Below are 115,343 nucleotides of genomic sequence, written 5' to 3'. Positions count from 1 at the left end.
TTAACCTACCAGGAGTAGAAATTACCTGTACATCATAAATACCATGATCTGCTAACATTTTTTGAGCAATTTCTGCTCCGCTCATTCCATTACGTAAGTGAACTTGCGAGTATTTTTTAAATTTACGTTGTAAAGTATTACTTACTAACCAACTGAATAAAGATATTATACCTATCAGTACATAAAATCCGATCATAATTTATATAGTTTTAAAATTTTATATCATTTTTGCTGGATAAATTTACAACATAAATTATTCCAAATTAGTTAAGGAAATTAAAAATGTCAAAATGACAACACAACCTAAAATTTTAATAGTTTATACAGGAGGAACCATTGGTATGGTTAAAGACTACAATACTGGAGCTTTAAAGGCTTTCGATTTTAGTCAAATTTCTAGTAAGATTCCAGAATTACAACAACTAAACTGCGAAATTTCTACCATTTCTTTTGATGAACCGATTGATTCATCAAACATGAGTGTGGAGTATTATATTCAAATAGCAGATATCATTTCAGATAATTATGACAAGTTTGACGGATTTGTTGTGCTAACAGGCTCAGACACGATGTCGTATACGTCGTCAGCAATAAGTTTTATGTTTGAAAACTTACAAAAACCTGTAATTTTTACAGGATCTCAGTTACCAATAGGAGATTTACGTACCGATGCTAAAGAAAATTTAATAACCTCGATTCAAGTAGCATCAGCTTACGAAAATGGCAAACCAGTAATACAAGAAGTAGGGTTGTACTTCGAATATAAATTGTACAGAGCTAATAGAACTACTAAGATAAATGCAGAACAATTTGAAGCATTTGCCTCGATGAATTATCCGCCTTTGGCAGAGAGTGGAGTGCATTTAAACTTTAGTTATCCGTTACTATTAAAGTCTAATGAGTGTGACAAAGATTTAGTGGTAAGGAAGAATTTAGATAATCATGTAGCAATTTTAAAGCTATTCCCAGGCATTACAGAATCGGTAGTAAGAAGTTTTATGAACATTCCAGATTTAAAAGGAATTATTTTAGAAACGTACGGATCAGGAAATGCACCTACCGAAACTTGGTTTGTAGATTTATTAGAAAAAGCTGTTAAAAGAGGAATATACATTGTTAATGTAACACAATGTAAAGGTGGAAGCGTAATTTTAGGACATTATGAAACAAGTTCAGAATTAAAACGTATAGGTATTGTTGATGGTAAGGATATTACCACCGAAACAGCAGTTGCAAAAATGATGTATTTGCTAGGAGAAAAGCTGTCAAAAGAAGAATTTAAGCATTATTTTGAGAAACCTCTTAGGGGAGAAATGACATGATTTGTAAATAAATTGTTAAATTTAACGTTGTAACTCCTTGAATTACTAAGGGAAAGCGTTAAAAAACAGGTGGGTAATAGAAATACTATAGATTTTTTTTAATCTCCCAACATTTTTTTGTTACTTGCCACTCTGAAAAATTTAAAAACGTAATAAGTACAAGAAAAGCATTACTTATTTATAAAAAAATAAGTTTTTCGCAGTAAAATTTGTATTTTTAACCCGTTAACTATTTAAAATTAATTATAACAAAATGAAAAAAGTAGTAAATATCCTAACTATTGCAGGATTTATGTTTTTAGGAGCTATTCAATCAACTTATGCTCAAGACGCAGCGGCGGCAGAAGGATCAGAAACTTTCCACCAAATTTTAAAAAGATATTTTATTGAAGGTGGTCCTGGTTTTATGGGAATTGTATTAGTAGCTTTAATCTTAGGTTTAGCTATCGCAATTGAAAGAATTATTTATTTAAATATGGCTACAACCAATACTAAGAAATTAATTGCTAGTGTTGATGAAGCTTTAAGTTCAGGTGGAGTAGAAGCTGCTAAAGAAGTATGTAGAAACACAAAAGGGCCTGTTGCTTCTATCTTTTATCAAGGATTAGAAAGAGCTGATGAAGGTTTAGATGCTGCTGAGAAAGCTGTAGTAGGATATGGAGGAGTGCAAATGGGATTATTAGAGAAAAACATTTCTTGGATTTCATTATTTATCGCTTTAGCACCGATGTTAGGGTTCATGGGAACTGTAATCGGTATGATTGGAGCTTTTGATGCGATTGCAGTAGCAAACGATATCTCTCCAGCGGTAGTAGCAGGTGGTATTAAAGTAGCACTTTTAACAACTGTATTCGGTTTAGTAGTAGCTATTATTTTACAAATTTTCTACAACTACATTATTTCTAAAGTAGATAGTATCGTAAACAACATGGAAGATGCTTCTATCTCTTTAATCGACTTATTAGCTAAGTATAAAAAATAAGAAGAGGTATGAAGAACAATAAATTAATAACAATTTTTGTAGCATTACTCTCTTTAGTTGGTATAGTCTTATTTATGGTGGCTATGGGAGCAGATGCAGAAGATCCTGTTGCAATATCAAGTGCAGTTTCTCCATTAGTAACATACTCTTTAGTATTATTAGGATTAACAGCAGGTGTAACAGTATTAGCTTCTATCTTAAGTTTGTTTAAAAATCCAGCAGCTTTGAAAAAAGCATTAATTGGATTGTTAGGAATGGGGGTATTATTAGTAGTTTCTTATATCTTATCAGCAGACGGACAAGTTATTGACGCAAACGAAAAAGTAATTGCGGCAGCAGGAAGCAGTGTATCTAAAAATACTAGTACAGGTATTTGGTTAAGTGTTATATTAATACTGATCGCAGGAGGTTTCTTCGTGTGGGATTTATTAAAAGGATTAGTTAAATCGTAGAGTATTATGGCAAGAAGAGAAAACCCAGAAATTAATGCAGGTTCGATGGCAGATATTGCCTTCTTGCTACTTATCTTTTTCCTTGTAACAACAACGATGGATGTGGATTCAGGTATTCCTAAAAAATTAGCTGAAAAAACTGAAGTTGAACCACCAATCGTTAAAGAGAAAAACATTTTTCAAGTAAGTATTAACCGTAACAATCAACTTTTAGTTGAAAATGAAGTTATGGAGTTAAAAGACTTAAAAGATGCGGCTATAAAATTTATAGATAATGGTGGAGGTATTGGTAACCCAATGCCTGGAAAAGAAGCAGGAGCTGCTTGTGACTATTGTAAAGGAGCAAAAGACCCTGAGTCATCAGATCATCCTAACAAGGCAATTATCTCAGTAGAAAGTGATAGAGGTACAGAGTACGGTACTTATGTTGCAGTACAGAATGAGCTTTTAAGAGCTTATACTGAGTTACGTAACAGATTATGTCTTGAAAAATACGGTATGAGTTTTGACGAACTTGAAAAAGCCTTTGTTGAAAGCGCGAGAAAAGATGAGTCTTTAAGAAAGAAGGTAGAAGATATTAAGACGAGTTACCCTCAGATTATTTCTGACACCGACCCAACTAATGTTAACTAATAAAACAATATAAGAGTATGTCTAAGTTTAGAAAAAAGAAGAAAGGGATGCCTGCTTTATCTACGGCGTCTTTACCAGATATTGTTTTCATGTTATTATTCTTCTTCATGGTAACTACTACCATGAGAGAAACAGATTTATTAATTGATTCACCACGTTTACCTAGTGCAAGTGAAGTTAAGAAACTTGAACGTAAAAGTTTAGTGAGTACAATTTATGTTGGTAAAGCAAAAGACCCAAAGTATGGTACAGGATATAACAGAATTCAGTTAAACGATAAGATTGCTACACCAGATGATGTGCCTTCTTTCATTTATCTTGAAAGAGATAACGTTTCTGAAGCAGAAGTACCATTTATGACAACTTCTATTAAAGCAGATAAAGAATCGAGTGTAGGTACTTTAGCCGATATTCGTGAAAAATTAAGAGATGTAAACGCTCTTAAATTAAGTTTATCTACGCATAAAGGAAGTGTAATTAATAAATAATTACTTTTAAATAAACGAGAAAAGAGCAATCATAAGGTTGCTCTTTTTTTATACCAAAAAGTTATCTTTATCGTTAAAGAATTAAGATGAAACAAAAAGTATTTACATTACTAGCAATACTCATTTCTTTGACTGCTTTTTCTCAAAAAGACTCTTTACAAATAGGAGATAGGTATTTAGAAGATCAGTTGTATATTAATATAACATACAACTTGCTAACCAACCAACCAAAAGAGTTAGGAGATACAGGTTTTTCATATGGTCTGGCTTTAGGCTATATGAGAGATATACCACTTAATAGAATCGGAAGAAATGCTTTTGCTGTCGGTTTAGGTTATAGTTACGATTCATTTGATCATGATTTAAAGGTTTTAGATGATAATGGAGATTATGAAATAGACCCTGATTTAAGCTCAAATAAAATTAAACTTCACAATCTAGAAATGCCTATTCAATTTCGATGGCGTTCTTCTGATGCTAACACCTATTCTTTTTGGCGATTTTATGCTGGAGTTAAAATAATATACAATTTGAGTAACGAATTCCGATACAAGATAATAGATGAAAGTTTTAGTTTTTCCAATTTAGAAAACTATAATAAATGGCAAACAGGTTTAACATTATCTGCAGGTTATGGTACTTTCAATTTTCATGTGTATTACGGTTTGACCCCTATGTTTAAAAACGCGACACTAAATGGTGATTCTATTGATAGTAGAATAGTTAAAGTAGGGCTAAGTTTCTATCTGTTATAAGATATAGTAAGCTAAAAAAGGGCTAAATAAGCCAATAAAAAAGCCTACATATACTTCTTTTGCCGAGTGAGCTTTTAATTGCAATCTAGAGCTTGCTAATAGTCCAGAAAGTAACATTAGAGTAGTTATAACAGGAAGTATTTGTACTGCTTGTAATTGTTGAAATAGTAAAAAGTACCCGATAGCTATCCCCATAGATAATAAATGTAGACTGCCTTTTATTTTAAACGGAAATAGCATATAAATAAAACCAAGTCCGAAAACAGTTCCGTAGAATAAATAACTTAAGTCTTTAACGATACTCATATTCGAGAATAGTTTTCCTAAAAACATAAATAAAATCATCATTAAAAACACAGGAAACTTTCGTTCTTCTATACTATGTACTCTAAATGTTTTTATATATCCGATGGATTTAAGAAACACAAGTAATGACAGCGGAATTAGATAAGTAGCAACAAACACTACAGAAACAACCGTAAATTGTTGTTGTTTATTGAGTGCTATAGGTGAAAATACAAAATACAAAAGAATGCCTATAGTAGGCATTACAATTGGATGTAAAATGGTTGATATGAATTTATGCCAACGCATTAAATTTCTTTACGTAAACGAGCCACAGGAATGTCTAATTGCTCTCTATACTTAGCTACCGTTCTTCTTGCAATAGGGTATCCTTTCTCTTTTAAAATTTTAGAAAGTTTTTCGTCTGTTAAAGGCTTACGCTTGTCTTCTTCACTTATAACCGTTTCTAAAATCTTTTTAATCTCTTTGGTAGAAACATCTTCCCCCTGATCGTTTTTCATTGATTCAGAGAAGAAATCCTTAATTAACTTTGTTCCGTAAGGGGTAGATACATATTTGCTGCTAGCAACACGAGAAACCGTAGATACATCCATATTAATTTCATCAGCAATATCTTTTAAAATCATTGGTTTTAGCTTGCGTTCATCACCTGTTAAAAAATATTCTTCTTGACGGTGCATAATTGCATTCATCGTTACTAAAAGTGTTTGTTGACGCTGTTTGATAGCATCAATAAACCACTTTGCAGCATCTAACTTTTGCTTGATAAAAAGCACTGCATCTTTTTGTGATTTGGTTTTCTCTTTAGAGTCTTGATACCCTTTTAACATGTTGTTATACTCTCTAGAAACATGTAGCTCAGGAGCATTACGAGAGTTCAAGGTTAAATCTAAATTTCCATCAATAATTCTGATAGAAAAATCAGGCACTATTTGCTCAGCAATTTTGTTATTACCTGCGTAAGAACTTCCTGGTTTAGGATTCAATCTGCTTATTTCATGAATAACATCTTTAAGCTGTTCTTCAGAAATATTATATTTTTCTAATAATTTTTGATAGTGTTTTTTAACGAAATGGTCGAAAGATTCTTCTAAAATTCGAATTGCTAAAGCTCTGCTTTCAGTTTCAGTTTTCGACTTTAACTGAATAATCAAACATTCTTTTAAGTCTAAAGCACCAACACCTGTAGGGTCTAGTTTTTGAACAACATTCACTAAAACATCCTTAACTTTTTCTTCCGTAGTAAAAATGTTTTGAGTGAAAGCCAAATCATCAACTAAATCGATTATATCTCTACGAATGTAACCACTATCGTCTATGCTTCCCACTAAAAATTCGGCAATAGCACGTTCATCATCATCAATTCTAAAGGTGTTTAATTGATTGTTTAATGATTGGTGAAAACTAGTACCAGCTGCATAGGGGATTTGTTTTTCTTCATCATCTGAAGAATAGTTATTCGTTTGCGTTTTATAACTAGGATATTCGTCGTCGCTTAAATATTCATCAATATTAATATCATCGGTGTCAATCTTTTCACTGCCCGAATCGTCATAATCAATATCGTTGGCTAAAGTATCTTCAAAATTCTCTGGCTCATCTTTACCTGTATCTAAAGCAGGATTCTCTTCAATTTCTTGTTTCAAACGTTCTTCAAAAGCCTGCGTAGGCAATTGAATTAACTTCATCAACTGAATCTGTTGTGGAGATAATTTTTGAAGTAATTTTTGATGTAAACTTTGTTTTAGCATATATACAAAGATATGAAATAGGACAAAAAAAATCGCCATCCGCTGAGGAATGACGATTGTTATTTATAAGTTTTATGATTTTTTTAAAACTCAGCGTTTTGCGGTGTTCTTGGGAAAGGTATAACATCACGAATGTTACTCATACCTGTAGTAAATAATACCAAGCGCTCAAAACCTAAACCAAAACCTGAATGCACAGCAGTTCCGAATTTACGAGTATCTAAATACCACCATAATTCTTCTTCTGGAATATTTAAGGCAGCCATTTTTTCTTGTAAAACTTCTAAACGCTCCTCTCTTTGCGATCCTCCTACCATTTCACCAATTCCAGGGAATAATACATCCATTGCGCGAACAGTTTTTCCATCTTCATTCAAACGCATGTAGAACGCTTTAATGTTTGCTGGATAATCAAATAAGATTACCGGACATTTAAAGTGTTTTTCTACTAAATAACGCTCGTGTTCAGATTGTAAATCCACACCCCATTCGTTTACAGGGAATTGGAATTTCTTCTTTTTATTTGGCTTAGAATTACGTAAAATTTCAATAGCTTCTGTATAGCTAACACGTTTAAAGTTGTTGTCAACTACAAATCGTAATTTTTCTAGTAAGCCCATTTCACTACGCTCTGCTTGAGGTTTCTTTTTCTCCTCTTGTGCTAAACGACTATCTAAAAAGGCTAAATCATCTTGACAGTTATCTAAAACGTATTGTAATACATACTTGATAAAGTCTTCAGACAAATCCATGTTTGCATCTAAATCGTTAAAAGCAACCTCTGGTTCAATCATCCAGAATTCAGCTAAGTGACGTGTAGTGTTTGAGTTTTCAGCTCTAAAAGTAGGGCCAAATGTATATACTTTACCTAATGCCATAGCATAGGTTTCAGCTTCTAATTGTCCAGAAACCGTTAAGTTAGTTTCTTTTCCGAAGAAGTCTTTTGTGTAATCAACTTTTCCTTCTTCGTTTAAAGGAGCTTTATTTGCTTCAAAATTGGTAACCTTAAACATTTCACCAGCACCTTCAGCATCTGAACCAGTAATAATTGGTGTGTTTACGTAATAAAAACCTTCTTTTTGAAAGTACTGATGAACAGCAAACGATAATGCAGAACGTAAGCGCATTACAGCACTGAATGTATTGGTTCTTACACGTAAATGTGCATTTTCACGTAAGAACTCAAAACTATGTTGTTTAGGTTGAATAGGATACTCATCAGGATTAGAATCTCCTAAAATTTCTAAATTAGTTACCTGAATTTCTACAGATTGTCCTTTTCCTTGACTTTCAGCTAATGTACCATGAATACTTACTGCAGCTCCTGTATTTATTCTTTTTAATAAAGTTTCGTCAGCATTTTCAAAATCTACAACACACTGAATATTATTAATAGTAGAACCATCATTTAGAGCAATAAAACGATTGCTTCTAAAAGTTCTTACCCATCCTTTTACGTGTACTTCTTGTAAAATCTTGTCAGATTGTAATAATTCTTTAATGCTACTTCTTTTCATCTGTTTTAAATATGATAATTTGTTGATGTATCAACAGTGAAATTTAATCATCTCACTGTGTGTTTTATAATTACCTACGTCATCGACGTTTAAGTCTTCAATAAAATCAAGCAAAGATACTTTTTTGCTATTAATTGAGCAATGAAGACAGGGTAAGAATATGCTAGATGTTTACTTATCTTCGTCTTTCGGAGGCAGAATTTTAAACTTAGTTTCTTTTAAAACTTTTTTGTTCGCTATTTTCTTTTCAAAAGAAAGAAGAAGAGAAGGTAACAATAATAAGTTTGAAACCATTGCTAATAATAATGTCACCGATACTAATCCACCTAATGCTATTGTTCCTCCAAAACTAGAAACTGTAAATACCAAGAACCCGAAGAAAAGTACAATAGAAGTATAAAACATACTCACACCTGTTTCTCGTAAGGCAGAATATACTGCGGGTTTAATCTTCCAATTGTTACTTAATAACTCCTGTCGATATTTAGCTAAGAAGTGAATTGTATCATCTACAGAAATACCAAAAGCAATACTAAATACTAAAATTGTTGATGGTTTTATAGGAATGTCTAAGAAGCCCATCAATCCACCTGTAATTAATAGGGGAAGCATGTTAGGTATTAATGAAATTAATATCATTTGAGGCGAGCGGAACATCCATGCCATAAAAATTGAGATTAATATGATCGCTAATGATAATGAAATAACTAAGTTTTTAATTAAATAGTTTGTTCCTTTTAAGAAAACTAAGGCTTTACCAGTTAGTGAAACATTGAAGTTTTCATCAGGGAATTGCTTTTTTATAACAGCTTGTAAACGCTCTTGAATAATATCCATTTTTTCAGTACCGATGTCTTTCATAAAGGTAGTGATACGAGCATAGCGCCCGGTACTATCTACGAAATTTTTAAGCATTCCAGAGTTGCTATCTGAATTTTTTGTGTAGGCAAAAATGTAACTCTTTTCCTGACCTGTTGGCAATTGATAGTACTTTGGATTACCGTTATAGTAAGCCTGTTTCGAATATTTTACCAAGTTGGTTACCGATATTGGCTTAGAAAGTTCAGGGAAAGTTTCAATAGCTTCATTTAGCTCTTCCATCTTTTTCAAGGTAGAAAGTTTCATCACACCTTTTTCTCTCTTAGTGTCAATCAAAATTTCTAGCGGCATGATTCCTCCAAACTCAGATTCGAAAAACTTAATGTCTTTATAAAACTGTTTTCCTTTGGGCATGTCTTCAATCAAACTACCTGAAATACGTATCATGTAGATTCCGATCATACTTAAAATAATCACCGAAACTGTGGTAATGTAAATAGCAATTCGTTGCTTTCTTACCATGTTTTCCATCCAGTTTACCACATTTTCCATCCATTTTTTCTCTAAATGGTTTAAATGTTTTTGCTCTGGAAGCGGCATGAAACTGTATATAATCGGAATGATTAATAAAGCCAAAATAAAAATACTGATGATGTTTATTGAAGCTAAAATTCCGAATTCACGCATTAATTGACTCTTCACAAAAATAAAGGTCGCAAAACCAGATGCGGTAGTAATGTTAGTCATCAAAGTAGCATTTCCAACTTTTGAAATAACACGTTGTAATGACTTTGCTTGGTTACCGTGTTTTTTTACTTCTTGTTGGTATTTATTGATGAGGAATACTGCATTAGGAACTCCAATAACAATAATTAACGGTGGAATTAAGGCAGACAATACAGTGATTTCATATCCTAAAAGACCGATAAAACCAAACGCCCAAGTAACTCCAATACCAACAACTAGTAAAGTGATGAACGTTGCTCTAAACGAACGGAAGAAAAAGAAGAAAATAATGGCTGTAATAAGTAAAGCACCTACTACAAAAATTCCCATTTCATCTGTAATATTCTGCGAGTTTAAAGTTCTGATATACGGCATACCAGAAATGCGAACATCTACACTATGTTTCTTTTCGAAAGATTCAACTGTTGGAATTAAAAGATCCATCACAAAATCTTTACGAACAGGTGTGTTAACGATATCTTTATTTAGGTATATAGCAGTTTGTAAAACACCTTTGTCGTTGTATAATAAATTATTGTAAAACGGAAGCTTCTCAAAAAGCTGGTTTTTAATTTCAGTAACTTCTTCGTTGGTTGTTGGAGCTTTATCAAATAAAGGTTCAATAACAAATTTACGTTGTTTTCTATCTGCTTTTAATTGTTGAACATCAGCTACAGAAACTGTGAAATCCACTTGAGGTAAACTGTCTAAATCCTTTACAAGTTTATTCCAAGCATTGAATTTTTCAGGAGTAAAAATTGTAGAATCTTTTACTCCTAAGATTACTAGATTTCCTTCTTCACCAAAAATTTCTAAAAACTTATTATATTCAATATTTGCTTCGTGATCGGTAGGAAGTAAATTGGCTTCTGTATAAGAGAAGCGCATGTATTTCGTTTGGGTGACTAAGAACCCAGTTATAAGAGCAATAGTAAGTAAAACTAAGTAACGATTTCGCAATATGAATCCTGCGATTTTAGTCCAAAAAGTCATCCAAAAAAAATTTTAGCAAATTTATGCTAAATGAACTAATTAAACGAAAAAAGAGCGTTTTAAAACGCCCTTTTTTCTATCATTTTCAAAAAGAAATTAAACGGTCATAATTTCCTTTTCTTTAACTACAAATATCTCGTCAATTTCTTTTACGTAATTATCAGTTAACTTTTGGATGTCAGCTTCAGCGTTCTTTTTCATATCATCAGAAACGTCTAATTTTTTGATATCGTTATTCGCCTCTTTACGAGCATTACGAACTCCTACTTTAGCATGTTCAGCTTCGGCTTTAGCTTGTTTCGCTAAATCTTTACGACGCTCTTCTGTTAACGGTGGAACGTTAATGATAATATTTTCTCCATTGTTCATTGGGTTAAAACCAAGATTAGCAAGCATAATTGCTTTTTCTATTTCTTGTAACATGTTTTTTTCCCAAGGTTGAATAGAAATTGTTCTAGCGTCTGGTGTGTTAACGTTGGCAACTTGTCCTAACGGAGTTGCAGACCCGTAATAATCTACCTGTATGTTTGCTAACATGGTAGGAGATGCTTTACCAGCTCTAATACTACGCAATTCTTTTACTAAGTGCTCAATAGCACCGTTCATTGCCTCTTTGGTCGAATCTAAAATAAAATCAATTTCTTCAGTCATTTTGTTCGTATTTAAAACCTCAAGCAGTATGAGGGTAATTTTTCAGTTTATTCGTTGTCAACTATTGTTCCAATATTTTCACCAGAAATTAACTTTAATAAGTTTCCTTTCGTGTTCATATCGAAAACAATAATAGGTAATTTGTTCTCTTCGCTTAAAGTAAAAGCTGTCATGTCCATTACTTTTAAGCCTTTGTCAATAACGTCTTTAAAGGTAATGTTTTCATACTTAACAGCATCTTTATTTTTTTCAGGATCAGCATTGTAAATACCATCTACTCTGGTTCCTTTTAAAATAGCGTCAGCATTAATTTCAATCGCTCTTAAAACTGCAGCTGTATCTGTAGTAAAGTACGGGTTTCCTGTTCCTCCACCAAAAATAACAACACGTCCTTTTTCTAAATGTCTGTTTGCACGACGCTTAATGTAAGGCTCTGCAATTTCTTTAATTTCGATAGCGGTTTGTAAACGGGTGTGAATACCTTCGTCTTCTAAAGCACTTTGTAAGGCTAAACCGTTAATACAAGTTGCTAACATACCCATATGATCTCCTTGTACGCGATCCATACCATTACTAGCACCAGCAACACCTCTAAAAATATTACCACCACCAATAACAATAGCTACTTCTACACCTTTATCTACTACTTCTTTAATTTCTTGTGCGTATTCTTTAAGTCTTTTTGGGTCTATACCGTATTGGCGCTCTCCCATAAGTGCTTCACCACTTAATTTTAAAAGGATTCTTTTGTATTGCATTTGTTTTGTTGAAAGTTGTGCAAAGCTACATATTTTTTTTGAGAGTTTTATGCGGAAAATTTAGGTGGGTAAGTATTGTGTTACTCTCTTTGTTTAATTTTGATAACACGTGTTTTTGATAAAGAATCACGCCAACCAACGGCATCAGAACCTAAAAATGAGAAAGCATTAAAAGGAATATATCTACATAATGATCTTAATAAAATAGCGTCAAATGTAGGTTTGTTACCGTTTTCATCTACAACTTTTGTTCTTGTTATAAACTTAGCAATCGATCTGCCCGTTAAAGCTTCAAAAAAAGAATAGTAGAACATTCCTATAATAAAAGCCCATATATATTCTTCTAATTTTCCCATTTGATCAAAATATCCTACAGAGTCAGGAGAAATAATAGCAAGGAGAAGAGTAAACACAAAGCCTAAGAAAAAGCTGATCATTAATATAAATATTCTATCAAGAAGATAATTAGCAAAGCGCGTACCTTGACTCGCAATTTGACTGTCTAGTTCATTTTTACTTTTTTTTGCTAAAAGTTTTTCTTTTAGTTGTGTGTTTTCATCGAATGATTCACAAGTATCTTCAAAATCTGCAATAGAGTTTGTTAGTCCACAAATAATTCCTTTTTGACTATCAAATTTTTGATTGTTGCAAATTTTACAAAATTTTAAATGTTCTTCTCTTGTCATAGCTGTTTTTTATTAGATGAAGCGCTAATGTATTTAAAATTGAATTGAAAATGAATCTAAATTAGTTGCACAAAAAAACCATCCAAAAATGGATGGTTTTCTATAATATGATTGTTGAGAATTATCCTAAAGTAACTCTTACGAAGTTTTTAACTTCAACGTCACCGTAAGAAGAAACATATTCTGCAACAGTTTTCTTTTCATCTTTGATGAACTTTTGATCTAATAAACATTGTTCTTGATCTAAAGTTGTGTTATCAGAGATAAATCTTTCCATTTTACCTGGTAAGATTTTGTCCCAAATTTGCTCTGGTTTACCTTCAGCTTTTAATTGCTCTTTAGCTTCTTTTTCAGCTTCAGCCATAGCTTCATCAGTTAACTGTAATCTAGATACGAATTGAGGTACGTTCTTTAAGGTTTTACCTAAACGAGCTAACTCTTCGTTATCTTTAATAATTGCAGCGATTCTAGCTTCAGTTTCAGAAGCTACATAAGCAGGATCAAAATCTTTGTAAGATAATGAAACAGCTCCCATTGAAGCAGCTTGCATAGCTAAGTCTTTAGTTAATTCAGCAGCGTTGTCTACAGCAGCAGTTAAACCTACCATAGCAGCAATTTTACCAACGTGAGTGTAAGCTCCTACGTATGGTGCTTCGATTTTTTCGAAAGCAGTGATATCGATTTTTTCACCGATAACTCCTGTTTGCTCGATTAATTTCTCAGCAACAGTCATTCCTCCAAAATCAGCAGCTAAAAACTCCTCTTTTGTATTGTAGTTAAAAGCGATGTCTACAAATTCTTGAGCTAATTCTTTAAAAGAATCATTTTTAGCTACGAAATCTGTTTCACATGCTAATACGATAGCAACTCCATAAGTATTGTCATCGCTAATTTTTGTAATAGCTACACCTTCAGTAGACTCACGATCTGCTCTTTTAGCAGCGATCTTTTGTCCTTTTTTACGTAAAATTTCAATAGCTTTATCAAAGTCACCTTCTGCTTCTACTAATGCTTTTTTACAATCCATCATACCAGCTCCGGTAGTTTCTCTTAATTTTTTTACGTCTGCAGCGCTAATTTTTACTGACATTTCTATCGTTATTTTTTAATTGTAATTAATTGTTGTAAGGTATAAAAATTTAAAGGCTTCAATGTAATGAAACCTTTAAATTAAAATTATTATGCTTCTTCAGATGCTGGAGCGTCAGCTGTTTTATCAGCTTTAGCTTTTTCTTTGTCAGCTTTTCTTTCAGTTAAGCCTTCTGCGATTGCATCAGTTACATACGATAATACTTTATCGATAGATTTTGAAGCATCATCGTTTGCAGGGATTACAAAATCAATCGGTCTTGGATCAGAGTTTGTATCAACCATTGCAAAGATTGGAATGTTTAATTTTTGTGCTTCAGCAATAGCAATGTGTTCTTTCTTTACGTCAATTACAAATAAAGCTCCTGGTAAACGAGTCATATCAGAAATTGAACCTAAGTTCTTTTCTAATTTTTCACGTTGACGGTTGATTTGTAATTTTTCTCTTTTTGATAAAGCGTCGAAAGAACCATCAGTCTTCATTCTATCAATAGAAGCCATTTTCTTTACGGCTTTACGAATAGTAACGAAGTTAGTTAACATACCACCTGGCCATCTTTCAGTGATGTAAGGCATGTTTACAGCTTTCGCTTTTTCAGCAACGATATCTTTAGCTTGCTTCTTAGTTGCAACGAATAAGATTTTACGTCCTGAGTTAGCTATTTTTTGTAACGCAGCAGAAGCTTCGTCAATTTTAGCTGAAGTTTTATACAAATCGATAATGTGTACACCATTACGCTCTGTATAGATGTATGGAGCCATGTTTGGGTTCCATTTTCTAGTTAAGTGTCCAAAGTGAACACCACTTTCTAATAATTCTTGAATGTTTGCCATTTTAATAAATGTGTTTACGTTCTGTTTTCGCAATACTTTAAGTAGTCCCGAAGTGTCGGGAGTCTGAAGTATTTAGATACTAAACTGTTAAAAATTGATTTATAAATAACAGTTCCAATAAACGATTAACGTTTAGAGAACTGGAATTTCTTACGTGCTTTCTTCTGACCGAATTTCTTACGCTCAACCATTCTTGGATCACGAGTTAATAATCCTTCTGGTTTTAATACTGCTTTGTCTTCTTCGTTAATAGCTACTAATGCTCTAGTAATTGCTAAACGAATAGCTTCAGCTTGACCAGTTACACCACCACCGTAAACGTTTACTTTAATATCGTAAGCGTCAAGGTTTTCAGTTAACATTAAAGGTTGTTGAACCTTGTATTGTAAAGTTGGTGTAGTGAAATAGTTTTTAAACTCTCTTTTGTTGATAGTGATGTTTCCACTTCCTTGAGAAACATAAACACGAGCAACAGCTGTTTTTCTTCTACCTATTTTGTGTACAGTTTCCATAATTATTTAAGATCGTTAAGGTTAATAGCTTTAGGTTTTTGAGCTTCTTGACCGTGCTCTGTACCTGCGTAAACATATAAATTTTTGAATAACGCGCTACCTAAACGGTTTTTAGGTAACATACCTTTTACTGCTTTTTCAATAAGTCTTGTAGGATCTTTTTGAAACATTTCTGTAGCAGTTAATGATCTTTGTCCTCCTGGGTAGCCTGTGTGACGGATATAAGTTTTATCAGCCCACTTGTTTCCAGTTAAGTTGATCTTTTCAGCGTTGATGATTACAACGTTGTCTCCACAATCTACGTGAGGAGTATAATTTGGCTTGTACTTACCTCTAATAAGTTTTGCAACTTTAGAAGCTAGACGACCTAAAGATTGCCCGTCCGCATCAACAACAACCCACTCTTTGTTTACAGTGTTCTTGTTAGCCGATACTGTTTTGTAACTTAATGTGTTCATAATTACACGATTAGTTTTTGTTTATAATTAATAATTTTTTGTCCTTTAAAAAGGTCTGCAAATGTACAATTAATTATTTGATTGACAAATAGCGTGTTAGTTTAATTTTCTTCTTTTTTAATATCCTGTATTTTAAAGCATAAAAAAAACGTGCTTTAAGCACGTTTTTAATAAATATGTTTTTAAAGACTATTCTACTTTTTGATCTAACAAATCAAAGAATTGATTCAATCTTGGTAAGATAATAATCTTTGTACGTCTGTTTTTAGCTTTGTTTTCAGGAGTGTTATTTTCTACTAAAGGAACATAGCTACTTCTACCTGCAGCAATTAATCTTTCAGGAGCTACATTGTACTTTCCTTGTAATTCACGAACAATAGCAGTAGAACGTAAAACACTTAATCCCCAGTTGTCTTTTAATGCAGAACCAGCAGCAACAGGAGTGTTATCAGTATGTCCTTCTACCATTACATCCATTTGAGGTTGACCATTTACAACAGTTGCAACTTTTTCTAACACTTTAGAAGCTTTGTCGTTAATTGTATAGCTACCACTTTTGAATAATAATTTATCAGAAATAGAAATAAACACTACAGTTTTTTCAACGTTTACTTCAATATCTTCGTCATCAATACCATCTTGTAATTCTCTTTTTAAGTGGAATGCAACTACTAAATTTAAAGAGTCTTTTTTAGAAGCAGCCTCTCTAATTTTGTTGATGTACTTGTCTTTTTTGCTTAACTGAGATAAGGTTTCTTTTATGTTGTCATTAGCTCCTTTTGTTAATACAGTTAAGTTTTCTACTTGTTGTAAAGTGTTTTCTTTGTCTTTCTTTAATTCAGTTACTCTAGATTCTAAAGAGAACGCTTTTTCTTCGCAATTTTCTTTTTCAACCAAGCACTTCGTTAAGTTAGCTTTAACCGCTAATAATTCTTCTTTCGTTTGTTCATGTTTAGCCTTAACAGCCTCTAATTCTTTTGTAGAAGCACACGATGCTAATAAAAGAGCGGCACTAAGGAATAAGAATACTTTTTTCATTTTGATTCTATGTTTTAGATGTATTATTAATAATTAATAGTTGAGCAAATTTATAAAAATGAAGACACAAAAAAGAGAATTAACAATCTTTTATGAAGATTGAAAGCACTAATTTTGTGGCAAAATTTTAACCATGATCAAAAAAGTAACGCTTATAATAGTTTCATTATTGTTGTTTACATCTTGTAAAGAAGAAAAAAAAATAGAGGAGACTAAATTAGAAGGAGGTGTTTTTGGAACCACGTATCATATAACTTATATGAGCAGTGATAATTATCAAAAATCTATTGATAGTTTGTTTCATTTAGTCAATAAGTCACTTTCAACCTACATGCCTACTTCTGATATTTCAAAAATTAATCAAGGAGATACTACGATAGTGGTTGATGATATGTTTGTTGAAGTGTTTGAAAAAGCTAAAAAAATATACAAAGAGACTGACGGGTATTTTGATCCGACGATTGGTAGATTGATAGATGCTTACGGATTCGGTTCAGGAAAAGAAAAGAAAGATTTAACTTCGGAAGAAATTGCAGCTTTGATGGAGAATGTTGGATTCGATAAAGTTTCATTGAAAGATAGAAGGGTTTACAGAGAAAGTGAAAACATAGAGTTTAATGTAAATGCTTTTGCAAAAGGATACGGAGTAGATGTTGTTGGAAGGTTTTTAGAATCGAAAAATATTCATGATTACTTGGTGGAAATAGGAGGTGAGATTAGGGCAAGAGGAACAAAACATGGAAAGCTGTGGAAAGTGGCTATTGAAAAACCTAATGTTGATGGTACACGTTCTGTTCAAAAAATAATAGAGTTGGATAACGAATCTATGGCAACTTCTGGGAATTATAGAAAGTACAAAGTAAATGCTGAAGGAAAAAAAATAGTACACACGGTAAATGCTAGAACAGGATTAGCAGAGGAAAGTAATTTGTTAAGTGTGTCGGTTCGTTTAAAAGGAGATTGTGCGGATGTAGATGCGTATGCAACTGCTTTTTTAGCAATGGGACTAGAAAAAACAAAAGAGTTTCTCAAAGAACATCCAGAATTAAAAGTAGTGTTGTTGTATCATAGCGATACAGATGAACTAGCAGAATATGAAAACTAGTTTTTATAACATACAGGCAAAATTTCGCCTTTCATTAAAGCAAATCGTTCTAGTTTTTCTGGAGCGATTTTCTAGTTTTTCTGGAGCGATTTTTTTTGTGTAGTCTATTTCATCAACTGTAAATCCTGTAGAGCGTAACTTGTCAAAGTAATCACGTCCGTACACACGAACATGGTCGTACTGACCGAAGATTTTTGCACGTTCTTTAGGGTTGGTTATTGAATCGTCTTCAAAAGTAACTTCTCTGTTTAAATCTTGAGGGATTTGAAAAATACCAAATCCACCAACTTTCATTACTCGATACAATTCTTGCATTGCCTTAGTGTCATCAGGGATGTGTTCTAGTACATGATTACAAAACACTACATCAAAAGAGTTGTCTTCAAAAGGTAGGTCGCAAATATCTGCTTTTACATCTGCAATGGGCGATTCTAAATCGGAAGTAATATATTCTAGATTTTGTTGTTTTCTGAAAAGATCTAAAAAACACTGTTCAGGAGCAATATGTAATACTTTTAGTTTTTTCTCTGAAGAAAAAAAGTTGCTTTCCTGTTGTAAAAAAAGCCACAGTAAGCGATGTCTTTCTAACGATAGTGTTGAGGGAGAAAGTGCGTTTTCTCGTTGTACACCATATCCATAAGGTAAAAATTTACGAAACGATTTTCCATCAATAGGATCAGTAAATTTATCTCCTTTTAACCACCAAGTAATTACAGGTCTAGCTAAATAACTAGCTTTAATTAAAATTGGTCTTGGGATGGTATTTAGTATCGTTTTGAATAAAGACACAAATTATATAACTAAAGGTTGTTGTCTGAATTCATCTTCTTCGTTACTTTCAATACCTAAAGCATCGTAAATATACTTAAAAGTTGATAATAACTCAGGTTTTCCGTCGATAATGGCAACATCGTGCTCAAAGTGTGCAGAAGGTTTGTTATCTAAAGTAGTAATAGTCCATCCGTCACTGTGTTGGCGAATTTTTTGTGTACCTAAGTTTGTCATTGGTTCAATAGCAACTACCATACCTTCAACAAACTTTTTACCACGACCTCTTTTTCCGTAGTTAGGCATCTCAGGATCTTCGTGCATTTTACGACCTAATCCGTGTCCTACTAATTCGCGAACAACTCCATAGCCATGTTTTTCGGTAAAGTTTTGAATCGCAAACCCTACATCGCCTACACGATTTCCTACTTTAAATTCACGAATACCTACGTATAAACTTTCTTTAGTAACGTCTAATAATTTTTGTACTTCAGGTGATACTTCACCTACAGCAAACGTGTAAGCGTGATCTCCATAAAAATCATTTTTTATAGCCCCACAATCAATAGAAATAATATCACCTTCTTGTAATGGCGTGTTGTTTGGAATTCCGTGAACCACTTGAGAGTTAGGACTCATACAAAGTGTGTTTGGAAAATCGTACAAGCCTAAAAAACCAGGGATAGCACCTTGCTCACGAATAAATTCTTCAGCAAGTTTATCAAGATATAATGTAGTAACTCCAGGTTTTACTTCTTTGGCAAGCATACCTAAGGTTTTTGATACTACTAAAGCACTTTCGCGCATTAATTCTATTTCTTCTCTAGTTTTTTGAATAATCATGTTAAAAATATTGAGGCGCAAATTTACGGTTATTTTTGATATGGATGCTTGTATTCTTGACCCGATAGTATTTTTAAGAAATCTTCTTCAACAGAGCTGTCGTCTAAAGCATGTTCTACAAAACGACCTATTTCTTTTCCGTCTTTATAAAAAATAAAGGTTGGGACATGAGTAATATCAAATCCTTCTTCTAATCCGTTTGCTTTCTTTTGACGATTAACCGTAACTAACTCAAGGTTTTTATAGTTGAAATCAGCTTCGTCTAAAATTTTATAAAAATTTGGAACGTCTCTTTGGCTATCTCCACACCAAGTTCCCATAAAAGCTTTGATTTTTATATCTTTCAAATAAGGTTTTAGTTGTTCAACCGTGTTTTTATCAGTTTCGTAATAGGAATAAAAATCGTTAAACCATTCACTGCCGTAAGGTTCTTGCTGAAGGTCCTTTTTCGTGGCTATACCTACTAAATTTCCATTTTCGTTTTTGGTTGCAAGATTTTTAGGTGCTGATGCACATGATACTACTAAAGCAGTAATAAGCAAATACACGATTTTGTTCATAAAATATATTTTAAATAAGCGAATGTTGTGTCATTTCTTCAGGTTGTTCAATACCCATTAATTTTAAAATAGTTGGAGCAACATCGCCTAAAATACCACTTTTTATTGATTTTAACTCCTTGTCAATTAAAATCATAGGGACAGGATTGGTAGTGTGCGCTGTGTGTGGTGTTCCATCTGGATTAATCATCGTTTCACAGTTTCCGTGATCGGCGATTAGAATAGTAGTGTAATCGTTATCTAGCGCAGTAGTTACTACATCTTTTACACAAGAGTCAACTGCTTCGCAAGCCTTAACAGCAGCTTCAAAAATCCCCGTATGACCTACCATGTCACCATTGGCAAAGTTTAAGCACACAAAATCCACATCGCCTTTTTGTAATTCAGGAACAATGGCGTCACGAATATCATAGGCGCTCATTTCTGGTTGTAAATCGTAGGTTGCTACTTTTGGTGATGGACATAACAAGCGTTTTTCACCTTTAAATTCTTCTTCTCTTCCGCCAGAGAAAAAGAAAGTTACATGCGGATATTTTTCTGTTTCAGCAATTCTAATTTGACTCTTTCCTGCTGATTCTAAGACTTCGCCTAAGGTGTTTTCAATATTTTTTCCGTCGTAAACAACATGGATGTTTTTAAAAGTATCATCATAATTTGTTAGTGTAACAAAATACAATGGTAATTTTTTCATGTTGAATTCAGGGAAGTCTTTCTGATTTAAGGCTTCGGTTAATTGACGACCTCTATCGGTTCTAAAATTGAAGAAGATAACAACGTCGTCTTCTTTAATGGTTGTTTTTGGTTGATTGTTTTCATCAACCATTATGATTGGTTTGATGAATTCATCGGTTACGCCTTCGTCATAGCTTTGTTGAATACTAGTTAAAGCATCCGAAGAAAGTGAGCCTTTTCCGTTGACTAAAGCATCGTAAGCAAGTTGTACGCGTTCCCAACGATTATCGCGATCCATCGCATAGTAACGACCAGTGATTGTTGCCAATTCACCCGTGGTTTCTTGCATGTGCTTTTGAATGTCGTTGATGAAATACTTCCCTGATTTAGGGTCGCAATCACGTCCGTCAGTAAAAGCATGTAAATACACATTATCTAAACCAAAATCGTTAGCTGCTGTTAGCAACCCTTTTAAATGATCTATATGTGAGTGAATTCCTCCATTAGAAACTAACCCTAAAAAGTGAATGTTTTTGTTGTTTGCTTTCGCGTATTCAAAAGCATTTACTAATTCGGATTCTTTGGCAAGTGTCTCTTCTTTTACCGCTTTATTAATCTTAGCTAAATTCTGATACACAATTCTACCAGCACCTAGGTTCATGTGGCCTACTTCCGAATTTCCCATTTGACCTTCAGGTAAACCAACATGCTCACCATCAGTTCTTAATTGTGCATGTGGAAATTTATCGTATAAAGAATTTATAAAAGGAGTTTTCGCATTATATATAGCCGAAACTTTTGGATCTTGGGTAATTCCCCAACCATCCAAAATCATAAGTATTACTTTCTTGTTCATGTTGCAAATTTACTTCTTTGAATTAAAATACCTGTAATGAATATGGATTAAACATAAAAAATGAATTGAGTTAAGATTTGTATGAAAAGAGATAATTTGAGGTTGCTTCTCTGTTTAGTTTTGCAGTGTAACTTAAAAACAATAACATGAAAAAATTAATTTTATTAGTAGTAGCAATAACAAGTTTTACAATGGTAAAAGCTCAGGTAGGAGAAGGAACAAATTGGTTAAAGATGGGTATTCATGGTGGTTTACCAGTAGGTGATATGTCTGATATTTCGTCTTTTGCATTAGGAGCAGATTTAAAATACCAATTCTTAGATACTGAAAGTTTTGCTATTGGAGTATCGACAGGATATACACATTATTTTGGTAAAGAAGAAGGATTGCTTCAGTTTGCTGATGTTGGAGTTATTCCGTTAGCAGGATTGTTTAGGTTTTACCCTACAGAAAACTTTTTCTTAGGAACCGATATTGGTTATGGTTTCTTAACCGAAGGAGATGAAGGAGGTTTTTATTACAGACCAGAAATAGGATACCATGATGACGAATGGAATATTTACGGATACTACCAAAGTGTAGCTACAGATGGTATTGAGCCGACTTCGATTGGAATTGGAATTAACTATAATATCGTTCAAGGTAAATAATACAGTTAGATAAATAAAAGTAAAAGTGACACTTGCTAGCAGGTGTCACTTTTTTATTATAGTAGGTTTATAAGGTAAAACAATATTGAAAAGATGACAACTAGAAAAACGAGGTTTTTTATCCATACAATCTGATTTTCTCTTTTTGTTTTTATACGGATTTCTTCCAGTTGCTTTTTACTAGCAGATTTTTTAAAGTGTAGCGTATCATTATTTTCTTTTTGAAATCGTTCAAGCTTTTCAAAAGCACTTACTCTTTTTCTTTTGTTGTTTTTTAAACTGGTTATCATTGCTGATACTGATCCTCCAAAACCCATAGCAAATTGTTTTTAATTTTTTTTAGAACTACTGTGCATTAGTAAATATAAGAAATTTAGAATTTAACGGATATCAATTTTTTGTAAACTATAAAAATCCTAAATTTACAGAGCAAAACAAACAACATTATGGAACCTCATTTTGAATTAAACGAAGTTACCAAAAAGCTACCCAAGCACTTACATAAATTCGTAGTAAAACAACCGTATGACGAGTACACTGCGCAAAACCAAGCCGTATGGCGTTATGTAATGCGAATGAATGTAGATTACCTTGGTAAAGTAGCGCATGCTTCATATATAGATGGACTGAAAAAAACAGGAATTTCAGTTGAAAAAATTCCTCATATGCAAGGAATGAACCGTATTTTGAAAGAAATAGGTTGGGCGGCAGTATCGGTAGATGGATTTATTCCGCCAAATGCTTTTATGGAATTTCAAGCATACAATGTACTGGTAATCGCATCAGATATGCGTACGATTGACCATATAGAATATACACCGGCACCTGATATTATTCACGAAGCAGCTGGCCATGCACCTATTATTGCAAATCCAGAATATGCAGAGTATTTACGTCGTTTTGGAGAAATTGGAGCCAAGGCAATTTCATCAGCGAAAGATTATGAAATGTATGAAGCTATTCGTTTATTATCTATTCTAAAGGAAGATCCAAATTCTACCCAAGAAGAGATTGATGAAGCGCAAGAGAAAGTAGAGTGGTTACAAGATAATATGGGAGAGCTTTCGGAAATGGCTCAGATTAGAAATCTTCACTGGTGGACAGTGGAGTATGGGTTGATAGGGACTCTCGAAAATCCGAAAATTTATGGAGCGGGATTGTTATCTTCAATAGGAGAGAGTAAATGGTGTATGAAAGATGAGGTAGAAAAAGTTGCATATACATTAGATGCTGCTAATGTAAACTTTGATATCACGAAGCCGCAACCTCAATTATTTGTAACGCCAGATTTTGCTCATTTAAGTTTAGTATTGGAGCAATTTGCTAATAAAATGGCTATCAGAACAGGAGGACTAAAAGGAATTGAAAAACTCATTGATTCTAAAAATTTAGGAACTATCGAGTTAAGTACAGGAATTCAGGTGTCAGGGGTTTTTACCAATGTAATAACTGATGAGAATAATAAAGCCATTTATATACAAACAACAGGTCCTACTGCGTTAGCAAATAGAGATAAAGAGTTGATAGGTCACGGAACAAATTACCACGCAGAAGGTTTTGGAAGTCCGATAGGGAAGCTAAAAGGAATTAATATTCCGATAGAAAATATGAGTCCTCGTGATTTGAAAGCCTACGGGATTTATGAAGGAGAGCAGGTTGCTTTAGAGTTTGAAGGCGGAATAAAAGTAGAAGGAGAAGTAATTACAGGAACCAGAGATTTACGAGGTAGGATTTTATTGATATCTTTTAAAGACTGTACCGTAACTCATGGTGATACTGTATTGTTTCACCCAGATTGGGGAGTGTATGATATGGCGGTTGGAGTTGATGTCGTTTCTGCTTTTTCTGCTTTTGCAGGACCTGCAGATATAACCTCGTTTGGTGATGTAGGAAAAGTGTCAGAAACAAAAACTCATAAGATTCAGTATTCAGAATCAGATAAAAAATTATATAGTTTGTATAATGAAGTGAGGATGATGAGAAAGGCTGGCACAGTTTCTGAGGAGAAAGTTCAAGGAATTTTTAATGAAGTAAGTTCTCAGTTTAAAAACGATTGGTTACTGCCTTTAGAATTATTGGAGTTAGCCGTAATGAATAATTTTTCAATAAAAGATACGTTACGTAACTACCTTGAATCGATGAAAAGTAACAAGAGTTACACAACGTTAATTGAAAACGGCTTACTTTTGTTGGAGAATTACCAAGAAGCATAACATGGGATTATTTAATTTATTTAGAAAGAAAGATATGAGTAACGAAATACAGGAATATTTAGCTAAAGGAGCGGTAGTATTAGATGTAAGAACTTTAGCAGAATGGAATGAAGGGCATAGTGAAGGAGCTAAACACATCGTGTTAGCAACCATTCCTTTAAATGTTGATGAAATTAAATCGTGGAATAAACCAGTAATTGCAGTTTGTAGAAGTGGTGGTAGAAGCGGACAAGCAACTCAGTTTTTACAAAATCATGGAGTAGATGTAATTAACGGTGGTCCATGGCAAAATGTAGATCAATACTTAGTGAGTAAGTAAAAAACGAACTAAAAATTCATAAAAGGAAATGCTTGTAAAAGTGTTTCCTTTTTTTGTTGTAATTTTTTTAAAAATAATTGATGCGCTTCAGAATTAGGGTTGAAAGGTCTATGCGTTAATCCTTTTTGAATAGTTTCAACTCCTTTCATAGTTTCTAAAGTTTCCTCGCTAAACCAAACTTCTGAGAATTTTTCCCAAATATAATCGATTGCTGTTTGGTTTGGGTGAATCATGTCTTCAGCATAAAAACGATAATCACGCAATTCATCCATCATAATTTCATACGAGGAAAAGTAATGAGTATTGTTTCTTGATTCAACTACTTGATGAATAGCCGAAAGTAAATGCGCTTTACTACGTTGGTTTTCTATAAATCCGTCTTTAATATGACGAACGGGTGAAACTGTATAAATAATTGTTGTTTCTGGATTTATAGATTTGATTAAAGAATTAATCGCTTCCAAGCTTTCTGAAACTTCTTCAACAGTTAGTAATTCTTTCAAAAATTTTTTCTGCGGAATTTTATGGCAGTTAGCAACCAATGTATCTGTAGCTATTTCACGATATACCCATGCAGTTCCTAATGTAATAATTATGTGAGAAGTATTTTTTAAATGCTGATATGTAGAGTTAATATTGGTGTTAAGAGTATTTAATAATTCCTCTTTTGAAGTCGAACTCACTACCGAATGTGCATCAAAACAGTGCCAGCGTTCATTGTGAAAAAAGACATCACTTTCGGTATACTTCTCTTCATTGATGACTTTTGTAATGAAGGTTTCAATGGCTTTGGGGTGAAATAAAATTCCGAAAGGGTTTTGTTGTGTTTGAAACTTGTAATACGACAATTTATTACCAATGTTTTCAGAAAAACAAGACCCTAACAATAACAGTTTAGAATTGTAATTAATTAAATGGTTTTTTTGTTTTTTTAAAGGAATATGAGTTTGAAAAATCATAGGTAAATTGTGAAAAATCTAATCAAAAATAGTGATAATATAGTTCAGAAGTAGAGGGTTGATTCTTAATTTAAAGAAATTTGTATATTTGTTTAATAGAAAACAAAAAGCATTGAACAATATTAAGTCGACATTTACGATTAAAGACCTAGAAAATATTTCAGGAATCAAAGCGCATACAATCCGTATTTGGGAGAAGCGCTATAATTTGCTGTCGCCTGAAAGAACTGATACAAATATTCGTTACTATTCTTCTGAGAATTTACAGAAACTTTTAAATGTTGTTTTGTTGAATCAAAACAATATCAAAATTTCCAAGATAGCAGAAATGTCTGATAATACTATAATTTTAAAGGCGAGAGAGTTGGCTTTTAAAATGGCGGTAAATGACGAGGCAATAAATTCCTTTAAAATGGCAATGTTTCAGTTCGATAAAACATTGTTTAATAATACTTACAACAGTTTGTTGAAAAGAAAAACATTTAGAGAGATTTTTAAAGATGTTTTTGTTCCTTTTCTAAATCATATAGGGCTCTTGTGGCAAACAGATACTTTATTACCGGCGCATGAGCATTTTATTTCTAACTTAATTGTTCAAAAAATACAAATCAATATAGAGAAGTTAGAGTATTCTAATAACAATTCGGAAGTTACTTATGTGTTGTTCTTGCCAGAAAATGAAGTACACGAATTAGGTTTAATATATCTAAATTATGAACTTACATTAAGGGGGTATAATACAATTTATTTAGGGCAGAGTTTGCCTTTAGATAATTTAGATCACTTTTTTAAAAGTGATGCGAAAATTTGTTTTATTACTTCTATGACAGTTCAACCCTATGATGATAAGGTGCAAGAATATTTTTCAGAAATTGAAAGAGCGCTTATGAATACAGAACATGAGTTAATAGCAATAGGTAATAAAGCTATGACTGTTGATAATGTTGATTTTAAAGCAAAAATATCAGTTCATCCTTCTTTAAAAGAGTTCTTAAATAAATATTAAAAAATTTTACCTAATCAACTTTTGTTTATTTATTTTTTGTTTTTATTAAAAAAAAAATGTAATTTTGGATAATGTTTTGGTTTTCAAGGCATATTTTTTAGTCAAACTTATTTTGTTTAACTGTTTTTTTAAAAAAATAAACAAAGTCTATCGAAGCTGAAAAATAGACTATAAAAAGTAAAAAGAGTAAGCATTAATTTAAAGTGTGTAATTATGAAAATTAAGAATTTAACTTCATTGTTGTTTTTAGGGTTGTTTTTAAGTTTTGGTATGTTAACGTCATGTAGTGATGACGATGATCCGGTGATAGAAAAGCCTAAAACTATAGTTGATGTAGCAGTTGCAGATTCCAATTTAAGTATTCTTGTATCTGCTTTACAAAAGGCCGATTTAGTATCAGCATTACAAGCGGAGGGACCATTTACGGTTTTTGCGCCTACAAACGCAGCATTTCAAGCGTTGTTAGATAGTAATGACTCGTGGAGTTCTTTAGATGATATTCCAGTAGAAACATTAAAATCAGTATTGTTGTTTCATGTGATAAGTGGTGAAGTAAAAGCAGCTGATTTATCCAATACGTATGTAAATACGTTGTCTACAGGTCCAAATGATGAGGTGTTGTCATTGCAAGTAGAAGTTGATGGAGCAGTAGAGTTTAATGGAGATTCTAAACCGATTGCTACAGATATTATGGCTTCTAATGGGGTTATTCATACAATCGATAAGGTGATGTTACCTCCTAATGTAGTGACTTTAGCATTAAATAATAGTGGTTTTACTTCTTTAGTAGCAGCATTAACAGATGATCGTCATACTACGGATTTTGTTTCTTTATTAAGTCAAGAAGGACCTTATACAATATTCGCTCCAACAAATGATGCTTTTCAAGCATTGTTAGATAGTAATGATTCTTGGAACTCGTTAGCAGATATTCCAATCGCAACATTAGAGGCGGTGTTAAAATATCATGTATTTGCAGGAGGAAATGTACAATCAGATGAATTAACCGATAATCAAGAAATCACAATGTTTGATGGAAACATAGTGACTGTTGATTTGACTAACGGAGCTAAGTTAGAAACAACTTCGGGGCAATCAGTAACAATATCTTTAACCGATGTGCAAGGAACAAATGGGGTGGTTCACGTAGTGAGCAGTGTTCTTTTACCATAATATTTAGGTTAAACAGTTGATCGTAAGCGAGATTAATTTCTCGCTTATGATTATTTTAATTATATTTATAAGAAATATTTTGAAAAAAAAAGTATATATAATAGGTTCAGGTTTCTCTTCTTTATCGGCCTCGTGTTATTTAGCAAAAGCAGGATATAATGTAATCGTGCTAGAAAAAAATGCAATAATTGGAGGTAGAGCAAGACAGCTATTAAGAGATGGTTTTACTTTTGATATAGGGCCTACATGGTATTGGATGCCAGATGTCTTTGAAAAGTTTTTTGCAGATTTTGGTAAAAAACCTTCAGATTATTACGAGTTAGAAAGGTTAGATCCTGCTTATGAGGTATACTTTGGAGAGAAAGATTCAATTGTAATTCCAGGAACATTAGAGGAGATTTATGAAGTTTTTGAAAAAGAAGAAAAAGGAAGCTCAAAACACCTGAAGTCTTTTTTAAAATCAGCAAAATATAATTACGATGTTTCTATAAACGACTTAGTTTATAAACCAGGAATTTCTCCTTTAGAGCTGGTTACTCCCGTTACTATGGGGAAAATATTTCAGTTTTTCTCTACAATTAGACATGAAGTAAGAAAGAAAATAAAAAGTAAAAAGCTAATTCAAATTTTAGAGTTCCCAGTATTGTTTTTAGGTGCAAAGCCTAGTAATACACCTGCTTTTTATAATTTTATGAATTATGCTGATTTTGGCTTGGGTACATGGCATCCAAAAGGAGGAATGTACAAAGTTATTGAGGCTATGACTACACTAGCTACTAGTTTAGGAGTAACGTTTCAAACTAATGCAAATGTTGAAGAAATTGTAGTAAATGATAAAGGAGAAACAATTGGTGTTGCGGTAGATGGAAAACTAATGGAATCTGATATAGTGTTAAGTGGAGCAGATTATCATCATACAGAAACCTTGTTGCCTTCATATCTCAGACAATATTCAGAAAGTTATTGGGATAAAAAAACATTTGCACCTTCATCATTACTCTTTTATGTAGGTTTTGATAAGAAATTAAAAAATGTATGTCATCACACATTATTTTTTGATACAGACTTCGATGTACATGCAAAAACAATATATGATGCTCCTAGTTGGCCTAAAGAACCTCTGTTTTATGCGAGCTTTCCCTCAATTACAGATGGTTCTTTTGCGCCAAAAGGAAAAGAAGTAGCTACTTTTTTAATTCCGTTAGCTCCAGGTTTACAAGATACGCCAGAGTTGAGAGAACACTATTTCGATGTTATAATAAAGAGGTTAGAAAAATTAACAAACCAATCAGTAAGAGAGCATGTGCTTTTTAAAGAAAGTTTTTGTGTAAATGATTTTGTGAAAGAGTATAATTCGTACAAAGGAAATGCTTATGGTTTAGCTAATATTTTAACACAAACAGCATTTTTAAGACCCAAGATAAAAAGTAAAAAAGTAAAGAATTTATTTTTTACAGGACAATTAACGGTGCCAGGACCAGGAGTCCCTCCGTCTTTAATTTCAGGAAAAATAGCTTCAGATTTAATTTTAAAAACGTACAAAGATGAAACAATTGTTTGATGAGGTTTCTTACGCGTGTAGTAAGTTGGTAACTCAAAAATATAGTACCTCATTTTCGTTAGCTACGAAGATGTTATCACCAAAAATACGGACAGATATTTATAATATTTACGGTTTTGTACGCTTTGCAGATGAAATAGTAGATTCTTTCCATCAGTACGATAAGGAACAATTATTACTAAAATTTGAAAGAGATTATTATGAGTCTAAGAATAGAGGAATTAGCTTGAATCCTATTTTAAACTCTTTTATATACACTGTAAACAAGTATAAAATTTCTGATGATTTAGTACAGTCGTTTTTGAAAAGTATGAAAGCTGATTTGTACAAAACAGCATATACAACTACAGAAGAGTACAATGAATACATCTACGGGTCAGCAGATGTGGTGGGGTTAATGTGTCTAAAGGTTTTTGTAAATGGAGATCAACAAAAATATGAGGAGTTAAAAGAGCCAGCAATGCGTTTAGGATCAGCATTTCAAAAAGTAAATTTTTTAAGAGACTTAAAAGAAGATTTTAACGAATTGAATAGATCTTATTTTCCAAACATCAATTTTGGGGATTTAAGTGCGGAAGGAAAAAATACAATTATTAAAGAAATAGAAGACGATTTTGACTTTGCTTATAAAAACGGAATTTTAAAGTTACCAGTTGAAGCAAAATTTGGAGTGTATATGGCATACAGGTATTACAAAAAACTATTAAAAAAGCTAAAAGACACACCTTCAACAAAAATCATGGATACTAGAGTTCGAATTTCAAACTCTATGAAAATTAATCTTCTAGCAAGAAGTTATGTAAGGTATAAATTGAATTTAATATGATTAAAAGTGGTATCTTAGGAGTACTGTTTTTTATGTCGATTATAAGCTTCAATAATGCACCTAATTTTGTTATAGAATACCATGAATTAGCTACTAAAGAAGCAGAGTCGTCTTACATAAAAAAATATAAAAACAGTAAAGAAGTAAGTATACAAGCCTATGTAGTTTCTTTACAAATGAAACAGGCAAAATATAAAACAATGCCTTGGAGTAAACTAAAAGTTTTTAACACTAATAAAAACAAATTAGAAGAGTTGATTTTAAAGAACCCTAACAATATCCATCTAAGGTATGTTAGGTTGGTAATACAAGAAAATACACCAAGTATTTTAGGATATACATCTTCTATTAAAAAAGACAAGCAGTTTTTAAAAGAAGTGCTTCAAAAAAAAGACAGTGTAAGTTATTTACATACATATATAATTAACAATACATCATTATGAATATAGCAATTTACATAGCAGTAACTACACTAACGTTTATTGTTATGGAAGGTGTTACTTGGTGCACACATAAATATGTGATGCACGGTTTTGGCTGGTATTTACATGAAGATCACCATCAACCAGGATATCCACATGTTTTTGAAAAAAACGATGCTTTTTTTGTTGTCTTTGCAATACCTAGTATGTTATTATTTTACTTCGGAATTCGACCAGAGTTAAACTTTTTGTTTTTCATAGGTCTGGGAATATTATTTTATGGTATTGCTTATTTCTTGGTGCATGATGTGTTAATTCATAGAAGATTTAAGTGGTTCGACAAAACAAACAATCAATACTTAAAAGGATTACGAAAAGCCCATAAAATTCATCACAAACATTTGGGAAAACACGACGGAGAATGTTTCGGTATGTTGTTTGTGCCCTTTAAATATTTTAATAAAAGACAATGAGTCAGTATTTATATTTAATATTAAATCTAGGAAGTTTAAGTATTCCATTACTGTATAGTATTTTTGAAAAAAAACTACACTTTATACAATATTTCAAACAAGCAGCTATTAGTATTTTATCAGTTGCTTTATTTTTTTTGATTTGGGATAGTTGGTTTACACAAATGGGAGTTTGGGGGTTTAATCCAGACTATCATTTATCACTAAAATTACTGCACATGCCAATAGAAGAATGGATGTTTTTCTTTTGTATTCCTTATGCATGTTTATTTACACATGAAGCATTAAAATTTTTATATCCAAAGTTTAAAATGTCAAAATCAATGACAGTAATTATAAGCCTTTTCCTCATTGTTTTAGTGAGTTTATTGTTGGTTTTTAACTTCGGAAAGTGGTATACCACAGTAAATTTTGTACTGTTCTTATTATTGTTAGGTTATGCATTAAAGAATCATTTAAACACATTGCAAGAATACTACCCTAGTTTCTTAGTGATATTAATTCCTTTTTTACTTGTCAACGGAATTTTAACAGGAAGCTTTATAGAAGAACCAGTTGTTTGGTATAACAATTCAGAAAACTTAGGATTTAGAATTTTTACGATACCTATAGAGGATGCTTTTTATGCATTTACAATGTTGTTTTCGGCACAGTTAATCTTCAACTATTTAAAAGGGAAAAAACTTGAAAGAAAATAAATACATACGGTTTTTAATATTTCTAATAGCTAACCTTTCAGCTTTAGCTATTGGGGCTTGGTTAATGAACGAAGGACCAAGAACAGATTGGTACTTGTCTTTAAACAAAGCTCCATGGACACCGGCAGGATGGATTTTTGGAGCGGCATGGACAACTATTATGGTTTTGTTTTCTGTATACATGACAAAAGTGAGTTTTCAGTATGAGTTTTTAAATAAAAAAGTACTCATTTTGTATATAGATCAGTGGGTTTTAAACGTAAGCTGGAACTATATTTTCTTTAATCAAAACCTAACAAAACTAGGCTTAGTTGTAATCGCTTTATTATGGTTACTTATTGGTTATCTCACTTTAGAGTATGTAAAAAAAATAAAATGGTATACACTATTTATACTTCCATATTTAATATGGATGACGATTGCAACTAGTCTCAACGCATACATCGTATTAAACAATTAAACTATGGCAAAAAAAAAAGAACATAACACAAGAAAAAATAATAGAATGGTACATGAATACGGTACTATCATCAGGTCAACCGAATTCAATATTTTCTTTTGCGAAAGAAAATAACTTTGAAGAAGCAGAATTTTATAAACACTTTTCAAGCTTTGAAAGCTTAGAAAAAGCTGTTTTTGGAATTTTTGCTAAAGAAACCATTCATTTACTACACAAAACAGAAGCTTATAAAGACTATTCATCGAAAGATAAACTACTGAGCTTTTATTTTACCTTTTTTGAATTGTTGACAGTAAACAGGTCGTATGTGTTGGCACAGTTAAAAAGAATAAAAACAGATTTTTCGAAATTAAAAGTGCTGCAAGAACTGCGTACCGAGTTTATTCATTTTGTAAATGAAATAAGCCTTGAAAAAATTGATTTTAAAAATGATAAAATCAACAAAATTCAAGATAAAACTATTGCAGAAGGGTATTGGATGCAGCTATTGCTCATTCTAAGATTTTGGGTAGAAGACGAATCGCCAAACTTTGAGAAAACGGATCTTTTTATAGAAAAATCAGTCAAAGCAAGTTTTGATATTCAACAAATAGCACCTGTAAAAAGTGTGATTGATTTAGCGAAATTTTTGTGGAAAGAAAAATCACCAATGACATGAAAACCTTAAACAAAATACCTACGTCAAAAATAGAACGAGCTACTAAGTTAGTTTCAACAGGAGTGAAAGTTGGTGTAAATTATGCTAAATACTACGGAAATAAAATCACCAAATCAGAAGAAGAAGCAAAAAAACAGCTCAATGAAGATAATGCTGCTGATATTTACGATGGATTAAAAGAACTAAAAGGGTCAGCATTAAAAGTAGCACAAATGCTAAGCATGGAAAAAAATATTTTGCCCAATGCTTACGTAGAAAAGTTTTCATTATCACAGTTTTCAGTTCCGCCATTGTCAGGACCTTTAGTGACAAAAACGTTTAAAAAATACTTCAACAAAACACCAAACGAAGTTTTTGATACGTTTACAGCAGAATCAGTAAATGCAGCAAGTATAGGACAAGTTCATAAAGCCACTAAAGATGGAAAAGAACTAGCTGTAAAAATTCAATATCCTGGAGTTGCTGATAGTATTTCGACCGATTTGGCAATGGTTAAACCTATTGCGATGAAAATGTTTAACATTAAAGGAGAAGGTTCAGATGAATATTTTAAAGAAGTTGAAGAAAAGCTTTTGGAAGAAACTAATTACGAATTAGAACTTGCGCAGAGTAATGAAATTGCTGATGCCTGTAAACATATTCCGAACTTAAAATTTCCAAGCTACTATCCAGACTTGTCATCAGATAGAATTTTAACGATGGATTGGATGGATGGAGTTCATCTGTCAGAATTTACTAAAAATGAGCAGCCTGAAGACGTTGCAAATAAACTAGGACAAGCTTTGTGGAACTTTTACATGTATCAAATGCACAAGCTAAAAAAGGTACATGCAGATCCGCATCCAGGGAATTTTTTAGTGTCTAAATCAAATGAATTGATTGTTATCGATTTTGGATGTATGAAAGAAGTTCCTGAAAGTTTTTATGTGCCTTATTTCGAACTAGCAAAAAGAGAAAATATAGATAATCCAGCTTTTTTTGAAAGTAAACTCTATGAGTTAGAAATCTTGAGAAAAGATGATACACCAGAAGAAATAACCTTTTTTAAAGCATTGTTTTATGAAATGTTATCACTCTTTACACAACCTTTTCAGCAAGAAGAGTTTGATTTTTCAGATGAGGAGTTCTTCGGGAAAATAGCAGATTTAGGTCAGAAATATGCCAAGAGTACCGAGCTTAAAAAGATGAACGGAAATAGAGGGTCAAAACACTTCATTTACATTAATCGAACATTTTTTGGTTTATATAACCTAATGCACGATTTAAAAGCAAACAAGGTAAAAATCAATAATTTTAATACGATATAATGCATATTACACGTCAGCAAATAGACGAGTTTCCTCATCTGTATAAAATAAACTTGATGAACAGTATTTCTGGTTATAAACCAGCAAACCTTATTGCAACAAAATCAACTGATAATATAACCAATGTTGCAGTTTTTAGTTCGGTGGTGCATTATGGTTCAAGTCCAGCAATTTTAGGGTTTGTATTACGTCCTACAACCGTTGTTAGAAATACGTATAACAATATAAAAGAAACAGGGTATTATACTATTAATGCTATTAATGAAGTAATGATTGAGGAGGCACATCATACTTCTGCTAAATACCCGTCAGAGATTTCAGAATTTGATAAAACAACATTGTCAGAAGAGTTTAAGAATGGTTTTTATGCTCCTTTTGTTGCGGAATCACCCTTACAAATAGGAATGAAGTTTTTAGAAGAGCATTATATAAAAGTTAATGGAACTATTTTAGTGTTAGGAGAAGTTACTGATTTGTATTTTAAGGACTCTATGTTGTCAGAAGATGGTTTTTTAAACTTATCAAAAGAAAAAGTAGCTGCAATTAATGGGTTGGATACCTATATGGTAGCAGAGAATTATAAAAGACTGTCTTATCAAAGACCAAAATAATAATGAGGATTCTAATCACAGGAACAACGGGTTATATAGGAAAACGATTAATTGTTAGGTTACTAGAAAGTAATCACAAGTTAGTTTGTTGTGTTCGTGATTTAGATAGAATACCAGATGAGTTTGAAAACAATCCGAATGTTACTTTTATAAAAGTTGATTTTTTAAATATAGAAAATACAAGTTTTCCTAAAGATATCGATGCAGCGTATTATTTAATACATTCGATGGCTACGACATCAGAAAACTTTGAAAACTTAGAGTTAACCTGTGCAGAAAACTTTAAAAGTTTGATAGAGCCTACCAACTGTAAACAAGTTGTATACTTGAGCGGAATTGTAAATGATAATTCATTATCTAAACATTTGCAGTCAAGATACGAAGTAGAAAAAAAGCTACAATCAAACAGTTATGCATTAACAACCTTTAGAGCAGGAATTATTGTAGGAAGCGGAAGTGCTTCTTTTGAAATTATAAGAGATATCGTAGAAAAACTTCCAGTAATGGTAACTCCTAAATGGTTAAAAACGAAAACACAACCTATTGCGGTTAGAGACGTATTAGCTTTTTTAGAAAATAGTTTACAGGTTAAAGAAACACACAATAAATCTTTTGATATCTGCGGTCCTGAAATATTAACCTATAAAGAAATGTTATTGCAGTTTGCTGAGGTAAGAGGTTTTAAAAGATATATTTACACACTCCCAGTTTTAACACCAAAGCTGTCTTCCTATTGGTTATATTTTGTAACATCAACCTCTTTTAATCTGGCGCAAGCCTTAGTGGATAGTATGAAGGTTGAAGTAATAGCAAAACCAAGTAGCATTAATACGTTACTTAATGTAGCGCCAATAACCTATAAAGAAGCGGTAGCATTAGCTTTTCAAAAAATAGAACAAAACGAAGTAATTTCTAGTTGGAAAGATGCTATGAGTAGTGGTGTTTTTCACGACCAATTAGCAAAACATATACAAATACCTCAATACGGCTGTTTTAAAGATGTGAGAGTTAGAGAAGTACAAAATGAAACAAAGACACTACATAAAATTTGGAGTATAGGAGGACAAACAGGATGGTATAAGTTCAATTTTCTTTGGAAGATAAGAGGATATGTAGATAAACTTTTTGGAGGTGTAGGATTAAGAAGAGGAAGAAGAGATCCGACTGAGTTAGAGCCAGGAGATGCGCTTGACTTTTGGCGTGTATTATTAGCGGATAAAGATAATAAACGTTTATTGCTCTTTGCAGAAATGAAACTGCCTGGAGAGGCATGGTTAGAGTATGTTATTAAAGACGGCTTACTTTATCAAAAAGCAGTATTCAGACCTAAAGGAATATGGGGTAGAGTTTATTGGTTTGCTGTTTTACCGTTTCATGGACTTATATTTAAGCAACTCATTAATTTTTTGTCAAAATAATTTGTTTAAAATTGAAAAAACAGCACTTACCAACCAAAATTTGTAAAGTTTGTGGGCTTTCTTTTTCATGGAGGAAGAAATGGGAAGCTAGTTGGAGTGAAGTAAAATACTGTAGTAAAAAATGCAGGAAAAACAAAAACAAGAATGCACCTTAATTTGGTTTAGAAACGATTTAAGAGTTCGTGATAACAAACTGTTAAAAGAAGCAATAGCGACTAAACGTTATTTGGTGGCTTTTTATGCGTTTGATCCTGTGTTTTTTAAACGTCAATATTCTTTTGAGAGAACAGGGAAATTCCGTCTTCGTTTTTTAATTGAAACATTAAAAGAATTAAAAGAGAGTTTAGCTAAATATAATATACCTTTTTATGTAGGGTTAAAAAAAACAGAAACAGTTGTTAGTGAGATTCAAAACGATTTCTTAATTACTACCCTAGTTTATCAAGAAGATGAAACTAGTGATGAAAAAGACATAGAAAAGAGAGTAAGAAAAGTAGTTGGTAGTAAGGTAAAAAAGATAAGGGTAACAAATCAATATTTGTATGAGCCACATCAAATAGATACGTTATTTAACAAAAAATACCCGTTGTCTTTTTTATCTTTTAGAAATAAAGTTGAAAAAAAATTAGATATAGACACAGAGTTAAATTATCATTTACCCTATCAGGATATATATTCTCAGGTATTTTTTGAAATACCAAACTGTTCTCGTGCAGAAAAAGTTTTAGGAAATTCTTTTCCTTTTAAAGGAGGAGAAAAGCAAGCGTTAGTAAGGTTGAAAAGTTATTTTTTTGAAACAAAAAAAGTGATTGACTACAAGAAAACAAGAAATAATTTATTAGGAATAAATTGTAGTACAAAATTTTCACCTTGGTTATCTAATGGATCTATTAGTGTAAAAACAATTTATAAAGAACTAAAGAGATTTGAAGACGAATATGAGGCAAATTCATCAACATATTGGGTGTATTTTGAGTTGTTATGGAGAGAGTTCTTTAAACATGCAGTTCGTTATCACAAAAATAACTTCTTCAAATTAGGGGGGGTTCAGAAAAAAACGATACTAAGTATTCATGATAATAAGGTGATAAAAAATTGGGTTTTAGGTAATACTACATCTGATTTTGTAAACGCTAATATGATAGAGTTAAGAAAAACAGGTTGGATGAGTAATAGAGGAAGGCAAAACGTAGCATCTTATTTTGTACATAACTTACAGCAAGATTGGAGGATTGGGGCAGCCTACTTTGAATCTTTGTTAGTAGATTATGATCCGCACAGTAATTATGGTAACTGGATGTATATAGCAGGAGTAGGAAATAGTTCTGAGAGTAAAAAGTTTGATATAGAATGGCAAGCTAATACATATGATAAGTATGGGGAATTTAGAGCTAAATGGATTGATAAGTAATGGATGTAATACTTAGAGTGCTTTTAGGTGATCAGTTAAACGAATCTCATAGCTGGTTTAAGCAAAAAAACAAAAAAGTAGTGTATGCTATGTTTGAAATGAAGCAAGAAACGGAGTATGTAAAACATCATATACAAAAAGTTGTAGGGTTTTTCTTAGCAATGAGGAGTTTTGCTAAAAAACTAGAAGAGAAAGGTCACGCAGTAGAGTATTTTAAAATATCAGATTCGCATAACACGCACAATCTTATAAAAAATATTAAAGTATTACAAAAAAAATACTCAATTACAAAAATTGAATACCAGTTGCCTGACGAGTTTCGTTTAGATGTGCAATTTAAAAATGAACTCAAGAACTTACAGATACCAATTAAATCGTATGATACAGAACATTTTTACACTACAAGGAATGAGTTAAAAGAGTTTTTTGAAGGTAGAAAGAAAACAGTTATGGAAGATTTTTATCGCTATATGAGGAAAAAGCATAAGATACTTGTAGAAAATAATGAACCAGTTGGCGGTAAATGGAATTATGATGCATCTAACAGAAAAAAATGGAATCAAGATGAATTAGTTCCTTTGCCTTATGAGACTAATATTGACTGTAAAGCATTATTAAAAGAGCTTAATGAAGCAGAAGTGGTTACATTTGGAGAAGAAACATTAACTTTTACTTATCCAATAAATAGAGAACAAGCAATAAAGCAACTAGATTTTTTTTGTGACAACTTGTTAGAGTTTTTTGGAGATTATCAAGATGCAATGCATTCATCACAAGATTTTCTGTTTCATTCTCGATTATCATTTGCTCTTAATTTAAAATTAATAACCCCGAGAGAAGTTGTAGAGAAGGTTGTTGATGTGTTTCATAAAAAACCTTCAATAGTCCTTTCTCAGGCAGAGGGCTTTATTCGTCAAGTATTAGGATGGAGAGAGTATATGAGAGGTATTTATTGGCAATTAGGAGAAGATTTTAAAAAAAAGAGAATTTTTTTAATAATAAAGTTTCATTACCAGATTTTTTTTGGACAGGAAAAACAAAAATGAATTGTGTGAAGCAATCGTTAAAAAACTCGTTAAATAATGCATACGCGCATCATATACAGCGTCTTATGATTTTAGGTAACCTAGCGTTATTGTTAGAGGTTCATCCAGATGAGGTAGATGCTTGGTATTTAGGAGTATATATAGATGCTGTAGAGTGGGTGCAATTACCAAATACAAGAGGGATGAGTCAGTACGCGGATGGAGGGATAGTGGCCACAAAACCTTATGTATCTAGCGCAAGTTATATTAATAAAATGAGTAATTATTGCAAAGAATGCTTTTATAATTACAAAACAAAAACAGAAGAAGATTCGTGTCCGTATAATACTTTGTATTGGGAGTTTCTTTATAAAAATAAAGAGAAGTTGAAAAATAACCACCGAATGCGTATGATGTATACTTTATTGCAAAAAATGGAAATATCAAAAGACTTCTCAGAAATTCTAGAAAAAGCAAAAACAATTAAGCAAAAAATTAATAGCTATTAATTTTTTGTTTAATTATTTCTTTTATTAGTTAAACAAAAATTGTATTTTTGATTCAAAGCGCACATTGAATTGAAAATAACAGGAGAAATAGCAGTAGTTTGGTTTAAAAGAGATCTTCGGTTGCAGGATAACGAGGCTGTTTTTAATGCAATAACTTCAGGTAAGAAAATATTATTTGTTTATATTTTTGAAGAAAGCATTATACAAGACGAACATTATTCTAAAAGACATTGGGATTTTGTTAAAGAATCTATACGAGATATAAACCAAGAGTTGTTGCTGTATAATACACAGGTTTTAACAATAAACTCAGAGGCACTTTCTTTTTTTAGGTATTTAATCTCGGTGTCAAATGTTACTAATGTCTACTCTCATATAGAAACAGGTATTCTTGCAACTTATAATAGAGATAAAACCTTTAAAAGGTTTTGTAAGAATAATGTAATAGAATGGAAAGAAAATATTCATAATGGAGTATTTAGGGGGCGAGAAAACAGAGAAGGTTGGAAAGAGGATTGGGAAAACTACATGAAATCAAGTCAGATAATATTTGATTCAACAAATGTTTCTTTTGTAACAATAACAGAAATAAAAGAAATAGCAAAAAACTTGACAATTGTAAATTTAGATACAGAAGAAGAAAAGCTATTTCAAAAAGGAGGACGAGCTACGGCTCTTAAGTATTTACATAGTTTTTTTAACAAAAGGTATGAGGGGTATGCAAAAAATATTTCAAAACCAACAGAAGCAAGGGAGAGCTGTAGCAGGCTGTCACCTTATATTGCTTGGGGGAATATCTCAGTAAGAGAGGTGTATCAGTTAGCAATAAGTATTCGTTCTAGTTCAAGAAATAAAAGAGCAATAGATGCTTTCATTTCAAGACTTAAATGGCAGGCACATTTCATCCAGAAATTCGAAATGGAATGTATAATGGAACAAGAAAGTATCAATAAAGGGTTTCATAAGTTAAAGAAAAATATTATTAAAAAATACATATATGCATGGAGAAACGGAAAAACAGGTATTCCATTTATTGATGCGTGTATGCGTTGTTTAATTCATACAGGATATTTGAATTTTAGAATGCGAGCTATGTTAGTGTCTTTTTTTACACATAATCTTTGGCAACCATGGCAAGAAGCATCAAAATATTTATCAAAATTATTTTTAGATTTTGAACCAGGAATTCACTTTCCTCAGTTGCAAATGCAGGCAGGAGAAACTGGAATTAATACGATTAGAATTTATAACCCAGTAAAAAATGGTTTAGAGCACGATCCTGAAGCAGTTTTTATTTCAAAATGGATACCAGAACTTAAAGAATTACCATTAGCGTTTAAGCACGAACCATACAAAATGACAGCTTTAGAACAAAAAATGTATGGGTTTACTCTTGGTAATGATTACCCAAAACCAATAGTAGATATAGGTGTAACTAGAAAAAATGCCTCAGATACTATTTGGAAAATGCGTAAAGATCCAGAGGTGATAAAAGAAAGCTATAGAATTTTAAACAAACATGTAGTTAAATAAAAAAATGTTATTTGATATAACATACAATAATAAAGAAAGTGTATTAAAAATCAATGAATTAGTAGGTGAACCTATGTCTTTTTTACAATCTTTAAAAATTAAAGGAGTTGGTTCAAGTAGAATGATTGTTGAAGGAGTAAGTGAAAGCTTTAAAAGTATTTTAACAACAATTAGCGATTTAAATTATGGAAGTATAGAAATACGTCCTAAAGGGATTATAGTTTACATAACTAATAAATTACAACGCTTTTGCTGGGTAATACCTTTTTATAAAATAGTGGTTTTTAATCATGAATTCTTTAGTATTCATTCCGATAACCACTTTATTAGGTTTAGAAAAGATAATAAATATAATCAGAATAAAAAATTTATAAAAAAAATGATGGATTTGAAAATGACATCAACACAAAGTTATTTTTTATGACATTAAGAGAGATAGATAGAGTTATTGAAATGGCTTGGGAAGATCGAACAACTTTTGACGCTATAAAACTTCAATTTGACTTAAAAGAACAAGAAGTAATTAATTTAATGCGAAGAGAATTAAAACCATCAAGTTTTAAATTATGGAGGAAAAGAGTACAGGGTAGAAGAACAAAACATCAAGCAAAAAGAATATTTAATAAAGGAAGGTTTAAATGTACCAGACAAAGAAGTATAAGTAATAATAAAATAGCAAAACGATAAATGAAGCAAGCAAAGGTGGCTATTACGAGAAAAGAACATTTTAATGCAGCCCACAGGTTGCATAATACGAAATGGTCTGAAGCAAAAAACAAAGAAGTTTTTGGCAAATGTAATAATCCAAATTTTCATGGCCATAATTATGAGTTAGAAGTAACTATTGTAGGAGAAGTAGATGAAAACACAGGATATGTAATTGATACAAAAGTTTTATCTAACCATATACAAAAAGAAATAATAGATTGTTTAGATCATAAAAACTTAAATAAAGAAGTAGAAGAATTTAAAACACTCAATCCAACAGTAGAAAATATAGCAATTGTAATTTATAACAAACTAAGGTTAGTGATAAATAATCATTTAGAAATTAAAATAAAACTTTATGAAACACCTAGAAACTTTGTTGAATACCCCTGTTAGCGATAATATAAAGAACTTATCGGTTGAAGAAATTGGAGATGATCATATTTATACAGGAATTGAAACGCCTATGGTAGAAGATGCTTTTTTAATTTCTGATGAGGAAAAAAAAGAAAAAATAGCACAATTATTTTCAGAAATAATGCAAACTATTGGGCTTGATTTAAATAATGACTCTCTTAAAGGTACTCCACAAAGAGTAGCTAAAATGTATATAGATGAAATTTTTTCAGGTTTAAATCCAGCCAATAAGCCTAAAATAGCATTGTTTGAAAATAGGTACCAATATAACCAAATGTTGGTAGAAAAAGACATACAGTTTTATTCTAATTGCGAACATCATTTTGTACCAATAATGGGAAAAGCACATGTGGCTTATGTTTCATCAGGAAAAGTTATAGGCTTGTCAAAATTAAACAGAATTGTTCAGTTTTATGCTAAAAGACCCCAAGTACAAGAACGCTTAACTAATCAAATAGCCAGAGATTTACAAGAGATATTACAAACAGAAGACGTAGCTGTAATTATAGATGCAAAGCATTTATGTGTTTCTTCTAGAGGAGTTAAAGATGATTCGTCATCAACAGTTACCTGTTTTTATGGAGGCATTTTTAATACCTCAGAAAAAATTGTTGAACTTCAAAATTATTTAAAATGAGTACAATAAACTTACTTCAAGAAGCTTTAGAATTTGAGAAAAATTACAAATCTTTTAAAACAAGAAATGAAAAAATTTTAGCATCAAGGAAAGCGAAAGAAATTATTTTATCAATTAATGAAGTGTATAAAAAGAGTAAAGATAAACAGTTGATGGATGTTATGAAACGCATAACAACTATTAAACAAAAAGTAGAAAAACGATTAAAAGGACGATTATGAAAACAATTGTTGTAGTTGGTGGTAGTAGTGGTATTGGTAAGGCGATAATAACCAAATTAAAACACACACATAAAATAATTAACATTAGTAGAACAGCACCGTCTAATATTGACAATATAAAACATTACGCATGCGATGTTACCAAAGAGGAGCTTCCAGAATTAGAAGAAGTTCACGGATTAGTTTATTGTCCTGGTAGTATCAATCTAAAATCCTTTTCAAGATTAAAATTAGAAGACTTTCAATCCGATTTAGATATCAACGTTCTTGGAGCAATTAAAACTTTAAAAGCTTACGAAAGCTCGTTAGCAAAAAATAACGGAAGCGTTGTGCTATTTAGTACGGTAGCTTCGTTTTTAGGAATGCCTTTTCATGCAAGCATAGCAACTAGTAAATCAGCAGTAGAAGGGTTAACCAAATCGTTGGCAGCAGAATACGCTACGAAAGTTAGATTCAATGCAATTGCTCCTACGGTTACTGATACACCTTTAGCAGCTCGCTTATTACGAAATGAAAAACAACAAGAGAGTATGCAGAACAGACACCCATTAAAAAAATACCTAAAAGCAGAAGAAGTAGCTAGTTTAGCTACCTATTTACTGTCTGACGAAGCATCAGCAATTACTGGACAAGTAATTCCAGTAGATGCAGGAATTGTAAGTGTAAAAATTTAAAAAGTTAATAATGAAATGGCTTTTAATTTTAAGTTTTCTTATGTGTTTAAATGATGAAATTATAATTTTTGATAAAGATAATAACACTCAAAATTGGTATGTTGTTAATGATACTGTGATGGGAGGAATTTCTACATCAGCTGTAAAAATTAATGATAAGGGAAACTTAATCTTTTCGGGGAAAGTATCTACTGAAAATAATGGTGGATTTTCGATGACGAGAATGCCAATAGCCATAGGTTTAAACAAACAACATTCAAAAATTGTATTAAAAGTAAAAGGAGATGGTAAACAATATCAACTACGATTAAAATCAAATGAGTCTCAACGTTACTCATACGTACAAGTATTTAGAACAAATACACAAGAACAAGAAATTACCTTACCATTAACAGGATTTTATCCTACCTTTAGGGGTAGAAAGTTAAATTTTGGTAATTTCTCTGATAACCAAATAGAAGAGGTAGCAATTTTAATAGGAAATAAAAAGGACGAAAACTTTTCGTTAGAAATCATAAAAATAGCAATTCAATAAAATGAACACAGTAAAAATATTTTTAATTATGGCATTGTTTAGTTTTTCAGGCAAAGCACAAACAGCGGAGCCTAAAGAATCGTTGTACGATATAAAAATTGAAGGAATCGATGGAGGAAATTTAGACCTTAGTCAATTTAAAGGAAAGAAAATATTGTTTGTAAATGTAGCTTCAAAATGTGGTTTTACAAATCAGTATGAAGGTTTACAAGAACTGTACTCAAAACATAAGGATAAATTAGTAATAATAGGATTGCCATGTAATCAATTTGGAGGCCAAGAACCAGGAACAATAAAAGAAATTCAATCGTTTTGTAGTGTAACCTATGGAGTAGATTTTCCTATGACAGAAAAAATTGAGGTTAAAGGAGAAAATCAACACCCGTTGTACCAATGGTTAACACAAAAAGAGAAAAACGGAAAAATGAGTTCTTCAGTAAAATGGAATTTTCAAAAATATTTGGTAGATGAAGAAGGAAGGTTAGTTGATGTTTTTTATTCAATCACCAAGCCAATGAGCAAGAAAATTACCAAACTATTGTAATGATTCATTTCAAAAAACATTCAGGAATTTATACTTTATCAACAGAGCAAATTTTAAATGTTCCGTTACAGCAAGCGTGGGACTTTTTCAGTTCTCCAGGAAATTTGCAAAAAATAACCCCTTCACATATGGGGTTTCAAATTACTTCAGAGGTTGATAAAAAAGCCTATGCAGGACAAATAATTACCTACAAAGTAGGAATTTTACCAGGTATTAAGTCTAGTTGGGTTACCGAAATTACACAAGTAAAAGAACAACAATTTTTTATAGATGAACAGCGATTTGGTCCTTATAGCATGTGGCATCACGAACACTGGTTTGAAGAGCTGCCAAATGGAAAAACATTGATGAAAGATAAAATATCATACAAAATACCTTTTGGTTTTTTAGGACACATAGCCCAGTCAATCTTTATAAAAAGGCAGTTAAAAGGAATTTTTGAACATCGTTATCGTACGTTAGAAAAACTATTTAATGGAAAATAAAGTATCGATTTTTTGGTTTCGTCGAGATTTACGTTTAGAAGATAATAATGGGTTGCATGAAGCGCTACAATCAGGTAATAAAGTAGTTCCGTTATTTATTTTTGATGAAGATATTTTAGAAAGCCTTCCTAAAAATGATGCTCGAGTAACTTTTATTTACGAAACCTTGCAAAACTTAGATGAAGAGCTGAAAAAGCATCAATCTTCTCTGGTAGTTAAAAAAGGAAAACCATTAGCAATTTGTAAAAAACTAACTGAAGAATTTATAATTGAAGCAGTTTACACAAATAAAGATTACGAACCTTATGCTATTAAAAGAGATAAGGAAGTAGAAGACTTTTTAGTATCAAAAGGAATAATATTTAATGCTTTTAAAGATCAAGTAATTTTTGAAGAAAACGAAGTTGTAAAGAATGATGGAACTCCGTATACAGTTTTTACTCCGTATAAGAATAAATGGTTACAAAACTTCTCAGAAAAGAAAGATACACAAGAGTTTACCATAAATTTTACTAACTTCTATCAATTCTCTTTTGAGTTTCCGTCCTTAGCTTCCATAGGTTTTAAAGAAAGTACGATTAAAGTAAAACCATACAACCTATCTAGTTTGGATTCGTATGATGAGGTGAGAGACTTTCCCTCGCAAGATAAAACCTCGTATTTATCACCTTATTTACGTTTTGGGTTGGTTAGTACACGAAAAATGATTCGTTTTGCGTTAAAAACCAATCAAACTTTTTTAAGTGAGTTAATTTGGCGTGAGTTTTTTATGCAAACTTTATATCATTTCCCGAAAGTAGTTACTGAGAATTTTCGAGAAAAATATAATGCTGTTCCTTGGAGAAATAACGAAGAAGAATTTAAAAAATGGTGTGAAGGTAAAACTGGGTACCCTATGGTTGATGCGGGCATGCGAGAGTTGAATGAAACTGGATACATGCATAACAGAGTTCGTATGATAACTGCAGGTTTTTTATGTAAGCATTTACTCATCGATTGGCGCTGGGGAGAAGCGTACTTTGCAGAAAAACTATTGGATTATGATCTTTCGGCAAATAACGGAAATTGGCAATGGGCAGCAGGTACAGGTTGCGATGCAGCTCCGTATTTTAGAGTTTTCAATCCAGCAGAACAACTCAAAAAGTTTGATAAAGATTTACACTATGTTAGAAAATGGGTGAAAGACTTCGATGAACTCACCTATCCACAACCTATGGTAGAGCATAAGTTTGCAAGAGAGCGAGCAATTGACACCTATAAGAAAGCGTTACAATAAAAAAAGGTTCAGAATTTTCTGAACCTTTTTTAGTATATATTAAGCGATATAGTCTTTTGCTCTTTCTAATGCTTTTGGAATTCCTCCAGGGTTTTTTCCACCTGCAGTTGCAAAGAAATTTTGTCCACCACCACCGCCGTGGATTAGTTTTCCTAATTCTCTAACGACTTTACCAGCATCATAGCCTTTTTCATTAGCTAAGTCTTTAGAAATATAGCAAGTTAACATAGCCTTTTCAGCAGAAGGAGCAGTAGCAAATACCACAAATAAATTGTTTATTTCTCCTCCTAATTCAAATAGTAAATCTTTAATGCTATTTGGATCTAAATCTACTTTTGTAGCTAAAAACTGAACTCCATTTACTTCTTGTAATTGGTTTTTAAGGTCGCCCTTCATGTTTTTAGCTTTGTCTTTTAGTAACTGTTCAATTTGCTTTTTTAAAGCTGCGTTTTCATCTTGTAAACTACTAACTGATTTGGTTACATCTTTAGGGTTCTTTAATAACTGTTTTACAGCATCGTAATTACGCTCAACATCTTCAAAATAATCACCAACAGCAACATTTGTAATTGCTTCAATACGGCGAATACCAGCAGCAACAGCACCTTCCGATTTTATTTTGAAGTACCAAATATCACCAGTTTGTTGTACGTGCGTACCTCCACATAATTCCATTGATTGCCCAAAACGAATGGTACGAACACTGTCTCCATACTTTTCACCAAATAAGGCTACAGCACCTTCGTCAATAGCTTGTTGCATTGGTACGTTTCTTTTTTCTTCTAAAGGAAGATTTTCACGAATACGAGCATTTACAAACTCTTCAATAGTTTCTAATTGATCGTTGTCAACTTTAGAAAAATGAGAAAAATCGAAACGTAAATAATTAGGGTTTACTAACGAACCTTTTTGCTCTACATGTTCTCCTAAAATAGTACGTAAAGCTTGGTGTAATAAGTGAGTAGCCGAATGGTTACTAGCAGCTAAATTTCTATGTTCCTTATTTACAACAGCCTTAAAAGTTTCGTTTAAGTTTTTAGGTAAATTCTTTGCAAAATGAATGATAACATTATTCTCTTTTTTGGTGTCAAGCACATAAATAATATCACCATTAGGAGATTCAATATATCCTTTGTCACCAACTTGTCCACCACCTTCTGGATAAAAAGGAGTCATGTTAAACACTAATTGGTATTGGTCTCCGTCTTTCTTTGTGGTAACTTTTCTGTAGCGCGTTAATTTTACATTGGCACTTAACAGGTCATATCCGATGAATTCTTCAACATCATCTTCAATTAAAACAACCCAATCACCAGTTTCACTTGCAGAAGCAGCGCGAGAACGCTCTTTTTGAGCTTTCATACCAGCATTAAATTCCTCTTCATTAATTTCATACCCTTTTTCACGAGCAATTAACTGCGTTAAATCAAGAGGGAATCCGTAAGTATCATATAATTCAAAAGCACGTTTACCAGAAACTACTTTTCCGTTGGTTGTTTCAATAACTTGGTCTAGTAATAATAAACCTTGATCTAAGGTGCGTAAGAAAGAAGTTTCTTCTTCCTTAATTACATTACTAACTAAATTACTTTGTTTTCTAATTTCAGGGAAAGCATCTCCCATTTGGTGAGCCAATGTTTCAGCTAACTTATAAATAAAAGGTTCTTTTTTGTTTAAGAAAGTAAATGCGTAACGAACCGCTCGACGTAAAATACGACGAATTACATATCCTGCTCCGTTATTACTTGGTAATTGCCCATCTGCAATGGCAAAAGCTACAGCACGAACGTGATCGGCAATAACACGAATAGCAATGTCTACTTTTTCGTCTTTACCGTAATCTGCACCTGTAATTGTTTCAATTTCTCTGATTAATGGAGTGAAAAATAAACGCTCAAATCCCATTCCTGTATCAATATGTTTTGCAGGAAGTTCAACTAACGAACCATCAGCTTTGCGATTGTATTGCATGAAAACTAAGTTCCAGATTTCAACAACCTGAGGGTGATCTTCGTTTACTAACGATTTTCCATCAATTTTTGCTTTTTCTTCTGCAGAGCGAATATCTACATGGATTTCTGAACATGGGCCACAAGGACCTTGATCTCCCATCTCCCAGAAGTTATCTTTTTTATTACCCATTAAGATACGATCTTCAGAAATGTATTGTTTCCAAATGTCATATGCTTCTTGGTCCATTTTTGTACCGTCTTTCTCATCTCCTTCAAAAACGGTTACATATAAAATGTCTTTATCTATTTTGTAAACTTCGGTTAACAATTCCCAAGCCCAAGCAATAGCTTCTTTTTTAAAGTAATCGCCAAAACTCCAGTTACCTAACATTTCAAACATGGTGTGGTGGTAGGTATCGTAACCAACTTCTTCTAAATCGTTATGCTTACCAGAAACACGTAAACATTTTTGAGAGTCGGCAATTCTATTGTTTTTTGGAGTGGCGTTTCCTAAGAAGTACTCTTTAAACGGTGCCATACCAGAGTTGGTAAACATTAAAGTAGGATCGTTCTTTAACACCATAGGCGCAGAAGGAACAATGTCGTGTTGTTTTGATTTAAAAAATTCTAAAAATTTAGCTCTAATATCTTGAGATTTCATACAACTCTTAGTATCTGGGTTTTGTTAAAATATTTCTAAAAAACTACTCGAAAAAAGAAGTTTTAAAAGATTTTGTAAATTTGTGAGTTTCCAAATTGTACATCCCCTTAAGGATGCTTAATTTAAAAAGCACAAAAATAGTACATTTAGCATTATGGCAAAAGTAAAATATTATTACGATCCAGAGACTTTATCCTATCGAAAGATAGAAGTAAAAAGAAGCGAAAAGTATAAAAAAACGTTTTTAGGGTTATTAAGTGTTTTATTAATTGCTTTTTTTGGTTTTATAGGATTTAGTCAGTTTTTAATGTCTCCTAAAGAACGTACCCAAAAAAGAGAGTTAGAAAATTTAAAACTTCACTATGAGTTACTTTCTAAAAAAATGGAAGAAAGCTCAGAAATTTTGTCAGAATTACAAGATAGAGATAATAATATTTATAGAACGTATTTTGAAGCAAACCCCATACCGGAAGAGCAGCGAAAAGCTGGTTTTGGTGGTGTAAATAGATATAGACATTTAGATGGTTTTGATAACAGTTCAATGATTAAAAAAGCAACCAAAGAGCTAGATATTTTATCAAAACAAATGGTTGTACAATCAAAATCGTTAGATGAGATTGTAGAGTTAGCAAAAGCTAAAGAAAAAATGTTAGCTTCTATACCAGCAATTCAGCCAGTAAAGAATGAAGATCTAACTCGAATGGCATCCGGGTATGGTATGCGTTTACACCCTATTTTAAAATCGTGGCGTATGCATAATGGTATGGATTTTACTGCGCCTACAGGTACCCCAATTTTTGCGTCAGGAAATGGAGTTATTAAGAAAGCCCATAGAAGTTCAACTTTTGGAAAAGTGGTATATATTGATCATGGCTATGGTTATGAAACTATTTATGCACACATGAATAAGATTATAGCCAAAAAAGGACAAAAAGTAAAACGCGGCGATTTAATAGGATATGTTGGTAATACAGGGCGTTCAGCAGCACCTCACTTACATTACGAAGTACATAAAAATGGTAGACCGGTAAACCCGATTTATTATTACTACGGAGATTTAACACCTGAAGAATTTGTAGCTATGCAAAAAGCTTCGCAACAAAAAGGTCAATCATACGACTAATTTTATAGAAGCTGTGAAAAATGCACATAGACTTACCAGATAAACGATATTATAAAATAGGAGAAGTAGCCAAAGCTTTTGGAGTAAACAGTTCCTTAATTCGATTTTGGGATAAAGAGTTTGAAATTATCAATCCTAAAAAGAATGCGAAAGGAGATCGCTTATTTACAAAAGAAGATGTGAACAATTTTAAGATTATTTATAATCTTGTAAAAGAAAGAGGTTTTACCTTAGATGGAGCAAAACAAAAGCTAAAGAAAAATCCTACGAAAGTCGTAAGCAATCAGGAAATTATTAGTAGATTAGAAGCAGTGAAAGCTGAATTAATAAAAATTAAAAATCAATTATAAAAAATCAAAAATTATGAAAAAATGGTTAGTGCCTTTAATTGTTATTGGAGTTCTAGTATTTGGTATTTACTCATGGGCAAAAGGATTTTATAACACAGGAGTTACCTATCAAGAAGATGCCAAAACAACTTGGTCTAATGTAGAAAGTTCTTATCAAAGAAGAAACGATTTAATAGGTAACTTAGTAAAAACAGTTCAAGGAGCAGCCGATTTTGAAAAGAGTACTTTAACAGAGGTTATCAATGCAAGAGCAAAAGCAACTTCTGTAAATATAAATGCAGGTGATTTAACGCCAGAAAAAATGGCACAATTTCAACAAGCTCAAGCTGGATTACAGGGAGCTTTCGATAAGTTAATGGTTGTTGTAGAACGTTATCCAGAACTAAAAGCAAACCAAAACTTCTTAGAATTACAAAGTCAGTTAGAAGGTACAGAAAATCGTATCAACGTAGCTCGTGATCGATATAATGAAGCTGTAAATATTTATAACAAGCATATTAAAATGTTTCCTGGAAATTTATTAGCAGGAATGTTTAATTTAACAGAAATGGCACGTTATAAAGCAGATCCAGGGTCAGAAAAAGCACCAAACGTAGATTTCGATTTTAAAAACTAATGTATGTCTAACGTAGAAGATTTTCTTACATCTAAAGAAGAGGAAGAAATTGTTCTAGCTATACAAAAAGCTGAACGAAATACTTCTGGTGAAATTCGTGTACATATAGAGAAAACTACTGCCATTTCTCATTATGATAGAGCACTAGAAGTATTTCAAATACGCTTAAAATGTTTAATACACAACAACGAAACGGAGTGTTACTTTACATAGCTGTTGACGATCATAAATTTGTAATTTATGGAGATGAAGGTATTAACAATGTTGTTTCAGAAAACTTTTGGGAAACAACCAAAGAAGCTATCCAAAATCAGTTTAAACAAGGGAATTTTAAACAGGGTATTATAGATGGTGTGCTAAAAGCAGGAAAAGAATTACAAGCTCACTTTCCATGGACTACAGATGATGAGAATGAGCTAAGCAATGAAATATCAAAAGGCTAAAACCTTCATTGAAGGAAGAAATATGATAAACAATATAACGTCATTATATAAAAGAACAAACAAGTTACAGAAGGTAAAAGTTGTTCTTTTTTTTATTGCAATTTTATGTGGACAAACTCTTTTTTCACAAGGTTTTCAAATTCCTGAAAAGCCAAAATTCCAAACGAGTGTTTACGACTATATCAATTTATTATCTCCAAGTCAAAAAGCAAGTTTAGAAAATAAACTTATTAAATATTCAGATACTACTTCAACACAAGTGGTGGTAGCAATTATTAATTCTACTGAAGGGGAGAATATAGGGTATTTAGCAACTAATTGGGCACATGAATGGGGAATTGGACAAGAAAAAGAGGATAATGGAGTGTTTGTGTTACTTGCTCAAAATGATCGAAAAATAACGATTAGAACAGGTTACGGAACCGAACACTTACTTACCGATTATGTTTCTCGTCAAATTATAGAATATGACATAATTCCTTACTTTAAAAAAGGAGATTATTACGCAGGATTAGATAGCGGAGTAGAAGCCATTTTTAAAGTAATGAGCGGTGAGTATAAAGGTAGTAGAAAACAAACCAAAGGAAGTGGTGGTTTTGGATTTATTGTTTTTATAATTATTCTCATAGTATTTTTTATTATTATTTCTAGCGGAAATAGGGGGAATCGCGGTGGAGGAAGAAATTATAGAAAAACAGATTCTGTTAGAGATTTACTAGATATCATTATTTTAAGCAACGCAGGAAGAGGCGGTTTTGGTGGTGGAAGCTTTGGTGGTGGAAGCTTTGGAGGTGGATCGTCTGGAGGTTTCGGTGGCGGTGGCTTCGGAGGAGGCTTTGGCGGCGGTGGTTTCGGTGGTGGTGGTGCCACAGGAGGTTGGTAATTTGTACATGAAAAAGCTCAGTATATTTTTCTTTTTATTTATTCTTTTAGGTTGTCAAAACTATGGACAGCTTAAAGTTGTCACGAATTTACCTAAGTTACTTGATGAGGTTTCTGGAATTGAAAAGGAAGCTAATTCAGATAAAGTTTGGATGATAAATGATAGTGGTAACAAATCAGAATTATACAAAGTAACTTCTGAAGGTAAAATTGAAAAAACGATATCAATAAACGCTAAAAATTACGACTGGGAAGATTTAACTTCTGATGATAAAGGAAACTTATATATTGCAGACTTCGGAAATAATGATAATAAAAGAAAGAATTTAGTAATTCTAAAAATCAAGAAAGAAGACTTGTTAAAAGGAGACAATATAGAGGTAGAAAAAATACAATTTTCATACCCTAATCAAACTAAGTTTCCGCCAAAAAAGAAAGACCGTTTTTTTGATGCAGAATCCTTAATCTACAAAGACGGATTTCTATATATTTTTACAAAGAGTAGAGTAAAAGATCAATATGGAAAAACAACTTTATATAAAGTTCCTGCCACAACGGGAGAACATATAGCAACATACATTTCTGATTATACTAATTGCAGCGATGCTCATTGTGTAATAACTGCATCAGCTATTTCTTCAGATAAAAATAAGGTAGCTTTGTTAACACATCAATCGGTTTTAATATTCACAAATTTTAAGGGAGACGACTTTTTTAGTGGAGATGTAAAAGAATATATATTCAATCATATATCTCAAAAAGAAGGAGTTGATTTTAAGGATGATACAACGCTTTATATAACTGATGAAGCGGACAAAATTGGAAGTAGTAAATTGTATGAGTATGTATTAAAGGACTAAAAAATCAGTTACCAATGTATTTATATTGATAACTGAGAGAATTAGGGGAATCATCAACACCTAGTTAGGGTGTTTATACGTAATCTATCTGTCTAGAATATCCTGCATTTATAGCCAATAATATACTATCTTGACGGTTAAAGTTAAAAGGAATAACAGAGCTTAAAGGCTCTTCAAGCTTCTCTTCTATTGTTTGTTTAGAAAGTATCAATGCGTGCTCTACCAATTTATGATATTCGGTTATAAAGTATTTTTTAGGTAAGTTTTCAAACTTAGCAACATCAAAATCATAAAATTTGGTTCTTGTAACAGCTTTGTATTCTTGGTCGTTATGTATAAATAAATAGGTAAGATCAACGTGAATAGTAGTGTTAGCACCACTGGGATCGTCTGGCCAATTATAAATTAAAAGATAAGCCCCATCAATACTAACTTTTGGTTTAGAAATTTCCTCAATCTTTTCAAAACTCGTTAAATTACAAGATCCTGTTTTAATAACTTCTTCTATAGTTTCAACTGTACTCATTATTAATAATTTAATTTTTTAGTCAAATATCTTAGAAATTTGGGGCTGGCTTTTAGGTGTTTTATAAACGCGTACTATTATTTTATAAACGTTTTGTTAAAGTGGAGGATAAGGAGGTGAAATGAAAATATATAATTATTTTAGTTGGCTAATTACTTACAAAAAAATGCCGTTGTTTAAAAGAAGCTACTTTTTATATATCGTCTATACCCTTTTAGTTTTTTCAGCCTGTAAAAGAAATGATGTAGATAAAGATTTACAAGAATATTTATTAGCTGTTGATAGTATTTCTCAACAAAAACCAAAAGAAGGATTAAGAAAAATAGATAGTTTATTAGAAAAGAAACAAAATTCTAAAAACAGGGCTTTATTGTTGTTTAGCAAAGGAGAACTTTTTTACCTGAACGATAAGTTAATAGAGGCAAAAAACATACACTTAGAAACCTATAAATTATTTACAAACCTTAAAGATGATTATAATAAAGGAAGGAGCTTAATAACATTAAGTGCTACTTGTATGAAGCTAAATGAGCTAGAAGATGCTCAAAAGTATGCGTTAGAGGCTTTAGAAATAGGCGAAAAAATAGAAAACACCCGACTACAAGCAAAGGCAAATAATCAGCTATTTAATCTTCATTTTATATTAAAAGATTACGAACAGGCATTGTTTTACATAAAAAGGTCTGAAGAATTATTTACCGATCCGAACGATCCTAATTCTATAATTGCAATAAAAGGTAATATAGCTGGGGTTTATTTAAAATTAAATCAATACAATAAAGCTTTACAACAATTTTCTGAAGCCTTGGCTTTAGGAGAGTCTGCTAAAGATCCAAAAACAATTGTAAGCATTCTTAATAATATTGGCTATACTTATTTAGAGGCAAAACGGTTTGACGAAGCAGAAAAATTTTTAAGAGGAGCAGTACAACTTAACAAAAATATAAAAACACTTAATGGAGCTCCATATAAAGGTTTAGGTACCTTGTTTTTGGTAACGAATAAGTTAGATTCGGCGGAGGTAAATTACAATAAAGCCATGTCGATTTATAAGAGTAAGAAAAATCTTACAGAAGAATTAGAAATACGAGATAAGTTAATATCCATCGCTATTTTAAAGAAACAGTACCAAAAAGCATTAAACCATCAAATAATACGAGATAGTATAGAAGTGGTTAAGAGTAAAAAGCAAAACCAAAAACTTCTTCATTTTGCTAATGTGAACTATAAAATTAAAGAAAAAGAAATAGCATTAACCCATCAAAAAGAAATAAACAAACAAAATTGGTGGTTAGGAATTAGTGTAATTATATCGTTGGTACTTATTTTAATTATAGCATTGTTTTTTGGATATAATAATAAGCTAAGAGCGGCTAATAAAGCTTCAAAATTAGAACAACGTTTGCTAAGAGCTCAAATGAATCCTCATTTTATATTCAACACCTTAGCGGCGATTCAGAATATAACTTTAGAAGGAAACCCAGTAAAATCATCAAACTATATAGCTAAGTTTTCAAAACTTATTCGACAAAATTTTGATTATGTTCGAAAAGAAGAAATTAGCTTAGAAGAAGAACTAGCTATGATATCTAATTACATAGATACACAACAACTTCGATTTAATAATAGTTTTACCTATCATATAAATGTTTGTGAAAACTGTAATACCAAACAAATTAAAGTGCCCCCGATGCTGTTACAACCTTTTGTTGAAAATGCTATTGAATATGGGTTGAAAGAAAAGAAATCAGGAGGAATATTGAACTTAAATATTCGAAAAACAGGTGAAGAACTTTTTTTTGAAATTGAAGATAATGGAGTAGGAAGGAAGCAAAAAAAGAGTCAAGAAAAAATAGCAAAAGATTTACACGCTACCGATATCTTTATTGAAAGATTACAGATAAGAAATAAAGGAGAAGAAAAATCTTTTACCATAGAAGATTTACACGATAAGGATGGACACCCATCAGGAACAAAAGTTGTATTTAAATTAAAGTTATAAAATGATAAAAGCTGCTATAATAGAAGATGAGTTTAATGCACTAAACACATTAACAAAACTGTTGCAATACACGCAAAAAGATATAGAAATTGTAGCTAAAATTGATAATGTAGATGAAGCTATAGATTTTTTAAGCAACAATAATTTAGATTTAGTGTTTATAGATATTGAGTTGATTGGAGGAAATGCTTTTCAAATATTAGAAGCCTTAGAAACCATAAACTTTAAGATGATATTTACCACAGCGTACGATGAATTTGCAATAAAAGCTATTAAGTTTGATACGGTAGATTATTTATTAAAACCTATAGATTCTGACGAATTAAATGCTTGCATAGAACGTTTTAGAGCGGACTTTGAAAAAGAGAAAAAATACACGCAAGCACTAAGTAAAATAAATGAGTTTGATAAAAAAGAGGCTCAAAAAACATTGCTTATTAAAACTACCGAAGAGCAACATTTTTTACATGTAGATGATATTGTACGTTGCCAATCAGACGGAAGTTATACGCTTTTTTATACTACAGATAAAAAAATAATGAGTGCTCGAAACTTAAAGTATTACGAAAATATTTTAAGCACACACGCTTTTGCTAGAGTGCATCAATCTCACTTAATTAATATAAAATATTTAGCTTCAGTAAGTGCTAATACAGTTAAGTTGTCAAGTGGCGAAAATGTTCCTTTATCATCAAGAAAGAAAACGTATTTAAAACAGTTTTTAGAGAATTTTAATACGAATACAAAATAAGAAGTAACACATATAAAACTCATTAAAAGAGAAGAAAAGTTCCATGTAGATTTGAGGTAAATAGTTAAAAACCTAAACAAATTATCATACCATGGGACTTAAAGAAAAAAGATTCACCAAGACTTTTCAAGAAGAAAAATATCCTGCATTAAAAGAACAAATAAACAATGCAGCAGGTTTCGATGTAACAATTGATGTAGAATGGGATACCATGTTCGAGGATAAGTTTTTACACTTATATGATGACAGTTACCCTAAAATTTATTTCCAACCACTTATTGATGCTTTTTCAGCCATAGCAACTGATGATATGGGGAAAGAAGCATTGTCAGAATCGTTAAAAAAAGTGGTAATTACCAATAAAGACGATCACCACAACCCAACGCATGCTTATACCTTTGAAGAAGGAGTTTTACAAGTAAACCATAGCCCAATTTTAAACGCAGATAAAGTTCAAGACAGAACAGATGTGCTTGTTGATTTATTAGAGAACAACTTATAGTCTAGTAATTTATAACAAAAATAAAAATTGCTATGGAAACAGATTATATCAATCAATTTAAAGCGCAATCACCATCTGTCATAATCCATAACATGTTTAGAGGAAAAAAGCAACTACCAATTGCTTTATCACTAAAAAATGGACTTTATGTAGAGGGTTTTGTGGTAGACATTACGAAAGATGATTACCAAACATTTGCATGTTTAAGAACCGAAGAACAAGAAGTGTTGTTTTTCGACCTCCAAGAAATTTCAGTTTTACGAATTAAACATCCTAAAAAGATGGCTGTTTCTTTATCAAAAGGAAGCATCAGTCGTCCAATAGGAGAAGAATCTATTAGTGCTTTACAATTAAAAAGATGGGTTTTAGAGCAAGAAGCGTTGCTAGAAGCAACTATTAACTTATCATTTGAAAGCTCTGAATTACAAGAGGCTAATGCTCGTTTAAATTGTAAAGATGTTATTACAAGTTTGTTAAAAGCAAAACACCAGATAGTTGAGGATGAAATGGGGTTAGAAGCGTGGAAAAACATAAAAACGATAGCTGTTTCTACCGCAGAAAAACTAGAGGTAAACAAAGAAGGAGATGTTTTAAAAATAGGTATTGAGATTCATAAAGTATTACCTAAAGAGTTAGAAAATCTTTTTGTTGAGAAAATAGAAAAAGCATTGTAGAATACTAAAATTAATAAAAAATGGGTCTTAAAGAAAAAAGAGCAGTTCAAACATTTAAAAACGAATCATTTCCAGCATTAGAAGCGGAAATAAACAATAAAGCAGGATTTAACGTATCACTAAACATAGCGTGGGATACATTGGTAGAAGATAAGTTTTCACACCTTTACAATGATACGTTTCCAAAAATATATTTTCAACCTTTAATAGAAGCAATTAGTGCTATTAATATTGATGAAATTGGGGGAGAATTGCTAAAAAATGGATTAAAAGAAGTAAAAATTGTTAATGAAAATAACGAGCACAATTTAGAAAGAGCAATCACTTTTGTAGATGGGGTGTTAACCATTAATCACAGTCCAATAATGAATGCTGATAAGGTGGAAGAGAAAACAGAAAGAATTGTACACCTTTTAGAAACGCATTTAGAAGAATTTGCAGGAAACGAAGCCAGTGTTGAGAGTACAGAAAACCCAAATAATATTGTAGGAGGAAAGGTAGATAACACTATAAAATTAAGCTTACCTCAGTTGCACAATCAATATGTAGCTTTAGCTTTTGAAAAACAAGATAATTTAGCTGATATTGTTGAAGATTTACCTTGGACTTGTGATATGCTTCAGGGAACGGTAACTTATGGTGATCTTACCTTTAAAATGCAGGTGTTAGGAACCTACTCTCATAATGAGCAATCTTGGTTATGGGCTTGGGCAAATAAACAAAGCGGTATTCCAGAACAATTTTTAGAAGCTTCATTACAAATGAAAGCTTTAGGGGAACAACATGGGATAGAAGATTTGCTTTCATCAAAAATAGAAACAGAACACGATCCTGGTCATTATTTCTCATTCGTAGCAACAGGAATAAATCAAGCAAGTTGTTATGCTCCATTACCTTTTAAAGGGCTTACTGTGTATGTATTATTATATACGGATATGGTTGATGAAAAAGAGATAAACATTCCTGCTTTAATTTGTTCACACTTCTCAAAAACAACTACTCGTATGGATTTTGAACACAAGCATGCATTGTTTTGCTATTTAGTTCAAAAAGGATATGAGGTTGAGGTATCAGGAAATAATATCGTTGCTAAAAAAGGAGAAGATCAAATTTTAGGAATTTTTGATCTAAAAGGAAGGTTATTAAAATTGTCTAACTCGACAGTTCCAGTAGGAGCTTAAAAAGAAAAAGTATGTATCAATCTACCACATTATCAGAATTAGAAAAAGAACATCAAGATGCGTTAACGCAAGCGCAAAATAAAATGATGGATGACTTAAACCTTGCGCAACAAAACGGGGATAATGAATTAATTCACCAAGCAAGTGTTCATTTTCAAAACGTAGCTAAAGAATTAGCTGAACAATACACTAAACGTATTGAAGAAATTAACGAGTTGAACCTTAAAAATGTAACAGAGAACATTCAAGAGGTATATGATAACTCGAGAGCAGATATTGATTTAAATGCGTTGGTGTATGACGGTGATCGAGATTATGTTTTGGAGTTTCAAGAAGATGAGCTAATTCAAAAAACGTTGGAAAGAATAAAGGAAAACAATCCAGTTTTTCAATCGAGAAGACACTTGTTAAAATCAAGTTTACGCTTAACAAAAATGCTAGCGCCTGTACTTCATGAAATTGGAGATCATTGTAAAGAGGTGTTAAAACTGAAAGCAGATATTGAGTTTTTTGTGTACCAGGAAGATAAATTCAACGCATCATGCTACCCACCAGATGAAGATAAATTGTATATTATTTTAACTTCGGGAATTTTAGAACGTTTTACAAAAGATGAACTAGCTTTTGTTATTGGTCATGAAATCGGACATGTTTTATTCGAGCATTTCAATTATCCAGTAAAACATATTTTAGACGAAGGAGTAAACGACTTAGCGCCAATTCATGCAATGAAATTATATGCGTGGAATCGTAATGCAGAAATTAGTGCCGACAGAGCTGGTTTATTATGTTGTAAGAGTTTTGAGGCAGCAGCAAGAACCTTCTTTAAGTTATCGTCAGGGGTAACTTCTGATTCTTTAGATTTTAAATTAACCGAGTATATCAATCAATTTTCAGATTTAGAAGAAGTTTTAAATGACGACACACACGATCCATCAGATTGGTATAGTAGTCATCCGTTTAGCCCACTTCGTATTAAAGCGTTAGAGTTATTCAATAAGAGTAAAACGTATGAGTTATTCAATCCTGAAATTAACGGAGAAATAACAGAAGAAGCGATGGAGCTAGAAATACAGCGAATTATGTCGTTGATGGAGCCAGAAGATTTAGGAAATGAAACTGAACATTCAGAAAAAATTCAACGTTTTATGTTCTTAGGTGGTTATATGATTTCAAAGGCAGATGGCGTTGTGGATGATTCTGAAATACAGGCGTTGAGTAGTGTGGTGTCTCCATCAGTTTTTGCACAGTGTATGTTAACTATTAAAGGATTAACAGAGCAAGATATTATTGATGAGATTATAGCGCTAGCAAAAGAGTTAGACATTGTAATTTCTGTGATGCAAAAATTAAATATTCTAAGAGATTTATCTATTATTTCTTATGCTGATGGAAGCATAGATGCTTCAGAAGTTGAGGTGCTATATAACTTAGCAAAGCAACTATATATAAAAACTGAATTTATTGATAGAATTATCAGCGACGCCCAAGGCGTTGATTAACAAAATGATTTTTTGTTTACCATGCTAGCCAAACTATACATGCTAATTATGTATGGTTTGGCTTAGTTTGTATAATAAAAGTGCCCATCCAACAATTAGTAGCAAGCCACCTAAAGGAGTAATAGGACCTAAAAATTTCATTTTTTTACCTTTTGCGTCTGATAATACTAAACCATAAATACTGAAGGAAAACAGTATAATTCCAACTACAAAAGCGTAATATATTGCTGAACTAGGTGTTTCAAAATAACTTCCAACGAATAATAAAACGAGTGCATGATACATTTGATATTTTACACCCGTTTCAAATGATTTCAGTTGATCTACGTTTAGAATTTTTTGTAAAGCATGAGCTCCAAAAGCTCCAAATATCACAGCAAACATTCCAAATAAAGCTGCTGTTATTAATACAATTTGTTGTGTCATGTTTATAATGAATTAAAAAGAGAAACCAATACTTAAAGCTACTCTGTCTTCTTGTGAGTTTCCTTTGAAATAAGAAACATTTGCAGTGAATAAGTCAATTCCGCTTAACCAAATTGAACCACCATAACTAGTATGCCATTTCTTTGAATTAGGAGAATACGGAGACCATACACGACCGTAATCAAAACCACCAGTAATACCAATTTTTACAGGAATAATTCCTGTGCGAATGCGTCCGAAACGCAAACGTAAATCGTTACTATGATAAAAGCTTTCGGTTCCAGAAAAACGTTCTCTATTAAATCCACGTAAATTACGGTCACCACCTAGTGTAGCTGCTTGGTAAATTTCAAAACGATTTCCTACATTAATTTGAGTTCCCACTTCAGAAGCAAAAACTAAGGAGCGATTGGACACTAAATTTTGATACATAGCTAAAGAACTTTTAATGTAACCAAAGCGTCTGTCGAAATCGTCTAAGTTGGCTTTAGCTCCAACAGCTAAATCGAAGTTCATACCTTTGGTAGGAAAACTACTATTGTCTACTCGGTTGTGATTAAAGTTCAATTCACCTCCCCAAAAATAATTAGTATCAAAAATAGCTGTAGGTTGATTGTCAAAATTATTAATAAATCTACCAGGTGTATCTTCAATCTCAATAGCCTCAAAAAGACCTGAAATTTTAAAAATACTTCCTCCTCGTAATCGTTTTAATAACGAAGGAGAAAAGCTTATTTCTTCTTTTTTAACACGATAATGATCCAAGTCAAAGCTTTGATCGTATACACTTTCATTACCCCATCCAAAGAAATTAAAAGAATAATTATCGCTTGTAGCTTTAGCGTGCAAGTGCAAGCTCCAATTACCAATTAGTTCAGTAAATTCACCGTTGTATTCAAGATCGTATCCTCCAACGGCTGAATAGTAATTAGCGGCTAAGGTGTGTTGACTAGCAAAAGGTTGTTTTTTAAAACCTTGTTGTGTATAGGTTACAGAAGCGCCAAAGAAGAAACCATCATCTGGATTGCTTCCTAAACTAGGATACACTACTGTTGTATTATTATTAATATCTCTAAAATTATAAGTATTTTTAAAGTAGCTGTTTGAGCGTAAATCTACAGTTTCAGAACTCGGATTTATGGTGTTATTCTTTGATTTAAAATCGTAAATTTTTGTTTTCTTTCTCCATCCAGCAACGGATGATTTATCTGTATACATATCGTGATTTTGACCACCTATAATTCGTAATAAAATTCCATCGTGTACATCACCAGAAATTAAAAACTCATCATCTCCATTTAAACCATAAAGCTGTACTTCATTCGTTTCTTTTGTTTTGAAAATACGGTTATAAATCTCGTTTTCTTTTCTAAAAACAGTAACGCTAGTTTCGTCATCATTTAAACGTTTAATAATGAATTTATCGTCTTTATCTGTACCAACTACATGTACAACTTTGTTTAGTTTGGTGTAATAACGTTTAGCAATTTCTTTTAATTTATCTCTTCTAGCTTTAATTTTAGCAATGGTTTCTTTTCCATCAATATCATAAATAACCTTTGGTAATTGCTGAATTGAATTTTCAATTACTTCATCAGTTAAGTGTTGTTGAATGTATTCAACTTGTTGATACCATTCATCTAGTGTTAATTCATTTAAAAAAGCAGCATCAAAGAAACGAGCATAGTTGTTGTACCACTTCATGTTTTTGATATCGTTATCAAAAGTTTGCATGTTTTTTACTAAGGGTGCAAATTGCTGAAATAGAGGAATCATGACTCCATCAAATTTAGAGAAAGGTTGATCTCTATCTCTTGGAATAGGACGATAATAGGTTTTGCCATTTTCGGTTTTAAAAGAAGCCCAACGCCATTGGTCTTCATGTCTATCCCAATCACCAATTACCATGTCAAACAAACGTGAACGAACAACCCATTCTTGATCAATAGAGTGTTTTCCATTTTTTCTGATTTTTTCTAACACATCAAATGTGCTAACAATATCTTCTGAATTTCCAAAGTTGTCTAATTCACTTCGGTCACCAGCAGGTCGTTCTTCTAACAGGTATAATTGTCCTCCAAAAATATCATTATGTTTACCTAAAGCAGGTTGTTTAGGCATGTAATACAGTTTTGGATTGGTGTGATAAATGTTTACAGCGCCAGCCATATCAGGAACCACAAAAGCAGCATAAGGGTGAGACATAGTAAAGATGTCTTGTACCACATCAATTAAAAAAGTTCCTTTTAAAATACCACCCATAATACGACTTCCGTCTTTTATCATTGAACGTAATACGAATTGTTTTCCTTCAGGATTTTCTAATCGTAACGAATTGGTTTGGTTACCACCACCTCTTCTGATAGGAGTTAAACCTCCATAGACATTCTCTAATTCTAGTACAGGAACTTTAATGGTTTTTCCATATTTTTTTCTGTGTAAATCTCCCCACATAAATTTATGAAACCCGCTTACTTCAGTAGCTTCCGAAGGGTAAATAGAGGTTTCTATAAATTCTTTATGTTCATCATATTCAGGAAAGTCAGAATAAGTTTTAGTTTGTTTTGGTTTTACAATTTCTTTACTAAAAAGGAGTTTATGTCCATCTTTGGTGTTGGCAGCATAATATTCAATAACAGCAGAACCGTCTTTATAATAATTCAATCTTGCATATCCGTGGTTACCGTAGGTAAATTGAGCTCCATAACCAATTAAAGCAGCTGATTGTTTTGAACCCGAACCACTAATTACTTGCTTAAATCCGTCTTGCTCTATGTATTGTAGGTTGTGATCGTGACCAGAAACAAAAACAATATTATCGGTGAAATCATCAGATACTGCTTGTATTTGATTAATGAAGTCACTATAGTTTTTATTAAAAATATCAGTTTGAATTCCTGCATGTGAGCGTAGCGCATTTTTCAAAGTACCTAGAATTGGCGCTGGTTTCATGTGGTCTTTTATAGAATAACTTCCTCCATGTGGACCGTTACTATATAATGGATGATGTACAGCAACCACAACATTTTTGTATCTGTTTTTTTTGAAAAGACTAGAAACTTCATGAATAAAACGTTCACGAGTTTTAATTTCACAGTTGTCGTTCATTTTTGGCTCCTTATCCCAATCCATAATAAACCAACGACTGTCAATAATAATCATGGTAAGATCGTCATTGATTTCTACTTTATCCAATCCACAACCTCCCTCAGGTAGGAAAGAATCTTTTCCTAAAGCTTGTTCAACTAATCGTTCTTGTTCTTTTAAACCATCAACACCATTATACCAGTCATGATTTCCAGGAATAAAAATTGTTTTTCCTTTAAAATCTTGCAGTGCATCAATTTGTGTTTGTAAACGATGTTCAGCTAAGGCTCTATCTTTATGTTCTTTATTGGGGATTCCGTAAGGGTAAATATTGTCTCCTAAAAATAAGGTAGTCGAATTTTTAGAAGCTTTGGCTAACTCTTTTTGAAAAAAGGTTAGTGTAGGTGTTGTTTGCCCCATTTCGGCATTACCAGCATCTCCAATTAAATAAAAGGAGTGTAACAATTCTTTATTTGTTTGAATTGTTTTTGGAGAAGTCTTATCTGCGTATTTAGCTTTATAGGATGCACAACCACTAACTACAACAATTATAGTTAGATACATGCAAAACTTGGTTAAGTTCATGTTTTGTTTTTTTGTTATGTAAAAATAAGGCTTTTTAGGGTAAAACTACTGTTTTAATAAATGCTGATAGTCTTCAGGAGTGTCAATGTCTAGCAAGTTTTGAGTAGAATTTACTTTGATAACATTGTTGTTTTGTTGTAGTAGAAAATTCTTTGCGCCTTTGTCTCCTTTTAAATCCAATAAATCATTAAAATAGTTCTTCGGAAAAATAGCAGGAACTCCAACACTACCTTGATAGTTAGAGGCAATTATATTGGAAGGGTTCTTTTTTGAAGCTTCAATCAACGAGTTCAAATATTCAGATGTAACATGAGGTTGATCCGCTAGCATTATTAAAACACTATCAAAGTTATGTTTTTGTAAGAAGTCAATTCCTGTTACTATACTAGTACTTAATCCGTCTTTATAATTTGGGTTGTAAATGATTTCAACAGTTTTTGTTGAAAGTTGCTTTTCAATCACTTCTTTATTAGCTCCTAATACACAAAATACATTTTTTACGACTGATTTTTGAGCTTGCTCAATAGCCCATTCTAATAACGTAGCGTTTTTATAAGGAAGCAATTGCTTTGTTTTTCCCATTCGGGAAGAATTACCAGCAGCTAGTATGAGAATTGCTGTTTTTTGCATTGTATTAATTGTGGATTCGTCCAGTAATCTTTTTTAGAGAAAAAACTTCCTTGTTACGAATTACTGATAATATTTCTGCTAAGATTGATAAAGCTATTTCCTCAGGAGTTTCAGCCCCAATATTTAAACCAGCTGGCGTATGAATCTTATCTAAAAACTCATCAGAAACATTTGGAGAAAATTCAAAGAACTCATCAAAAAGCTTTTCACGACGCTTAGTAGCTCCTAAAATACCAATGTAAACAGGATTCTGTTCTTGTAACTTAATCAACCAGCGTAAATCGTAAGTGAAATTATGATTCATAATAACAATAGCAGTATTGTTATTTACTTGAGAAAGTTGAATTAATTCTGGAGTTTGTGCAACTACCGATTTAGCTCCGGGAAAATCAGATAGTTCTTTCGGATCTTTAATAGAAGTAATAACATCAACTTCCCAACCTAACTGGGTAGCTTGTGCACAAAGTTTCACAGCATCATGCTCACCACCAATAATAAGTAAACGAAATTGCGGATGTAAAGTTTGTTTAAAAGCAACCAGTTGATCTGTTTTTTTAGGATAAAACTCTTTATTGAAAGAGTAGGTTTGTTGATTGTTAAATTGAATTACAGAACCAAAATTACCATAAGATTCATCTTCTTTTTGAAAATAAGATATGAGGTTATACGGTTTTCTTTGAATGTTGTTTTCTGAGAAAGCATGAATAAATTCGGAAGAAAGATTAAAAGGTTCTAAAAGAACATATAATATTCCCTCGCAACCTAAACGATAACGACCATCATAGGTTATTACTTTAGGTTTGTTGTTTTCAAAAACCGATTGAGCTCTACGTTGTACTTCTTTTTCAACACAGCCTCCGCTAATGGCTCCAATTATTTTTCCGTCAGAAGAAAGTAACATTCTAACTCCTGGTTTTCTGTAAGAAGACCCATCTAAATCGACGACAGTAGCCAATACATTTTGTATTCCTTGTTGTTGGTTTATAGTAGCTTGTTGTAGTATTTCTTTAAGTTCGTGCGTCATTTTTATATTGAAAAACTCTTTTAAAAGTACGTTTTTTTATGGTGTTATTAAAAAAATAATACTGGTTAATAATTTATTATTTTAGCAAAAACCTTTTTCATGAATAGTTTGATAGAAAAGACAGAGCAGTTTGTGGTGGATTTACTAAATGAAAGTTTAGCTAAGAATTTTGTATACCATAACATTGCGCATACTCAACGAGTGGTTGAAAAAACACTTGAATTAATTGAGGGAGAAGCTTTTTCAGAAGTAGAGAAGCAAGCGTTAATTTTAGCTGCTTGGTTTCATGATGTAGGATACACTGTAAACCCAGATAACCATGAAGAAGAGAGTGTAGCTATTGCTACTAACTTTTTAAAAAATGAAGGGGTTTCAGAAGAGATAATTGATGAGGTGTCAAGATTGATAGCTATTACCAAAATGGGAGTTAACCCTAGCACCGAAGTAGAAAAGATTTTAAAGGATGCTGATTGTTCTCATGTGGGTAGTAAAAACTATTCTGATTTTAACGAGTTATTGCGTAAAGAAAGAGAATTGATGTGTGGTAGAACAATAAAAGATGTTGAATGGGATGACGCGAACCTTAATTTTTTAACTAAACATCGCTTTTATACGAGTAAAGCTTCTAAACTTTGGGAAAAACAAAAAAGTAAAAACATAGCACAGCTTTTAAAGAAAAAGCAAAAACAAGCACAAGAAGCTGCTAAATTAAAACAGAAAAAAGAAGAGTTAGCGTACAAGAAAAATAAAATAGAGCTACCAGAAAGGGGGATAGAAACGATGTTTCGCGTAGCGATGCGTAATCACATAACATTAAGTGATATTGCCGATACAAAAGCAAATATCTTACTCTCGGTAAATGCAATTATTATTTCAATGACCTTGTCTACTTTAATTCCTAAGTTAGACAACCCGTCAAATCACTACCTAATTATTCCTACGATAATTTTTGTGATTTTTACAGTGATTTCAATAGTCTTATCAGTTTTAGCAACCAGACCAAATGTTACTGAAGGAAAATTTACAAAAGAAGATGTAACCAATAAAAAAGTGAATTTATTATTCTTCGGAAATTTTCATCAAATGAAGTTGCCAGAATTTGAGTGGGCAATGAGTGAAATGATGCAAGACCGTGATTATTTATACGGTTCTCTTACCAAAGATTTATATTTCTTAGGATTGGTTTTAAATAGAAAATATAAGTTATTACGAATTACGTATACAGTTTTTATGATTGGTATTTTGGTAAGTGTAATAGCTTTTGCTGTAGCCTTTAATATACAAGATAATGCTTCAAAAGTAGCGGAGTTAGTATCAAGATTATTATAGACGATTATTTAAACTCTTGGATTAATTCATCAATAGTTATTGTTTTTTTAGCGTCAAAACTTTCTTGATAAATAACCTCTACACGTAAAGCTTTTAATCCAGAAACTCCTTGTAGGTCTTCAACTTCTAATTTTTCTACTTTACCTAATAATTTTTTAGATTGAAGGTATTTAATGTATTTATTGTACTCATCAGCATCTTTATCTTGAGAATATACAATTGCTATTTTACCAGGAACAGTTAGTCGCTCTTCTGTTCCTTTTATATGAGCTTTGTCAATACGTTTTTTTATGATTTCGTATCTAATATTATAAGCGCCATCAACGTCAAACTGCTTTTCATCCATTCTGAATTTTATGGCTAATGGATTACTGTGAACTAAAATTAAAGAAGCAACTCTAAGCTTGTGTTCCATTTTTTCAGCAGCTTTTAAGGCAATGTTTTCCATTTCACACATTACTTGTAATTGCCATAACCTAAGGTTGTACAAGTATAGATCGTCGTATTTTTTCTCTTTTGTTAATGACTGTCCTATATACATGTTATACTCAACACCATCAGTTTTATAACGTTCGAAATAATGAGGAAACATTTGTTGAGCCTCTTCTTGTCTAGCATCAATAAAAGAAGCTAATTTATCGTTTAGTAAAGTAACACTATCTTCATAAGCTTTACGTTTTTCATATACTACTTGAAGGTTAGGGTCTAAACGTTTAATGTATTCCTCAACTAGAGTGTTTAAGTGATTGTTAACCTTTTTTATATGGTTAAAAACAGGGTAGATATCACGTTTTAAAAAATCTAAAATGGCTATTTCATCACCAGCTTTTAGTCCTTTTTTAACTTCTGATAAATACTCTTCAACTCTAAATCGTAATTCTTTATAAATTGGCAGGCTTTCAACTTTGCAGGCTTCTAACAAAACAGAAATAGCTAAAGAAAGTTGAGTGTTTAAGTCTTCTTTAATAGCTGTGTTTCTGGCAATAGATGAACCTTTAATATCTGATTGACCATACAAAGGATGTACGTCTGGAAAAACAATATCTTCAATCTTAATGTTTTCCTTATCTTCAAATGATTCTCTATGAAATCTTTCAGCAGCTTCATAAAATCGCCACTTTACAGTTGGATGAATAGAGGTGTAGTTTTCTTGAATTGTAGCTTCAAGTATGTTTTGATGTTCTTCAGAAAAACGATCTACAGCAATTTTAAACAGCGGGATTAAAACTTGTAGTTTATTTTGATTAATCGAGTTTAGTTCAAAAGGCCTTGGTGAAGCAAATTCAATAATAGCTAAGCTATTTTTAGCCGAAGCTTGTATAGGTACTAAAATAATGCTACCAATATTTTTATCTTTTAACCGTTGGTAAAAGTTTTTATTTTCGGTTTTTTGGCCATATTTCTCTACATCAGAAATAGCAAGAGTTTCGTTTTTTACAAAAAGCTTTTCTACAATATAATTACAAAAAATACAATCGCAAGAAACATCTTTTTCATAGCTAAGAACTAAACTTCCTTCTTTATTTATGTGTGAAGAAGAAAAACTGTTTGAATTGGTTTCAAAGATGGAAAACCCAAAGGATAGATCATTAATTCCAAAAAACTTGCGAAATATTTCTTGTAGTGTATTAACTAAATTTTCATCTTTTTTGATGAGACTAGTTCTTATTTCTGAAATAATTTCATCAGTGGTTACATCAAATAAATTCATGATTCCGAAGCCTTTAAATATATAGGATTCTGGAGGGAATTTCTCTTTCCAAATATCGATGTTTTCGAAATTGTCAAGTAATATCTTTATATCTTCTTCAGTTATTTTCGGCGCATTTTCAGAAGGATAAATCTCCATAAAGTCGGCGTTAAAAGCTGCGCGATACTTTTTTATAGTATTGGTTGTTTGATCTGGAATATCGAAATAAAAGGGGCGTTTTATGTCGATAGAGTAGTTGTACACGTCTTTTAGAATGATACTACAGGCATATTTATACATTAAATCACTTTCAAAATGACGGACTTTTAATTGGTAGTCATCTCCAGCATTTTGTAAAATTTTTTCAAATCGGCTAGTGAATTTAAAAGACGTAAAAGTAAACGGAATGCTAACCGCTTTAATTTCATTTTCTAATAACAACTCAGGGAACAAAGGTTCTAGGAGTAACTCAATAGTATCCTTGTGTTTTTCTAATAAAGATTCATCAGAAAAACCATCAATCAACTCAGGAGCTTTTTTTGCTTCTCGAACTATATTTATTGAAGATTGATGATATGGATGTTCTTTAAACTCTTCACCCGCGTATTTTTGAAATAAAGCAACAATCTTTTCAAAACTTATTTTAAGTTTAAAAGGGAGTTCTATATTCTGAATATCTCTAGTTCGTCTTATGTTCATAAAGCAAGAAAATGAATCTATACAAATTTACGAAATTGCTAACTAAATAGTCGTTTTTAGTTGTACTCCCTTTCAAAAAATCAAGAATAATCTTTACGTTTTGTTTAAAAATTAAAATCTGAAATTATAATCTCGAATTTTACCTTTTTTTCCTAGGCTATTAAATTTCCAGCTAAAACCTAACATAAAATATTGTTGTAATACTGTGCTTTCAGAATCTTCTATGTAGTTTGATGTGGCTCTACGTTGTGCATTGGTATTCTGATTCAATAAATCATAAGCTTTTAAACTAATAGTCCCTTGATCTTTTAATACCGAGTAGGCTAGGGTAGCGTTCCAAAACCATGAAGCTTTGTTAAAACCAATTACATTTGGATTGTAGGTGTAACGGATATCGTTTATCCATTCTAATTTCTTCGGAATGTTTGTTTTGGTTCTGATATCAACAGAATGTCTAGTGAAATTTCTGTTTTGTGTGGTGTTTATATCATATTTCGTGTTTGAAAAATCGATATCGTAACTACCTTCAATTGAAGCGATTTTATCCCATTCTAAAGTAGCTCTGAACGTAGGAGTAAGAGATGTTGTTTTAGCTCCTTCTTTTATATCATTTAAAATATTGAAGTTTTTATCCGTTCTAATATGTGCACCAGCTCTAAGTTGAAGGCTTACAATAGAATCTAATTTTATTTTTTTGCTATAGCTACCTCCTCCTACAAAATCATAACCCCCGTTTGTGTTTTCGTATGTAGTATTTCTAACTAAGTCATCATCAATAGATGTATTAGTGATTACCTGATCATTGTATAGACTACCTCTCATGTAAACCCAAAAACCTGTTCGTGCTTGCCAATTAAATTTATTAAAATTGATATAAGCCGTATGGTTTTGAGTAGGCTTTAGGTTCGGGTTACCTGTAATAATATTAGATGGATTGGTTACGTCAGAAAAAGGTTGTATCTGGTTTATATTAGGTGCGTTATTACTTAAACGATAATCAAAATAAACAGATGCTTTAGAGTCAAATCGATATCTGAAACTAGAGTTAAGGTCTAAGTTGTTGTATTCTTTTTGTAAACTCAATTCAGGACGTAATTGATCGTTGTTTTCTAATGTTCTGTTTACAAAACCAGTTTCGAAATTAAAACGCCATTTTTTGGTTCTATACACTAACTCTACTGAAGGAGTTTTAGTAATGTCATTATAAGTAAAGTCAGAACTTAAGTCAGTATTGAAGTTGCTGTATTGTTGTGTTGCGTCGTCAAAATCAAAAGTATTTTCTTTATTTTCTCGTTCATCACGTTGGTAACGGTATTTTGCGTCTAAAAAGAATTTATTGGCTACTAAAGGGAAACGATATACGAATCGAGTAGTAATTCCCGTTAGGTTGTTTTTAATAGAACTTTTTTGATCTCTAATTTCTGTACTTGGAGAACTCCCAAAAACTTCAATAGTAGATTTGTTAATTTCTTCTGTATCTGCTTTATCAATACGGTTGGTAATCGAGGCTTTTATAAAGGAACCTTTGCTTCCCATCTTTTTTGTAATGTCTAACCTGTTTTCAAAGTTGTTAGCTTCGGAAGTAGCATAAGCTGTACTGGTGTAGTTATTTGTAAGTGTATTATTTTCATCTAAAGATTCTTCTTGCCTACGACTACTACCTTCACGTTTATTAAAAACGAAAGTAGGTCTAATGTTAATCAATAAGGTAGAGTCTATTTCGATATCAAACTCAGTATCAAAACTATGATTGTGGTTTTCATCATCAGAAGAAGTAGTAGAATTTGAAAAATATTTTCTATCAGGTAGTGTGTATTCTCTATTGCTTTTTGATTCGTTATTAGAAGTACTACCAGAATAAAAATAGTTAGCATTTACATCTAATCCCTTACCAAATTCATCAGCATAGGTTGCTCCTGCTGTTTTCGATTTTATAATTCCACTTCCACCACCAAATCGTCTTCCGTTAATACTAAAACCTCCGTTTCCTCCAATCCAAATATTACCACCGCCACCAAACATTTTTTGAATTTCTCCAAAACTGAATCCAGGCGAGTTAATATTGTTAGTACTAGCTAGTACACTAAAACGTTGATTGTTGTCAAAACGATTTACCATTGCAGCTCCTTCGTAGCGTTTGTCAGTACCTACTCCTCCAGATACTCTACCAAACCAACCTTTATTGTTTTCTTTTTTAATGGTTAAGTTGATAGTTTTATTGTTAGCGTCTCCATTTTCGCCCGTAAAAGCTTCCGATTTAGATTTTGTATCAGTAATTTGAACTTTTTCAATAATGTCTTTTGTTAGATTTTTAGTTGTGATACTAGGATCGTTTCCGAAGAAAGGTTTACCGTTAACTAAAATTTTATTTACATCTTTTCCGTTTACGGTAATTTTACCATTTTCATCTACTTCTACACCAGGGAGTTTTTTTAACAAGTCTTCAACGTTAGCATCTTTTTTAGTTTTAAAAGATTTTACATTAAACTCTAAAGTGTCTTTTTTAACTGTGATAGGAGCCCTAGATTGAATAACAACTTCACTTAAAATATTGCTTTCTTCTTTTAATGAAATGGTTCCTAAATTCAAAGTAGAAGATTTATCAAGTTGAATTTGTTTTGAATAACTGTCCATTCCCACATACGAAATAAACAGTTTTACATTTTTATCGTATGATTTTCCTTCTAAAGAAAATTTTCCTTTGTCATTTGTAATTGTGTAGGTAACAATAGCGCTGTCTTTAACTCTTTCAAGATGAACTGTGGCAGCGTCGATAGGTGTTTGTTCTTTTTCGGAGTTTATAGTTCCTGTAATTTTGAACTGGTAAGATTGTGCTAAAATTGAACTAGTCAATAATAACGTAAAAATAAAAAGTAGTTTTTTCATTTTTTATAGCAATTTGATTTTCAATTGGCTACAAATAAAGAGAAAAAACTACTTTCTGAAAGTTAAATTTTGTTAAAATTATTTTTGACGGAAATAAATACTAATAGGTACTCCGTTAAAATTATAGTGTTCGCGTAATTGATTTTCTACATAACGCTTATAAGGATCTCTAATATACTGTGGTAAATTAGCAAAAAAGGCAAACTGTGGTGTATGCGTAGGTAACTGCATACAGTATTTAATTTTGATAAATTTACCTTTTGTTGCCGGAGGTGGATTATGCTCCATAATCTCCAACATCGTTTCGTTTAATTTACTGGTTTGAATACGACGTTTTCTGTTTTCAAAAACATCAACAGCAGTTTCAATAGCTTTAAAAATACGTTGTTTAGTTAACGCAGAAATAAAGATGATTGGTACATCAGTAAAAGGAGCAATTGTTTGACGGATTTTAGCCTCAAAATCGCGCATGGTATTAGTTTCTTTTTCAACTAAATCCCATTTATTAACTAAAATAACAATTCCCTTACGGTTTTTCTCTGCTAACCAGAATATTTTTTCATCCTGACCTTCAAATCCACGAGTTGCATCGATAACCAATACCGCAACATCACAATGTTCAACAGCACGAACAGCACGCATTACCGAATAGAATTCTAAATCTTCTTTTACTTTTGATTTTTTTCTGATCCCTGCTGTATCAACCAAGTTGAATTCAAATCCGAAACGATTATATTTAGTATCGATAGAATCTCTTGTAGTTCCTGCAATATTGGTTACAATATTTCTGTCTTCTCCAATTAAAGCATTAATAAATGATGATTTTCCTGCGTTTGGACGTCCAACTACAGCAAAACGAGGTAATTCGTCTTGTTTATCTTCGTTTTCGTCTGGTTCAGGAATTTCTTCAACTATAGCATCTAGTAATTCGCCAGTTCCACTTCCGTTAATAGAAGAAATTGTGTAGTATTCACCTAGTCCAAGATTGTAAAATTCAACAGCATCAGCATCACGCATCGCATTATCAACCTTATTAACCGCCATAAATAACGGTTTTTCAACCTGACGTAAAATTTTAGCAACTTCAGCGTCCATAGGAGTAATTCCTTGCTCAACATCAACTACAAAAACAATAATATCAGCTTCGTCAATAGCTAGCTGAACTTGTTTACGTATTTCTCCTTCAAAAATATCATCAGAACCAATTACATACCCACCAGTATCAATTACAGAAAATTCTTTTCCGTTCCATTCAGATTTTCCATAATGTCTATCTCTAGTAACTCCACTAACAGAGTCAACAATAGCTTCACGACGTTTTACTAGTCGGTTAAATAAGGTAGATTTTCCTACGTTAGGTCTTCCTACAATCGCAATAATACTCATTTTGCAAAAAAATTTGTGCAAAGATACAATTTCGGAAATGATTTATAATGAATTTTAGATAGTATATAGTTTTTGCTATATTGTTGGCGTTTAATATTTTAGTTTAATGGATGATAAATTATACAACCAGATTTTTTTAAAACCCAGATTTCAGTTAGAATATGAGATGAATTCTCAGGTTTTATTGGAAGAAATTAAGAAGCACTTAAACGATGTTTCTAAGTATAAAATGAAGGTTGTAGATAATCATGTTGTGGTTGATATACCCGAAAAAGAGTCGCATTTATGGTCGCCACAACTGCATATTGAAATAGAAGAAACTTCTAAAAGCACTTCGCACATTAAAGGATTGTTTGGTCCGAAACCTCAAGTGTGGACTTTCTTCATGTTTTTACACTTTTTGGTGGGCACTGCATTTGTAATTTTTGGAATCGTTGCTTATAGCAATTGGTCATTAAAACAAATTAGTATGTTGCCTATAGTAATGTTGGTTGTATTGCCTATTGTTTGGGTAGCTCTTTATTTAGTAGGTAGCCTAGGGAAATCAACCGGAAAAAAACAAATGGATGAATTAAAAGAGTATACCAAAGAATTGTTACGAACAATTAAAGAGCATTAATCTTTATAACCAAATCGTTTTAATTGACGCTCGTTAGAACGCCAGTTTTTGTTGATTTTTACATGTAAATCTAAAAACACCTTCTTGTCAAAAAACTGTTGAAGATCTTTTCTAGCCTCAGTTCCAACACGTTTAATGGCGCTTCCTTTATGCCCGATGATAATTCCTTTTTGAGTTTCACGTTCTACCATAATAACAGAACGGATTTTGATGATATTATCTTCTTCAACAAAACTTTCAGTTTCTACTTCTACCGAGTAAGGAATTTCTTTTTTATAGTGTTGAAGAATTTTTTCACGAATCTTTTCATTTACAAAAAAGCGTTCAGGTTTATCGGTTAACTGATCTTTTGGATAAAAAGGAGGTGATTCTGGTAAAAGTTCAATGATTTTATAAAAAACGCTTTCTACATTAAAGTTTTCAAGAGCAGAAATTACATACACAAAAGAATTTGGGACTTTCTTTTTCCAATAATCAATTTTAGTTGCAACTTCCTCTTGAGTAGATTTGTCAACTTTATTTAATAATAAAATTACAGGAATTTTACTATTGATGATTTTATTGAAAAAAGCCTCATTTTTTAATTCTGTTTCACCAACTTCTACCATATAAATAAGAACATCGGCATCTTCAAAGGCAGATTTTACAAAATCCATCATAGACTCTTGTAACTCGTAAGCAGGTTTTATGATTCCAGGAGTATCAGAAAACACAATTTGATAATCGTCTCCATTGACAATCCCCAAAATACGATGTCTTGTAGTTTGTGCCTTAGAGGTAATGATTGATAATTTTTCACCAACCAATGCGTTCATCAAGGTTGATTTCCCAACATTAGGGTTTCCGATAATATTTACAAATCCTGCTTTATGTGTCATAGGGCAAAGATAAGTTGTTTTGAGTAAGAATTGTTGAATTTTATAAGCTTGTTATTGAGTGGTTTAAAAAATATTTTAAAAATAAATGCTTTTTTATTTGGATAAAACAAACAAAAGGGCGTATATTTGCAACCGCAAATCGCGGGATAGAGCAGTAGGCAGCTCGTCGGGCTCATAACCCGAAGGTCGCAGGTTCGAGTCCTGCTCCCGCTACTAGATAAGAGCAATCAGAAATGGTTGCTCTTTTTTGTTTTGAACTATTTATAAATGAATGTTAAACTTTTTTTAATCTTTTGTGTTTTAGTAAATAAAGACATTACATTTACCGATTAAACATAATACAACTAATTAAAACCAATGAAAAAAATACTTTTTATCTTGTTGTTGGCCATCGGTAGTATTTCTTACGCACAGGTGCACGATCCTGTAAAATGGAGTACTTCAGTAAAAAAGATTTCTGATAAAGAAGCAGAATTAATTGCTGTTGCTACAATTCAAAAAGATTGGCACTTGTACTCGCAAGAAATTCCTGAAGGCGGACCAATTCCGACGTTATTTACTTTTGAAGGTGACTCACGTTACTTAAAAAAAGGAAATACAACAGAGCCAGAAGGACATGTAGTTGACGACCCTATTTTTGAAATGAAAATTAAATACTTCGATACTAAGGCTGTTTTTACTCAAAAAATTCGTTTAAAAACTGCGGAAAAGTTCACGGTTAAAGGAGTGGTAGAGTATATGGTGTGTACAGGAATGAACTGTTTACCTCCAAAAGAAGTAGAATTAACTTTTAATGTAAATTAATCCCTTTCCCCAAATAAGATGAAAAAAATACTAGCATTTTTGCTTTGTTTTACTGTTGGATTTTCAGCTCTTGGTCAAATCCATGATCCTATTCAATGGAAAACAAGTGTCGAAAAGGTTTCAGAAACAACCTATAATTTAGTAAGTACGGCAACGATTGAGGGCGAATGGCATTTGTATGCGCAAGAAGTTCCGAAAGGCGGTCCAATTCCAACAACATTTACCTACGATGATGAGGGAGGAAAAATAAAAATTGTTGGAAACACTTCAGAACCTGAAGGGAAAATTAAGTTTACTACGCTTTTTGGAGAGGAAGGAATGAATATTAAATCCTTTGCTAAAAAAGCAGTTTTTAAACAAGAAATAGAACTGGTAGATGCTAGCGTAAATCAAATCAACGCGTTTGTTGAATTTATTGCTTGTACTGATGAAATGTGTTTGCCTCCTAAGGAAGTAGACTTAGTATTTGATTTAACGAAAGCTACCGCAGTAACAGCTTCTACTGATGCAACAAAAGAAGTAAAAACAGCAGGCGAAGTAGCTTCAAAGGAAACGAAAAAAGAAGAAAAAAGAGGTTTATGGGGAATTTTCTTCATCGCCTTTTTATCAGGATTTGCAGCATTATTAACACCGTGTGTATTCCCAATGATACCGATGACGGTAAGCTTTTTCACCAAACAAAGTAAAAGCAAATCACAAGGGATTCGAAATGCAATTATCTACGGAATATCAATCATTGCTATTTATGTTTTTCTTGGTTGGTTTGTTAGTTTGGTTTTTGGACCAAGTGCTTTGAATGCATTATCAACCAACGTATGGTTTAATATAGTTTTCTTCTTGATCTTAGTGATTTTTGCTGTGTCTTTCTTAGGAGCTTTTGAAATTACTTTACCAAGTTCATGGGCAACCAAAGTAGATTCTCAAGCCGATAGAGGAGGGTTAATCGGAATTTTCTTTATGGCGTTAGCCTTAGCAATTGTATCCTTTTCATGTACAGGACCAATTGTTGGAACGTTGTTAGTTGAAGCTTCTACAAAGGGAGTTTTGGCGCCAATAATAGGGATGTTAGGATTTTCTTTAGCAATTGCTTTGCCATTTGCGTTGTTTGCAGCTTTCCCAGGATGGTTAAACTCATTGCCAAAATCAGGAGGATGGTTAAACACCGTAAAAGTAGTTTTAGGATTCTTAGAATTAGCTTTAGCATTTAAATTCTTATCAAATGCCGATTTAGTACTACAATTACATTTATTAGAAAGAGAAGTGTTTATCGCTATTTGGATAGCTATTTTTGGAGCCTTAGCTTTTTATCTCTTCGGAAAAATACAATTGCCACACGATAGTCCAATCAGTCATATTTCTGTAGGAAGATTAAGTTTAGGATTGATTGTTTTATCCTTTACTATCTATATGATTCCAGGACTTTGGGGAGCACCACTAAACTTAATTAGCGCTTTCCCACCACCACAACACTACAGCGAGTCACCTTATGGAGTAGGATTTACAAAAAAGGGAACAGCGAGTGTTCAACAAGACAATCACGAAGCTTTACCTGAAGGAGCGCATTTAATGCCTCCTCACGATATCATATCATTTCACGATTATGACAAAGGGTTAGCGTATGCAAAAAAAGTAGGCAAACCGGTTATGTTAGATTTTACAGGGCACGCTTGTGTAAACTGTAGAAAAATGGAACAAAATGTATGGGTAAAACCAAAGGTATTGGACGTTCTAAAAAACAAGGTGGTGTTAATTTCTTTGTATGTAGATGACAAGCGTCCTTTAAAAGATGATGAAGTCGTAGAATCGAAATTAAATCCAGGAAAGAAGTTAAAGTACATCGGACAAAAGTGGAGTGAGTTACAAACTATTAAGTACAAAGCTAACTCACAACCGTTTTATGTTTTGATGAATCATGATGAATCAAACATATCAGATCCTGTAGGATACATGCCAGATGCAGATGAATACTTCAACTGGCTAGAAGAAGGAATCACCAACTTCAAAAAATAATACAACTCAAAAGCATCTTAAATTTTTAAGGTGCTTTTTTCTTTTAAAGAAAATTTAATGAATGTAAAAAGCTCTTTTCTAGGCTCATTTTGAAATTAGCCTTATAATTCGTACCTTTGTACGATATGGTAGATACTACACACGAGAAAAAAAATCAACGAGTTTTTACATTCAACTTCCTTGTGTTCCGAAACCAGTCGGACAAGTTTATTCCACCAGGATTCTAATTTATTGCTTTTCTAAAAGGAAAAGACTTCAAACGTATTTACATTATTTTAAGTTCTATTTAAATTGATAGTACTGTAAAATATTCGGTTCTTACGAGTAGTTTTTTTGACATATTCGTACACTTTTCGCAAAAGTATATACTGCGCTAATAAATAATAAACCCCAAATAGGTAACACAATGTTTAAAAACTTCAATAAATAGTACTGAAGTTATTTATCGTTTAATCTAAAGCCTATTTATAAAAATCAAATTATGACAGTACACACTTACGATGCCTTCAATCGTATTACTCCTCTTGAAATGGAAAGAGTAACTAATTTTTTATATACACATCTTGAAAACTATGGAGATGAAAAAACAGCCATTCGCAAAGCGATTGATTATGCGGCTAAAGAAAGAACAGGATTAGGAGGTTATGTGTTTACCATAGAAGATAAAAATGAAATTGTAGGAGCGGTAGTGATAAATAAAACAGGAATGGACGAATACATACCTGAAAATATCTTGGTTTATATCGCTACTCATAAAGATTATAGAGGAAAAGGAATCGGTAAAAAGATAATGCAGCATGCTATCGATAATTGTAAGGGAGATATTGCTTTACACGTAGAAAAAGATAATCCAGCCAAGTTTTTATATGAGAAGCTTGGGTTTACGACTCCGTATTTAGAAATGAGACTAAAACGATAATATGAGACAGTTAAAAATAACAAAACAAGTTACCAATAGAGAATCAAAATCTATTGAAAAATACTTACAAGAGATAGGGAAAATTGACTTGATTACTGCTGATGAAGAAGTTGAATTAGCTCAAAGAATCAAGACAGGAGACCAAAGAGCCTTGGAAACATTGGTAAATGCAAATTTACGATTCGTTGTTTCGGTAGCTAAACAGTACCAAAATCAAGGTTTACGTCTTTCTGACTTGATTAACGAAGGAAATATAGGTTTGGTAAAGGCAGCAAGACGTTTTGATGAAACTCGTGGGTTTAAGTTCATATCCTATGCAGTGTGGTGGATACGTCAATCAATTTTACAAGCATTGGCAGAACAGTCACGTGTGGTAAGATTACCGCTTAATAAGATTGGAAGCATCAGTAAAATAAATAAAGCTGTATCTAAATTAGAACAAAGTAATGAGCGTATGCCAACGCCCGAAGAAATTGCTAAGGTGTTAGATATGACTGTTTCTGACGTGAAACAATCTATGAAAAACTCAGGACGACATGTTTCTATGGATGCTCCTTTAAAAGAAGGAGAAACTTCTAATTTATATGATGTAATAAGAGCTTCAGAAGCTCCTAAGCCAGATAAAGAGCTAATGCAAGAATCATTGCAATTAGAGATTAGCAGAAGCTTAGAAACACTATCTCCAAGAGAATCTGACATCATAAAATTATTTTATGGATTAGAGAATTACAGACCTATGAGTTTGACAGAAATAGGAGAAACATTCGATTTAACAAGAGAACGCGTACGTCAAATTAAAGAGAAAGGAATCAGAAGATTAAAACAAAGATCAAGAACTAAAGTATTACAAACATACTTGGGGTAATTGAATCAAAGTACTAATTAAAAATACACAATATATATGTTAATAATACCAGTAAAAGAAGGCGAGAATATTGATAGAGCCATTAAAAGATATAAAAGAAAATACAGAAACACAAAGGTATTGCAAGAAATAAGAGAAAGAAAAGAATATACAAAACCATCAGTAAGTAAAAGAGCTCAGTTAAAGAAAGCTCAATATAAACAACGGTTTTTGCTAGATCAAGAAAAATAATTTTATGGATATACATTTTATTGATCTAATCATATTCATTACCTATTTAATTTTTATGCTTGGAGTAGGGGTATACTTCATGAATAAAAACAAATCAAAAGACGATTACTATGTAGGAGGAAGAAACATGTCTGCAAGCCATATTGGGTTGTCCGTTGTGGCAACTGATGTTGGTGGAGGTTTTTCTATCGGTTTAGGAGGTCTTGGTTTTTTAATGGGACTCTCCGGTAGTTGGATGCTTTTTACAGGATTGTTAGGTGCTTGGATAAGTGCCGTTTTTTTAATCCCAAAAGTATATCCGATAGCGAAAAAACATCATTTTTTAACATTTCCACAATCCTTAGCGCACCATTATAATGTAAAAGTGGCCTTAATTGCAGGAATCATTTCTCTTATAGGGTATATAGGTTTTACAAGCTCACAAATATTAGCAGGAGCAAAATTAGCATCAGCTACCTTTCCGTCAATCTCTATAACCAATGCGGTTTTAATCATGGGAGTTATAGCGGTGGTGTACACTGTTATTGGTGGAATTAAAGCAGTAATTTATACTGATACCATTCAATGGATAATTTTAATGGTAGGATTGATTGGTATAGGAATTCCAATTGGTTTTATCGAAATTGGGGGTTGGACAGCTATCAAAGAAACTTTGCCGGCAAGCTTTTTATCATTATCAAACATAACGTTTATTGATATGTTTAACTGGGTTATTACTATTGTGCCTATTTGGTTTGTAGGAATGACCTTGTATCAACGAATTTACGCTTGTAAAGACGAAAAAACAGCTAGAAAAGCATGGAAAATAGCTGGGTTATTTGAATATCCAATTATGGCTTTTATGGGAGTAGCTTTAGGATTATTTTCTAGAGTTGCTTTTGAACAAGGAATGTTTTCGTCAATAGGATATGCGCCAGGTACAGAAATGGATGCAGAATTAGGTTTACCTTTATTATTAAGAAGTATTTTACCAATAGGTTTAATGGGGTTGATGATGTCAGCTTATTTTTCAGCAATTATGTCAACTGCAGATAGTTGTTTAATGGCAGCGTCAGGAAATTTAACAACGGATATTTTTGGGTATTTTAAGAAAAGTATCAGCATAAAAAATTCGCAAATTATTACATTTATAATTGGAGGCGTAGCTATACTGTTAGCAACAATGATGCAAAATGTATTAGAGTTGATGCTGTATTCATATGCCTTTATGGTATCTGGCTTATTAGTACCTGTTTTAGGAACGTTAGTGCTAAAAAAACCATCATCAACAGCTGCTTTTTATGCTATGATTTTTGGTGGACTTACTACTTTAATATTAATTATCTTAGAGGTGAAATTACCATTCGGTTTAGATGCTAATTTCTTCGGAATTACATTATCAGCTTTGGTGTTTTCTATAATTCAATTTACTAGAAAAGAAAAGTAGTGGAAGCCTTACAAAAGAGTTTAGAAAAAGTTAGAAAAGAGTTACATCAACATCCAGAAATCTCAGGAGAAGAATATGAAACTCAAAAAAAGATAAAGGCATTTTTAACCAAAAATGCTTCATGCACAATTGTTGAAGTTGCCGAAACAGGATTAGTAGCTGTTTTTGAAGGAAAAGAAAATGGTAAAACCATCATGTTACGTGCTGATATTGATGCGTTACCTATTCAAGAAGTAAATACGTTTCAACATCAATCACAAAACAAAGGAATTTCTCACAAGTGTGGGCATGATGGACATACAACTATACTACTTGGAGTAGCAAATATGTTAACAAAATTCCCAATTGAGAAAGGAAAAGTATTGTTGATTTTTCAACCTTCAGAAGAAAATGGAAAAGGAGCAGAAAAGGTCTTAAATGACCCTTTTTTCAAAAATATAAACATAGATTTTGCTTTTGCCTTACATAATTTACCAGGTTTTACAAAAAATAAGGTAGTGGTGAAAAGTGAAACATTTACAAGCAATGTAAAAAGTGTAGCAATTCAATTTAATGGAAAAACAGCGCATGCTGCAGAGCCTGAAAAAGGACAAAATCCAGCCAATGCGATTGCTACAATCTTAATCTTTGCTGAAAAAGAAAGTAAAAATGTGCCAAAATCGTCCGATTTTATTTTGATAACTCCTGTTTATGTAACTATGGGTGAAAAAGCCTATGGAATTTCAGCGGGGTATGGAGAAGTTCATTTTACGTTAAGAAGTTGGAACACGAAACTGATTGAGGAAAAGAAAGAGAAGCTAGAGCAACTTCTAAATCAACTAGAATTAGAACATTCATTAAAAATTAAAACTTCTTGGTTTGAAGAGTTTTACTCAAATATAAATAATGAAAAAGCAGTTTCAATTATAAAAAAATCAGCAGAGAAGCAAAACGTATCAATAAATGAAATTAAAACTCCGTTTAAATGGGGGGAAGATTTCGGGTTGTTTACTCAAAAATATAAAGGAGCCATGTTTGGATTAGGAGCAGGAGAAGATACACCTGCTTTACACAATCCAGATTATGATTTCCCAGACGATATAACTATGACAGGCGTTCAATTATTTTATAGCATAGCAAAGGAGGTATTAGACTCATGACACACACATCTTTTATAGAAATTTCCGAATCGGCAATTAAAAATAACATTGATTTTATTAAAAATCACTTAGGTAACGAAGTCACATTTTCTTCTGTAGTAAAAGGAAATGCCTACGGTCACGGAATTAGAACGTATTGCACTTTAGCATATAAATATGGAGTTCGACATTTTAGCGTCTCTGATGCTAATGAAGCTTATGAGGTAAAGAAAGCATTGCCTCAAAAGGACGTAACCATAATGATTATGGGAATGATTCACAACAGTCAAATAGAATGGGCTGTTGAAAATAACATTGAATTTTATGTTTTTGAAATAGATAGGTTACAAGTCGCTGTTGAAGCAGCAAGAAAACTTAAAATTCCAGCGAAAATTCATATAGAAATAGAAACAGGAATGAACCGTACGGGGTTTGTTTTAAAAGATATTGCTAAGGTTCTTACATATGTTCAAGAAAATTTAGAGTACCTTGTTGTAAAAGGAATTTGTTCTCATTTGGCTGGAGCAGAAAGTATTTCAAACTACAAAAGAATTACCGATCAACAAAAGAAGTTTAGAAAGGCGATAAACAAAATAAATCAGCATGAACTTTTAACTCCTGATTTTCATTTGGCAAGTTCTGCTGCGAGTATTCGATATCCAAAAACTAGATTTGACTTGGTGAGAATAGGGATTTTACAGTTTGGATTTTTTCCTACAAAAGAAATTTTAGTCCATTATTTAAATAAACATAGAATTTTTGAATCTCCTCTACAGAGGGTTATCTCATGGAAAACCCAAGTAATGGATGTTAAGACCGTAAAATCAGGTCAATTTGTAGGTTACGGAACCTCATTTTTTACCAACCATGAAATAAAAATAGCAATTGTACCAGTAGGATATTCATCAGGATATAGCAGATCGTTAAGTAACAGGGGAAAAGTTTTAATTAGAGGAAAAAGACACAATATTATAGGAACTGTTAATATGAATATGATGGCAGTTGATGTAACTTATGCAGATAATGTTGAGAAAGGAGACGAAGTTGTGTTAATAGGAGATCAAGGAGATAGAGAAATTACAGTATCGTCATTTAACGATTACATACAGATAATCAATTACGAGTTACTAACTAAATTACCAGATAATTTACCAAGAATTATAACAAAATAAGATGGCAGAATTAATAATACATTCTGAAAGAATAAAACAGAATATAAAAGATTTAAGCGACTTTTTTAAGTCAAATAATATAGAGTGGAGTTTAGTTACAAAGGTGTTTTCAGGAGATAAAACGTTTTTGAAAACGATCTTAACTAAAGATGTAATTAAGAACATAAACTCAGTAGGAGACTCAAGGTTGACAAGTTTACGAAACTTACGAGCTGTAAATCCAGATTTAAGAACTATTTATATAAAACCTCCTGCAGAAGTTTATGCAGATGAAGTAGTAGAATATGCAGATATTTCCTTGAACAGTTCATTATCTACTATAGAAGCCTTAAATCAGGCAGCTAAAAAGCAAAATAAAGTTCATCAAATCATTATTATGATTGAATTAGGTGAGTTAAGAGAAGGTGTTAGAAGAGACGATATTATAGACTTTTATGAAAAGGTATTCAATCTATCGAATATTGATGTGATCGGTATTGGATCAAACCTTGGATGTATGTATGGAGTGGAACCTACGTATGATAAATTACTCCAGTTATCATTGTATAAAGAACTGATTTCAGCAAAATTCAATAAAGAATTAAAATATGTTTCAGGAGGAACTTCCATAACCTTACCATTGATAGAAAATAAGGTAGTACCAAAAGAAATTAATCACTTTAGAATTGGGGAGGCAGCATTCTTTGGATTGAGTCCGTTGGAAAATAAGCAGTTTGAAAACTTACACACTGAAACATTTGAGTTTTATGCTAACATTATTGAGTTAAAAGAAAAAAAACTAGTGCCAGACGGTATTATTAACGATGCGAATATTGGACATACGACTGATTATGATGAGAATAATGTACAAGAAACATCGTATAAAGCAATTTTAGATGTTGGTCTGTTAGATGTAGATAAAGGTGATATTGAAGCAGCAGATAAAGACATTTCTTTTGTTGGGATTACCTCTGATATGTTAGTAATTGATGTTGGAACTAATAAAGATAAATCAGGAAATGTAAAATATAAAGTAGGTGATAAAATTAAATTTAAACCTAGTTATATGGGAGTTGCGAGATTGTTAATCTCAAAATTTATTGATAAAGTATATAAAGATGACATGTAAATGTCTGCTATTTTGTTGTTTTAAAAACTCAAGAGTTCGTAGCTCTTGAGTTTTTTTATGAAAAACGTTCAACATGAAAAGGAGTGAGATCTGTACTTGTTTTTTTATGCGAAATAATTTCAGAAACTAATTTACCTGTCGCAGGCCCTAAACTCCATCCCATCATAGCATGACCAGCAGCTACTGTCACATTTTTAATTTTTGAAAGTCTACCAATATATGGTAAACCATCAGGAGAACAAGGGCGTAAACCACTTTCTATATCCTTTCTTTCTTGTTGATTAATTTGTAGCCCGTTATAATAACTCTCAGCAGCATTCGCAATAGTATTAACTCTTTTAGTATTAATTTGACTATTAATACCAGCAATTTCCATAGTACCACCAAAACGCGTAAAACCATTCATAGGCGTTACAGCAACTTTAGCTTCAGTTAAAATGGCAGGAATGTGAATGCCTGTTTCTCTTTTTACATTAATTCGATAGCCTTTTCCTGCTTGTACAGGAATGGTTATTCCCAGTTTTTTAGCTAGTTTTTGTGTCCAAGATCCTGTTGTAAGCACAAACTCATCAGCTGTAATAGTATTGTTTTTTGTGTTGATTGATTTTATTTTTCCTTCTGAAATTTGAAAATCTATGACCTCCTCGTTTGCTAAGAAAGTCACACCATTGTCCTCTAAATAAGATTTCATTTTTAGCATAAATTCATTCGGAGTCATATGTGCATCAGAATGATAATATACAGCGCCTTTAATGTTCAAGTCTACATTAGGTTCTAGTTTTTGAATTTCTTCCTTTGTAAGATGTTCAACTTTTAATCCTTCTTTTATAGCAAGTTTCCCAATATTCCATTCTTCTTCACCCATTTTATCGGTTTTATAATACATCATTAAACCTTTGTGTTGGTAATGAAAATCGAAATCGTTGGAAGCTTGTTTTAATTCTTCATACAAATCTCTACTAAACAGATTGATGTTTTTAATAACAGGGATAGAGCTAGCTACTTTTTTGGGTGTTGCAGATTTTTTGAATAGCCATGTCCATTGTAAAAAATCGTATTCTAAACGAGGTTTGATTGAAAAAGGGCTGGTCGAACTTAGCATCCATTTAATACCTTTATTAATCATTCCTGGAGCTGCTAAAGAAATAATATGACTAGGAGTAATAATCCCAGCATTTACGTGCGAAGCTCCTGATGAAAAATCAGATTTATCAATCACAGTAACTTTGTGCCCTTCTTTGTGTAAATAATATGCAGAACATAAACCGATGATTCCTCCGCCGATAACTATACAATGTTTCAATGAGCAAATGATTTAATTAGTTAATGAATTAATGAGTTGGTGGTTAATTGGTTTTTGAATTTTTTCGTGCTTTTGAAACAATTTTAGCTATTTCTAAGGCTTCTATCATTAAAGGCTTTAATTGTTCTTCTGAAGCAAGTTTTGTATCTTGTAATAGTTCTAACCAAAACAAGGTTTCGTCAGTTTCTTCAGACACTATTGACATTTTTGCAAAGAATTCTTTTTGAGAACGAGCAATACACGCAGCTCTATAATTTGCAGCGGTAGAAGTTACTGAGCGAATTAATTGTTTGCCTATTACTCTTGTAGCGTCTGTTTTTTGAATTTGGTTATAAAGCAAAATAGTATTCACAGCTAATTGTTTAGTTCTATTTTTAATACTTTCTATAAAATCCGATTTATTCATAGCACTTTTAATTAATGACTTACTAAATTAATGATAAAATGAGTTAATGATTTAACTTTTGAGTTTAATGTCTCATTTTATAACTCATCGAATCATTTTATCATTGAATCATTCACTCATTGAATCAATGAATCAAATTACTTGAAAACCATGTGCGTATGGATCATCTTCATCATCAATAACAATGGTGTTGTATCCATACACTTTTGCCCATCCTTGAATACTCGGAATAATAGCTTGTTTACCATCTAAGGTAGTTTCTTTTTCAACACGACCTATAAACTTACTTCCAATGAAACTTTCGTGAATAAATTCTTCGCCAAGTTGTAATTTCCCTTTAGCATATAGTTGCGCTAAACGAGCTGAGGTTCCTGTACCACATGGGCTTCTGTCAATAGCTTTATCACCATAAAAAACAGCATTTCTACCTGATGATGTTGGATCAATAGGGTTACCTGTCCACAGCATATGAGTTACATCTCTGATAGTATCATTTTCAGGATGAATAAACATGTTCGGGTATTTTTCATTGATTCGACCTCGTACAACTTGAGAGTATTGTATAATTTTAGAAGCAGTAAAACTGTGTACTCCCGAGAAGTTTTTTTGTGGATCTACAATTGCATAGTAGTTTCCTCCATAAGAAACATCAAAAGTAATTTCTCCTAATTCAGGACAATCTACAGTTAAACCTTTGGCTGCTAAGTAACTTTTAACATTGGTTAAACGAACCCAATCTACTTTTTTACCTGTTTGTTGGTACTCTATTTCTACCAAACCTGCTGGAGCTTCCATTTTTATTTTCCCTGGAATTTTTGGTGTTACCAATCCTTCTTCAATAGCGATGGTAATGGTTCCGATTGTTCCATGACCACACATGGGTAAACATCCAGAAGTTTCAATAAATAAGATAGCAAAATCGTTTTCGGGATTGTGAGGAGGGAATAAGATTGAACCGCTCATCATATCATGTCCGCGAGGTTCAAACATTAACCCTTTTCGAATCCAGTCGTATTCTTTTAAAAAATGTTGACGTTTTTCGCTCATATTGGCTCCAATTAAGTTAGGGCCACCACCTGCAACAACTCTTACAGGATTTCCACAAGTGTGTGCATCAACGCAAAAAAAAGTTTTTCTCATACTAAATTGAATCGCAGTTTGTATGTTTTCTAAAGAAATTATTGAAAGTTTATTATATCACTTGTTCTTTTGTGAGTATACCGTTTACGGAGCGTAAAATTTGTAAAGGGTTCTCGTTCTTTAATTCATCGGGTAATAAATTGTTGGCCCAATCTTGATAACTAAATGGTCGTACCCAACGTTTAATTGAATTAACCCCAACAGCGGTAAATCGACTGTCTGTTGATGCTGGATAAGGGCCTCCGTGAACCATTGACGGACAAACTTCTACACCAGTTGGAACTCCGTTGAAAATAATTCTTCCAACTCTATTTTGTAAAGCAGCGATTATTGTTGGATAATTGGCTGCTTCATTATCATCAGAAATTACCGTTCCTGTAAGTTGTCCTTCTAAGCTAGAAATAATTTCTTCTAATTGCTCTTTATTTTCACATTGCACTACTATAGAATAAGGTCCAAATACTTCTTGATGTAAGGTTGGATTTTCTAAAAATGTTTTTCCTTCAACTGTAGTTACAATTTGAGTAGCATAGTTAGCTTGTACTTCTTTAGTGTAGTTTGCAGCAATAGTAATTCCTTGTTGTGAAATCGCTTTGGTTTTGTTGTTCTCATAAGCACCTATAATATTAGGATGTAACATACAAGATGGATTAATTTCCACAATTTTATCAGCTAAAGAATCGATAAAATTAGTTAAACCATTGCTTTTTATTCCTAGAATTAATCCAGGATTGGTACAAAATTGTCCAGTACCTAAAGTAATAGAATTTGCATAAGTGGTAGCCAAACTATCAGCATTATTTTCTAATGCTTTTGGTAATAGTATAACTGGATTGATACTTCCCATTTCAGCAAAAACAGGAATAGGTTCTTCACGTTTAGCAGCTAAGTCTAATAAGGCTCTACCTCCTCGAATACTTCCGGTAAAACCAACAGCTTTTACTTTTGGATGAGAAACTAATTGTTGACCTACTTCTATACCACTTGAATTTAAATTAGAAAAAACACCGTTTGGCATTCCTGTTTTTTCTGCGGCTTTAATTATAGCTGAAGCAATAAGTTCACCCGTACCTGCATGCATAGGGTGCGATTTTACTATCACAGGACAACCAGCAGCTAAAGCCGCAGCAGTATCACCACCAGCAGTAGAATAGGCAAGAGGGAAATTACTTGCTCCGAAAACAACTACAGGTCCTAAAGGAATATTTAGTTTGCGAATATCTGATTTAGGTAGTGGTTCTCTATCTGGAATAGCAGTGTCAATAGTAGCGTCTATCCATGAACCTTCTGAAACTAAATCAGCAAAAGAGCGGAGTTGAAATACTGTTCTTCCTCGCTCTCCTTTAGCGCGTCCTTCTGGTAAACCAGATTCAGAGCAATAGGTTTGAATTAACTCTTCATCTAGAGCTAAAATTTCATCAGCAATGGCATTTAAAAATTCAGCTTTTCTTTTTCCAGAAACAGTTCTGTATGTTTTAAATGCTTCAGAAGCTAGATTTACGGCGTTATCAATTTCTTCGGAATTAGCTTCAGTAAAAACAGTATCATTTTCCCGATTTAATTCAGGGTTGAATGTTTTGTAGGTTGTTGTTCCTGAGTTGGATAATTGATTTCCTATATAGTTTTTTCCTGTAATCATATATAATGAGAAAATGGTTTACTTAGTGAGTAGCTAATGCTTTATAATTAGGTAATGTAGGTCTTTTTTTTAATCCAGTTTCTATCACGTTTAAAACATGTTTACGTTCTTCACCTATTAAAGGTAATCGAGGTGCTCGCACATTTTCAGTTCCAATACCTGTAGCTACTTCTGCTAACTTAATATTTTGTACTAATTTAGGATTTATATCTAATTCTAACAATGGTAAAAACCAACGATAAATTTCTAATGCTTCTTGTATGCGACCTGCTTTTTGTAATTCATAAATAGCTACTGTTTCTCTTGGAAAAGCACAAACTAAACCAGCTATCCAACCGTCAGCACCCATTAGTAAACTTTCTAAAGCAATGGTGTCAACTCCTGTCATAATTTTTAAACGATCGCCAAAACGATTTTTAATTCTAGTAATATTTGTGGTATCTCTGGTAGATTCTTTTACAGCTTCAATGTTGTCACATTTTAGTAGTTCTTCAAACATGTCTAAAGTAACTTCAATCTTATAATCTACAGGGTTGTTATACACCATAATAGGAAGTGATGTATTGTTAGCCACAGCTTTAAAGTACTCAACAGTTTCTCTGTCACCAGATTTATAGCGCATAGGAGGGAGCATCATTAAACCGTTGGCTCCATCTTCTTCCGCTTTTTGGGCTGCTTCAATAGCTCCTTTGGTAGTTTGTTCAGCTATATTCATTAAAACTGGAACTTGATTGTTAACTAATTGAGCCGTAGTTTTAGTCAATGTTCTTTTTTCGTCGTCAGATAAAGTACTGGCTTCTCCTAAAGTACCTCCTAAGACAATTCCGTGTACACCAGCTTCTAGTTGTGATTTAATGTTAACTTCAAACATGTGTAAGTCTAAAGTATCTTCATTTGTAAACTTTGTAGTTACTGCAGGCATCACACCTTTCCAATTTATACTCATGGTAATATTGTTTTTTATACAAAGTTATAAGGAATAGGAAGTCTCTTTTAACGTCAAATTATCTTATAGTAATATTATATTAGCTTTCTTTGTTTATTTTAAGTGTTTGGTTAATAGTATTTGCATATTTTTGAAAATAAATAAGAAAATTATTAATGAAAGTTTTACCATTTCAAATACCCAAAACTCATAATATAGGATTGATTTATCAGGAAGATTGTGAGCAATATTTTTATGATAAATTACATCAGCATGAAGAAATACAATTGTGTGTTATTGTCAAAGGAGAAGGTACTTTAATTGTAGGTGATACGATTAATAAATATGAGTCTGGAGATGTTTTAGTACTTGGGAGTAATTTACCGCATGTTTTTAAAAGCGATGCTTCAAAAATAAAAGAGTCTTTTATGATTTCATTGTTTTTTACAAAAGATTCTTTTGGGAAGGATTTTTTTCTGCTAGATGATTTTATAGAGTTGATTCCTTTTTTTGAAAAATCGGTAATAGGATTTAAACTTTCAACATATAAGGAAGAAGTGACTAATTTATTCCTGAGTTTACAAAAGGCCACCAATCTAGAACGGTTTAAAGGTTTACTTCAAATTTTAAAAATAATTATTGATGCTTAAATCATTTTAATAAAAATATCGATTTATATGAAATCTCTGAAAAAGCCAACATGACTCCCAATGCCTTTTGTCGATATTTTAAGCAACGAACAAACAAAACCTACTTTACTTTTTTAAATGAATTGCGTATTGAAAATGCTTGCAAACTATTAAGTTCTGATAAAAGTATGGCGATTAGTGAAATAGCGTATCAGTGTGGATTTAACAATCTGTCTAATTTTAATCGAAAATTTAAAGAGGTAAAAAGTATGAGTCCATCAATATTTAGAAAGAATAACTGATGAAAATGAGTTTTTGTAAACTCAAAATAATGATATTTTTAAAAATTAACATAAATTTTAATGCCTCTTAACTATATTTGATGTTTTTATCATCAAGTTATGTTTCTTAGAAAAAGAATTGCTTATTTAACATTGTTAGTTTCATTAATGTCTTCTGTAGTTACTGCACAGGAAACATTACCTATTTACGCCGATTATTTATCAGATAATGTGTATTTATTGCATCCTGCTGCAGCTGGAATAGGCGATTGTGGTAAAATACGTTTAACCGCTCGTCAACAATGGTTAGGAGTAGATGATGCTCCTTCGTTACAAACAGCAAGTTTTCATACCAAATTAGGAGAATATTCCAATACTGGTTTAGGTGTTATTCTTTTTAACGATAAAAATGGATATCATTCACAAAAAGGAATTCAAGGTACCTATGCTTATCATATAGATATGGGGAATGAAAATTTGTTTAACCAGTTGTCATTTGGATTATCGTTTTCTGTAGTTCAAAATGAAAGAGATCAACGAACTTTTATAAATGATCCTGCGGTTAATCAGGTAATTGAAAGTGATTTCTATTTTAATGCAGATTTTGGTATGGCATATCATAAGAATGGATTGTCATCTTATTTTACCATAAAAAATATCTTTTTATCAGCAAAAAATAACTTGGATTCCAATTTTGAATCACCAAATCTTAGAAATTATATTTTAGGAGGAGGCTATTTCTTTGGAGATAGAGAAAAGCTACAATTTGAACCATCTTTCATGTTTCAATATAAAGAACAAACTCAAGAGAAAATAGGAGATATAAACTTCAAGGTATATAAAACTCTTGAAAACATGCAATTGTGGGCAGCGTTATCGTATAGAAGAAGCTTTGATAGTAGCATTTTTGGAAATTCTCAATACATAACTCCTATTGCAGGGGTGAATTATAAAAACTGGATGTTTGCTTATACATACACGCAACAAACAGGAGATATAGTGTTTTCGAATGGAGGATTTCACCAATTGTCTTTAGGACTAAATCTTTTCTGTACAAAAAGAAGAGCAGCAGCGTGTCCGAATATCAACGGAAGTTTTACGTATTAAAAATCTAAATAGTCAATATTACTGTTTTTATAATCTCTAAGTATGTTTTCTAAAACAGATTTGTCTTTATTAATGTAGAAGATATTTGATGACTGGTTAGTGCTATTATTAACAAGGTTTTGTTGAGAGAGCACATTTTTAACCTGTTTTGCCACAGCTTCACCAGAATCTATAATTTGGATATTTTCACCAGTTATTTTTCGTATTTGAGGAAGCAAATAAGGGTAATGAGTGCATCCTAAAACGATGTAGTCACATTTTTTTTCTAGCATTGGATTGATGTACTTTTCTAGCAAAGAAGTCATTTCTTCAGATTCCATTTTTCCATTTTCAATCAACTCAACTAAACCTTCACCAACTTGTTCTATTATGGTAATTTGATCACTTAATTTTGAGGTTGTTTTTTCAAATAAAGCACTGTTTAGTGTTCCTTTGGTAGCTAATATTCCAATAGTGCCTGTTTTTGTTTTTAAAGAAGCTGGTTTAATGGCTGGTTCTATCCCAATAAAAGGAATATCATAATTTGCTCTTAAATATTGAATAGCATTGGTAGTAGCGGTGTTACAAGCAACCACAATAATTTTGGCTCCTTTTTTTATTAAAAACTCTGTGTTTTTAACAGACAGGTCAACAATTTCTTGCGTTGACTTTTGACCGTAAGGAGCATTCTTACTATCAGATAGGTATATAGTGTTTTCATTCGGTAAGAGTTGATGAATCTCTTTCCAAATAGAAGTTCCTCCTATACCAGAGTCAAAAATACCAATAGGTTTTTGTGTTCTATTCATAGTATAACAAAAATAAAAATCTATGCTGTTTTCAGCAGGATTTTTTTATAAAATATTTGTTGTTTCTTAGAAACCTAATTTAGATTTTACAGCGTCGTAAATATCTTCTCCTTTTTCGTAAACGATTAAACCTTTACCTGGAGCAGCATCAAAAACATAGATAATTCCTTTTTCAGCAGCTACAGCTTTAATAGCATCTTCAGCTTTTTGTAAGATAGGAATCGTTTTTTCTTGGTACTTCTTTTGCATTTCTTGACCTGCCGCTTGCTCAGCTTGCGCTATCTTTTGTCTGTCTTGTTGAACTTCAATAGCTCTTTTTTGGTTTTCTTCTTGAGTTTGACTCTTACCTTCAGCTTCGTATTTTTTAATCTTAGCCTCTAGTTTTTTGTACATAGTTTCAATGTCGTCACGGTATGTTTTGTTTAGCTTTTCTAACTCTGCTTTCATAGCTTTTGTTGCAGGCATTTCAGCTAATAATTTATCTGTGTTAATATGTGCAGTTTTTTGCGCATTTGCCACACCACCTAATCCAACAGTAAAAATTGCAACTAATAATAACGTTTTTAAATGTTTCATCTTTGTTTTAATTTAATTAATGTTCTTTATTCTTGATTTATTTGTTCTCTTCTTGATTTTCTTGTTCTTTTTTCTTTTTAGCTTCTTCTTGAGCTTTTAATAATGCAGCTCTTTTTTCTTGTAATAATTTTCTTTTGTCTGCTCTTTCTTTTAAGCGTTCTTGCCTTTTTTCTTCAATTTGTTTAATTTTAGCAAGCCTGTCTTCTTCTCTCTTTTTTTGTAAATCTTCTCGAAGCTTTATTTTTTCTTTTTGTTCATCACTCAAATTATCATTTTTAAGTAATGCTTTTCTAGCTTCTATTTTATCTTCCTTAGCTTGTCTTTTCTGATCAATACTAATCATTTGCACAACAAGGTCGCTAATATCGTGTTTTTTGTTTGAATACAGCATAACCAATTCACTTGATTTATCGAAAACGAAATCATATTGTTTTCGAGAAGCTATTGTTTGTACTGCATTGTATACTTGGTCTTGTACGGGTTTAATTAATTGCTTTCTTAAATTGTACATATCTCCATTCGGGCCAAAGTATAAAGATTCTAACCTTCGTAAAGATTCTTGTTTAATGGTTATATCTTCTTCACGCTCATCTATCAATTCTTTGGTTAGAATTGCTTTTTCGTTAGAGAGATCAGTTTTTAAAACCTCAATGGCACGGGCTTCTTTATCTAATGTTGTTTTCCATTTTTCAACTTTAGCATCTAGTGCATTTTGAGCATCTATATATTCTGGAATATTTTGAAGAATATATTCCATATCAATATATGCAATGCGTTGATTTTTCTGGGCAACAGTTATACTTGTAATAAGTAAAAGAACGATTGATAAAATGCTTTTTTTCATCTTGTATAATGTGTTTAGAAAAAACCGTGCCAAAACCTAGACACATTACAAATGTATGGTTTTAGAACTGTCTTCCAATTATAAAATGCGTTTGCCAACCTGATTTTTCGCTTAAACCTGGTAACGGATCGAACCCATGTGCGAAATCGATACCTAATAAACCAAATGCAGGCATAAATATACGTACACCAACTCCTGCTGAACGTTTTAACTTAAACGGATTAAAAGTGCTAAAATTGTCATAAGAGTTACCTGCTTCTAAAAATCCTAAAGTATAAATAGATGCTGAAGGTTTATCTGTAATAGAATAACGTAACTCTAATTGAAATTTGTTATAAATAGATCCACCATCTAAAGAAGAAATACGATTGTTTTCGTATCCTCTTAATCCGATAGTTTCACGACCGTCTAATTGACCTTGCGCAATACCATCTCCACCGACAAAATATCTTTCAACAGGAGTTAAACCAACTTCACTATTGTATTTTCCAAGGTACCCCATTTCAAAATTAGACATTAAAACTAATTTATTTGCTAATGCAGTGTACCATTTTCCTTTAGCGGAAATTTTATAGTACTCTAACCACTTGTATTTATCAGCTAGGTACGCTTGTCTTTGTTCAAGTGTAGGGTTTTCAGGTTCTGAATAATCTTTTCCGTTAACTAAAGAGTAAGGGAAAGTAGCTTTAGCACGTAAAGTGAACTCTGAACCATAGGTAGGGAAAATTAAACTAGGACCTGCAGAGTTACGGCTTAATGCAACGCTATAAGCTAAGTTGTTTAAGTCTCCTTCACTAAGAATATCATTAGAAGAACCTACACGATAACCGTAGTTATTAAGCTCTATTCTTTGGTAACTAATGTTTTGAGAAAGGGTAAAATAGTCATCAGGCCACTTTAAACGTTTTCCTAAACCAATAGAAGCTCCAATAATACTTAAACTTTCATCTTTATTTACATCATACGTAGTGTAATCGAAACGATATTGGTTGGATAAGTATACAGAGAATGATAACGATTGAGGTGTTTTACCTCCTAACCAAGGCTCTGTAAAAGAAAAACTATACGTGTTATAAGTTCTACTAGCTTGTAAACGTAGTGATAAACTTTGACCGTCTCCCATAGGTAATGGTTTGTAAGCTTCTTTGTTGAAAATATTTCTCATAGAGAAATTGTTAAAAGAAAGTCCTAAAGTACCAATGAAAGATCCTCCACCATAACCACCTTGAAGTTCAATTTGACTTCCTCCTTTTTCAACTACAGAGAATTCGATATCAGCTGTTTTATTTTGATAATCAGGTTTTACATCAGGAGTTACATTGGTGTCAAAAAATCCTAATTGTCCTATTTCACGGATAGAACGAATAATGTTTTCACGACTAAACAAATCGCCTGGTTTTACACGTAATTCTCTAAAGATTACATGGTCGTTTGTTTTTTCGTTACCAGCAACGCTTACTCTTTTAATGGTAGCTTGGTCGTCTTCTCTAATACGAACTTCAACTGTAATTGAGTCGTTTTCAACTTTAGTTTCAATGGCATTTATTTGAGAGAATAAATATCCGTTGTTGTGGTATAAGGTTTGAATATCTTGAGAATTAGGAGTTCCATCACCAGAGATACGTTCTTTTAATACTTTTCCGTTGTAAATGTCGCCTTTGTCAATTCGTAATAAACTACTTAATTGCTCGTCGGTGTATGCTTTATTTCCTATGAAAAGAATTTCATTAAAGCGGTATTGACGTCCTTCTTCTAAGTCGATTTCAAGATTAATTGTGTTGTCATCATTCCACACAACTTTATCAGATAAAATACGAGCGTCACGATATCCGTTTTCGCTATATTTTTCAAGAATACTCTCTAAATCTGCTTTATAGTCATCTAGTATATATTTAGAAGCTTTCCAAAAACGACCAAAAATTTTACGTTTGGTGTTTTTCATAGCGCCTCTTAAAGTAGCATTAGATAAAGCTTGGTTACCATTAAAATTGATTTCTTTGATTTTTACACGATTACCTCTATCAATAAAAATAGCCATACTAACGGTGTTAACATCGGTAGTGTCTTTTTTCGTGTCTAAAGATACTTTTGTTTTTAAGAAACCTTTATCGGTATATTTTTTTTGAATGTAATTACGAGTGGTTACAATAAGGTTGTCGGTAACCATTGTACCTTTTTTTAATTCTGTTTCTTTTTTTATCTCTTTAACTTGTGCTTTTTTTACACCAGTAATGGTAACATCGGTTAATTGAGGTAGTTCAGTTACATCGAATTGAAGGTAAACAGTTTCTCCATCACGTTTAGATAAGTATACATCTACTTCACTAAATTGCTTGCTTTCGTATAGCTTTTTAATGGCACTAGTAAGTTTATCTCCAGGTAGTTTAACAGGTTGTCCTTCAGTTAAACCAGTATAAATTCTTACGGTTTGTTCGCTAAATTTTTGTAAACCAGTTACAGTTATGCCTCCTAAAATATACTCTTTTCCTTTTTCGTAGGATATAATATTTGTAGCGGTGCTATCTTTAGGTGTTAGGTCTTGTGCTTGTGTACTCACCGTTAAAAAGGTGATAAAAAATACTAGTAAATACGAATATTTATTCATTGGTTTCAATCTGTTCACTGGTTTTTCCAAATCTTCTTTCTCTGTTTTGATAATCAAGTATAGCGTCGTAAAGGTGCTCTTTTCTATAATCAGGCCATAGCACATCAGTAAAATGTAATTCGGCATATGCTATTTGCCAAAGTAAATAATTACTGATTCTTTGTTCCCCACTTGTACGTATCATTAAATCAACATCGGGCAAATTAAACGTATATAAATGATTATTTATAATTTTATCGTTAATTTTTTCAATTTCTATTTCGTTATTAACAACTTTTTTGGTTATGTTTTTGATTGCGTTAACAATTTCTTCCCTCGATCCGTAGCTTAAAGCAAAGGTTAACGTAATTTTAGTGTTGTTTTTTGTAGCATCGATAACATTAGCTAATACTTTTTGAGCATTTTTAGGTAAGCTAGTTAAATTACCAATAGCATTTATTTTCACGTTTTTACGTTGAAATTCAGGAAGTTCTTTTTTTAAGGTAGTAACTAACAAGCTCATTAAAGCATCGACTTCTAATTTTGGACGATTCCAATTTTCAGTAGAAAATGCGTAAAGAGTTAAGTATTTCACTCCTAGTTCTGAAGCTGTATCTGCAGTTTCTCTAATGGCTGTTAATGCGTTTCGATGACCAAAAACACGTTGCATTCCTTTACTTTTCGCCCATCTACCATTACCATCCATAATAATAGCAATGTGGTTTGGTATGTTTTGTAAATCAATGCGCTGTAATTTTTCTTTCATAGTTATTCCGCTATTCCACCGAAACAAGGTGGTCTTCCGAAGGTGTAAACAATAGAAATTCCTGAAAAAGTATACCAGTCATTTCCATTACCTCCAAAATCTAATGAGTTTATTTTATCTGTTGTGTAATCTAAATCATCTTCAAATGTAAATCGTACACCCGCTTCAAAAGCGATAGCAAAGTTATCTGCTAATCTTCCTTTTAAGCCAATGCCTACGGGTAAAGTATACGAGAATTTATTTTTTAAGGAAATAGTGTTGTTTGAGGTTTGAGAACCTGGACTTTTATAGTTAAAAGCAGCAATTTCAGCCAAAATATAAGGGGTAAAAGTGGTTCTGTAATCACTAATATTGTAGTCAAAAAAGTTAAATTCTACACCAGCAGCAAATTCATGTACGTTATTAGAAAAGCTGAAGCCTCTGTTTTGACGATAAGGATTGCTAGCATCGGCATCATCTCCAGAAATTGGAATGTAAGTGTAGGTACCCCTTAGTGCAATTCGAGGGTTTAAATTGTACTTATAAATAAGACCACCAGCGAATTTATTCGGGTGTATGTAGTTTGTGCTTCCTATATCTCCCACATAATTAGAACCACCGGCAAAAATACCGATTTCATGAATTTGTGATTGTAAAGGTGCAACTAAACAAACAAATAATATTGATAAAATAAGTCCTCTCATTGTAAAATAGCGTGCAAATATAGGGAATTGAATTTGCTTTAAAAAGTTAATAATCCGTCTTTTTGATTAACTTTTTTTTTGTGAATTTATTGTAATTGTATAAGTTATAAGCCTTCATTTCTTGTGTCTTCTCCCCATAAAAGTTTACCTCGTAAGGTTTTTAAATGGGATTGATTTTTAGGTAAAATACTTTTTATAGTGAAGGGGGCTTTTTTAATTTTTATTTTAGTTTCTTGTGAAACCGTTGCAATTCGTGAGTCTAAAGAGATTAAAAAATCTTTTTCACGAGCGCTAACTTCAAGATGTATTTCTGTGTCATCCGGTATAACCATCGGTCGAGCATTCAAGTTATGTGGTGCTATAGGAGTAATAACAAAACTTTTTGAGTTTGGTAAAATTACGGGGCCATCGCAACTTAATGAATATCCTGTTGAACCAGTTGGGGTTGCTATAATTAAACCATCTGCCCAATAATTGGTTAAATATTCTTGATTTAAGAATGTTTTAATTCCTATCATCGAAGTAGTGTTTCTTCTTGCTATCGTTACTTCGTTTAATGCAAAGTTTAGCTCACAAAAATCTTCTGTACTAGGAAATGTTTCTATTTGTAATAATGAACGTTCTTGAAGTGTGTATTCTTTTTTAAGTACTAAATCAATAGCTTCTTCAATTTGATCTTTTTGAATGGTTGCAAGGAAACCCAGGCGCCCAGTGTTAATTCCCATGATAGGGATATTCAAATCACGTATGTAGGTAACGGCTCTCAAAATAGTACCATCTCCTCCAATAGTGAACATCACATCAAACGTGTTTGATAAATCATTAAAATGCGAGTAGGTAGGGTACTTTTTGTTTAGTGAGTCGTTTTCAATAAATAAATCGTAAAACTGTTGTTCAAAAAAAGCAACGATGTTGTGTTTTTCTAAAACATCTAAAAGAATTTTAACTTCTTTTTCTGCTAGTGTAGTATAAGCTTGTCCGTAAATAGCTACTTTTTTCACTTGTAAAAATATTTATTTAGAAATTACATATCTAGGTATTTCCTTAAATAGGCAGCTCTATCTTTAAGCTCTTCTAGATAAAAGTCGTCTTCGTGTTGTGTGATAACGTTATAGTCGTATCGGCGAAATGTTTGAATAATTTCATTTATTTCTTCAGAAACAATTCTAAGGGTGACTTCTATGTTGTCTATATTTTCAGAAGAAATATAAGCTCCTAAAAGTTTTCCGTTGTTAGTTTCTACAATTTGAGTTATTTGACTCATAGAGTAGTCGCTCTTAGGTTTGTCTATTATTAGAGTTTGACTTTCGTTATGTATGAAAGGGCTGTTGGCAAAAGCATCTAAAATATCGCTTAGTTCATAATAACCAACATAGTTCAAGTTTTTATCTAAAACAGGGATTAAATTAGAATCGTTATCCGCAAACAATGCGATTAAATCAAGTAAAGTCGCTTTTTCATTTGTGTAAAAGTGATCAAACATGTAAGTGTACTCATTTAGCGTACGGTTTTTATTTTCAATAGTTTGAATGTCGCTTTCAGGCAAGCAGCCAATTAACTTACCATCTTCAACTACTGGAATATGCGTTATAGGTAAGTCTTTACACACTTGTTGAGCACTTTTTACAGAGCTGTTTAATGTGAGTGCTTTAATTTCTTTTAGTATAAAATCATTGATTTTCATTACTACGAATATAGTTTAAAATGTTGGAATGCGTTACCTTTGTGGTCTAATTTTACAACATGACAAAATTAAGTGTTAATATTAATAAAATAGCTACACTTCGTAATTCTAGAGGAGGAAATGTGCCAGATTTATTGAAAGTAGCAACCGATATTCAGGAGTTCGGAGCTGAAGGAATTACCATACATCCAAGACCTGATGAGCGTCATATTCGTTATCAAGATGCCTATGATTTAAAACCGTTGGTTACTACGGAATATAATATCGAAGGAAATCCTATTGATAAGTTTACACAAATGGTGTTAGAAATAAAACCAACGCAAGTAACTTTAGTTCCTGACAGTGTAGATCAACTTACATCAAATGCAGGATGGGACACGATAGCACATCAATCTTATTTACAAGAAGTAATTGCTGAGTTTAAAAATGCTGGAATCCGTACGTCTATTTTTATTGATACAGATTTAAAATTGATTGAAGCTGCAGCGAAAACAGGAACCGACAGAATTGAGTTATATACAGAAGAGTTTGCTGTTCAATATGAAAAAGGGAACACCAACGGAGTGAAACCATATACAGAAGCAGCAATTTTAGCACATGAATTAGGTTTAGGTGTAAACGCAGGCCATGATTTAAGTTTAGATAATATCCAGTTCTTTAAGCAAAATATTCCTCATTTAGCAGAAGTATCAATCGGACATGCTTTAATTTCTGAAAGTTTGTATTTAGGTTTACAAAACGTTGTAAACATGTATTTACATCGTTTGCAATAACTATGGAGGTATTATATTCTAAAATAATAGGAAAAGGAAAACCGTTGCTGATTTTACACGGATACTTTGGTATGGGAGATAACTGGAAATCGCATGCTAATAAGTTTGCCGAAGACGGTTATGAAGTACATTTGATAGATCAACGAAATCACGGACGAAGCTTTCAAACCGAAGCTTTTGATTATGAGTTAATGGTAGGTGATTTGTACAATTACATTCAGCATCACACTTTAGAAAAAGTAGATTTGTTAGGGCATTCTATGGGAGGAAAAACAGTAATGTTATTTGCTACAGAATATCCTGAGTTGGTAAATAAATTAATTGTTGCCGATATTTCTCCAAGAATGTATCCGCCACATCACCACGATATTTTAGCTGCATTAAACTCCGTAGATTTTTCGGTACAAACCTCGCGTAAGTTAGTGGATGAAAAACTAGCTGAGTTAATTCCAGAAAAAGGAATCCGTCAATTTTTAGCAAAAAATGTATACCGAAAAACAAAAGACGAATTAGCATTTCGTTTTAATTTAAAATCATTAACTGAAAATAATAGTGAAGTAGGAGTAGCGTTACCTTCTTTTACTGTTTTTGAAGGAGAAACACTATTTTTAAGAGGAGCAAATTCAGGGTATATTTCAAAAGAAGATGAGCCATTAATTCAGGCACATTTTCCAAATTCAGAAATTAAAACAATAGCCAATGCTGGGCACTGGCTACATGCAGAAAATCCAGCAGATTTTTATAAAGAAGCTATTCAGTTTCTGGCTAAATAATTACTGTTCAGTTAGGTTTTCTAAAGCGTAGTACAACCTGTTTTGGGCATTGTCTTGCGATCCAAAAATAGATCGATATACTTCACCTTTTGCGGTTAGTAATATCCATTGTGGCGTTCCTTCCGAGTTAAAGAAATCGTACATTTTGTGATTTTTATCAATGTAAATTGGGAATGGAAGTTCGTTGATGGTGAAAATGCTTAGAATATCTTCTCTAGAAACATCGTTGCTTGTAAAATTACTATGGATGCCTATAACTTCAATATCTTTGTAGTCTTGCTTAAACTGATAAGCAAGTGGTATGGCTCTACCCGTACATCCTAAACAAGCATTGTTGTAAAACAACAATAATAGAATTTTGTTAGCATACTTTTCAAGTAAGTTAACTTCGTTTTGATTAAAATCGGTTACTTTTATTGAGGTTACAGGTTTAATAGAGTTATTTTTTTATAGTTCAAAAGTACAAAAAGTTAATTATTTAAATTGTAAGCATTTTTAACCATTCTCTTAACAACTAACCTATGAAAAGGTTTTATAAGCTTCATGTATGCTTCACCTTTTTTATTATTGTATTCAACCAACGTAATAACTTTGATGTTATAAAAAGGATCGTGATTGTTGTGTACGATTGCTCTAAAATTTAAATGAGTGTCATTAGCACCTAATACAACTTCATTGCTAGATATAGAAAAAATTTTAAAGAAACTTACATATCCGCCAACATCAAACCGCTCGTTATAATCACCAGGGTAGTTGTTTTTTAAATTAAAAAAAGCAGCAATTTTATTACGTAATTTAAATAAAAAGTCTACCCAAACTGGAGGTTTATTAAAGATTAAATTTACAATTTCTTCTATTGTGTTTGTATGATTGGTGGTAGAGAATGTATCATAAAAATTTATTGTAGGAAGTAGTTTTTTAATGTCTTTATTCAAAAGAGTTTTATTTTCTTTAACTTTTTTCATATTACTAATCTTATAAAGATATGTATGTAAATATATAAATAGTAATTGTAGGATTTTAGCATATAGCTATTTAAATTTTAACATAAACTAGTATTTTTTTAACCAAAAAAAAGTTAAGTTATTGTTGGTTTTTACCTAAGAGATGTACTTTCTCTAGCCACTTATTTCGTTGTTCAGGGCTTGAATTTTTAATTGTTGATAAGAAAGTAGTTTTAACAGGTTTAATGCCACAGAACTCTAGTGTTCCTTTTTTAAATTGTCTAATGGCAGGTCTTTTCATAAACAGATAATCATACCAACTTGGAGTGTCAGAAGTTATGATAAGTCGAGCAGTTTTACCTTTTAAAAGCTTTTCAGGAAAAGGTTTTCCTTCAATAGGTTGGAATGTAATTCCGGGTAAAAAGGTTCTATCAATAAAACCTTTCATTATTGCAGGGTAACCAGCCCACCAAACAGGAAAGACCCAAACAATATGATCTGATTTTTTAATTTTAGTTAAAGCTTCTTGTAAATCAGGTTCAAGTTCCGTTCTTTTTCGGTAACCAAATTTAAGATTCGGATTGAAGTTTAAGTCAGTGATAGTTATTTCTTCAATAACAGCTTCGGTTTCTAAAGCTCCTCTTTTGTAGGAAGCTGCTAGTGCATGGTTAAAACTTTCTTTATCTGGGTGTCCGTTTATTAATAAAATATGCTTCATACTATAGTTAAGATTATGAAGCAAAGTACGGTTGGTTTTACAAGCTTAAAAAGGACAATTGTCTAATAAAAAACTGATTTTCTAATTCTGCTTAAATGTCGTTGTGTTATGCCTAAATATGAAGCTAGGTACTGTAACGGGATAGTTTTTAAGTAGTTTGGATGCGTTTTTAACAGTTTTTTGTAACGGTTTTCAGCCCTTTCATTTTGCAAAACAAAAATTCTGTTTTCAAGATTTATATATTCTTGTTCAGCAAATATTTTAAAAAGACGTAACCAATTCGTGCTTGAATTTTCTAATGCTACAAATTGTTCTTTGGTAATACTGTATAGCTCAGCATCGGTTAATGCTTGAATATTTTCGTTGGTTTTTGTTTGAGAAATAAACGATGAATACGCAGTAACAAAAGAGTTTTCTGATAGCAAACAATACGTAGCTTCTTTTTCGTCTGAGGAATGATAAAAAGATCTGAAAATACCCGAAGCAATAAAAGCTACTTCTTTGCAAGTATTGCCTTCTTGAATAAAAAAATCTCCCTTCTTAAGTTTTTTATAACTGACTAAACTTATAAAATTGTCTATTTCTTCTTCAGTAAGAATATTATATGAAGTTAGGTGTTTTTTGAGCATTTTATTGTCTTGGTTAAGAATAAAGCGAAGTTAAATTAAAATTCCAAAAACTAAAACAAAGTTTTTTTTTGTTTTTGGTATGGTTGTGGTAAAGTATAATGGAGTGTTATGAGTTAATAGTTTCAGTGAAAAAGAGTAAATTTATAATTCATAACCAATTAAATAAAAAAGAAAAATGAAAACGTTTTTAAAAGTATTATTAACAGCATTAGTGGTAATTGTATTGGCAAATATTTTACCAGGAGTAACCGTGGCTAGTTATACAACTGCAGTAATTGTGGCTGTAGTTATAGCCTTGTTAAACTTGTTTGTGCGTCCATTACTAGTGTTTTTTACACTACCAGCAACCATTGTTACGCTGGGGTTGTTCCTGTTTGTAATTAACGCGGTAATTATATTATTGGCAGATAAACTAGTGTCAGGATTTGCTGTTAGCGGATTTTTCACAGCGCTCTTGTTCAGTGTGTTGTTGTCAATTTTTAGATCGATACTATTTTCGCTATTAAAAGAAGGAGACGAATAAGTAATCTAACACAGTAAAAACTAGAAAATAAGGGTGATAAAAAAGTAGATATTTTTATGTTTAAAAGTATTGGTTATCAATAAATAAAGTAGTAATTTTGCACTCGATTTTTTAAGAAACAGATTTTTAAGATGAATATAACAAAAGAAAACGTAGATGCATTAAATGCAGTTGTAAAAGTTGATATTGTTGCAGAAGATTATCAAGATAAAGTAACAAAAGTATTAAACGATTACCGTAAAACAGCGAACATTCCTGGGTTTAGAAAAGGTCACGTGCCAATGGGAATGGTAAAAAAGCAATACGGAAAATCAGTAATGATTGATGAGGTAAACAAGCTTTTACAAGAGTCGTTAAATAAATTCTTAGTTGAAGAGAAGTTAGATATCTTAGGTAACCCATTACCAAGAGTTCAAGAAGATTTCAATTGGGATGCTGATAAATTCTCTTTTGAGTTTGAATTAGGATTAGCTCCTGAGTTCGACGTAAACTTACAACCAAAAAACAAAGTAACTCAATATAACATCGTCGCTACAGACGAGTTAATCGAGAAAGAAGTTGAAAACATCCAATCTCGTTACGGAAAAATGTCTGCTAAAGACGAAGCTACAGAAGAAACTAATGTAACTGGTACTTTCGTAAACGAAGAGAAAGAAATCAACAAAAAATCTACAATTTCTGTAAAAGATATTAAAGGAAAAACAAACTTAAAGAAGTTTGTAGGTGCTAAAGTAGGAGATGTTTTAGAGTTAAAAACTAAAAACTTATTCGAAGACGAGCACAAGTTACAAGGAGCTTTAGGTGTATCTCACGATGAGGTTCACGATTTAGACATTCCTGTAACTTTTACTATTGAAGAAATTACTGAGATAGAACCAGCAGAATTAGATCAAGAGTTATTTGATAAGTTATTTGCTGACGGAAGCGTAAAAACTGTAACTGATTTAAAAGATAAAATTAAAGAAGACGCAGAAAAGCAATTTCAACAACAAGCAGATCAACAATTGTTAAACGCAATTACTGAGAACTTAGTGGAGAATACTAAATTTGATTTACCAGTTGAATTCTTACAAAAGTGGTTACAAACTGCTGGAGAAAAAGAATTAACTGCTGAAGAAGCTGTTGAAGAGTACAACAAGTCTGAAAAAGGATTACGTTACCAATTAATCGAAGGAAAGATTATGAAAGATAACGATATCAAATTAGACTATGCTGAGTTAGTAGACTATGCTAAAGGGTTTATTAGAGCTCAAATGGCTCAGTTTGGTAACATGAATCCAGAAGAAAAAGAGTTAGAAGATATCGCAGGAAGAATCTTACAGAATCAAGATGAAGCTCGTCGTTTACAAGAGCAATTAATTTCTCAGAAATTATTAGCTTTCTATAAAGAAAACATGAGTTTTGATACTAAAGAAGTTTCTTTTGAAGATTTCATTAAAGAAGTATACAAATAACAGTTTATAACTGATGTAATAAGAAAAACCTGAATCTACATTCAGGTTTTTTTAGCCGTTAACTGTAACAAAATACTAACGAAATAGTTCTTATATTTACATCATTATAACCTAAAAACATTTTAAATGGATTACGGAAAAGAGTTCGAAAAATACGCAACTAAGCACCACGGAATAAATAGCAACTACTACGGAAAAATAACAAGTAGCTTAACTCCATACATTATGGAAGAACGCCAAATGAATATTACTCAAATGGATGTTTTTTCTCGTTTAATGATGGATAGAATTATCTTTTTAGGTACAGGCATTAACGATCAAGTAGCTAACATAATTCAAGCACAATTATTATTCTTAGAAAGTGTAGATGCTAATAAAGATATTTCAATTTATATCAACTCACCAGGAGGTGGAGTATATGCTGGTTTAGGTATTTACGATACCATGCAATTTATTAAGCCAGATGTAGCAACTATTTGTACTGGTATGGCAGCTTCTATGGGGGCAGTATTAATGTGTGCAGGAGAAAAAGGAAAACAAACGTTCTGCGTTACCACACTCTCGTATCATGATTCACCAACCATTAGGTGGAGCACAAGGACAAGCATCTGATATCGAAATTACAGCTCGTGAAATTTTAAAATTAAAAGATGAGTTGTATGAAATTATCGCAAAACACTCAGGTCAAACTATAGAAAAAGTAAACAAAGATTCTGATAGAGATTATTGGATGAAAGCCGATGAAGCGAAAGCTTACGGAATGGTTGACGAAATTTTAACTAGAAAATAATTTTTGCATTAAGCACTAAGCAATATGCGACACGCTAAAAATAGTATTTGCATAAAGCCTTAAAGCCTAATGCCTAAAGCATAAGATAATGTCGAAAGAAGAAAATTTACAATGTTCCTTTTGTGGTCGTAAAAAACCTGAAACCGATTTATTAATTGCAGGTTTAGATGCTCATATATGTGATAAATGTATAGAGCAGGCTCATGGAATTGTAGAGGAGGAAATAGCGGAACTTAAAACAAGTGATTTATCAAAAGACTTAACTTTAAAAAAGCCGAAAGAAATCAAAGCTTTTTTAGATGAATATATCATTGGTCAAGATGAAACCAAAAAAGCAATGTCTGTAGCGGTGTACAATCACTACAAAAGATTATTGCAAACTAGAGGAGATGAAGACGAAGTAGAAATTGAAAAGTCTAACATTGTTTTAGTTGGTGAAACAGGTACTGGTAAAACATTAGTAGCGCGTACTATTGCAAAAATGTTAAATGTACCGTTTTCTATTGTAGATGCTACTGTTTTAACCCAAGCAGGTTATGTAGGAGAAGATGTTGAGAGTATCCTTAGTCGTTTGTTACAAGCAGCTGATTATGACGTTGAAAAAGCAGAAAGAGGTATTGTATTTATTGATGAAATAGATAAGATTGCTCGTAAAGGTGATAATCCGTCTATTACACGTGATGTTTCTGGTGAAGGAGTGCAACAAGCGTTGTTAAAACTATTGGAAGGAGCAGTGGTAAACGTAGCTCCTAAGGGAGGAAGAAAGCATCCAGAACAAAAGTTTATCGAAGTAAATACCAAAGATATTTTATTCATCGCTGGAGGAGCTTTTTCTGGAATTGATAGAATTATTAGCAAGCGTTTAAACATGCAAGCTGTAGGATATAGCGCTTCGGTTGAAGAGGATAAAATAGATCAAGACAACTTGTTACAATACATTACTCCATTAGATTTAAAATCTTTTGGTTTAATACCAGAAATCATTGGTCGTTTACCGGTGTTGAGTTATATGAATCCGTTAGATGCAGAAACATTACGAGCTATTTTAACAGAACCTAAAAATTCAATAGTAAAGCAATACACTAAATTGTTTGCTATGGATGAGGTTGAGTTTACAATGACGGAAGAAGCATTACAGTTTATTGTTGATAAGGCTGTAGAGTATAAGTTAGGTGCTCGTGGTTTACGTTCTTTATGCGAAGCAATTTTAACGGATGCGATGTTCGATATGCCAAGTTCTGACGAAAAAGAATTTAGTGTAACTAAAGAATATGCAGAAGCGAAGTTAACCAAATCAGCATTGAAAAAATTAAAAGCAGCTTCATAAGTTGAAAAATGTATAAATAAGAAAGCCATCAAATTATTGATGGCTTTTTTATGCTTTTTAATAAATGCTACTATTCTGTTTTGTGAAGTTTACTATGTTGTTGTATCCATTCGGTAATTTCTTCACCTTTAATATCGTATTTGTACATCAAATCTTCTTTAACCTTTTTTAGATGCGCTTCGTTTAATACATTCTTTTCGTATTCAGAAACAACCAATTGTATAAAGCTTTCTGCGTATTTTTTTACAGGTTTTTCAATAGCTTTAGGCTTTTCTTCAACTTTTTCAGTGTTTTTTTTCTGTTCTATAACCATAGTATTTGCTACTTCACCGTTGCTAGTAGCATAGGTAGTTTTTTCGTCTTTATACCAACCTGCAGGAATGTTAGCTAATTGAGCCTCACTAACAACAATGGTTTTAATATTGTTACCACTAACATCCATGTTTATAAGGTTAGGACAGTTAGATACGTCTAACGTAGTTAATTTGTTATAACTAGCGTATAAGCTTTCAAGATTAGAATTTTCGCCAAGAATTAAAGAGTTCATGTTGTTACTGTCACAACTTATGTAAGTTAAGTTAGGGTTCTTACTAACATCTAAACGCTCAATTTTATTTTGAGTACAGTTTAAAAAACTTATAGAAGAACTTTGAGATAAGTCTATTTTAGTAATCTCGTTATCGTAACAATCCAAACGTTTTAAGTTAGGAAAGCTCTCTAAACCGGTTAAGTTTTTAATTTTAGAATATACATTAGGTAAATCCTTATTTGTAACAGGATTGTCAATGTTTAAGTTAGTAACATATTCGGCATCACTAATGGTAATACTTCCGTTTAAACCGTTAGAGTCAATTTTTAAATCAACCAAACATTCTTCTAAACCGATATCAGGAATTCGAATAGTTTCTTGAGAAAATGTATTGTAAGATAAAAGTAATGCTAAACTAAAGGGGATAATTGTTTTCATTAATAAGGGGGAATTTTTTGTCAAAATTATATATTTATATGTTTTTAGCAAATTTAATTTAAGAAGAGTTGTCTTATCTATATATTTGTTTGCTCTATTTTACAGTGTATGATTACCCAACAAACCATTGATAAAGTTTTTGAAACCGCCCGAGTAGAAGAGGTGATAGGAGAGTTTGTGCAGTTAAAAAAGTCAGGAAGTAGCTTTAAGGGCTTAAGCCCGTTTACTGATGAGCGTACCCCATCTTTTATGGTGTCGCCTGTAAAACAAATCTGGAAAGATTTTAGTACAGGTAAAGGAGGAAATGCGATTTCTTTTTTAATGGAGCACGAACATTATACGTATCCTGAAGCTATACGTTGGTTGGCTGAAAAGTACAATATTGAAATAGAAGAAACCGAACAGTCTGACGAACAAAAACAGCAGATGAATGAACGTGAAAGTATGTTTTTGGTATCAAAATTTGCCAAAGATTATTTTCATGATGTGTTAATGAACACACAAAACGGTAGAGCCATCGGTTTGTCATATTTTAAAGAAAGAGGATTTAGAGAAGACACTATTGAAAAGTTTGATTTAGGATATTGTAAAGATGAATGGGATAACTTTACAAAAGCAGCTCTAGATAAAGGCTACGATTTAAAATATTTAAAATCTACTGGATTAACTATTGTTAAAGAAGGTGGAGCAGAGGATAGAAAATTCGACCGTTTTAAAGGACGTGTAATGTTTCCTATTCATAGTATGTCAGGACGAATTTTAGGTTTTGGAGGACGTATTCTTACGAATGATAAAAAAGCGGCAAAATACCTGAATTCACCAGAGAGTGAAATTTATCATAAGAGTAAAATTTTATACGGATTATATCAGGCCAAGAAAGAAATTGCTAAAGAAGACAATTGCTTTTTAGTAGAAGGATATACCGATGTAATTTCATTTCATCAATCAGGAATAGAAAATGTGGTAGCTTCATCGGGTACAGCATTAACTCCCGATCAAATTCGATTGGTAAACCGATTAACTAAAAATATTACGGTACTTTTTGATGGAGATGCGGCAGGAATTAGAGCATCACTTCGTGGAATTGATTTAATTCTTGAACAAGGAATGAATGTGAAAGTGGTTACTTTTCCGGAAGGCGAAGATCCAGATAGCTTTGCAAAAGCACATTCTAATGCCGATTTAAAACAGTATTTAGCTGAAAAATCTCAAGATTTTATAGAGTTCAAAGTTTCTTTATTAATGAAAGAGGCAGCGAATGATCCTGTGAAAAAAGCAGGTTTAATTCGTGATATTGTAACAAGCATTTCCAAAATTCCTGATGGAATTCAACGAGAGGTTTATGTACAAGAATGTGCCCGTATTATGGATATTTCTGAGCAGGTTTTATTTAGTGAATTGGCTCCAGCCGCCTCTAGAGCATATGTATGAACAAGAGCAGCCAGTAATGGGACTTGTTAAAGGAGGAAAAGGTAAGCTACAGCAAAGTATTGATCAGCTAAATATTCTAGAAAAAGAAATCATAAGAATTTTGTTATTATATGGTAATGAAATCGTTGATTTTGTCAATTGGGTAGATGCAGTAGATGAAAGAGGACGACCATTTTTAGAGAAAGAAGAGTATCAAAACACTGTTTCTAACGAGTTGTATTTGAATTTACAAGAAGACGAAATAGAGTTTACCAATGAAATTTTCAGATTAACTTATTTTGAATTGATTCATCAATTAAATCAAGATGAAAAAATAAGTGTCGATTATTTGATAATGCACGAAAACCCTCAAATATCAAGTTTGGTAACCAATATTTTGATGGATGAAGAAAAGTATAATTTAAGTGATTGGGAGCGTAAAGAGGTTTTTGTAACAGAAACAATAAAAATCCTGCCCAAATTGGTTACAGATGCAGTTTTAAACTTGCGTAGGGTTTTAATTGAAGAAAAAATAAAGGAGATAATGCATGAAAGCCAAGAGCAAAGCGTAACTCCTGATCTGGAAGAAATCGCAAATTATACAGGATTGAAAAAACGCCTTTTTGAAAAATTAAATCGCGTTATTTAATATTAAGAAATTGATAAATATCTAGATTTTAAGTTTTTTAACATTTTTTTTGTAATTTTACTCACGAAAAGAACAAGAAATAAAATAAAAATGAGAAAGTTGCTGCAAATACTAGAGTTATTTAGATTGCTTATTATACTCCCTTTAAATATATCTAACGGGCAAAAAAAGAGTGCTTATCAAAAGATTAAGCGTCAAATGAAGTCTGTTAACTTACTTTAATTCTTTAGGGATTTCACAAATAGGAATAGGAACCATTTTATGCTGATTAATTCGGTTAAGGCGCCTGTATATTTTATATACCTCTAACTCTCTACCAGAAAAATCATCAGCGGTTTTTCCTGTATTTTGCATTTGCATAGCCCATTCTAGTTCGTCATATGAAGCTCCAATTTGGTCTTCATCGGTTCTACTGTCACCAAATAAACCGTCTGTAGGTTGTGCTTTTTGAATAGAAGTAGGCACTTTTAAGTATTTAGCTAATTCATACACTTCTGATTTTACTAAATCAGCAATCGGACTTAAATCAACACCACCGTCACCATATTTAGTGAAGAATCCTACGCCAAAATCTTCTACTTTATTTCCTGTTCCTGCTACTAATAAACCATGCAATCCAGCAAAATAATATAATGTAGTCATTCGTAAACGAGCACGAGTATTCGCTAAAGCTAAATCAACTTTTGGAGAAGCTTCAATCTGAGGAACTACAGTCTTAAAATCTTCAAAAGTAGAGGTTAAGTTCACTTCCACTTCACTCACATTACTGTAACGCTCACGTAATTGTTTAATATGTTCATTTCCTCTGTTTACTTGACTTTCTGCCTGATGAATTGGTAGTTCTACACACAAGGTAGGTAAACCAGTCTTAGCACATAAAGTTGAGGTAACAGCACTGTCAATTCCGCCAGATATCCCTACAACAAAGCCATTTACTTTGGCATTTGTAGCATATTCTTTTAACCAATTTACGATATGTTCTGCAACTTTAGGAGTGTTCATTTGTGAGATATTTTAAGACTTAATCACTAAGGGATAAAAACTATTTTAGTAATTTCGACGTTGTAATTTAGAATGTAAATATACTAAAGTTCATGAGAAAAATTTTAGCGCTGCTTACCTTTATTTTGGTTAGCTTTTCGTGTAAAAAGGGAGGAAGTAATAAGTTAAATATAGATGTATCAAATATTGAGGCTAATGTAGAAATAGAACGTTTTGATGTTGATTTTTACAGCACAAAACCTAACGAGCTTTCTATAACAAAAGAAAAATATCCGATGTTCTTTCCTTCCCAACCCGATAGCGTTTGGGTGAATAAAATAAATGACAAAGATGAACAAGAGTTATTTGCTGAAACCCAAAAAGTTTTTTCTGAAATCAATAAAGAAAAAGAGGAGTTAACATCGCTATTCAAACATGTAAAATATTACAATCCGAAGTTTGTGAGTCCGAAAGTAATTACCATGTTAACAAATATTGATTACAACAATCGAATTGTTTATACTGATAGTTTACTGTTAATTTCTTTAGATGCTTACTTAGGAGGAAAACATGAGTTTTACAACGATTATCCTGAATATGTAAAACAGAACAATACCAAAGAACATATTGTGGTAGACGTAGCAAAAGCTATTGTTGGTAAGCAAATGCTACCAAGTACAGCGAGAAGTTTTATTGATAAAATGATTAATCGCGGAAAGAAAATGTATTTGTTAGATGCTTATTTACCTAATATTCCAGATGCGATTAAAATAGGGTATTCACAAACTAAATTAGATTGGGCTAAAAGTAATGAAGAGCAAATTTGGATGTATTTTATAGAGAAAGATTTGTTGTATAGTACCAGTAAGGATGTAGATAAACGTTTTTTAGACTTGGCACCTTTTTCTAAGTTTTATATGGAAGAAGACAACCAATCACCAGGAAGAATAGGTGAGTGGATTGGTTGGCAAATAGTACGTTCGTATATGCAAAAGAATGATGTATCTTTGCATCAATTATTACAAACAAGTGAAGAGGAAATCTTCAAAAAATCAGGATACAAACCAAAAAGATAATGGCGGTTAAACATACATCAAAGATTACATTTAAAGTAGGATTAGACGAAAACAGAATTCCAGAAGAAATTACTTGGAATGCACAGGACGGAGGAATAAAAGATGAGGCATCAAAAGCAATTATGCTGTCTGTTTGGGATCATAAACAAAAAGATACATTGCGTATGGATTTATGGACCAAAGACATGCCTGTAGATGAAATGAAGCAGTTTTTTCACCAAACCTTAGTGTCTATGGCAAATTCGTTTGAAAGAGCTACAAATGACGAAAAAATGAGCGCTACCATGCGTGATTTTTGTGATTACTTTGCTGAAAAGCTAGTGTTAATTCAGAAATAAAAAAGCAGCTTTTAAAGCTGCTTTTTTTATGCGTTGTAATTTTTTATTTTATTGATAATGGTTTCATAATCATCAAGATTGTTTACAAAATCCAGCTCAGAAACATCAATAATTAAAATATTTAAATCAGGTTGTGTTTTGATAAAATTACTATAACCATCGTGGATTTTTTGTAGGTAACTTGCTTCTATATTTTGTTCGTAATCACGACCACGTTTCTTTATGTTTTCTAATAAACGCTCTGTGTTTTGATATAAATAAACGTATAAATCAGGTTTGGTAATTTCTTTGTACATTAAATCAAACATTTTTCTATACAACTTATATTCATCACTATGCAAAGTAACCTGTGCAAAAATGAGCGATTTAAAAATATAATAATCAGAAACAATAAAGTTTTTAAACAAATCAAATTGCGCTAAATCATCTGATAATTGTTGATAGCGATCTGCTAAGAAACTCATTTCTAAAGGAAAGGCATAACGCTCATTATCGTTGTAAAACTTTGGCAAAAATGGATTATCAGCAAAACGTTCTAGTACGATTTTAGCGTTAAATTCGTCAGACATCATATTTGCTAAAGATGTTTTTCCTGCACCAATATTTCCCTCAATAGCAATGTAATTATACTTTTCAGTAATAGGAATTGGTCGTTCAAGTTTCACATCTAACTTTGTGATTTCCGAAGTGTCAGAACAATTTTCTAAACAGATATATAAATGTTTTTTTTCTATTGGATGAATAACATTACGAGCAATTTCAACCAAAGGAACTAAAGCAAATTTACGCTCTAACATTCTAGGGTGTGGAACAATTAAAGTTTTTGAAAAGATGATTTCATCATCAAATAATAGAATATCTAAATCAATTAATCTATCTGAATATTCGTTAGTATCTTTTCGTGTTCTTCCTAATTCTTTTTCAATAGAAAGGAGTCTTAAAATTAATTGCTCAGGGGGTAAATACGTTGAAACTTTTATACAAGTATTGTAAAAATTATTACTGTTAAAACCCCAAGAAGCTGTTTCGTATACTGAAGCTACTTTTAAAACTGCTCCCACTTTATCAGCAATTAAATTAATTGCTTGTTGAATGTTTGCAAGCTTGTCTCCTTGATTGGTTCCTATAGAAATATATGTGATTCGTTGTATTTTCATGAGTAGAATGCAAAGAAAAATAAAACTTAAATAAGAAGTGCTAAAAAATTGGCTTTTTATTTAAATATTTTTTTTAAAAAAAAGGTAGGGTGTTTTCGTGTTGAACTGTTTTAGTAGTGGATTTCTTTATAGAGTAAGATTTTTATATGATTATTGGGGAATGATCTAGAACAACTCTAAGTTAAAAGGCTGCTGTTATGGTAGCCTTTTTTTATTATAAAATTTTAAAGGTGTTAAAACAAAAAGGTAACCAAGTTGG

Annotated in this window: 119 protein-coding genes, 1 tRNA gene and 3 pseudogenes (1 of these 123 running past the window's edge); 74 read left to right on the top strand and 49 right to left on the bottom strand. The window is 32.1% G+C overall.

The features are described from left to right. Nucleotides 1-196 carry the beginning of a zinc metallopeptidase gene (locus OU788_RS00600; RefSeq protein ID WP_274633352.1) on the bottom strand. 503 nt of this gene lie to the left of the window's left edge, so 196 of the gene's 699 nt are visible here — the first part of the coding sequence; its start codon is at nt 194-196; its stop codon lies off the left edge, out of view. A gap of 94 nt (nt 197-290) precedes the next feature. Here OU788_RS00600 and OU788_RS00595 point away from each other — a divergent pair, with 94 nt between their 5' ends. The 6 genes from OU788_RS00595 (at nt 291) to OU788_RS00570 (ending at nt 4,632) form a co-directional block, all read left to right on the top strand. Next, complete coding sequence (locus tag OU788_RS00595; RefSeq protein WP_274633351.1) at nt 291-1,322, top strand: asparaginase; 1,032 nt, start codon at nt 291-293, stop codon at nt 1,320-1,322. Nucleotides 1,323-1,575: 253 nt separating this feature from the next. Next, on the top strand, nt 1,576-2,304 hold the full coding sequence (locus tag OU788_RS00590) for a MotA/TolQ/ExbB proton channel family protein (RefSeq protein WP_274633350.1): 729 nt from the start codon (nt 1,576-1,578) through the stop codon (nt 2,302-2,304). An 8-nt stretch (nt 2,305-2,312) separates the two neighbouring features. Further along, nucleotides 2,313-2,756 (top strand): hypothetical protein, encoded by a 444-nt coding sequence (locus tag OU788_RS00585; protein WP_274633349.1) that lies wholly within the window; start codon nt 2,313-2,315, stop codon nt 2,754-2,756. Between the two features lie 6 nt (nt 2,757-2,762). Next, nucleotides 2,763-3,389 carry an ExbD/TolR family protein gene (locus OU788_RS00580; RefSeq protein ID WP_274633348.1) on the top strand — a complete coding sequence of 209 codons (627 nt, stop codon included), beginning with the start codon at nt 2,763-2,765 and terminating at the stop codon, nt 3,387-3,389. Nucleotides 3,390-3,406: 17 nt separating this feature from the next. After that, entirely contained in the window at nt 3,407-3,877 is a 471-nt protein-coding gene (locus tag OU788_RS00575; RefSeq protein WP_274633347.1) for an ExbD/TolR family protein, read from the top strand. An 86-nt stretch (nt 3,878-3,963) separates the two neighbouring features. Beyond that, nucleotides 3,964-4,632: a porin family protein gene (locus OU788_RS00570; RefSeq protein ID WP_274633346.1), complete on the top strand. Its 669-nt coding sequence runs from the start codon at nt 3,964-3,966 to the stop codon at nt 4,630-4,632. On the opposite strand, the gene OU788_RS00565 is transcribed toward OU788_RS00570, so the two are convergent. The 12 genes from OU788_RS00565 to OU788_RS00510 all read right to left on the bottom strand — a co-directional run bounded on the left by OU788_RS00565 (nt 4,627) and on the right by OU788_RS00510 (nt 16,770). Continuing rightward, nucleotides 4,627-5,226 carry a hypothetical protein gene (locus OU788_RS00565; protein ID WP_274633345.1) on the bottom strand — a complete coding sequence of 200 codons (600 nt, stop codon included), beginning with the start codon at nt 5,224-5,226 and terminating at the stop codon, nt 4,627-4,629. The genes OU788_RS00570 and OU788_RS00565 overlap by 6 nt on opposite strands. Further along, complete coding sequence (gene rpoN, locus OU788_RS00560) at nt 5,226-6,689, bottom strand: RNA polymerase factor sigma-54 (protein ID WP_274633344.1); 1,464 nt, start codon at nt 6,687-6,689, stop codon at nt 5,226-5,228. The genes OU788_RS00565 and rpoN overlap by 1 nt, the downstream gene beginning before the upstream one ends. Nucleotides 6,690-6,772: 83 nt before the next feature. After that, the gene (gene asnS / locus OU788_RS00555) at nt 6,773-8,206 is read right to left on the bottom strand and encodes an asparagine--tRNA ligase (RefSeq protein ID WP_274633343.1); all 1,434 of its coding nucleotides are present in this window, start codon (nt 8,204-8,206) and stop codon (nt 6,773-6,775) included. Nucleotides 8,207-8,377: 171 nt separating this feature from the next. Next, nucleotides 8,378-10,744 carry an efflux RND transporter permease subunit gene (locus OU788_RS00550; RefSeq protein ID WP_274633342.1) on the bottom strand — a complete coding sequence of 789 codons (2,367 nt, stop codon included), beginning with the start codon at nt 10,742-10,744 and terminating at the stop codon, nt 8,378-8,380. A 96-nt stretch (nt 10,745-10,840) separates the two neighbouring features. Then, nucleotides 10,841-11,395 carry a ribosome recycling factor gene (frr, locus tag OU788_RS00545; RefSeq protein WP_274633341.1) on the bottom strand — a complete coding sequence of 185 codons (555 nt, stop codon included), beginning with the start codon at nt 11,393-11,395 and terminating at the stop codon, nt 10,841-10,843. Between the two features lie 47 nt (nt 11,396-11,442). Continuing rightward, a complete protein-coding gene (gene pyrH, locus OU788_RS00540; protein WP_274633340.1) occupies nt 11,443-12,153 on the bottom strand; it encodes a UMP kinase in 711 nt (236 codons plus the stop codon). 80 nt (nt 12,154-12,233) lie between these two features. Continuing rightward, nucleotides 12,234-12,839 carry an RDD family protein gene (locus OU788_RS00535; protein ID WP_274633339.1) on the bottom strand — a complete coding sequence of 202 codons (606 nt, stop codon included), beginning with the start codon at nt 12,837-12,839 and terminating at the stop codon, nt 12,234-12,236. A gap of 121 nt (nt 12,840-12,960) precedes the next feature. Then, nucleotides 12,961-13,929, bottom strand: a complete 969-nt coding sequence (gene tsf, locus OU788_RS00530; RefSeq protein WP_274633338.1) for a translation elongation factor Ts — start codon at nt 13,927-13,929, stop codon at nt 12,961-12,963. Between the two features lie 89 nt (nt 13,930-14,018). Further along, on the bottom strand, nt 14,019-14,762 hold the full coding sequence (gene rpsB / locus OU788_RS00525; protein ID WP_274633337.1) for a 30S ribosomal protein S2: 744 nt from the start codon (nt 14,760-14,762) through the stop codon (nt 14,019-14,021). Nucleotides 14,763-14,887: 125 nt separating this feature from the next. Continuing rightward, nucleotides 14,888-15,274: a 30S ribosomal protein S9 gene (gene rpsI / locus OU788_RS00520; protein WP_274633336.1), complete on the bottom strand. Its 387-nt coding sequence runs from the start codon at nt 15,272-15,274 to the stop codon at nt 14,888-14,890. A gap of 2 nt (nt 15,275-15,276) precedes the next feature. Beyond that, nucleotides 15,277-15,732 carry a 50S ribosomal protein L13 gene (gene rplM / locus OU788_RS00515; protein WP_274633335.1) on the bottom strand — a complete coding sequence of 152 codons (456 nt, stop codon included), beginning with the start codon at nt 15,730-15,732 and terminating at the stop codon, nt 15,277-15,279. Between the two features lie 189 nt (nt 15,733-15,921). Next, the gene (locus OU788_RS00510) at nt 15,922-16,770 is read right to left on the bottom strand and encodes an OmpA/MotB family protein (RefSeq protein ID WP_274633334.1); all 849 of its coding nucleotides are present in this window, start codon (nt 16,768-16,770) and stop codon (nt 15,922-15,924) included. A gap of 133 nt (nt 16,771-16,903) precedes the next feature. Between OU788_RS00510 and OU788_RS00505 the strand changes: the two genes are divergently transcribed. Beyond that, the gene (locus tag OU788_RS00505; RefSeq protein ID WP_274633333.1) at nt 16,904-17,875 is read left to right on the top strand and encodes an FAD:protein FMN transferase; all 972 of its coding nucleotides are present in this window, start codon (nt 16,904-16,906) and stop codon (nt 17,873-17,875) included. On the opposite strand, the pseudogene OU788_RS00500 reads toward OU788_RS00505, so the two are convergent. From OU788_RS00500 to gpmI, 4 genes and pseudogenes are all read right to left on the bottom strand, one after another. Next, nucleotides 17,872-18,664: pseudogene (locus OU788_RS00500) on the bottom strand (class I SAM-dependent methyltransferase). The gene OU788_RS00505 and the pseudogene OU788_RS00500 overlap by 4 nt on opposite strands. 3 nt (nt 18,665-18,667) lie before the next feature. Continuing rightward, nucleotides 18,668-19,486, bottom strand: coding sequence for a type I methionyl aminopeptidase (map, locus tag OU788_RS00495; RefSeq protein ID WP_274633332.1), 819 nt, complete (start codon nt 19,484-19,486; stop codon nt 18,668-18,670). Nucleotides 19,487-19,515: 29 nt separating this feature from the next. Further along, nucleotides 19,516-20,046 carry a thioredoxin family protein gene (locus OU788_RS00490; protein WP_274633331.1) on the bottom strand — a complete coding sequence of 177 codons (531 nt, stop codon included), beginning with the start codon at nt 20,044-20,046 and terminating at the stop codon, nt 19,516-19,518. 10 nt (nt 20,047-20,056) lie between these two features. Next, nucleotides 20,057-21,574 carry a 2,3-bisphosphoglycerate-independent phosphoglycerate mutase gene (gpmI, locus tag OU788_RS00485; protein ID WP_274633330.1) on the bottom strand — a complete coding sequence of 506 codons (1,518 nt, stop codon included), beginning with the start codon at nt 21,572-21,574 and terminating at the stop codon, nt 20,057-20,059. Between the two features lie 146 nt (nt 21,575-21,720). On the opposite strand from gpmI, the gene OU788_RS00480 reads away from it, so the two are divergent. Continuing rightward, nucleotides 21,721-22,224, top strand: a complete 504-nt coding sequence (locus OU788_RS00480; protein WP_274633329.1) for a hypothetical protein — start codon at nt 21,721-21,723, stop codon at nt 22,222-22,224. Between the two features lie 56 nt (nt 22,225-22,280). On the opposite strand, the gene OU788_RS00475 is transcribed toward OU788_RS00480, so the two are convergent. Then, the gene (locus tag OU788_RS00475; protein WP_274633328.1) at nt 22,281-22,541 is read right to left on the bottom strand and encodes a hypothetical protein; all 261 of its coding nucleotides are present in this window, start codon (nt 22,539-22,541) and stop codon (nt 22,281-22,283) included. Nucleotides 22,542-22,670: 129 nt separating this feature from the next. Between OU788_RS00475 and OU788_RS00470 the strand changes: the two genes are divergently transcribed. Beyond that, complete coding sequence (locus OU788_RS00470) at nt 22,671-24,437, top strand: aromatic amino acid hydroxylase (RefSeq protein ID WP_274633327.1); 1,767 nt, start codon at nt 22,671-22,673, stop codon at nt 24,435-24,437. A gap of 34 nt (nt 24,438-24,471) precedes the next feature. Beyond that, nucleotides 24,472-24,756: a rhodanese-like domain-containing protein gene (locus tag OU788_RS00465; protein WP_274633326.1), complete on the top strand. Its 285-nt coding sequence runs from the start codon at nt 24,472-24,474 to the stop codon at nt 24,754-24,756. Between the two features lie 8 nt (nt 24,757-24,764). Here OU788_RS00465 and OU788_RS00460 read toward each other — a convergent pair whose 3' ends face one another. Next, nucleotides 24,765-25,715, bottom strand: a complete 951-nt coding sequence (locus tag OU788_RS00460; RefSeq protein ID WP_274633325.1) for a GSCFA domain-containing protein — start codon at nt 25,713-25,715, stop codon at nt 24,765-24,767. Nucleotides 25,716-25,827: 112 nt separating this feature from the next. Here OU788_RS00460 and OU788_RS00455 point away from each other — a divergent pair, with 112 nt between their 5' ends. The 27 genes from OU788_RS00455 to OU788_RS00330 all read left to right on the top strand — a co-directional run bounded on the left by OU788_RS00455 (nt 25,828) and on the right by OU788_RS00330 (nt 46,303). Continuing rightward, a complete protein-coding gene (locus OU788_RS00455; RefSeq protein WP_274633324.1) occupies nt 25,828-26,721 on the top strand; it encodes a MerR family transcriptional regulator in 894 nt (297 codons plus the stop codon). A gap of 213 nt (nt 26,722-26,934) precedes the next feature. Continuing rightward, nucleotides 26,935-27,894 carry a fasciclin domain-containing protein gene (locus tag OU788_RS00450; protein ID WP_274633323.1) on the top strand — a complete coding sequence of 320 codons (960 nt, stop codon included), beginning with the start codon at nt 26,935-26,937 and terminating at the stop codon, nt 27,892-27,894. 79 nt (nt 27,895-27,973) lie between these two features. Further along, nucleotides 27,974-29,455: a phytoene desaturase family protein gene (locus OU788_RS00445; protein ID WP_274633322.1), complete on the top strand. Its 1,482-nt coding sequence runs from the start codon at nt 27,974-27,976 to the stop codon at nt 29,453-29,455. After that, nucleotides 29,439-30,281: a phytoene/squalene synthase family protein gene (locus OU788_RS00440; protein ID WP_274633321.1), complete on the top strand. Its 843-nt coding sequence runs from the start codon at nt 29,439-29,441 to the stop codon at nt 30,279-30,281. The genes OU788_RS00445 and OU788_RS00440 overlap by 17 nt, the downstream gene beginning before the upstream one ends. 32 nt (nt 30,282-30,313) lie before the next feature. Continuing rightward, on the top strand, nt 30,314-30,724 hold the full coding sequence (locus OU788_RS00435) for a hypothetical protein (protein ID WP_274633320.1): 411 nt from the start codon (nt 30,314-30,316) through the stop codon (nt 30,722-30,724). Next, nucleotides 30,721-31,176 (top strand): sterol desaturase family protein, encoded by a 456-nt coding sequence (locus OU788_RS00430; RefSeq protein WP_274633319.1) that lies wholly within the window; start codon nt 30,721-30,723, stop codon nt 31,174-31,176. The genes OU788_RS00435 and OU788_RS00430 overlap by 4 nt, the downstream gene beginning before the upstream one ends. Then, nucleotides 31,173-31,874, top strand: a complete 702-nt coding sequence (locus OU788_RS00425) for a lycopene cyclase domain-containing protein (RefSeq protein WP_274633318.1) — start codon at nt 31,173-31,175, stop codon at nt 31,872-31,874. The genes OU788_RS00430 and OU788_RS00425 overlap by 4 nt, the downstream gene beginning before the upstream one ends. After that, the gene (locus OU788_RS00420) at nt 31,861-32,334 is read left to right on the top strand and encodes a TspO/MBR family protein (RefSeq protein ID WP_274633317.1); all 474 of its coding nucleotides are present in this window, start codon (nt 31,861-31,863) and stop codon (nt 32,332-32,334) included. The genes OU788_RS00425 and OU788_RS00420 overlap by 14 nt, the downstream gene beginning before the upstream one ends. A gap of 52 nt (nt 32,335-32,386) precedes the next feature. Then, nucleotides 32,387-32,992: a TetR family transcriptional regulator C-terminal domain-containing protein gene (locus OU788_RS00415; RefSeq protein WP_274633316.1), complete on the top strand. Its 606-nt coding sequence runs from the start codon at nt 32,387-32,389 to the stop codon at nt 32,990-32,992. After that, a complete protein-coding gene (locus OU788_RS00410; protein WP_274633315.1) occupies nt 32,989-34,299 on the top strand; it encodes an ABC1 kinase family protein in 1,311 nt (436 codons plus the stop codon). Before OU788_RS00415 ends, OU788_RS00410 begins: the two co-directional genes overlap by 4 nt. 56 nt (nt 34,300-34,355) lie before the next feature. Continuing rightward, on the top strand, nt 34,356-34,910 hold the full coding sequence (locus OU788_RS00405; protein ID WP_231128376.1) for a flavin reductase family protein: 555 nt from the start codon (nt 34,356-34,358) through the stop codon (nt 34,908-34,910). A 2-nt stretch (nt 34,911-34,912) separates the two neighbouring features. Continuing rightward, entirely contained in the window at nt 34,913-36,328 is a 1,416-nt protein-coding gene (locus OU788_RS00400) for an SDR family oxidoreductase (RefSeq protein ID WP_274633314.1), read from the top strand. Nucleotides 36,329-36,339: 11 nt separating this feature from the next. Beyond that, nucleotides 36,340-36,483, top strand: coding sequence for a DUF2256 domain-containing protein (locus tag OU788_RS00395; RefSeq protein ID WP_073182036.1), 144 nt, complete (start codon nt 36,340-36,342; stop codon nt 36,481-36,483). Further along, nucleotides 36,450-37,739, top strand: coding sequence for a DASH family cryptochrome (locus tag OU788_RS00390; protein WP_274633313.1), 1,290 nt, complete (start codon nt 36,450-36,452; stop codon nt 37,737-37,739). Before OU788_RS00395 ends, OU788_RS00390 begins: the two co-directional genes overlap by 34 nt. Further along, complete coding sequence (locus OU788_RS00385; RefSeq protein ID WP_342454895.1) at nt 37,739-38,785, top strand: cryptochrome/photolyase family protein; 1,047 nt, start codon at nt 37,739-37,741, stop codon at nt 38,783-38,785. The genes OU788_RS00390 and OU788_RS00385 overlap by 1 nt, the downstream gene beginning before the upstream one ends. A gap of 5 nt (nt 38,786-38,790) precedes the next feature. Continuing rightward, nucleotides 38,791-39,273 (top strand): hypothetical protein, encoded by a 483-nt coding sequence (locus OU788_RS12895; RefSeq protein WP_342454894.1) that lies wholly within the window; start codon nt 38,791-38,793, stop codon nt 39,271-39,273. A gap of 69 nt (nt 39,274-39,342) precedes the next feature. Then, nucleotides 39,343-40,806 (top strand): cryptochrome/deoxyribodipyrimidine photo-lyase family protein, encoded by a 1,464-nt coding sequence (locus OU788_RS00380; protein WP_274633312.1) that lies wholly within the window; start codon nt 39,343-39,345, stop codon nt 40,804-40,806. A gap of 4 nt (nt 40,807-40,810) precedes the next feature. After that, on the top strand, nt 40,811-41,230 hold the full coding sequence (locus tag OU788_RS00375) for a hypothetical protein (protein WP_073182028.1): 420 nt from the start codon (nt 40,811-40,813) through the stop codon (nt 41,228-41,230). Continuing rightward, entirely contained in the window at nt 41,227-41,493 is a 267-nt protein-coding gene (locus OU788_RS00370) for a TIGR03643 family protein (RefSeq protein WP_047790028.1), read from the top strand. The genes OU788_RS00375 and OU788_RS00370 overlap by 4 nt, the downstream gene beginning before the upstream one ends. Continuing rightward, complete coding sequence (locus OU788_RS00365; protein ID WP_047790029.1) at nt 41,494-41,910, top strand: 6-pyruvoyl trahydropterin synthase family protein; 417 nt, start codon at nt 41,494-41,496, stop codon at nt 41,908-41,910. Continuing rightward, a complete protein-coding gene (folE, locus tag OU788_RS00360; RefSeq protein ID WP_274633311.1) occupies nt 41,873-42,568 on the top strand; it encodes a GTP cyclohydrolase I FolE in 696 nt (231 codons plus the stop codon). The genes OU788_RS00365 and folE overlap by 38 nt, the downstream gene beginning before the upstream one ends. Before the next feature lie 5 nt (nt 42,569-42,573). Next, nucleotides 42,574-42,789 carry a hypothetical protein gene (locus OU788_RS00355; RefSeq protein ID WP_274633380.1) on the top strand — a complete coding sequence of 72 codons (216 nt, stop codon included), beginning with the start codon at nt 42,574-42,576 and terminating at the stop codon, nt 42,787-42,789. Further along, nucleotides 42,786-43,463: an SDR family NAD(P)-dependent oxidoreductase gene (locus OU788_RS00350; protein ID WP_274633310.1), complete on the top strand. Its 678-nt coding sequence runs from the start codon at nt 42,786-42,788 to the stop codon at nt 43,461-43,463. Before OU788_RS00355 ends, OU788_RS00350 begins: the two co-directional genes overlap by 4 nt. Nucleotides 43,464-43,473: 10 nt before the next feature. Beyond that, entirely contained in the window at nt 43,474-43,998 is a 525-nt protein-coding gene (locus tag OU788_RS00345; protein WP_274633309.1) for a CIA30 family protein, read from the top strand. A gap of 1 nt (nt 43,999) precedes the next feature. Then, nucleotides 44,000-44,542, top strand: a complete 543-nt coding sequence (locus OU788_RS00340; protein WP_446751469.1) for a glutathione peroxidase — start codon at nt 44,000-44,002, stop codon at nt 44,540-44,542. Beyond that, nucleotides 44,542-45,027: an SRPBCC family protein gene (locus tag OU788_RS00335; protein ID WP_274633308.1), complete on the top strand. Its 486-nt coding sequence runs from the start codon at nt 44,542-44,544 to the stop codon at nt 45,025-45,027. Before OU788_RS00340 ends, OU788_RS00335 begins: the two co-directional genes overlap by 1 nt. After that, the gene (locus OU788_RS00330; RefSeq protein WP_274633307.1) at nt 45,017-46,303 is read left to right on the top strand and encodes a cryptochrome/photolyase family protein; all 1,287 of its coding nucleotides are present in this window, start codon (nt 45,017-45,019) and stop codon (nt 46,301-46,303) included. The genes OU788_RS00335 and OU788_RS00330 overlap by 11 nt, the downstream gene beginning before the upstream one ends. Nucleotides 46,304-46,342: 39 nt before the next feature. On the opposite strand, the gene alaS is transcribed toward OU788_RS00330, so the two are convergent. Next, a complete protein-coding gene (gene alaS, locus OU788_RS00325; RefSeq protein WP_274633306.1) occupies nt 46,343-48,916 on the bottom strand; it encodes an alanine--tRNA ligase in 2,574 nt (857 codons plus the stop codon). A gap of 154 nt (nt 48,917-49,070) precedes the next feature. Here alaS and OU788_RS00320 point away from each other — a divergent pair, with 154 nt between their 5' ends. From OU788_RS00320 to OU788_RS00295, 6 genes and pseudogenes are all read left to right on the top strand, one after another. Then, entirely contained in the window at nt 49,071-50,039 is a 969-nt protein-coding gene (locus tag OU788_RS00320) for a M23 family metallopeptidase (RefSeq protein ID WP_274633305.1), read from the top strand. A 20-nt stretch (nt 50,040-50,059) separates the two neighbouring features. Further along, on the top strand, nt 50,060-50,389 hold the full coding sequence (locus tag OU788_RS00315) for a MerR family transcriptional regulator (RefSeq protein WP_028892328.1): 330 nt from the start codon (nt 50,060-50,062) through the stop codon (nt 50,387-50,389). Between the two features lie 13 nt (nt 50,390-50,402). Then, on the top strand, nt 50,403-51,005 hold the full coding sequence (locus OU788_RS00310; RefSeq protein ID WP_274633304.1) for a LemA family protein: 603 nt from the start codon (nt 50,403-50,405) through the stop codon (nt 51,003-51,005). Between the two features lie 3 nt (nt 51,006-51,008). Continuing rightward, nucleotides 51,009-51,448 (top strand): annotated as a pseudogene (locus OU788_RS00305) (TPM domain-containing protein). After that, nucleotides 51,429-52,331, top strand: a complete 903-nt coding sequence (locus OU788_RS00300) for a TPM domain-containing protein (RefSeq protein WP_274633303.1) — start codon at nt 51,429-51,431, stop codon at nt 52,329-52,331. Before OU788_RS00305 ends, OU788_RS00300 begins: the two are co-directional and overlap by 20 nt. Beyond that, complete coding sequence (locus OU788_RS00295; RefSeq protein ID WP_274633302.1) at nt 52,225-53,190, top strand: hypothetical protein; 966 nt, start codon at nt 52,225-52,227, stop codon at nt 53,188-53,190. The genes OU788_RS00300 and OU788_RS00295 overlap by 107 nt, the downstream gene beginning before the upstream one ends. Nucleotides 53,191-53,263: 73 nt before the next feature. On the opposite strand, the gene OU788_RS00290 is transcribed toward OU788_RS00295, so the two are convergent. After that, nucleotides 53,264-53,716, bottom strand: coding sequence for a hypothetical protein (locus OU788_RS00290; RefSeq protein ID WP_274633301.1), 453 nt, complete (start codon nt 53,714-53,716; stop codon nt 53,264-53,266). Between the two features lie 166 nt (nt 53,717-53,882). Here OU788_RS00290 and OU788_RS00285 point away from each other — a divergent pair, with 166 nt between their 5' ends. From OU788_RS00285 to OU788_RS00260, 6 genes are all read left to right on the top strand, one after another. Then, entirely contained in the window at nt 53,883-55,718 is a 1,836-nt protein-coding gene (locus OU788_RS00285; protein WP_274633300.1) for a tetratricopeptide repeat-containing sensor histidine kinase, read from the top strand. 1 nt (nt 55,719) lies between these two features. Beyond that, on the top strand, nt 55,720-56,469 hold the full coding sequence (locus tag OU788_RS00280; RefSeq protein WP_120186253.1) for a LytR/AlgR family response regulator transcription factor: 750 nt from the start codon (nt 55,720-55,722) through the stop codon (nt 56,467-56,469). Nucleotides 56,470-56,560: 91 nt separating this feature from the next. After that, nucleotides 56,561-56,971 carry a hypothetical protein gene (locus OU788_RS00275; protein WP_274633299.1) on the top strand — a complete coding sequence of 137 codons (411 nt, stop codon included), beginning with the start codon at nt 56,561-56,563 and terminating at the stop codon, nt 56,969-56,971. Nucleotides 56,972-57,003: 32 nt separating this feature from the next. Beyond that, entirely contained in the window at nt 57,004-57,645 is a 642-nt protein-coding gene (locus OU788_RS00270; protein ID WP_274633298.1) for a hypothetical protein, read from the top strand. A 20-nt stretch (nt 57,646-57,665) separates the two neighbouring features. Continuing rightward, nucleotides 57,666-58,826, top strand: coding sequence for a DUF6882 domain-containing protein (locus tag OU788_RS00265; RefSeq protein ID WP_274633297.1), 1,161 nt, complete (start codon nt 57,666-57,668; stop codon nt 58,824-58,826). Between the two features lie 11 nt (nt 58,827-58,837). After that, on the top strand, nt 58,838-60,328 hold the full coding sequence (locus tag OU788_RS00260) for a M48 family metallopeptidase (protein ID WP_274633296.1): 1,491 nt from the start codon (nt 58,838-58,840) through the stop codon (nt 60,326-60,328). A gap of 42 nt (nt 60,329-60,370) precedes the next feature. On the opposite strand, the gene OU788_RS00255 is transcribed toward OU788_RS00260, so the two are convergent. The 4 genes from OU788_RS00255 to OU788_RS00240 all read right to left on the bottom strand — a co-directional run bounded on the left by OU788_RS00255 (nt 60,371) and on the right by OU788_RS00240 (nt 66,080). After that, a complete protein-coding gene (locus OU788_RS00255; RefSeq protein ID WP_274633295.1) occupies nt 60,371-60,754 on the bottom strand; it encodes a DUF423 domain-containing protein in 384 nt (127 codons plus the stop codon). Nucleotides 60,755-60,766: 12 nt separating this feature from the next. Beyond that, nucleotides 60,767-64,405 carry a ShlB/FhaC/HecB family hemolysin secretion/activation protein gene (locus tag OU788_RS00250; RefSeq protein ID WP_274633294.1) on the bottom strand — a complete coding sequence of 1,213 codons (3,639 nt, stop codon included), beginning with the start codon at nt 64,403-64,405 and terminating at the stop codon, nt 60,767-60,769. Nucleotides 64,406-64,471: 66 nt separating this feature from the next. Next, nucleotides 64,472-65,056 carry a nucleotidyltransferase family protein gene (locus OU788_RS00245; protein ID WP_274633293.1) on the bottom strand — a complete coding sequence of 195 codons (585 nt, stop codon included), beginning with the start codon at nt 65,054-65,056 and terminating at the stop codon, nt 64,472-64,474. Nucleotides 65,057-65,060: 4 nt separating this feature from the next. Further along, nucleotides 65,061-66,080 carry an XdhC family protein gene (locus OU788_RS00240; RefSeq protein WP_274633292.1) on the bottom strand — a complete coding sequence of 340 codons (1,020 nt, stop codon included), beginning with the start codon at nt 66,078-66,080 and terminating at the stop codon, nt 65,061-65,063. Between the two features lie 99 nt (nt 66,081-66,179). On the opposite strand from OU788_RS00240, the gene OU788_RS00235 reads away from it, so the two are divergent. Beyond that, a complete protein-coding gene (locus OU788_RS00235; protein WP_274633291.1) occupies nt 66,180-67,409 on the top strand; it encodes a Pycsar system effector family protein in 1,230 nt (409 codons plus the stop codon). Nucleotides 67,410-67,413: 4 nt separating this feature from the next. Here the strand turns inward: OU788_RS00235 and OU788_RS00230 are convergent, their stop codons facing one another. The 3 genes from OU788_RS00230 to der form a co-directional block, all read right to left on the bottom strand. Further along, entirely contained in the window at nt 67,414-69,798 is a 2,385-nt protein-coding gene (locus OU788_RS00230; RefSeq protein WP_274633290.1) for a GAF domain-containing protein, read from the bottom strand. Nucleotides 69,799-69,909: 111 nt separating this feature from the next. After that, nucleotides 69,910-72,684 (bottom strand): outer membrane beta-barrel protein, encoded by a 2,775-nt coding sequence (locus tag OU788_RS00225; protein WP_274633289.1) that lies wholly within the window; start codon nt 72,682-72,684, stop codon nt 69,910-69,912. A gap of 78 nt (nt 72,685-72,762) precedes the next feature. Then, the gene (gene der / locus OU788_RS00220; RefSeq protein WP_038005898.1) at nt 72,763-74,070 is read right to left on the bottom strand and encodes a ribosome biogenesis GTPase Der; all 1,308 of its coding nucleotides are present in this window, start codon (nt 74,068-74,070) and stop codon (nt 72,763-72,765) included. Nucleotides 74,071-74,176: 106 nt separating this feature from the next. On the opposite strand from der, the gene OU788_RS00215 reads away from it, so the two are divergent. Then, on the top strand, nt 74,177-74,689 hold the full coding sequence (locus OU788_RS00215) for a GTP-binding protein (RefSeq protein ID WP_274633288.1): 513 nt from the start codon (nt 74,177-74,179) through the stop codon (nt 74,687-74,689). Here the strand turns inward: OU788_RS00215 and era are convergent. Continuing rightward, nucleotides 74,686-75,567: a GTPase Era gene (era, locus tag OU788_RS00210; protein ID WP_274633287.1), complete on the bottom strand. Its 882-nt coding sequence runs from the start codon at nt 75,565-75,567 to the stop codon at nt 74,686-74,688. The genes OU788_RS00215 and era overlap by 4 nt on opposite strands. A 140-nt stretch (nt 75,568-75,707) precedes the next feature. Here era and OU788_RS00205 point away from each other — a divergent pair. The 10 genes from OU788_RS00205 to OU788_RS00160 all read left to right on the top strand — a co-directional run bounded on the left by OU788_RS00205 (nt 75,708) and on the right by OU788_RS00160 (nt 85,220). Continuing rightward, nucleotides 75,708-75,780: transfer RNA gene (locus tag OU788_RS00205), tRNA-Met, on the top strand. Nucleotides 75,781-75,924: 144 nt separating this feature from the next. Further along, nucleotides 75,925-76,371, top strand: coding sequence for a protein-disulfide reductase DsbD domain-containing protein (locus tag OU788_RS00200; RefSeq protein WP_274633286.1), 447 nt, complete (start codon nt 75,925-75,927; stop codon nt 76,369-76,371). Between the two features lie 18 nt (nt 76,372-76,389). Then, nucleotides 76,390-78,381, top strand: coding sequence for a protein-disulfide reductase DsbD family protein (locus OU788_RS00195; protein ID WP_274633285.1), 1,992 nt, complete (start codon nt 76,390-76,392; stop codon nt 78,379-78,381). 481 nt (nt 78,382-78,862) lie between these two features. Next, nucleotides 78,863-79,300: a GNAT family N-acetyltransferase gene (locus tag OU788_RS00190; protein ID WP_274633284.1), complete on the top strand. Its 438-nt coding sequence runs from the start codon at nt 78,863-78,865 to the stop codon at nt 79,298-79,300. 1 nt (nt 79,301) lies between these two features. Further along, entirely contained in the window at nt 79,302-80,165 is an 864-nt protein-coding gene (locus OU788_RS00185) for a sigma-70 family RNA polymerase sigma factor (protein WP_274633283.1), read from the top strand. A gap of 36 nt (nt 80,166-80,201) precedes the next feature. Further along, complete coding sequence (gene rpsU, locus OU788_RS00180; RefSeq protein WP_274633282.1) at nt 80,202-80,396, top strand: 30S ribosomal protein S21; 195 nt, start codon at nt 80,202-80,204, stop codon at nt 80,394-80,396. 4 nt (nt 80,397-80,400) lie between these two features. After that, nucleotides 80,401-81,822 carry a sodium:solute symporter family protein gene (locus OU788_RS00175; RefSeq protein WP_274633281.1) on the top strand — a complete coding sequence of 474 codons (1,422 nt, stop codon included), beginning with the start codon at nt 80,401-80,403 and terminating at the stop codon, nt 81,820-81,822. Then, nucleotides 81,822-82,961: an amidohydrolase gene (locus tag OU788_RS00170; protein ID WP_274633280.1), complete on the top strand. Its 1,140-nt coding sequence runs from the start codon at nt 81,822-81,824 to the stop codon at nt 82,959-82,961. Before OU788_RS00175 ends, OU788_RS00170 begins: the two co-directional genes overlap by 1 nt. Next, complete coding sequence (alr, locus tag OU788_RS00165; protein ID WP_274633279.1) at nt 82,958-84,112, top strand: alanine racemase; 1,155 nt, start codon at nt 82,958-82,960, stop codon at nt 84,110-84,112. Before OU788_RS00170 ends, alr begins: the two co-directional genes overlap by 4 nt. A gap of 1 nt (nt 84,113) precedes the next feature. Continuing rightward, nucleotides 84,114-85,220, top strand: a complete 1,107-nt coding sequence (locus tag OU788_RS00160) for an alanine racemase (RefSeq protein ID WP_274633278.1) — start codon at nt 84,114-84,116, stop codon at nt 85,218-85,220. A 55-nt stretch (nt 85,221-85,275) separates the two neighbouring features. On the opposite strand, the gene OU788_RS00155 is transcribed toward OU788_RS00160, so the two are convergent. The 5 genes from OU788_RS00155 to OU788_RS00135 all read right to left on the bottom strand — a co-directional run bounded on the left by OU788_RS00155 (nt 85,276) and on the right by OU788_RS00135 (nt 90,654). Next, nucleotides 85,276-86,523 carry an NAD(P)/FAD-dependent oxidoreductase gene (locus tag OU788_RS00155; RefSeq protein ID WP_274633277.1) on the bottom strand — a complete coding sequence of 416 codons (1,248 nt, stop codon included), beginning with the start codon at nt 86,521-86,523 and terminating at the stop codon, nt 85,276-85,278. Nucleotides 86,524-86,566: 43 nt separating this feature from the next. Beyond that, the gene (locus OU788_RS00150) at nt 86,567-86,929 is read right to left on the bottom strand and encodes a four helix bundle protein (protein WP_274633276.1); all 363 of its coding nucleotides are present in this window, start codon (nt 86,927-86,929) and stop codon (nt 86,567-86,569) included. 132 nt (nt 86,930-87,061) lie between these two features. Then, nucleotides 87,062-88,069, bottom strand: a complete 1,008-nt coding sequence (locus OU788_RS00145) for a 4-hydroxyproline epimerase (RefSeq protein WP_274633275.1) — start codon at nt 88,067-88,069, stop codon at nt 87,062-87,064. 52 nt (nt 88,070-88,121) lie between these two features. After that, on the bottom strand, nt 88,122-89,708 hold the full coding sequence (locus OU788_RS00140) for an aldehyde dehydrogenase (NADP(+)) (protein WP_274633274.1): 1,587 nt from the start codon (nt 89,706-89,708) through the stop codon (nt 88,122-88,124). Nucleotides 89,709-89,730: 22 nt separating this feature from the next. Then, entirely contained in the window at nt 89,731-90,654 is a 924-nt protein-coding gene (locus OU788_RS00135) for a dihydrodipicolinate synthase family protein (protein ID WP_274633273.1), read from the bottom strand. Between the two features lie 155 nt (nt 90,655-90,809). Here OU788_RS00135 and OU788_RS12890 point away from each other — a divergent pair, with 155 nt between their 5' ends. From OU788_RS12890 to OU788_RS00125, 3 genes are all read left to right on the top strand, one after another. Continuing rightward, entirely contained in the window at nt 90,810-91,283 is a 474-nt protein-coding gene (locus OU788_RS12890) for a cupin domain-containing protein (RefSeq protein ID WP_342454893.1), read from the top strand. Between the two features lie 50 nt (nt 91,284-91,333). Next, nucleotides 91,334-91,564, top strand: a complete 231-nt coding sequence (locus OU788_RS12885) for a helix-turn-helix domain-containing protein (RefSeq protein ID WP_342454892.1) — start codon at nt 91,334-91,336, stop codon at nt 91,562-91,564. 99 nt (nt 91,565-91,663) lie between these two features. Further along, a complete protein-coding gene (locus tag OU788_RS00125) occupies nt 91,664-92,650 on the top strand; it encodes a PorP/SprF family type IX secretion system membrane protein (protein ID WP_274633272.1) in 987 nt (328 codons plus the stop codon). Here the strand turns inward: OU788_RS00125 and murI are convergent. From murI to OU788_RS00085, 8 genes are all read right to left on the bottom strand, one after another. Then, the gene (gene murI, locus OU788_RS00120) at nt 92,647-93,438 is read right to left on the bottom strand and encodes a glutamate racemase (RefSeq protein ID WP_274633271.1); all 792 of its coding nucleotides are present in this window, start codon (nt 93,436-93,438) and stop codon (nt 92,647-92,649) included. The genes OU788_RS00125 and murI overlap by 4 nt on opposite strands. Before the next feature lie 66 nt (nt 93,439-93,504). Next, complete coding sequence (locus OU788_RS00115; protein ID WP_274633270.1) at nt 93,505-94,014, bottom strand: OmpH family outer membrane protein; 510 nt, start codon at nt 94,012-94,014, stop codon at nt 93,505-93,507. A 37-nt stretch (nt 94,015-94,051) separates the two neighbouring features. Continuing rightward, the gene (locus tag OU788_RS00110; protein ID WP_274633269.1) at nt 94,052-94,858 is read right to left on the bottom strand and encodes an OmpH family outer membrane protein; all 807 of its coding nucleotides are present in this window, start codon (nt 94,856-94,858) and stop codon (nt 94,052-94,054) included. 61 nt (nt 94,859-94,919) lie between these two features. Beyond that, entirely contained in the window at nt 94,920-97,463 is a 2,544-nt protein-coding gene (gene bamA, locus OU788_RS00105; RefSeq protein WP_274633268.1) for an outer membrane protein assembly factor BamA, read from the bottom strand. Continuing rightward, nucleotides 97,456-98,208, bottom strand: a complete 753-nt coding sequence (locus OU788_RS00100) for an isoprenyl transferase (protein WP_274633267.1) — start codon at nt 98,206-98,208, stop codon at nt 97,456-97,458. The genes bamA and OU788_RS00100 overlap by 8 nt, the downstream gene beginning before the upstream one ends. A 2-nt stretch (nt 98,209-98,210) precedes the next feature. Further along, entirely contained in the window at nt 98,211-98,891 is a 681-nt protein-coding gene (gene porG, locus OU788_RS00095) for a type IX secretion system protein PorG (protein ID WP_274633266.1), read from the bottom strand. 104 nt (nt 98,892-98,995) lie between these two features. After that, nucleotides 98,996-99,892, bottom strand: coding sequence for an NAD kinase (locus tag OU788_RS00090; RefSeq protein WP_274633265.1), 897 nt, complete (start codon nt 99,890-99,892; stop codon nt 98,996-98,998). Between the two features lie 23 nt (nt 99,893-99,915). Beyond that, on the bottom strand, nt 99,916-100,575 hold the full coding sequence (locus OU788_RS00085) for a CBS domain-containing protein (RefSeq protein ID WP_120186284.1): 660 nt from the start codon (nt 100,573-100,575) through the stop codon (nt 99,916-99,918). 59 nt (nt 100,576-100,634) lie between these two features. On the opposite strand from OU788_RS00085, the gene OU788_RS00080 reads away from it, so the two are divergent. Both OU788_RS00080 and OU788_RS00075 read left to right on the top strand, forming a co-directional pair. Then, the gene (locus tag OU788_RS00080) at nt 100,635-101,348 is read left to right on the top strand and encodes a pyridoxine 5'-phosphate synthase (protein WP_274633264.1); all 714 of its coding nucleotides are present in this window, start codon (nt 100,635-100,637) and stop codon (nt 101,346-101,348) included. 2 nt (nt 101,349-101,350) lie between these two features. Beyond that, nucleotides 101,351-102,121 (top strand): alpha/beta fold hydrolase, encoded by a 771-nt coding sequence (locus OU788_RS00075; RefSeq protein WP_274633263.1) that lies wholly within the window; start codon nt 101,351-101,353, stop codon nt 102,119-102,121. Here OU788_RS00075 and OU788_RS00070 read toward each other — a convergent pair whose 3' ends face one another. The 4 genes from OU788_RS00070 to OU788_RS00055 form a co-directional block, all read right to left on the bottom strand. Further along, nucleotides 102,122-102,538 carry a TlpA family protein disulfide reductase gene (locus OU788_RS00070; protein WP_274633378.1) on the bottom strand — a complete coding sequence of 139 codons (417 nt, stop codon included), beginning with the start codon at nt 102,536-102,538 and terminating at the stop codon, nt 102,122-102,124. A gap of 53 nt (nt 102,539-102,591) precedes the next feature. After that, nucleotides 102,592-103,086 (bottom strand): DUF2867 domain-containing protein, encoded by a 495-nt coding sequence (locus OU788_RS00065; protein ID WP_274633262.1) that lies wholly within the window; start codon nt 103,084-103,086, stop codon nt 102,592-102,594. A 118-nt stretch (nt 103,087-103,204) separates the two neighbouring features. Further along, nucleotides 103,205-103,783, bottom strand: coding sequence for an NAD(P)H-dependent oxidoreductase (locus OU788_RS00060; protein WP_274633261.1), 579 nt, complete (start codon nt 103,781-103,783; stop codon nt 103,205-103,207). 62 nt (nt 103,784-103,845) lie between these two features. After that, nucleotides 103,846-104,412: a Crp/Fnr family transcriptional regulator gene (locus OU788_RS00055; RefSeq protein WP_274633260.1), complete on the bottom strand. Its 567-nt coding sequence runs from the start codon at nt 104,410-104,412 to the stop codon at nt 103,846-103,848. A gap of 175 nt (nt 104,413-104,587) precedes the next feature. Between OU788_RS00055 and OU788_RS00050 the strand changes: the two genes are divergently transcribed. The 4 genes and pseudogenes from OU788_RS00050 to clpX all read left to right on the top strand — a co-directional run bounded on the left by OU788_RS00050 (nt 104,588) and on the right by clpX (nt 108,506). Further along, a complete protein-coding gene (locus tag OU788_RS00050) occupies nt 104,588-104,935 on the top strand; it encodes a phage holin family protein (protein ID WP_274633259.1) in 348 nt (115 codons plus the stop codon). Nucleotides 104,936-105,066: 131 nt separating this feature from the next. Continuing rightward, entirely contained in the window at nt 105,067-106,389 is a 1,323-nt protein-coding gene (gene tig / locus OU788_RS00045; protein ID WP_274633258.1) for a trigger factor, read from the top strand. 126 nt (nt 106,390-106,515) lie between these two features. Beyond that, nucleotides 106,516-107,179, top strand: a pseudogene (gene clpP, locus OU788_RS00040) (ATP-dependent Clp endopeptidase proteolytic subunit ClpP). A gap of 88 nt (nt 107,180-107,267) precedes the next feature. Beyond that, nucleotides 107,268-108,506 (top strand): ATP-dependent Clp protease ATP-binding subunit ClpX, encoded by a 1,239-nt coding sequence (gene clpX, locus OU788_RS00035; protein WP_274633257.1) that lies wholly within the window; start codon nt 107,268-107,270, stop codon nt 108,504-108,506. 70 nt (nt 108,507-108,576) lie between these two features. Here clpX and OU788_RS00030 read toward each other — a convergent pair whose 3' ends face one another. Continuing rightward, nucleotides 108,577-109,473, bottom strand: a complete 897-nt coding sequence (locus OU788_RS00030; RefSeq protein WP_274633256.1) for a leucine-rich repeat domain-containing protein — start codon at nt 109,471-109,473, stop codon at nt 108,577-108,579. 108 nt (nt 109,474-109,581) lie between these two features. Here OU788_RS00030 and dnaG point away from each other — a divergent pair, with 108 nt between their 5' ends. Continuing rightward, nucleotides 109,582-110,904 (top strand): DNA primase, encoded by a 1,323-nt coding sequence (dnaG, locus tag OU788_RS00025; protein ID WP_446751468.1) that lies wholly within the window; start codon nt 109,582-109,584, stop codon nt 110,902-110,904. Then, nucleotides 110,897-111,532: a hypothetical protein gene (locus tag OU788_RS12955; RefSeq protein WP_446751467.1), complete on the top strand. Its 636-nt coding sequence runs from the start codon at nt 110,897-110,899 to the stop codon at nt 111,530-111,532. Before dnaG ends, OU788_RS12955 begins: the two co-directional genes overlap by 8 nt. Before the next feature lie 213 nt (nt 111,533-111,745). On the opposite strand, the gene nadE is transcribed toward OU788_RS12955, so the two are convergent. Further along, nucleotides 111,746-112,534, bottom strand: a complete 789-nt coding sequence (nadE, locus tag OU788_RS00020; RefSeq protein WP_274633255.1) for an NAD(+) synthase — start codon at nt 112,532-112,534, stop codon at nt 111,746-111,748. A gap of 92 nt (nt 112,535-112,626) precedes the next feature. Between nadE and gldB the strand changes: the two genes are divergently transcribed. Continuing rightward, entirely contained in the window at nt 112,627-113,589 is a 963-nt protein-coding gene (gene gldB / locus OU788_RS00015) for a gliding motility lipoprotein GldB (RefSeq protein ID WP_274633254.1), read from the top strand. After that, nucleotides 113,589-113,927 carry a gliding motility protein GldC gene (gene gldC, locus OU788_RS00010; protein WP_274633253.1) on the top strand — a complete coding sequence of 113 codons (339 nt, stop codon included), beginning with the start codon at nt 113,589-113,591 and terminating at the stop codon, nt 113,925-113,927. The genes gldB and gldC overlap by 1 nt, the downstream gene beginning before the upstream one ends. A gap of 26 nt (nt 113,928-113,953) precedes the next feature. Here the strand turns inward: gldC and folK are convergent, their stop codons facing one another. Then, nucleotides 113,954-115,084 carry a 2-amino-4-hydroxy-6-hydroxymethyldihydropteridine diphosphokinase gene (gene folK, locus OU788_RS00005; RefSeq protein WP_274633252.1) on the bottom strand — a complete coding sequence of 377 codons (1,131 nt, stop codon included), beginning with the start codon at nt 115,082-115,084 and terminating at the stop codon, nt 113,954-113,956. Between the last annotated feature and the right edge of the window lie 259 nt (nt 115,085-115,343).

It is taken from the genome of Tenacibaculum sp. L6 (genome assembly GCF_028823685.1).
Classification (GTDB): Bacteria; Bacteroidota; Bacteroidia; order Flavobacteriales; family Flavobacteriaceae; genus Polaribacter.
The sequence above is the reverse complement of the archived record's forward strand: the minus strand, read 5'-3'. Positions and strand labels throughout refer to the sequence as shown.

Excerpts from the sequence above, each read along its gene's own strand:
- OU788_RS00510 (WP_274633334.1), bottom strand. The coding sequence starts at position 16,770 with ATGAAAAAAGTATTCTTATTCCTTAGTGCCGCTCTTTTATTAGCATCG.
- OU788_RS00375 (WP_073182028.1), top strand. The coding sequence starts at position 40,811 with ATGTTATTTGATATAACATACAATAATAAAGAAAGTGTATTAAAAATC.
- OU788_RS00075 (WP_274633263.1), top strand. The coding sequence starts at position 101,351 with ATGGAGGTATTATATTCTAAAATAATAGGAAAAGGAAAACCGTTGCTG.
- clpX (WP_274633257.1), top strand. The coding sequence starts at position 107,268 with ATGTCGAAAGAAGAAAATTTACAATGTTCCTTTTGTGGTCGTAAAAAA.
- OU788_RS00465 (WP_274633326.1), top strand. The coding sequence starts at position 24,472 with ATGAGTAACGAAATACAGGAATATTTAGCTAAAGGAGCGGTAGTATTA.
- OU788_RS12885 (WP_342454892.1), top strand. The coding sequence starts at position 91,334 with ATGACTCCCAATGCCTTTTGTCGATATTTTAAGCAACGAACAAACAAA.
- OU788_RS00595 (WP_274633351.1), top strand. The coding sequence starts at position 291 with ATGACAACACAACCTAAAATTTTAATAGTTTATACAGGAGGAACCATT.
- OU788_RS00050 (WP_274633259.1), top strand. The coding sequence starts at position 104,588 with ATGAAAACGTTTTTAAAAGTATTATTAACAGCATTAGTGGTAATTGTA.
- OU788_RS00190 (WP_274633284.1), top strand. The coding sequence starts at position 78,863 with ATGACAGTACACACTTACGATGCCTTCAATCGTATTACTCCTCTTGAA.
- OU788_RS00350 (WP_274633310.1), top strand. The coding sequence starts at position 42,786 with ATGAAAACAATTGTTGTAGTTGGTGGTAGTAGTGGTATTGGTAAGGCG.
- OU788_RS00065 (WP_274633262.1), bottom strand. The coding sequence starts at position 103,086 with ATGAAAAAAGTTAAAGAAAATAAAACTCTTTTGAATAAAGACATTAAA.
- OU788_RS00260 (WP_274633296.1), top strand. The coding sequence starts at position 58,838 with ATGTATCAATCTACCACATTATCAGAATTAGAAAAAGAACATCAAGAT.
- OU788_RS00575 (WP_274633347.1), top strand. The coding sequence starts at position 3,407 with ATGTCTAAGTTTAGAAAAAAGAAGAAAGGGATGCCTGCTTTATCTACG.
- OU788_RS00290 (WP_274633301.1), bottom strand. The coding sequence starts at position 53,716 with ATGAGTACAGTTGAAACTATAGAAGAAGTTATTAAAACAGGATCTTGT.
- OU788_RS00110 (WP_274633269.1), bottom strand. The coding sequence starts at position 94,858 with ATGAAAAAAAGCATTTTATCAATCGTTCTTTTACTTATTACAAGTATA.
- OU788_RS00400 (WP_274633314.1), top strand. The coding sequence starts at position 34,913 with ATGAGGATTCTAATCACAGGAACAACGGGTTATATAGGAAAACGATTA.
- OU788_RS00405 (WP_231128376.1), top strand. The coding sequence starts at position 34,356 with ATGAACAGTATTTCTGGTTATAAACCAGCAAACCTTATTGCAACAAAA.
- OU788_RS12890 (WP_342454893.1), top strand. The coding sequence starts at position 90,810 with ATGAAAGTTTTACCATTTCAAATACCCAAAACTCATAATATAGGATTG.
- OU788_RS00060 (WP_274633261.1), bottom strand. The coding sequence starts at position 103,783 with ATGAAGCATATTTTATTAATAAACGGACACCCAGATAAAGAAAGTTTT.
- OU788_RS00055 (WP_274633260.1), bottom strand. The coding sequence starts at position 104,412 with ATGCTCAAAAAACACCTAACTTCATATAATATTCTTACTGAAGAAGAA.
- OU788_RS00440 (WP_274633321.1), top strand. The coding sequence starts at position 29,439 with ATGAAACAATTGTTTGATGAGGTTTCTTACGCGTGTAGTAAGTTGGTA.
- OU788_RS00240 (WP_274633292.1), bottom strand. The coding sequence starts at position 66,080 with ATGACGCACGAACTTAAAGAAATACTACAACAAGCTACTATAAACCAA.
- OU788_RS00250 (WP_274633294.1), bottom strand. The coding sequence starts at position 64,405 with ATGTATCTAACTATAATTGTTGTAGTTAGTGGTTGTGCATCCTATAAA.
- OU788_RS00285 (WP_274633300.1), top strand. The coding sequence starts at position 53,883 with ATGCCGTTGTTTAAAAGAAGCTACTTTTTATATATCGTCTATACCCTT.
- rplM (WP_274633335.1), bottom strand. The coding sequence starts at position 15,732 with ATGAACACATTAAGTTACAAAACAGTATCGGCTAACAAGAACACTGTA.
- OU788_RS00265 (WP_274633297.1), top strand. The coding sequence starts at position 57,666 with ATGGGTCTTAAAGAAAAAAGAGCAGTTCAAACATTTAAAAACGAATCA.
- rpsU (WP_274633282.1), top strand. The coding sequence starts at position 80,202 with ATGTTAATAATACCAGTAAAAGAAGGCGAGAATATTGATAGAGCCATT.
- der (WP_038005898.1), bottom strand. The coding sequence starts at position 74,070 with ATGAGTATTATTGCGATTGTAGGAAGACCTAACGTAGGAAAATCTACC.
- OU788_RS00480 (WP_274633329.1), top strand. The coding sequence starts at position 21,721 with ATGAAAAAATTAATTTTATTAGTAGTAGCAATAACAAGTTTTACAATG.
- frr (WP_274633341.1), bottom strand. The coding sequence starts at position 11,395 with ATGACTGAAGAAATTGATTTTATTTTAGATTCGACCAAAGAGGCAATG.
- OU788_RS00320 (WP_274633305.1), top strand. The coding sequence starts at position 49,071 with ATGGCAAAAGTAAAATATTATTACGATCCAGAGACTTTATCCTATCGA.
- OU788_RS00505 (WP_274633333.1), top strand. The coding sequence starts at position 16,904 with ATGATCAAAAAAGTAACGCTTATAATAGTTTCATTATTGTTGTTTACA.
- OU788_RS00275 (WP_274633299.1), top strand. The coding sequence starts at position 56,561 with ATGGGACTTAAAGAAAAAAGATTCACCAAGACTTTTCAAGAAGAAAAA.
- gldB (WP_274633254.1), top strand. The coding sequence starts at position 112,627 with ATGAGAAAAATTTTAGCGCTGCTTACCTTTATTTTGGTTAGCTTTTCG.
- OU788_RS12955 (WP_446751467.1), top strand. The coding sequence starts at position 110,897 with ATGTATGAACAAGAGCAGCCAGTAATGGGACTTGTTAAAGGAGGAAAA.
- alr (WP_274633279.1), top strand. The coding sequence starts at position 82,958 with ATGACACACACATCTTTTATAGAAATTTCCGAATCGGCAATTAAAAAT.
- tsf (WP_274633338.1), bottom strand. The coding sequence starts at position 13,929 with ATGTCAGTAAAAATTAGCGCTGCAGACGTAAAAAAATTAAGAGAAACT.
- era (WP_274633287.1), bottom strand. The coding sequence starts at position 75,567 with ATGACACATAAAGCAGGATTTGTAAATATTATCGGAAACCCTAATGTT.
- OU788_RS00235 (WP_274633291.1), top strand. The coding sequence starts at position 66,180 with ATGAATAGTTTGATAGAAAAGACAGAGCAGTTTGTGGTGGATTTACTA.
- OU788_RS00585 (WP_274633349.1), top strand. The coding sequence starts at position 2,313 with ATGAAGAACAATAAATTAATAACAATTTTTGTAGCATTACTCTCTTTA.
- rpoN (WP_274633344.1), bottom strand. The coding sequence starts at position 6,689 with ATGCTAAAACAAAGTTTACATCAAAAATTACTTCAAAAATTATCTCCA.
- OU788_RS00410 (WP_274633315.1), top strand. The coding sequence starts at position 32,989 with ATGAAAACCTTAAACAAAATACCTACGTCAAAAATAGAACGAGCTACT.
- OU788_RS00475 (WP_274633328.1), bottom strand. The coding sequence starts at position 22,541 with ATGGGTTTTGGAGGATCAGTATCAGCAATGATAACCAGTTTAAAAAAC.
- OU788_RS00570 (WP_274633346.1), top strand. The coding sequence starts at position 3,964 with ATGAAACAAAAAGTATTTACATTACTAGCAATACTCATTTCTTTGACT.
- gldC (WP_274633253.1), top strand. The coding sequence starts at position 113,589 with ATGGCGGTTAAACATACATCAAAGATTACATTTAAAGTAGGATTAGAC.
- asnS (WP_274633343.1), bottom strand. The coding sequence starts at position 8,206 with ATGAAAAGAAGTAGCATTAAAGAATTATTACAATCTGACAAGATTTTA.
- OU788_RS00185 (WP_274633283.1), top strand. The coding sequence starts at position 79,302 with ATGAGACAGTTAAAAATAACAAAACAAGTTACCAATAGAGAATCAAAA.
- OU788_RS00135 (WP_274633273.1), bottom strand. The coding sequence starts at position 90,654 with ATGAGTATAAATTGGAAAGGTGTGATGCCTGCAGTAACTACAAAGTTT.
- OU788_RS00370 (WP_047790028.1), top strand. The coding sequence starts at position 41,227 with ATGACATTAAGAGAGATAGATAGAGTTATTGAAATGGCTTGGGAAGAT.
- OU788_RS00565 (WP_274633345.1), bottom strand. The coding sequence starts at position 5,226 with ATGCGTTGGCATAAATTCATATCAACCATTTTACATCCAATTGTAATG.
- OU788_RS00215 (WP_274633288.1), top strand. The coding sequence starts at position 74,177 with ATGGATGATAAATTATACAACCAGATTTTTTTAAAACCCAGATTTCAG.
- OU788_RS00385 (WP_342454895.1), top strand. The coding sequence starts at position 37,739 with ATGGATGTAATACTTAGAGTGCTTTTAGGTGATCAGTTAAACGAATCT.
- OU788_RS00535 (WP_274633339.1), bottom strand. The coding sequence starts at position 12,839 with ATGACAAGAGAAGAACATTTAAAATTTTGTAAAATTTGCAACAATCAA.
- OU788_RS00125 (WP_274633272.1), top strand. The coding sequence starts at position 91,664 with ATGTTTCTTAGAAAAAGAATTGCTTATTTAACATTGTTAGTTTCATTA.
- tig (WP_274633258.1), top strand. The coding sequence starts at position 105,067 with ATGAATATAACAAAAGAAAACGTAGATGCATTAAATGCAGTTGTAAAA.
- OU788_RS00160 (WP_274633278.1), top strand. The coding sequence starts at position 84,114 with ATGGCAGAATTAATAATACATTCTGAAAGAATAAAACAGAATATAAAA.
- OU788_RS00430 (WP_274633319.1), top strand. The coding sequence starts at position 30,721 with ATGAATATAGCAATTTACATAGCAGTAACTACACTAACGTTTATTGTT.
- OU788_RS00030 (WP_274633256.1), bottom strand. The coding sequence starts at position 109,473 with ATGAAAACAATTATCCCCTTTAGTTTAGCATTACTTTTATCTTACAAT.
- dnaG (WP_446751468.1), top strand. The coding sequence starts at position 109,582 with ATGATTACCCAACAAACCATTGATAAAGTTTTTGAAACCGCCCGAGTA.
- folK (WP_274633252.1), bottom strand. The coding sequence starts at position 115,084 with ATGAAAATACAACGAATCACATATATTTCTATAGGAACCAATCAAGGA.
- OU788_RS00590 (WP_274633350.1), top strand. The coding sequence starts at position 1,576 with ATGAAAAAAGTAGTAAATATCCTAACTATTGCAGGATTTATGTTTTTA.
- OU788_RS00345 (WP_274633309.1), top strand. The coding sequence starts at position 43,474 with ATGAAATGGCTTTTAATTTTAAGTTTTCTTATGTGTTTAAATGATGAA.
- porG (WP_274633266.1), bottom strand. The coding sequence starts at position 98,891 with ATGAGAGGACTTATTTTATCAATATTATTTGTTTGTTTAGTTGCACCT.
- OU788_RS00145 (WP_274633275.1), bottom strand. The coding sequence starts at position 88,069 with ATGAGAAAAACTTTTTTTTGCGTTGATGCACACACTTGTGGAAATCCT.
- OU788_RS00580 (WP_274633348.1), top strand. The coding sequence starts at position 2,763 with ATGGCAAGAAGAGAAAACCCAGAAATTAATGCAGGTTCGATGGCAGAT.
- nadE (WP_274633255.1), bottom strand. The coding sequence starts at position 112,534 with ATGAACACTCCTAAAGTTGCAGAACATATCGTAAATTGGTTAAAAGAA.
- OU788_RS00200 (WP_274633286.1), top strand. The coding sequence starts at position 75,925 with ATGAAAAAAATACTTTTTATCTTGTTGTTGGCCATCGGTAGTATTTCT.
- bamA (WP_274633268.1), bottom strand. The coding sequence starts at position 97,463 with ATGAATAAATATTCGTATTTACTAGTATTTTTTATCACCTTTTTAACG.
- OU788_RS00490 (WP_274633331.1), bottom strand. The coding sequence starts at position 20,046 with ATGAACAAAATCGTGTATTTGCTTATTACTGCTTTAGTAGTATCATGT.
- OU788_RS00470 (WP_274633327.1), top strand. The coding sequence starts at position 22,671 with ATGGAACCTCATTTTGAATTAAACGAAGTTACCAAAAAGCTACCCAAG.
- OU788_RS00115 (WP_274633270.1), bottom strand. The coding sequence starts at position 94,014 with ATGAAACATTTAAAAACGTTATTATTAGTTGCAATTTTTACTGTTGGA.
- OU788_RS00425 (WP_274633318.1), top strand. The coding sequence starts at position 31,173 with ATGAGTCAGTATTTATATTTAATATTAAATCTAGGAAGTTTAAGTATT.
- murI (WP_274633271.1), bottom strand. The coding sequence starts at position 93,438 with ATGAATAGAACACAAAAACCTATTGGTATTTTTGACTCTGGTATAGGA.
- OU788_RS00255 (WP_274633295.1), bottom strand. The coding sequence starts at position 60,754 with ATGACACAACAAATTGTATTAATAACAGCAGCTTTATTTGGAATGTTT.
- OU788_RS00390 (WP_274633313.1), top strand. The coding sequence starts at position 36,450 with ATGCAGGAAAAACAAAAACAAGAATGCACCTTAATTTGGTTTAGAAAC.
- OU788_RS00195 (WP_274633285.1), top strand. The coding sequence starts at position 76,390 with ATGAAAAAAATACTAGCATTTTTGCTTTGTTTTACTGTTGGATTTTCA.
- OU788_RS00225 (WP_274633289.1), bottom strand. The coding sequence starts at position 72,684 with ATGAAAAAACTACTTTTTATTTTTACGTTATTATTGACTAGTTCAATT.
- OU788_RS00300 (WP_274633303.1), top strand. The coding sequence starts at position 51,429 with ATGAAATATCAAAAGGCTAAAACCTTCATTGAAGGAAGAAATATGATA.
- OU788_RS00550 (WP_274633342.1), bottom strand. The coding sequence starts at position 10,744 with ATGACTTTTTGGACTAAAATCGCAGGATTCATATTGCGAAATCGTTAC.
- gpmI (WP_274633330.1), bottom strand. The coding sequence starts at position 21,574 with ATGAACAAGAAAGTAATACTTATGATTTTGGATGGTTGGGGAATTACC.
- OU788_RS00150 (WP_274633276.1), bottom strand. The coding sequence starts at position 86,929 with ATGAATAAATCGGATTTTATAGAAAGTATTAAAAATAGAACTAAACAA.
- OU788_RS00085 (WP_120186284.1), bottom strand. The coding sequence starts at position 100,575 with ATGAAAATCAATGATTTTATACTAAAAGAAATTAAAGCACTCACATTA.
- map (WP_274633332.1), bottom strand. The coding sequence starts at position 19,486 with ATGATTATTCAAAAAACTAGAGAAGAAATAGAATTAATGCGCGAAAGT.
- OU788_RS00450 (WP_274633323.1), top strand. The coding sequence starts at position 26,935 with ATGAAAATTAAGAATTTAACTTCATTGTTGTTTTTAGGGTTGTTTTTA.
- OU788_RS00315 (WP_028892328.1), top strand. The coding sequence starts at position 50,060 with ATGCACATAGACTTACCAGATAAACGATATTATAAAATAGGAGAAGTA.
- OU788_RS00335 (WP_274633308.1), top strand. The coding sequence starts at position 44,542 with ATGATTCATTTCAAAAAACATTCAGGAATTTATACTTTATCAACAGAG.
- rpsI (WP_274633336.1), bottom strand. The coding sequence starts at position 15,274 with ATGGAAACTGTACACAAAATAGGTAGAAGAAAAACAGCTGTTGCTCGT.
- OU788_RS00365 (WP_047790029.1), top strand. The coding sequence starts at position 41,494 with ATGAAGCAAGCAAAGGTGGCTATTACGAGAAAAGAACATTTTAATGCA.
- OU788_RS00435 (WP_274633320.1), top strand. The coding sequence starts at position 30,314 with ATGTCGATTATAAGCTTCAATAATGCACCTAATTTTGTTATAGAATAC.
- OU788_RS00100 (WP_274633267.1), bottom strand. The coding sequence starts at position 98,208 with ATGAAAGAAAAATTACAGCGCATTGATTTACAAAACATACCAAACCAC.
- OU788_RS00280 (WP_120186253.1), top strand. The coding sequence starts at position 55,720 with ATGATAAAAGCTGCTATAATAGAAGATGAGTTTAATGCACTAAACACA.
- OU788_RS00415 (WP_274633316.1), top strand. The coding sequence starts at position 32,387 with ATGAATACGGTACTATCATCAGGTCAACCGAATTCAATATTTTCTTTT.
- OU788_RS00270 (WP_274633298.1), top strand. The coding sequence starts at position 57,004 with ATGGAAACAGATTATATCAATCAATTTAAAGCGCAATCACCATCTGTC.
- OU788_RS00080 (WP_274633264.1), top strand. The coding sequence starts at position 100,635 with ATGACAAAATTAAGTGTTAATATTAATAAAATAGCTACACTTCGTAAT.
- OU788_RS00330 (WP_274633307.1), top strand. The coding sequence starts at position 45,017 with ATGGAAAATAAAGTATCGATTTTTTGGTTTCGTCGAGATTTACGTTTA.
- OU788_RS00460 (WP_274633325.1), bottom strand. The coding sequence starts at position 25,715 with ATGATTTTTCAAACTCATATTCCTTTAAAAAAACAAAAAAACCATTTA.
- folE (WP_274633311.1), top strand. The coding sequence starts at position 41,873 with ATGAAACACCTAGAAACTTTGTTGAATACCCCTGTTAGCGATAATATA.
- rpsB (WP_274633337.1), bottom strand. The coding sequence starts at position 14,762 with ATGGCAAACATTCAAGAATTATTAGAAAGTGGTGTTCACTTTGGACAC.
- OU788_RS00310 (WP_274633304.1), top strand. The coding sequence starts at position 50,403 with ATGAAAAAATGGTTAGTGCCTTTAATTGTTATTGGAGTTCTAGTATTT.
- alaS (WP_274633306.1), bottom strand. The coding sequence starts at position 48,916 with ATGAAATCTCAAGATATTAGAGCTAAATTTTTAGAATTTTTTAAATCA.
- OU788_RS00245 (WP_274633293.1), bottom strand. The coding sequence starts at position 65,056 with ATGCAAAAAACAGCAATTCTCATACTAGCTGCTGGTAATTCTTCCCGA.
- pyrH (WP_274633340.1), bottom strand. The coding sequence starts at position 12,153 with ATGCAATACAAAAGAATCCTTTTAAAATTAAGTGGTGAAGCACTTATG.
- OU788_RS00230 (WP_274633290.1), bottom strand. The coding sequence starts at position 69,798 with ATGAACATAAGACGAACTAGAGATATTCAGAATATAGAACTCCCTTTT.
- OU788_RS00175 (WP_274633281.1), top strand. The coding sequence starts at position 80,401 with ATGGATATACATTTTATTGATCTAATCATATTCATTACCTATTTAATT.
- OU788_RS00340 (WP_446751469.1), top strand. The coding sequence starts at position 44,000 with ATGAACACAGTAAAAATATTTTTAATTATGGCATTGTTTAGTTTTTCA.
- OU788_RS00140 (WP_274633274.1), bottom strand. The coding sequence starts at position 89,708 with ATGATTACAGGAAAAAACTATATAGGAAATCAATTATCCAACTCAGGA.